This window comes from Synechococcus sp. N32, from assembly GCF_900473895.1.
Taxonomy (GTDB): Bacteria; Cyanobacteriota; Cyanobacteriia; order PCC-6307; family Cyanobiaceae; genus Parasynechococcus.
Genome location: NZ_UCND01000012.1, coordinates 1 through 99,493 on the forward strand (window position 1 = coordinate 1; position 99,493 = coordinate 99,493).

The 99,493-nt window shown below is 61.5% G+C and carries 121 protein-coding genes, 4 tRNA genes and 1 pseudogene; 58 read left to right on the forward strand and 68 right to left on the reverse strand.

Annotation, left to right across the window (positions count from 1 at the left end; all coding sequences use genetic code 11):
• A partial coding sequence (locus DXY35_RS13110) for a YqaE/Pmp3 family membrane protein (protein ID WP_244272979.1) occupies nt 1-356 on the forward strand: 356 nt, incomplete at its 5' end.
• Here the strand turns inward: DXY35_RS13110 and DXY35_RS06500 are convergent.
• The 3 genes from DXY35_RS06500 to DXY35_RS13115 form a co-directional block, all read right to left on the reverse strand.
• Nucleotides 337-1,575, reverse strand: coding sequence for a DUF389 domain-containing protein (locus DXY35_RS06500; protein ID WP_244272981.1), 1,239 nt, complete (start codon nt 1,573-1,575; stop codon nt 337-339). The genes DXY35_RS13110 and DXY35_RS06500 overlap by 20 nt on opposite strands.
• A gap of 13 nt (nt 1,576-1,588) precedes the next feature.
• Nucleotides 1,589-2,383, reverse strand: coding sequence for a prohibitin family protein (locus tag DXY35_RS06505; RefSeq protein WP_115081715.1), 795 nt, complete (start codon nt 2,381-2,383; stop codon nt 1,589-1,591).
• 103 nt (nt 2,384-2,486) lie between these two features.
• Nucleotides 2,487-2,663 carry a hypothetical protein gene (locus DXY35_RS13115; RefSeq protein WP_244272982.1) on the reverse strand — a complete coding sequence of 59 codons (177 nt, stop codon included), beginning with the start codon at nt 2,661-2,663 and terminating at the stop codon, nt 2,487-2,489.
• A gap of 664 nt (nt 2,664-3,327) precedes the next feature.
• On the opposite strand from DXY35_RS13115, the gene DXY35_RS06515 reads away from it, so the two are divergent.
• Nucleotides 3,328-3,621, forward strand: coding sequence for a hypothetical protein (locus tag DXY35_RS06515; protein WP_115081636.1), 294 nt, complete (start codon nt 3,328-3,330; stop codon nt 3,619-3,621).
• A gap of 6 nt (nt 3,622-3,627) precedes the next feature.
• On the opposite strand, the gene DXY35_RS06520 is transcribed toward DXY35_RS06515, so the two are convergent.
• The gene (locus DXY35_RS06520; protein WP_115010336.1) at nt 3,628-3,924 is read right to left on the reverse strand and encodes a hypothetical protein; all 297 of its coding nucleotides are present in this window, start codon (nt 3,922-3,924) and stop codon (nt 3,628-3,630) included.
• Nucleotides 3,925-4,031: 107 nt separating this feature from the next.
• Here DXY35_RS06520 and DXY35_RS06525 point away from each other — a divergent pair, with 107 nt between their 5' ends.
• The 4 genes from DXY35_RS06525 to DXY35_RS06545 all read left to right on the forward strand — a co-directional run bounded on the left by DXY35_RS06525 (nt 4,032) and on the right by DXY35_RS06545 (nt 5,892).
• Nucleotides 4,032-4,520, forward strand: coding sequence for a hypothetical protein (locus tag DXY35_RS06525; RefSeq protein ID WP_244272983.1), 489 nt, complete (start codon nt 4,032-4,034; stop codon nt 4,518-4,520).
• Between the two features lie 155 nt (nt 4,521-4,675).
• The gene (locus tag DXY35_RS06530; RefSeq protein WP_115081638.1) at nt 4,676-4,882 is read left to right on the forward strand and encodes a hypothetical protein; all 207 of its coding nucleotides are present in this window, start codon (nt 4,676-4,678) and stop codon (nt 4,880-4,882) included.
• 81 nt (nt 4,883-4,963) lie between these two features.
• Nucleotides 4,964-5,248, forward strand: a complete 285-nt coding sequence (locus DXY35_RS06535) for a hypothetical protein (RefSeq protein ID WP_115081639.1) — start codon at nt 4,964-4,966, stop codon at nt 5,246-5,248.
• Nucleotides 5,249-5,574: 326 nt separating this feature from the next.
• Nucleotides 5,575-5,892 (forward strand): DUF3288 family protein, encoded by a 318-nt coding sequence (locus tag DXY35_RS06545; protein ID WP_115081641.1) that lies wholly within the window; start codon nt 5,575-5,577, stop codon nt 5,890-5,892.
• 524 nt (nt 5,893-6,416) lie between these two features.
• On the opposite strand, the gene DXY35_RS06555 is transcribed toward DXY35_RS06545, so the two are convergent.
• Together DXY35_RS06555 and DXY35_RS06560 are read right to left on the reverse strand one after the other, a co-directional pair.
• A complete protein-coding gene (locus DXY35_RS06555) occupies nt 6,417-6,620 on the reverse strand; it encodes a hypothetical protein (RefSeq protein WP_115081642.1) in 204 nt (67 codons plus the stop codon).
• Between the two features lie 119 nt (nt 6,621-6,739).
• The gene (locus tag DXY35_RS06560; protein WP_115081643.1) at nt 6,740-6,922 is read right to left on the reverse strand and encodes a hypothetical protein; all 183 of its coding nucleotides are present in this window, start codon (nt 6,920-6,922) and stop codon (nt 6,740-6,742) included.
• A 128-nt stretch (nt 6,923-7,050) separates the two neighbouring features.
• Between DXY35_RS06560 and DXY35_RS06565 the strand changes: the two genes are divergently transcribed.
• Entirely contained in the window at nt 7,051-7,323 is a 273-nt protein-coding gene (locus DXY35_RS06565; protein WP_114988194.1) for a DUF3303 domain-containing protein, read from the forward strand.
• Nucleotides 7,324-7,419: 96 nt separating this feature from the next.
• Here DXY35_RS06565 and DXY35_RS06570 read toward each other — a convergent pair.
• Nucleotides 7,420-7,493, reverse strand: a tRNA-Arg gene (locus tag DXY35_RS06570).
• An 89-nt stretch (nt 7,494-7,582) separates the two neighbouring features.
• Between DXY35_RS06570 and DXY35_RS06575 the strand changes: the two genes are divergently transcribed.
• The gene (locus tag DXY35_RS06575) at nt 7,583-8,293 is read left to right on the forward strand and encodes a helix-turn-helix domain-containing protein (protein WP_115081644.1); all 711 of its coding nucleotides are present in this window, start codon (nt 7,583-7,585) and stop codon (nt 8,291-8,293) included.
• Nucleotides 8,294-8,326: 33 nt separating this feature from the next.
• Here the strand turns inward: DXY35_RS06575 and DXY35_RS06580 are convergent, their stop codons facing one another.
• Together DXY35_RS06580 and rsmI are read right to left on the reverse strand one after the other, a co-directional pair.
• Nucleotides 8,327-8,563 (reverse strand): hypothetical protein, encoded by a 237-nt coding sequence (locus tag DXY35_RS06580; RefSeq protein ID WP_115081645.1) that lies wholly within the window; start codon nt 8,561-8,563, stop codon nt 8,327-8,329.
• A gap of 19 nt (nt 8,564-8,582) precedes the next feature.
• Nucleotides 8,583-9,440: a 16S rRNA (cytidine(1402)-2'-O)-methyltransferase gene (gene rsmI, locus DXY35_RS06585; RefSeq protein WP_115081646.1), complete on the reverse strand. Its 858-nt coding sequence runs from the start codon at nt 9,438-9,440 to the stop codon at nt 8,583-8,585.
• 26 nt (nt 9,441-9,466) lie between these two features.
• On the opposite strand from rsmI, the gene DXY35_RS06590 reads away from it, so the two are divergent.
• Nucleotides 9,467-10,384, forward strand: a complete 918-nt coding sequence (locus DXY35_RS06590; RefSeq protein ID WP_115081716.1) for a 3'(2'),5'-bisphosphate nucleotidase CysQ — start codon at nt 9,467-9,469, stop codon at nt 10,382-10,384.
• A 7-nt stretch (nt 10,385-10,391) separates the two neighbouring features.
• On the opposite strand, the gene DXY35_RS06595 is transcribed toward DXY35_RS06590, so the two are convergent.
• The 14 genes from DXY35_RS06595 to sppA form a co-directional block, all read right to left on the reverse strand.
• The gene (locus DXY35_RS06595) at nt 10,392-12,557 is read right to left on the reverse strand and encodes a polyribonucleotide nucleotidyltransferase (protein WP_115081647.1); all 2,166 of its coding nucleotides are present in this window, start codon (nt 12,555-12,557) and stop codon (nt 10,392-10,394) included.
• 107 nt (nt 12,558-12,664) lie between these two features.
• Nucleotides 12,665-12,967 carry a 30S ribosomal protein S14 gene (gene rpsN, locus DXY35_RS06600; protein ID WP_011363576.1) on the reverse strand — a complete coding sequence of 101 codons (303 nt, stop codon included), beginning with the start codon at nt 12,965-12,967 and terminating at the stop codon, nt 12,665-12,667.
• Between the two features lie 57 nt (nt 12,968-13,024).
• Nucleotides 13,025-14,107 carry an RIP metalloprotease RseP gene (gene rseP, locus DXY35_RS06605; RefSeq protein ID WP_115081648.1) on the reverse strand — a complete coding sequence of 361 codons (1,083 nt, stop codon included), beginning with the start codon at nt 14,105-14,107 and terminating at the stop codon, nt 13,025-13,027.
• Nucleotides 14,108-14,131: 24 nt separating this feature from the next.
• Nucleotides 14,132-15,409, reverse strand: coding sequence for a serine--tRNA ligase (gene serS, locus DXY35_RS06610; RefSeq protein WP_115081649.1), 1,278 nt, complete (start codon nt 15,407-15,409; stop codon nt 14,132-14,134).
• A 42-nt stretch (nt 15,410-15,451) separates the two neighbouring features.
• On the reverse strand, nt 15,452-15,613 hold the full coding sequence (locus DXY35_RS12660) for a hypothetical protein (protein ID WP_006852120.1): 162 nt from the start codon (nt 15,611-15,613) through the stop codon (nt 15,452-15,454).
• 78 nt (nt 15,614-15,691) lie between these two features.
• Nucleotides 15,692-17,182, reverse strand: coding sequence for an AAA family ATPase (locus DXY35_RS06615; protein ID WP_115081650.1), 1,491 nt, complete (start codon nt 17,180-17,182; stop codon nt 15,692-15,694).
• Nucleotides 17,179-17,715 carry a DUF177 domain-containing protein gene (locus DXY35_RS06620; RefSeq protein WP_115010347.1) on the reverse strand — a complete coding sequence of 179 codons (537 nt, stop codon included), beginning with the start codon at nt 17,713-17,715 and terminating at the stop codon, nt 17,179-17,181. The genes DXY35_RS06615 and DXY35_RS06620 overlap by 4 nt, the downstream gene beginning before the upstream one ends.
• Nucleotides 17,712-18,842: a membrane protein insertase YidC gene (gene yidC, locus DXY35_RS06625; RefSeq protein WP_114988224.1), complete on the reverse strand. Its 1,131-nt coding sequence runs from the start codon at nt 18,840-18,842 to the stop codon at nt 17,712-17,714. The genes DXY35_RS06620 and yidC overlap by 4 nt, the downstream gene beginning before the upstream one ends.
• 56 nt (nt 18,843-18,898) lie before the next feature.
• Entirely contained in the window at nt 18,899-19,306 is a 408-nt protein-coding gene (locus DXY35_RS06630; RefSeq protein ID WP_115081651.1) for a PH domain-containing protein, read from the reverse strand.
• Nucleotides 19,303-19,689 carry a ribonuclease P protein component gene (locus DXY35_RS06635; RefSeq protein ID WP_011363583.1) on the reverse strand — a complete coding sequence of 129 codons (387 nt, stop codon included), beginning with the start codon at nt 19,687-19,689 and terminating at the stop codon, nt 19,303-19,305. Before DXY35_RS06635 ends, DXY35_RS06630 begins: the two co-directional genes overlap by 4 nt.
• Nucleotides 19,690-19,750: 61 nt before the next feature.
• Complete coding sequence (gene rpmH, locus DXY35_RS06640; RefSeq protein WP_011363584.1) at nt 19,751-19,888, reverse strand: 50S ribosomal protein L34; 138 nt, start codon at nt 19,886-19,888, stop codon at nt 19,751-19,753.
• Nucleotides 19,889-19,934: 46 nt separating this feature from the next.
• Nucleotides 19,935-20,510, reverse strand: a complete 576-nt coding sequence (locus DXY35_RS06645; protein WP_115081652.1) for a DUF2808 domain-containing protein — start codon at nt 20,508-20,510, stop codon at nt 19,935-19,937.
• A 75-nt stretch (nt 20,511-20,585) separates the two neighbouring features.
• Complete coding sequence (gene aroH, locus DXY35_RS06650; RefSeq protein ID WP_115081653.1) at nt 20,586-20,969, reverse strand: chorismate mutase; 384 nt, start codon at nt 20,967-20,969, stop codon at nt 20,586-20,588.
• The gene (gene sppA / locus DXY35_RS06655) at nt 20,966-21,778 is read right to left on the reverse strand and encodes a signal peptide peptidase SppA (RefSeq protein WP_115010417.1); all 813 of its coding nucleotides are present in this window, start codon (nt 21,776-21,778) and stop codon (nt 20,966-20,968) included. The genes aroH and sppA overlap by 4 nt, the downstream gene beginning before the upstream one ends.
• A 53-nt stretch (nt 21,779-21,831) precedes the next feature.
• On the opposite strand from sppA, the gene DXY35_RS06660 reads away from it, so the two are divergent.
• Genes DXY35_RS06660 through DXY35_RS06670 form a run of 3 tightly spaced genes read left to right on the forward strand, consistent with a single transcriptional unit; the run spans nt 21,832 to nt 25,683 of the window.
• Nucleotides 21,832-22,773, forward strand: coding sequence for a DMT family transporter (locus tag DXY35_RS06660; RefSeq protein WP_115081654.1), 942 nt, complete (start codon nt 21,832-21,834; stop codon nt 22,771-22,773).
• Nucleotides 22,770-23,879 carry a glycosyltransferase gene (locus tag DXY35_RS06665; protein ID WP_115081655.1) on the forward strand — a complete coding sequence of 370 codons (1,110 nt, stop codon included), beginning with the start codon at nt 22,770-22,772 and terminating at the stop codon, nt 23,877-23,879. Before DXY35_RS06660 ends, DXY35_RS06665 begins: the two co-directional genes overlap by 4 nt.
• A complete protein-coding gene (locus DXY35_RS06670) occupies nt 23,854-25,683 on the forward strand; it encodes a glycosyltransferase family 39 protein (RefSeq protein ID WP_115081656.1) in 1,830 nt (609 codons plus the stop codon). Before DXY35_RS06665 ends, DXY35_RS06670 begins: the two co-directional genes overlap by 26 nt.
• Nucleotides 25,684-25,694: 11 nt before the next feature.
• Here the strand turns inward: DXY35_RS06670 and DXY35_RS06675 are convergent, their stop codons facing one another.
• Entirely contained in the window at nt 25,695-26,216 is a 522-nt protein-coding gene (locus DXY35_RS06675; RefSeq protein ID WP_115081657.1) for a DciA family protein, read from the reverse strand.
• A 64-nt stretch (nt 26,217-26,280) separates the two neighbouring features.
• Between DXY35_RS06675 and DXY35_RS06680 the strand changes: the two genes are divergently transcribed.
• The 5 genes from DXY35_RS06680 to DXY35_RS06700 all read left to right on the forward strand — a co-directional run bounded on the left by DXY35_RS06680 (nt 26,281) and on the right by DXY35_RS06700 (nt 30,311).
• Entirely contained in the window at nt 26,281-27,054 is a 774-nt protein-coding gene (locus DXY35_RS06680) for a PspA/IM30 family protein (RefSeq protein WP_115081658.1), read from the forward strand.
• Between the two features lie 56 nt (nt 27,055-27,110).
• Nucleotides 27,111-27,437: a thioredoxin gene (gene trxA / locus DXY35_RS06685; RefSeq protein ID WP_170950537.1), complete on the forward strand. Its 327-nt coding sequence runs from the start codon at nt 27,111-27,113 to the stop codon at nt 27,435-27,437.
• The gene (locus tag DXY35_RS06690) at nt 27,424-28,614 is read left to right on the forward strand and encodes an aminotransferase class I/II-fold pyridoxal phosphate-dependent enzyme (protein ID WP_115081659.1); all 1,191 of its coding nucleotides are present in this window, start codon (nt 27,424-27,426) and stop codon (nt 28,612-28,614) included. The genes trxA and DXY35_RS06690 overlap by 14 nt, the downstream gene beginning before the upstream one ends.
• Entirely contained in the window at nt 28,598-29,389 is a 792-nt protein-coding gene (locus DXY35_RS06695) for a biotin--[acetyl-CoA-carboxylase] ligase (protein WP_244272996.1), read from the forward strand. Before DXY35_RS06690 ends, DXY35_RS06695 begins: the two co-directional genes overlap by 17 nt.
• A gap of 73 nt (nt 29,390-29,462) precedes the next feature.
• Entirely contained in the window at nt 29,463-30,311 is an 849-nt protein-coding gene (locus tag DXY35_RS06700) for a M23 family metallopeptidase (protein WP_115081718.1), read from the forward strand.
• Between the two features lie 30 nt (nt 30,312-30,341).
• Here the strand turns inward: DXY35_RS06700 and DXY35_RS06705 are convergent, their stop codons facing one another.
• Nucleotides 30,342-31,070 carry a response regulator transcription factor gene (locus tag DXY35_RS06705; protein ID WP_115081660.1) on the reverse strand — a complete coding sequence of 243 codons (729 nt, stop codon included), beginning with the start codon at nt 31,068-31,070 and terminating at the stop codon, nt 30,342-30,344.
• 85 nt (nt 31,071-31,155) lie between these two features.
• Between DXY35_RS06705 and DXY35_RS06710 the strand changes: the two are divergent.
• Nucleotides 31,156-31,542: pseudogene (locus DXY35_RS06710) on the forward strand (PAS domain-containing protein).
• Between the two features lie 15 nt (nt 31,543-31,557).
• A complete protein-coding gene (locus DXY35_RS06715; RefSeq protein ID WP_115081661.1) occupies nt 31,558-32,748 on the forward strand; it encodes a PAS domain-containing sensor histidine kinase in 1,191 nt (396 codons plus the stop codon).
• Here DXY35_RS06715 and DXY35_RS06720 read toward each other — a convergent pair.
• The 3 genes from DXY35_RS06720 to DXY35_RS06730 are packed head-to-tail and all read right to left on the reverse strand — an operon-like array spanning nt 32,690 to nt 35,358.
• The gene (locus DXY35_RS06720; protein WP_115081662.1) at nt 32,690-33,076 is read right to left on the reverse strand and encodes a response regulator; all 387 of its coding nucleotides are present in this window, start codon (nt 33,074-33,076) and stop codon (nt 32,690-32,692) included. The genes DXY35_RS06715 and DXY35_RS06720 overlap by 59 nt on opposite strands.
• A 19-nt stretch (nt 33,077-33,095) precedes the next feature.
• Nucleotides 33,096-33,794 carry an ABC transporter ATP-binding protein gene (locus DXY35_RS06725; RefSeq protein ID WP_114988237.1) on the reverse strand — a complete coding sequence of 233 codons (699 nt, stop codon included), beginning with the start codon at nt 33,792-33,794 and terminating at the stop codon, nt 33,096-33,098.
• Nucleotides 33,787-35,358 carry an NAD(P)H-quinone oxidoreductase subunit N gene (locus DXY35_RS06730; protein WP_115081663.1) on the reverse strand — a complete coding sequence of 524 codons (1,572 nt, stop codon included), beginning with the start codon at nt 35,356-35,358 and terminating at the stop codon, nt 33,787-33,789. Before DXY35_RS06730 ends, DXY35_RS06725 begins: the two co-directional genes overlap by 8 nt.
• A gap of 111 nt (nt 35,359-35,469) precedes the next feature.
• Between DXY35_RS06730 and topA the strand changes: the two genes are divergently transcribed.
• The 5 genes from topA to DXY35_RS06755 are packed head-to-tail and all read left to right on the forward strand — an operon-like array spanning nt 35,470 to nt 41,428.
• The gene (topA, locus tag DXY35_RS06735) at nt 35,470-38,169 is read left to right on the forward strand and encodes a type I DNA topoisomerase (protein ID WP_115081664.1); all 2,700 of its coding nucleotides are present in this window, start codon (nt 35,470-35,472) and stop codon (nt 38,167-38,169) included.
• On the forward strand, nt 38,169-38,597 hold the full coding sequence (locus tag DXY35_RS06740) for a hypothetical protein (RefSeq protein WP_115081665.1): 429 nt from the start codon (nt 38,169-38,171) through the stop codon (nt 38,595-38,597). Before topA ends, DXY35_RS06740 begins: the two co-directional genes overlap by 1 nt.
• A complete protein-coding gene (locus tag DXY35_RS06745; RefSeq protein ID WP_115081666.1) occupies nt 38,594-39,247 on the forward strand; it encodes a DUF2232 domain-containing protein in 654 nt (217 codons plus the stop codon). Before DXY35_RS06740 ends, DXY35_RS06745 begins: the two co-directional genes overlap by 4 nt.
• Nucleotides 39,219-40,418 carry a nicotinate-nucleotide--dimethylbenzimidazole phosphoribosyltransferase gene (locus tag DXY35_RS06750; RefSeq protein WP_115081667.1) on the forward strand — a complete coding sequence of 400 codons (1,200 nt, stop codon included), beginning with the start codon at nt 39,219-39,221 and terminating at the stop codon, nt 40,416-40,418. The genes DXY35_RS06745 and DXY35_RS06750 overlap by 29 nt, the downstream gene beginning before the upstream one ends.
• Entirely contained in the window at nt 40,415-41,428 is a 1,014-nt protein-coding gene (locus DXY35_RS06755) for a solute-binding protein (RefSeq protein ID WP_115081668.1), read from the forward strand. The genes DXY35_RS06750 and DXY35_RS06755 overlap by 4 nt, the downstream gene beginning before the upstream one ends.
• On the opposite strand, the gene DXY35_RS06760 is transcribed toward DXY35_RS06755, so the two are convergent.
• The gene (locus DXY35_RS06760; protein ID WP_115081669.1) at nt 41,402-42,523 is read right to left on the reverse strand and encodes an aldo/keto reductase; all 1,122 of its coding nucleotides are present in this window, start codon (nt 42,521-42,523) and stop codon (nt 41,402-41,404) included. The genes DXY35_RS06755 and DXY35_RS06760 overlap by 27 nt on opposite strands.
• Nucleotides 42,520-43,068, reverse strand: coding sequence for a bifunctional nuclease family protein (locus tag DXY35_RS06765; RefSeq protein ID WP_114988245.1), 549 nt, complete (start codon nt 43,066-43,068; stop codon nt 42,520-42,522). Before DXY35_RS06765 ends, DXY35_RS06760 begins: the two co-directional genes overlap by 4 nt.
• A gap of 49 nt (nt 43,069-43,117) precedes the next feature.
• On the opposite strand from DXY35_RS06765, the gene DXY35_RS06770 reads away from it, so the two are divergent.
• Nucleotides 43,118-43,786 carry a riboflavin synthase gene (locus tag DXY35_RS06770; RefSeq protein ID WP_115081719.1) on the forward strand — a complete coding sequence of 223 codons (669 nt, stop codon included), beginning with the start codon at nt 43,118-43,120 and terminating at the stop codon, nt 43,784-43,786.
• Here the strand turns inward: DXY35_RS06770 and DXY35_RS06775 are convergent.
• The 4 genes from DXY35_RS06775 to DXY35_RS06790 are packed head-to-tail and all read right to left on the reverse strand — an operon-like array spanning nt 43,771 to nt 47,292.
• Nucleotides 43,771-44,142, reverse strand: coding sequence for an AbrB-like transcriptional regulator (locus tag DXY35_RS06775; RefSeq protein WP_115081670.1), 372 nt, complete (start codon nt 44,140-44,142; stop codon nt 43,771-43,773). The two genes, DXY35_RS06770 and DXY35_RS06775, sit on opposite strands and share 16 nt — an antisense overlap.
• Nucleotides 44,143-44,196: 54 nt before the next feature.
• Nucleotides 44,197-44,796 carry a cytochrome c oxidase subunit 3 gene (locus tag DXY35_RS06780; protein ID WP_115081671.1) on the reverse strand — a complete coding sequence of 200 codons (600 nt, stop codon included), beginning with the start codon at nt 44,794-44,796 and terminating at the stop codon, nt 44,197-44,199.
• Nucleotides 44,793-46,460: a cytochrome c oxidase subunit I gene (ctaD, locus tag DXY35_RS06785; protein WP_115081672.1), complete on the reverse strand. Its 1,668-nt coding sequence runs from the start codon at nt 46,458-46,460 to the stop codon at nt 44,793-44,795. The genes DXY35_RS06780 and ctaD overlap by 4 nt, the downstream gene beginning before the upstream one ends.
• 1 nt (nt 46,461) lies before the next feature.
• On the reverse strand, nt 46,462-47,292 hold the full coding sequence (locus tag DXY35_RS06790; protein WP_115081673.1) for a cytochrome c oxidase subunit II: 831 nt from the start codon (nt 47,290-47,292) through the stop codon (nt 46,462-46,464).
• Nucleotides 47,293-47,492: 200 nt separating this feature from the next.
• Between DXY35_RS06790 and DXY35_RS06795 the strand changes: the two genes are divergently transcribed.
• From DXY35_RS06795 to DXY35_RS06820, 6 genes are read left to right on the forward strand one after another with little or no spacing between them, the layout of a single operon-like run.
• Nucleotides 47,493-48,419 carry a COX15/CtaA family protein gene (locus DXY35_RS06795; RefSeq protein WP_115081674.1) on the forward strand — a complete coding sequence of 309 codons (927 nt, stop codon included), beginning with the start codon at nt 47,493-47,495 and terminating at the stop codon, nt 48,417-48,419.
• Nucleotides 48,412-49,395 carry a heme o synthase gene (locus DXY35_RS06800; protein ID WP_115081675.1) on the forward strand — a complete coding sequence of 328 codons (984 nt, stop codon included), beginning with the start codon at nt 48,412-48,414 and terminating at the stop codon, nt 49,393-49,395. Before DXY35_RS06795 ends, DXY35_RS06800 begins: the two co-directional genes overlap by 8 nt.
• Before the next feature lie 50 nt (nt 49,396-49,445).
• The gene (locus DXY35_RS06805; protein WP_115081676.1) at nt 49,446-50,459 is read left to right on the forward strand and encodes an ATP-binding cassette domain-containing protein; all 1,014 of its coding nucleotides are present in this window, start codon (nt 49,446-49,448) and stop codon (nt 50,457-50,459) included.
• A 9-nt stretch (nt 50,460-50,468) separates the two neighbouring features.
• Complete coding sequence (locus tag DXY35_RS06810; protein ID WP_115081677.1) at nt 50,469-51,323, forward strand: ABC transporter permease; 855 nt, start codon at nt 50,469-50,471, stop codon at nt 51,321-51,323.
• A 4-nt stretch (nt 51,324-51,327) separates the two neighbouring features.
• A complete protein-coding gene (locus DXY35_RS06815) occupies nt 51,328-51,876 on the forward strand; it encodes a hypothetical protein (RefSeq protein WP_115081678.1) in 549 nt (182 codons plus the stop codon).
• Nucleotides 51,877-51,881: 5 nt separating this feature from the next.
• Complete coding sequence (locus tag DXY35_RS06820) at nt 51,882-52,571, forward strand: N-acetylmannosamine-6-phosphate 2-epimerase (RefSeq protein WP_115081679.1); 690 nt, start codon at nt 51,882-51,884, stop codon at nt 52,569-52,571.
• Here the strand turns inward: DXY35_RS06820 and groL are convergent, their stop codons facing one another.
• Complete coding sequence (gene groL, locus DXY35_RS06825; protein WP_115081680.1) at nt 52,572-54,251, reverse strand: chaperonin GroEL; 1,680 nt, start codon at nt 54,249-54,251, stop codon at nt 52,572-52,574.
• Between the two features lie 131 nt (nt 54,252-54,382).
• On the opposite strand from groL, the gene DXY35_RS06830 reads away from it, so the two are divergent.
• A complete protein-coding gene (locus tag DXY35_RS06830) occupies nt 54,383-54,559 on the forward strand; it encodes a hypothetical protein (RefSeq protein WP_114988256.1) in 177 nt (58 codons plus the stop codon).
• A 9-nt stretch (nt 54,560-54,568) separates the two neighbouring features.
• Here the strand turns inward: DXY35_RS06830 and fabG are convergent, their stop codons facing one another.
• Genes fabG through DXY35_RS06845 form a run of 3 tightly spaced genes read right to left on the reverse strand, consistent with a single transcriptional unit; the run spans nt 54,569 to nt 57,269 of the window.
• Nucleotides 54,569-55,321 carry a 3-oxoacyl-[acyl-carrier-protein] reductase gene (gene fabG, locus DXY35_RS06835; RefSeq protein ID WP_114988294.1) on the reverse strand — a complete coding sequence of 251 codons (753 nt, stop codon included), beginning with the start codon at nt 55,319-55,321 and terminating at the stop codon, nt 54,569-54,571.
• 47 nt (nt 55,322-55,368) lie between these two features.
• Nucleotides 55,369-56,424, reverse strand: a complete 1,056-nt coding sequence (locus DXY35_RS06840) for a TrkA family potassium uptake protein (protein WP_115081681.1) — start codon at nt 56,422-56,424, stop codon at nt 55,369-55,371.
• Nucleotides 56,425-56,435: 11 nt separating this feature from the next.
• Nucleotides 56,436-57,269 carry a glycosyltransferase family 9 protein gene (locus DXY35_RS06845; RefSeq protein ID WP_115081682.1) on the reverse strand — a complete coding sequence of 278 codons (834 nt, stop codon included), beginning with the start codon at nt 57,267-57,269 and terminating at the stop codon, nt 56,436-56,438.
• 72 nt (nt 57,270-57,341) lie between these two features.
• On the opposite strand from DXY35_RS06845, the gene ispD reads away from it, so the two are divergent.
• Complete coding sequence (gene ispD, locus DXY35_RS06850) at nt 57,342-58,022, forward strand: 2-C-methyl-D-erythritol 4-phosphate cytidylyltransferase (RefSeq protein WP_115081720.1); 681 nt, start codon at nt 57,342-57,344, stop codon at nt 58,020-58,022.
• Here the strand turns inward: ispD and DXY35_RS06855 are convergent.
• Together DXY35_RS06855 and DXY35_RS06860 are read right to left on the reverse strand one after the other, a co-directional pair.
• The gene (locus tag DXY35_RS06855; RefSeq protein ID WP_115081722.1) at nt 58,006-58,890 is read right to left on the reverse strand and encodes an LD-carboxypeptidase; all 885 of its coding nucleotides are present in this window, start codon (nt 58,888-58,890) and stop codon (nt 58,006-58,008) included. The two genes, ispD and DXY35_RS06855, sit on opposite strands and share 17 nt — an antisense overlap.
• Nucleotides 58,890-59,783: a 4-hydroxybenzoate polyprenyltransferase gene (locus tag DXY35_RS06860; protein WP_115081721.1), complete on the reverse strand. Its 894-nt coding sequence runs from the start codon at nt 59,781-59,783 to the stop codon at nt 58,890-58,892. The genes DXY35_RS06855 and DXY35_RS06860 overlap by 1 nt, the downstream gene beginning before the upstream one ends.
• A gap of 87 nt (nt 59,784-59,870) precedes the next feature.
• Between DXY35_RS06860 and DXY35_RS06865 the strand changes: the two genes are divergently transcribed.
• Nucleotides 59,871-61,508, forward strand: coding sequence for a Ppx/GppA phosphatase family protein (locus DXY35_RS06865; protein ID WP_115081723.1), 1,638 nt, complete (start codon nt 59,871-59,873; stop codon nt 61,506-61,508).
• Here the strand turns inward: DXY35_RS06865 and DXY35_RS06870 are convergent.
• The 6 genes from DXY35_RS06870 to petC form a co-directional block, all read right to left on the reverse strand.
• Complete coding sequence (locus tag DXY35_RS06870) at nt 61,492-62,268, reverse strand: RodZ family helix-turn-helix domain-containing protein (RefSeq protein ID WP_115081683.1); 777 nt, start codon at nt 62,266-62,268, stop codon at nt 61,492-61,494. The two genes, DXY35_RS06865 and DXY35_RS06870, sit on opposite strands and share 17 nt — an antisense overlap.
• 90 nt (nt 62,269-62,358) lie before the next feature.
• Nucleotides 62,359-62,430: transfer RNA gene (locus DXY35_RS06875), tRNA-Val, on the reverse strand.
• Between the two features lie 25 nt (nt 62,431-62,455).
• Nucleotides 62,456-63,217: a precorrin-4 C(11)-methyltransferase gene (cobM, locus tag DXY35_RS06880; RefSeq protein WP_115081684.1), complete on the reverse strand. Its 762-nt coding sequence runs from the start codon at nt 63,215-63,217 to the stop codon at nt 62,456-62,458.
• Complete coding sequence (lgt, locus tag DXY35_RS06885; protein ID WP_115081685.1) at nt 63,214-64,092, reverse strand: prolipoprotein diacylglyceryl transferase; 879 nt, start codon at nt 64,090-64,092, stop codon at nt 63,214-63,216. Before lgt ends, cobM begins: the two co-directional genes overlap by 4 nt.
• A 5-nt stretch (nt 64,093-64,097) precedes the next feature.
• Nucleotides 64,098-65,033 carry a cytochrome f gene (petA, locus tag DXY35_RS06890; protein WP_115081686.1) on the reverse strand — a complete coding sequence of 312 codons (936 nt, stop codon included), beginning with the start codon at nt 65,031-65,033 and terminating at the stop codon, nt 64,098-64,100.
• Nucleotides 65,034-65,071: 38 nt separating this feature from the next.
• Entirely contained in the window at nt 65,072-65,608 is a 537-nt protein-coding gene (petC, locus tag DXY35_RS06895; RefSeq protein WP_006850760.1) for a cytochrome b6-f complex iron-sulfur subunit, read from the reverse strand.
• A gap of 47 nt (nt 65,609-65,655) precedes the next feature.
• Between petC and DXY35_RS06900 the strand changes: the two genes are divergently transcribed.
• On the forward strand, nt 65,656-66,072 hold the full coding sequence (locus tag DXY35_RS06900) for a DUF3067 family protein (RefSeq protein ID WP_115081687.1): 417 nt from the start codon (nt 65,656-65,658) through the stop codon (nt 66,070-66,072).
• Here DXY35_RS06900 and tatC read toward each other — a convergent pair.
• Nucleotides 66,053-66,757: a twin-arginine translocase subunit TatC gene (gene tatC / locus DXY35_RS06905; protein WP_170950543.1), complete on the reverse strand. Its 705-nt coding sequence runs from the start codon at nt 66,755-66,757 to the stop codon at nt 66,053-66,055. The genes DXY35_RS06900 and tatC overlap by 20 nt on opposite strands.
• A 125-nt stretch (nt 66,758-66,882) precedes the next feature.
• Complete coding sequence (locus DXY35_RS06910) at nt 66,883-68,610, reverse strand: NFACT family protein (protein ID WP_244272984.1); 1,728 nt, start codon at nt 68,608-68,610, stop codon at nt 66,883-66,885.
• A gap of 38 nt (nt 68,611-68,648) precedes the next feature.
• Between DXY35_RS06910 and gmk the strand changes: the two genes are divergently transcribed.
• On the forward strand, nt 68,649-69,206 hold the full coding sequence (gmk, locus tag DXY35_RS06915) for a guanylate kinase (protein WP_115081688.1): 558 nt from the start codon (nt 68,649-68,651) through the stop codon (nt 69,204-69,206).
• A 113-nt stretch (nt 69,207-69,319) separates the two neighbouring features.
• Here gmk and psaJ read toward each other — a convergent pair whose 3' ends face one another.
• Both psaJ and DXY35_RS06925 read right to left on the reverse strand, forming a co-directional pair.
• Nucleotides 69,320-69,436, reverse strand: coding sequence for a photosystem I reaction center subunit IX (gene psaJ, locus DXY35_RS06920; RefSeq protein WP_006850741.1), 117 nt, complete (start codon nt 69,434-69,436; stop codon nt 69,320-69,322).
• A gap of 32 nt (nt 69,437-69,468) precedes the next feature.
• Nucleotides 69,469-69,945: a Photosystem I reaction center subunit III gene (locus DXY35_RS06925; RefSeq protein ID WP_114988265.1), complete on the reverse strand. Its 477-nt coding sequence runs from the start codon at nt 69,943-69,945 to the stop codon at nt 69,469-69,471.
• A gap of 77 nt (nt 69,946-70,022) precedes the next feature.
• Here DXY35_RS06925 and tsaD point away from each other — a divergent pair, with 77 nt between their 5' ends.
• Both tsaD and DXY35_RS06935 read left to right on the forward strand, forming a co-directional pair.
• A complete protein-coding gene (tsaD, locus tag DXY35_RS06930; RefSeq protein WP_115081689.1) occupies nt 70,023-71,096 on the forward strand; it encodes a tRNA (adenosine(37)-N6)-threonylcarbamoyltransferase complex transferase subunit TsaD in 1,074 nt (357 codons plus the stop codon).
• Between the two features lie 42 nt (nt 71,097-71,138).
• Nucleotides 71,139-71,315 carry a chlorophyll a/b-binding protein gene (locus DXY35_RS06935; protein ID WP_114988300.1) on the forward strand — a complete coding sequence of 59 codons (177 nt, stop codon included), beginning with the start codon at nt 71,139-71,141 and terminating at the stop codon, nt 71,313-71,315.
• Here the strand turns inward: DXY35_RS06935 and DXY35_RS06940 are convergent, their stop codons facing one another.
• Nucleotides 71,316-72,485: a type IV pilus twitching motility protein PilT gene (locus DXY35_RS06940; protein WP_170950540.1), complete on the reverse strand. Its 1,170-nt coding sequence runs from the start codon at nt 72,483-72,485 to the stop codon at nt 71,316-71,318.
• A gap of 113 nt (nt 72,486-72,598) precedes the next feature.
• Between DXY35_RS06940 and wecB the strand changes: the two genes are divergently transcribed.
• Genes wecB through DXY35_RS06960 form a run of 4 tightly spaced genes read left to right on the forward strand, consistent with a single transcriptional unit; the run spans nt 72,599 to nt 75,782 of the window.
• A complete protein-coding gene (wecB, locus tag DXY35_RS06945; RefSeq protein ID WP_115081691.1) occupies nt 72,599-73,711 on the forward strand; it encodes a non-hydrolyzing UDP-N-acetylglucosamine 2-epimerase in 1,113 nt (370 codons plus the stop codon).
• On the forward strand, nt 73,680-74,282 hold the full coding sequence (locus DXY35_RS06950) for a DUF1643 domain-containing protein (RefSeq protein ID WP_115081692.1): 603 nt from the start codon (nt 73,680-73,682) through the stop codon (nt 74,280-74,282). The genes wecB and DXY35_RS06950 overlap by 32 nt, the downstream gene beginning before the upstream one ends.
• On the forward strand, nt 74,282-74,527 hold the full coding sequence (locus DXY35_RS06955; RefSeq protein WP_115010390.1) for a hypothetical protein: 246 nt from the start codon (nt 74,282-74,284) through the stop codon (nt 74,525-74,527). Before DXY35_RS06950 ends, DXY35_RS06955 begins: the two co-directional genes overlap by 1 nt.
• A complete protein-coding gene (locus tag DXY35_RS06960) occupies nt 74,517-75,782 on the forward strand; it encodes a sodium:proton antiporter (RefSeq protein ID WP_115081693.1) in 1,266 nt (421 codons plus the stop codon). The genes DXY35_RS06955 and DXY35_RS06960 overlap by 11 nt, the downstream gene beginning before the upstream one ends.
• On the opposite strand, the gene gltX is transcribed toward DXY35_RS06960, so the two are convergent.
• The 6 genes from gltX to DXY35_RS06990 all read right to left on the reverse strand — a co-directional run bounded on the left by gltX (nt 75,726) and on the right by DXY35_RS06990 (nt 78,616).
• The gene (gene gltX, locus DXY35_RS06965; RefSeq protein WP_115081694.1) at nt 75,726-77,159 is read right to left on the reverse strand and encodes a glutamate--tRNA ligase; all 1,434 of its coding nucleotides are present in this window, start codon (nt 77,157-77,159) and stop codon (nt 75,726-75,728) included. The genes DXY35_RS06960 and gltX overlap by 57 nt on opposite strands.
• Before the next feature lie 21 nt (nt 77,160-77,180).
• Nucleotides 77,181-77,254: transfer RNA gene (locus DXY35_RS06970), tRNA-Asp, on the reverse strand.
• 216 nt (nt 77,255-77,470) lie between these two features.
• Nucleotides 77,471-77,659, reverse strand: a complete 189-nt coding sequence (locus tag DXY35_RS06975) for a hyperconserved protein Hcp (RefSeq protein ID WP_006043540.1) — start codon at nt 77,657-77,659, stop codon at nt 77,471-77,473.
• 37 nt (nt 77,660-77,696) lie between these two features.
• Nucleotides 77,697-77,769 (reverse strand) — tRNA-Trp (locus DXY35_RS06980).
• Nucleotides 77,770-77,829: 60 nt separating this feature from the next.
• Nucleotides 77,830-78,303 carry a 50S ribosomal protein L19 gene (gene rplS, locus DXY35_RS06985; RefSeq protein WP_115081695.1) on the reverse strand — a complete coding sequence of 158 codons (474 nt, stop codon included), beginning with the start codon at nt 78,301-78,303 and terminating at the stop codon, nt 77,830-77,832.
• Nucleotides 78,304-78,328: 25 nt separating this feature from the next.
• Nucleotides 78,329-78,616 carry a PepSY domain-containing protein gene (locus tag DXY35_RS06990; protein WP_115081696.1) on the reverse strand — a complete coding sequence of 96 codons (288 nt, stop codon included), beginning with the start codon at nt 78,614-78,616 and terminating at the stop codon, nt 78,329-78,331.
• 53 nt (nt 78,617-78,669) lie between these two features.
• On the opposite strand from DXY35_RS06990, the gene map reads away from it, so the two are divergent.
• Nucleotides 78,670-79,515 carry a type I methionyl aminopeptidase gene (gene map, locus DXY35_RS06995; RefSeq protein WP_115081697.1) on the forward strand — a complete coding sequence of 282 codons (846 nt, stop codon included), beginning with the start codon at nt 78,670-78,672 and terminating at the stop codon, nt 79,513-79,515.
• Here the strand turns inward: map and DXY35_RS07000 are convergent.
• Nucleotides 79,496-80,233 (reverse strand): SDR family oxidoreductase, encoded by a 738-nt coding sequence (locus tag DXY35_RS07000; RefSeq protein ID WP_115081698.1) that lies wholly within the window; start codon nt 80,231-80,233, stop codon nt 79,496-79,498. The genes map and DXY35_RS07000 overlap by 20 nt on opposite strands.
• A 36-nt stretch (nt 80,234-80,269) precedes the next feature.
• Between DXY35_RS07000 and ebsA the strand changes: the two genes are divergently transcribed.
• Genes ebsA through DXY35_RS07015 form a run of 3 tightly spaced genes read left to right on the forward strand, consistent with a single transcriptional unit; the run spans nt 80,270 to nt 82,315 of the window.
• Entirely contained in the window at nt 80,270-80,638 is a 369-nt protein-coding gene (ebsA, locus tag DXY35_RS07005; RefSeq protein ID WP_115081699.1) for a type IV pilus biogenesis protein EbsA, read from the forward strand.
• A gap of 26 nt (nt 80,639-80,664) precedes the next feature.
• Nucleotides 80,665-81,762, forward strand: a complete 1,098-nt coding sequence (locus DXY35_RS07010) for a phosphotransacetylase family protein (protein WP_115081725.1) — start codon at nt 80,665-80,667, stop codon at nt 81,760-81,762.
• 16 nt (nt 81,763-81,778) lie between these two features.
• On the forward strand, nt 81,779-82,315 hold the full coding sequence (locus DXY35_RS07015) for a DNA recombination-mediator protein A (protein ID WP_115081700.1): 537 nt from the start codon (nt 81,779-81,781) through the stop codon (nt 82,313-82,315).
• Here the strand turns inward: DXY35_RS07015 and DXY35_RS07020 are convergent, their stop codons facing one another.
• Nucleotides 82,316-82,732, reverse strand: a complete 417-nt coding sequence (locus tag DXY35_RS07020) for an MAPEG family protein (RefSeq protein ID WP_115161484.1) — start codon at nt 82,730-82,732, stop codon at nt 82,316-82,318. It lies immediately after the preceding gene.
• 99 nt (nt 82,733-82,831) lie between these two features.
• Here DXY35_RS07020 and DXY35_RS07025 point away from each other — a divergent pair, with 99 nt between their 5' ends.
• Both DXY35_RS07025 and DXY35_RS07030 read left to right on the forward strand, forming a co-directional pair.
• A complete protein-coding gene (locus DXY35_RS07025) occupies nt 82,832-83,329 on the forward strand; it encodes a YajQ family cyclic di-GMP-binding protein (RefSeq protein ID WP_115081702.1) in 498 nt (165 codons plus the stop codon).
• Between the two features lie 152 nt (nt 83,330-83,481).
• Nucleotides 83,482-84,477 (forward strand): glycosyltransferase family 2 protein, encoded by a 996-nt coding sequence (locus tag DXY35_RS07030; protein WP_115081703.1) that lies wholly within the window; start codon nt 83,482-83,484, stop codon nt 84,475-84,477.
• Nucleotides 84,478-84,495: 18 nt separating this feature from the next.
• Here DXY35_RS07030 and DXY35_RS07035 read toward each other — a convergent pair whose 3' ends face one another.
• Nucleotides 84,496-84,741: a hypothetical protein gene (locus DXY35_RS07035; protein WP_115081704.1), complete on the reverse strand. Its 246-nt coding sequence runs from the start codon at nt 84,739-84,741 to the stop codon at nt 84,496-84,498.
• 35 nt (nt 84,742-84,776) lie between these two features.
• Between DXY35_RS07035 and DXY35_RS07040 the strand changes: the two genes are divergently transcribed.
• Nucleotides 84,777-85,169, forward strand: a complete 393-nt coding sequence (locus DXY35_RS07040) for a phosphoribosyltransferase (RefSeq protein WP_115081705.1) — start codon at nt 84,777-84,779, stop codon at nt 85,167-85,169.
• Nucleotides 85,169-85,639, forward strand: a complete 471-nt coding sequence (locus tag DXY35_RS07045) for a nucleoside 2-deoxyribosyltransferase (RefSeq protein ID WP_115081706.1) — start codon at nt 85,169-85,171, stop codon at nt 85,637-85,639. Before DXY35_RS07040 ends, DXY35_RS07045 begins: the two co-directional genes overlap by 1 nt.
• 72 nt (nt 85,640-85,711) lie before the next feature.
• Here DXY35_RS07045 and DXY35_RS07050 read toward each other — a convergent pair whose 3' ends face one another.
• From DXY35_RS07050 to hemL, 3 genes are read right to left on the reverse strand one after another with little or no spacing between them, the layout of a single operon-like run.
• A complete protein-coding gene (locus DXY35_RS07050) occupies nt 85,712-86,131 on the reverse strand; it encodes a cytidine deaminase (RefSeq protein ID WP_115081707.1) in 420 nt (139 codons plus the stop codon).
• A complete protein-coding gene (locus tag DXY35_RS07055) occupies nt 86,106-86,570 on the reverse strand; it encodes a hypothetical protein (protein ID WP_244272988.1) in 465 nt (154 codons plus the stop codon). Before DXY35_RS07055 ends, DXY35_RS07050 begins: the two co-directional genes overlap by 26 nt.
• 7 nt (nt 86,571-86,577) lie before the next feature.
• Nucleotides 86,578-87,879 (reverse strand): glutamate-1-semialdehyde 2,1-aminomutase, encoded by a 1,302-nt coding sequence (gene hemL, locus DXY35_RS07060; protein WP_115081708.1) that lies wholly within the window; start codon nt 87,877-87,879, stop codon nt 86,578-86,580.
• 136 nt (nt 87,880-88,015) lie between these two features.
• Between hemL and DXY35_RS07065 the strand changes: the two genes are divergently transcribed.
• Entirely contained in the window at nt 88,016-89,467 is a 1,452-nt protein-coding gene (locus DXY35_RS07065; protein WP_115081709.1) for an FAD-linked oxidase C-terminal domain-containing protein, read from the forward strand.
• A gap of 6 nt (nt 89,468-89,473) precedes the next feature.
• On the opposite strand, the gene xth is transcribed toward DXY35_RS07065, so the two are convergent.
• Nucleotides 89,474-90,337 (reverse strand): exodeoxyribonuclease III, encoded by an 864-nt coding sequence (gene xth, locus DXY35_RS07070; protein WP_115081710.1) that lies wholly within the window; start codon nt 90,335-90,337, stop codon nt 89,474-89,476.
• Between the two features lie 22 nt (nt 90,338-90,359).
• On the opposite strand from xth, the gene DXY35_RS07075 reads away from it, so the two are divergent.
• Nucleotides 90,360-90,644, forward strand: a complete 285-nt coding sequence (locus DXY35_RS07075; protein WP_115081711.1) for a hypothetical protein — start codon at nt 90,360-90,362, stop codon at nt 90,642-90,644.
• Here DXY35_RS07075 and DXY35_RS07080 read toward each other — a convergent pair.
• A complete protein-coding gene (locus DXY35_RS07080; RefSeq protein ID WP_244272990.1) occupies nt 90,610-91,422 on the reverse strand; it encodes a hypothetical protein in 813 nt (270 codons plus the stop codon). The two genes, DXY35_RS07075 and DXY35_RS07080, sit on opposite strands and share 35 nt — an antisense overlap.
• A gap of 93 nt (nt 91,423-91,515) precedes the next feature.
• On the opposite strand from DXY35_RS07080, the gene DXY35_RS07085 reads away from it, so the two are divergent.
• From DXY35_RS07085 to DXY35_RS07105, 5 genes are read left to right on the forward strand one after another with little or no spacing between them, the layout of a single operon-like run.
• The gene (locus tag DXY35_RS07085) at nt 91,516-92,136 is read left to right on the forward strand and encodes a hypothetical protein (RefSeq protein ID WP_115081712.1); all 621 of its coding nucleotides are present in this window, start codon (nt 91,516-91,518) and stop codon (nt 92,134-92,136) included.
• On the forward strand, nt 92,136-92,783 hold the full coding sequence (locus tag DXY35_RS07090) for a hypothetical protein (protein ID WP_115081713.1): 648 nt from the start codon (nt 92,136-92,138) through the stop codon (nt 92,781-92,783). The genes DXY35_RS07085 and DXY35_RS07090 overlap by 1 nt, the downstream gene beginning before the upstream one ends.
• The gene (larC, locus tag DXY35_RS07095; RefSeq protein WP_115081714.1) at nt 92,780-93,988 is read left to right on the forward strand and encodes a nickel pincer cofactor biosynthesis protein LarC; all 1,209 of its coding nucleotides are present in this window, start codon (nt 92,780-92,782) and stop codon (nt 93,986-93,988) included. Before DXY35_RS07090 ends, larC begins: the two co-directional genes overlap by 4 nt.
• Nucleotides 93,988-94,902, forward strand: coding sequence for a lysylphosphatidylglycerol synthase domain-containing protein (locus DXY35_RS07100; protein WP_115081728.1), 915 nt, complete (start codon nt 93,988-93,990; stop codon nt 94,900-94,902). Before larC ends, DXY35_RS07100 begins: the two co-directional genes overlap by 1 nt.
• A 34-nt stretch (nt 94,903-94,936) precedes the next feature.
• On the forward strand, nt 94,937-95,908 hold the full coding sequence (locus tag DXY35_RS07105; protein WP_115081729.1) for a metallophosphoesterase: 972 nt from the start codon (nt 94,937-94,939) through the stop codon (nt 95,906-95,908).
• On the opposite strand, the gene DXY35_RS07110 is transcribed toward DXY35_RS07105, so the two are convergent.
• Nucleotides 95,885-97,579, reverse strand: coding sequence for an iron ABC transporter permease (locus DXY35_RS07110; protein ID WP_244272994.1), 1,695 nt, complete (start codon nt 97,577-97,579; stop codon nt 95,885-95,887). The genes DXY35_RS07105 and DXY35_RS07110 overlap by 24 nt on opposite strands.
• 64 nt (nt 97,580-97,643) lie before the next feature.
• On the opposite strand from DXY35_RS07110, the gene DXY35_RS07115 reads away from it, so the two are divergent.
• Nucleotides 97,644-98,714, forward strand: a complete 1,071-nt coding sequence (locus DXY35_RS07115) for an ABC transporter ATP-binding protein (RefSeq protein WP_115081731.1) — start codon at nt 97,644-97,646, stop codon at nt 98,712-98,714.
• Between the two features lie 46 nt (nt 98,715-98,760).
• On the opposite strand, the gene DXY35_RS07120 is transcribed toward DXY35_RS07115, so the two are convergent.
• Nucleotides 98,761-98,943 carry a hypothetical protein gene (locus DXY35_RS07120; RefSeq protein WP_114988287.1) on the reverse strand — a complete coding sequence of 61 codons (183 nt, stop codon included), beginning with the start codon at nt 98,941-98,943 and terminating at the stop codon, nt 98,761-98,763.
• A 17-nt stretch (nt 98,944-98,960) separates the two neighbouring features.
• Nucleotides 98,961-99,493: GTP-binding protein (locus tag DXY35_RS07125; protein ID WP_137006721.1), on the reverse strand; the 533-nt coding region annotated here is incomplete at its 5' end.

Here is a 99,493-nt window from a genome sequence, read left to right on the forward strand (position 1 = left end):
ATTCAGATCAACTGAATCGGAAAGCCCCCTCCTCGGAGGGGGCTTTTTGTTGTGCTTTCAGAATTGAGATCCAATCAACCATCAATAGAGAAGAGCCATCTGTGCGTCAGGCTCTGATGGCTAGACATGGGCACTCCCGTGCTCCTCTGATGACCTGCGGCGACATCTTTCGGATCATTATTGCCCTGTTCATTCCCCCTCTGGGCGTCTTCACTCAGGTGGGATTGACGCAGCCCTTTTGGATCAACCTGGTGATCTATCTCTTTGCCGTTGGTGGCCTTGGGTTCCCAGTGTTATTTGGCATGTGGCCAGCCGCTGTGATTCACGCCCTGTTTGTCATCCTGACCCGCAAATAAATCGCGTTTCAGCAATCTGGCTCTGAACAGATTCAGCTACGGCTGAATCTTCTGCTTGAACTGTTGTTTCATCTTCAAGCGCCTGTGGCGGTGCTTGGCTTGTATCCGCTTCGTTGAAGATTTGCTCGAGGTCAACCTCAAGGTCCACTTCATTGCCTTCCACCACGCTCACGTTGATGCGTTGCACCTGCATCTGCAGTTCAAGGCCAGGGAATTGCCCTGAAAGTCTGCTGTTGATCGTGTCTTGAATCTTCTGAACCTGCTTGTAACTCGGTAGCTTGGGGTCGAGTGATCGCACCACCACCAGGAAACTTGGGGCTTGATTTTGTTCCCAGTAGTCAGGCCAGTCGAAGACAACCTTTTCCAGTTCCACGGCGTCGTTGGCGCCAAAGGTCAACGTCTCATTCTCGAGGTAGTAGCGGATCTCCGATTCAATCTGTTTTTGGGCCACCTCCCTATTCAGCCTGTATCGGTATTGCTCATACCTCCCATACAGTTTTTGACCCACCACCACGGCCAAACCCAATGCCAACAGCACGGGTAAGCGTGAGCGGCGGCGGCGCCTGAGTTTGTCGCGAAAGTACGGCTCACGAATCGCCAGCACCGTGATCCCGCCAATCAGAATTCCAAGAAGGTTGGCGGCATAGAGCAGTGCAGGCCCTTGGGCGTTGCTGATGTCTGGCCCGGAGAGCATCAATCCCATCACGCACACCGGTGGCACCAAGGCCACGGCAATCGCTGTGCCGGCCATCGAACTCACGGCACCCGGGTTGACCTTGGCGTAGGTCGCGATGGCACCTGCAGCCAGGGCGATCCCCAAATCAAATGTGTTGGGCTCAAGTCGGGCGACGATCTGTTCTGGCAAGGCCTCGACCACCAGCAAGCCCTGACTGCGTGCGATTAGGCCCAATCCCATCGACAGGATCAAGGTGATCCCTGCTCCGGCGACAAGGGTGATCAGTGATCGTGACAACAGCCTGGCCTGCCCGATCAGAATCGCGAACACCGCCACCCGCAGCGGCAGGATCCACGGCGCCACAACCATGGCACCAATGATCACCGCATTGTTGTCGGCGACCAAACCCAGGCTGGCGATCAGGCTGGCGCCAACCGTCAGAACGATGAAGGACTCGTTCAGTCGTGCTTCGCCGTCGTAACTGCGGCGCAGTTCTTCGAGACGATCTTTGTCTTCGAGAAGCGATTGTTGATCAACAACCACGGCTGGCGTTGGTTCAGCTGCGTCGCCCCACAATTACTGGAGGTGTGCTGGCGTTGCTGCCCGGAAGGGCCGGTACCACCTCCGTTTGCCCATCCCATTTGTCGAGGAAAAGCTTGTAGAGCACCTGATCGTCGAGGCTGCGGTTGAGGGTGTCGTAGCGCAGGGCTTCCTGCTCAGCGATCTTCACTTCGGTCTGGGCGCGGAGCAGTTGCTGCTCTGCGATCTGTTTCTGTTCAATGGCAGCGCGATATTCCTCGGCGATCTGTAGGCCTGTGAGGTCGAGACCGCGCACTTCCACGTAATCAAATTTGTCGAGTTCTTCGGCGACCGTGCGCTCCACCAAGGCGGAGATGTCGTTCCATTCGGTGGCAATGGTGACGAGCTCGTATTGGGAGAAGACCGATTTCAGTGCTTTCAGCAATGACGGCTGAATGATGCGGGGGTAGATCTCGCGATCGTTGCCGGCGATCGTTCTGTAGATCCGTCCGGCTTCGTTGGGGCGAACGGCATATTTCACGGTTGCGGTGGCTTCGATCACCTGGAGGTCTTTGGTGAGGGTGGCAAATTCCTCCGGTTTGACCTGGGTGCGCACATCAAAGGGATACACCGATTGAATGAACGGCACCTTGAGATTGAGGCCCGGGAGTCTCGATCCTCCGCTCACCTTGCCCAAGGTGGTGACCACGGCAACCTTGCCGGCCGGAACGATGAACAGAGCCTGCCCCAACAACAGCAGCGCGCTGAGAACGACGGCAACCACCACGGCGAGGCTATTGGCGGGATCGTTGATCCGTCGTGGGGTTTGCATGATGGGTCGAGATCCTGACTCGATGATGTCGGGTTTGCTCGTGGGCCGTTGGCTCAAGGGCCGGTTCTCCGCCAAACCGACATCATCAGGATCCGAAGGATGCCTAGTTCAACCAAAGCGATTTAAAGGCTCTTGGGTATGAATCGCGCATGCTCATCGAGGTCTCGCGGATGAAGGTGATGCACGCCTTGGATCCGTCGAACACTTTCGCTTTGATCATCATCTGCATGGCGTGCTGAAGCGTTTTTCCTTGTCCCAGGCTGGTGTCGATGATTTTCACCGCTTCGGCCGGTTTACAAGGACCCACTCAAGAGCGCCTGCTGAAGACGGGAGCACGCTCAGAGCAATCGCTGGCAGCAGCAATCCGTTCAGGGCACGCATCTGGTCGAGATCTTGTGTTGCTGCACGGAGCCTATGGCGTGGATCTGAGTCTTGCCTGACAAAGTTGTTGGTTTGATTTCAATGGCCTGGGTCATCAGACCTGAATCAGTCTCTTCAGTTCACTGAGATGAGTCAGATCCGTGAACAAAGTTGTGCAGATGTGGCTTGCCTCTTCTGCATGGACATGCTCGTTGGCCATGTGAGCTCTGCAGACAGGGCTGCCTTGTCGTGGGAGAAGGCATAAAAAAACCTCCGTTAAACGGAGGAATAAGCCAAGTAATCCCCATCACCCGGCTTTTCAATAAGTGTAGTGCTTCTCGTCAAGTTTGTGCAGCTGATCCACCAGATGTGGTGGATTGAGTTTTATAAAACACCGTTTGGCGGCAGCTTATCCACAGGAAGGTGGAAAGCTTTGGCAGCCTGTGTTGTCGCCATTTCTTCAAAAGGCCTGCAATCACTGGTTCGTTCGGGTAGGCTGTGGATATCCCCATCACCCGGCCGCCCACATGAGGCGGCTTTTTTGTGCCTGGGCTGCCAGTGTGGTCCCGTATTCCACAAGCCCTATGACGGTGAACCGGGAGCAGGCCAGGGATGCGCTGGCGACACTTCTCGAGGTTTTCGCGGGGCCGAACTACTCGGGCGCATTGCGTGATGGTGATCTCACCACCCGCCTTGAGCGATGCACGGGCTGGGTGAAGGCTGAAGCCTCTGAGGCGGCATCTTTGATCGAATCATGCGTCCCCCATGGCAAGCCGATGCTTGCTCAGGCTCAGCAACGTCTGGCTGTTCTGGAATCGTTGAAGACCTTGCAGGCGGTTGCTGTCAGCCATTTCGGCCCCCTCGACGATCCCAGCTAAGGCGCGTCAGTCGCGACGCAGCCAAGGCGAAGCATTGCTGAACCAGTCGCCGAGATCATCTTCTGGATGTTCAGGGTCGTCTGGATGACGTCGCCCCAGGTCGAGATCGGCCATCAAGCCGTCGAGGCCTTGTTGTGTGCCTTCCCGTTGAAAGCGTTGCGCTCTGCTCACCCACGTGCTCACGCTGCGATCGCGTTCGGCAAATTTTTGAAGGTAGACGCGTTCCTGGAGTGACACGAACTCGCCCTGCGCTAGGCGGCTGCAGATGTTTTGCAGTTTCAAGCGTGTCGACGTGGTCAGCATGATCGGTTCACCTTTTTCAGGTGATAGGGAGTTCCGTCCCTGCCGTCAGTGGCCCAAGGCACCATTTGTTGCACGGGTGCATGGCCTGGTTTTCATATCCTGACGGGATGGATCATGAGGAAACCCAGAGCCTGACGCCGATTGCATCGGACTCGCCTTGGTTGGAGCGCTGTGGCACCTTGTTGCGTCCGCAGAACGATCCTGCATTGTTCGGTTCAGCGGACGCAGATCTGTATTTCGCTGCAGACGGTCAACCGCGCTTTTACGTGATGCGGATCCGCCGCCGGCCTCCTGTGCTCAAGTCGATGACTCGGCACCATCGCGTGAGTCAGTGTCTGGGATCTGCCGATGCCCAGCCCTGGTGGCTGGCCATGGCCCCTTCCACAGATTCCGGCTGTCCGCCCCCCGCATCCTCGATCGCTCTGATCAAGTTTCAGGCCGGTGAAGCCTTCAAGCTGCATCCGGGAACGTGGCATGCAGGCCCTTTTGTTCAGGAGCCATCAGCGCTCTTTTTCAACCTTGAATTGAGAACGACCAACGAAGACGACCACAATTCGCTCGCATTGGCGCAGCTTTTGCGGTTGAACTTGATTTAATTGCCTCTGGCTGTAACGGGATGAACAGCGCAACTCGGCCTGGGTGCCCTATATTTATTTTGTAGCAACTGCTACAAACGTTCACTTCGCTACACAGCGAAGCGCAGTTCGACTCAGGGCATGGAACGGGGCCTGAGCTTTCTACGAGGAACACCATGAATGCTCTTCAGCTTCTGAAGGAGCGTGAGCTGCGCGTGCAGCTCCGCAACAACTCCAAAAAGGCCGTGGCTCGAGGATCTGAATCCGGCGACTACACCTCTGCACATCTCTCTCCCGTCAAGCTGGCGAAGAGGAAGGTTGCTCCAACTCAGTTGAAATACCGAGGTGTGACCTATGAGGCCATGCGTGCCAATTGGCTCTGACTCCTGTTTCACTCAAGAGATGAAGCCCCACTTCGGTGGGGCTTTTTGTTTGGATGGACTGATCGTGCGTGCAAGTCGACAGTGGCCTTTGATGTTGCGACCACCGGGTCAATGTCGTATCTGGATGTAAGGGATCAACTGCCATCGATTGACCCAGAAAATCTTTCGCCGCAGGACGTTCTAACCATTCTCCTGTATCTGTTCCAGCAGCAGCCCGGGTTCGTTAACCGTGGCCATGAGGTCAACAATAAAGAGACAGCTTGGGTGAATGGCTTTCTCTTTCGTCTTCAAAATGACGCCTCAGCTGAGCGTCTTTCTATTGAGGAAGTTGGTTCAAGTGTCGACAAAATCTCGGCTTTGCGCTGATTACAACAGCTGATCAAGCGATCCCAACGAGTTTCTGTTGATCCTGCACAGAATGTGCGTGCTCCTCGAGCCTTTGTTCAGTTCGAGTCAGGCGCATGTTTGCGGTTCAAGAGCTAACAGTTGATGGTTGGTCCAATCGTGCCGAACACGCTTCCAAAGACAATGCCTTCTGGCATGCCCGTGCCTGTAGTGATGCTGATGGGCACACGTATCGCCTGATCAGCGAAGAAAAGCACGTTGTCTGCCTGCTCACCAGTCGTGGGTCTGAGTGCTGGGAGCTCGACTGATCTGCTGCTCTGCTCCCCCTGTTCAGGCATGATCGGTGGATGACCGACGACACGCAGCAAACCCATCCGCTTTACGCCATTGATCGCGACCAGATCGATGCTGTGTTGGGTCATGAAGGCGAACCAGGCCCGCAGCAGTTGACAACGATTGCAGCGTTATTTTCGCGATATGCGGATTTTCCTGGCTCTGAAGATATTCGTGATGATCTGCAGAAATGTCTCACGCTATGGGGACTTTCGCGCGATGAGTTGAATCTCAAGACGCGTGAAATCTGGGACAGTGGCTGGCGGCCTGGGCAGGATCCTGTGGCTGAAGGTGTTGGTTCTGGGGCCGATGTGGAGGATGCAGACGCTTGATGCTTGCTGGAATGGCTCTTCCCTTAACTATCTAAACGTGAGCCCCAGATGAGATCGGGTGGCTCCTGTTTCATGGGTGATCAGCCAAAGAGGAAGGCCGCCCTTCCCGGTGGAAAGACGGCCTAACTCGCTCGTTTGTGCATCGTTCAACCCATCACTTCAGCTAGGGAAAGAAAGGGTCGAAGCGTCTGGCTCGAGGCGCCCTGGGGCCATGGGCTCGAGGTGTTGGGTCGTTTTCTCCGAGGGCACCTGAGACGGTGCAAGTGGAGCGTCGATTGGCGTGGCGGACCATTGCGTGCCCACCAAAGGACCAACCCAGGTCATTCTTGAGACTGTTGGAGCAGGGGCCAGAAAGTCAGTCTGCTTCTTCGGTCTGCTGGGGTGGAGTGTCGTCCATCATGGGCTCCTCCGATCTCGATGCCCATAGTTTTGTGCCTTCTGGGCACAAAGTCATCAGCATTAAGGCGCATTGCCTTAAGGGCCTGAACGATCGATTGTTGGGAAGGCGTGCCTTTCAGTTGGTTTCAAGCCTCGGGCTGGTTGTCGACGCCCCTTGATGCCCGCTCTTCCGCTGTGAGGTATTCCTCGATGAGGGGGGAGTGTTCACCCTGCTGAACGGCGCTGATCTCCCGTTCGATGTTCTGAATGAACAGCTCGTTCCCGTTCCGCTTGGCCACCGCAAGCACACGCTCGAGGCGCTCGAGTTCCACCTGCTGCTCGTTATTCATGCCATGGAACGTCAGTTATTCCCCACGCTGGCAGAGTTGGATCAAGAACGCCGAACAAGCTGGCCTGACTTGTTGCTGAGCTCGATGGGTTGTGCTCTGAGGCTGAGGTCAAATCTCGCCTAAGCAGCCTCTGATTCGGCCTCCTCATGCAGAGCCTTGAGCTGATCGAGCTCAACCATCAGGTATTGAATTTCAAGCCAGTCCGTCGAGAGGTCAATGGCGGTTTCCAGGCGGTCAATCTGACGCTTGAGAAGCTCCGGCATTCCGCCATCTGGCTGCATGGCTCCCATGTAACCGCGCATAACGCTGGATGCAAGACGATTGCTGACGACGATTGAGGGAAGGGCTTGCAGCGATCTATCCCGCCGTGTTTGCCCTCACAGACAAACTGTTTGGCCTGTGGGAATGTTCGTTGGCTTCAACACCTTCCATGACCTTTTTGATGCACTGGTCGTTCAAGACCGGCTACCACGAAATCGCTGCTAAGAAGTTCCTTGCAACGGGTGCGCCTTTCCCTGAGTGCAAGTCCTGGAAGCGTTGGCACGCACCGGGCTCTGTTGAGGGCTGGATTCTCGTGGAGGCAGACAACGCCGATGCCTGTTACGAGCACGCCGCGGAGTGGGCCGAGTGCCTCGACTGGGAGGTCACCCCAGTGCTGTCAGATGAGCAAGCTGGCCCCCTCATCGCCAAGGCCTACAGCTGATTGTTTGATCTGATCGGTGCCCCTCATGCTCCGGGGGGCTCCACAACCCGTTTGAACCCTTCCGAAACGTATTCGTTGGAGTGGCTTCGTCTTAGACGCCCCCTGATGGATTCGAACCATCGACCGACTGCTTAGAAGGCAGTTGCTCTATCCAGCTGAGCTAAGGGAGCAAGCGCCCACATCTTGGCAGGCTGCTTCGAGGCAGGCTGGATTTGGAAGCCTTGCGCCAACTAAGGTGATGGACTCTTGATCGGCATCCATGGCCCCGCGTCGTCTCAGCGACAGCGAGAAGCAGGATCTGGTCGGTCGTTACAAGGCCGGCGAGTCAACATCAGCTTTGGCTGAGGCCTTTGGCTGCAGCCCTAACACCGTGAGTCGCACGGTGAAAGCACTGTTGCCAGCTGATGCTTATGCCGCGCTGAAGGCCAGCAGGCAAAAAGGACTGGCGACTCCTCCTCCGCCAACCGTCACTCAGGCGGAAGAACCAGAGGCTGACTCCCTCAAGGAAGACGACAGCAGCCTGGCCCTGGATGATGCCGATGACTTCGGCGAAGACTCTGAGGAGGAGCTCGCCGAAGACGATGACAACGGCAGCGTTGAAACGTTCACGGAGCTTGTTCCCCTGCTTGGCGTGGGAAATCTCAGTGATCGCCCAATGAATCAAGCCCAACCGTTCAGTGTCGACCTGCTGCCGGACAGCGCCTACATGCTCGTCGACAAGGTGGTCGAGCTGGATGCGCGCCCCCTCAAGGAGTTCCCCGAGTTGGGCCTCCTCGACGATGCCGAGCAGGACCGGCAGGGGTTGTGCCTGTTTGCCAGCCCCCGTGCAGCCAAGCGCCAGTGCGGGCGTAGTCAGCGGGTGATCAAGGTTCCCGATACGGCTGTGTTTCAGCGCACCAGCAGTTACCTGTTGGCCCGGGGTATTACACGACTGGTGCTGGACGGAACCTTGATTGCGCTGGATGCCTGAGCACCGCCGCTGATTGCTCTTACCTGATTGCTCTTAATCGAAGCGATCGCGTTGATCGGGAAGCAAAACGGCCGTTGCGGTTCCGCCGCTGATCACCCCGATCACCATCGCAATCCCCACGAGAAAACCCGTGGGAAGAGGCACTGAGCGCTGCCCCCCGAGTTGGAGCGTGTGGCGATCCTGAAGGTTCTGGGCTCCAAGGCAGAGCAGCAGCAGCAGCAGTAGGCCACCGCCAAAGCTGATCAGCAGAAGACGCAGGCGAATCAACACAGCACAACCGTCGACGGGCTCAGTTTGACGTGCCCTGGTGCAAGAGGGCATACAGGCGTCGTCTGGACAGCCCTGTGGTCTGGGCCAGTTGCCGTGCAGCATCACTGGCGCTTGCACCCTCGTCCTGCAACACCTGCAGCTGCCTGAGCAGGTCGTCGTCGTTGGGTTCTTCCAAGTCCTGCGATGGTGCTCCCCCCAGCACAACCGTGCACTCTCCCTGGGGTGGGTGCTGCTGAAAGTGCAGCAGGGCGCCATCCACCGTTGGCCCCACCTGCTCTTCATGGCGTTTGGTCAGTTCCCGTGCCACCTGCAGAGGACGCTCTCCTCCGCAGTGGTGCTGGAGTTCCTCAAGCAACGTGATCAGGCGGTGCGGCGCTTCGTACAGCACCGTTGTGCGGGGTTCATGGCTGATGGCTTCGAGGCGGGCCCGCCGTTCCTTGCCTTTGGCCGGCAGAAATCCTTCGAAGCAGAAGCGTCCACTGGGCAGGCCACTGCTCACCAGAGCAGTGGTGCCGGCGCAGGGGCCAGGGATGCAGATCACGGGATGGCCGGCCTGGTGCGCTGCAGCCACCAGCTCTTCACCGGGGTCGCTGATGCCCGGCAGCCCGGCATCACTGATCACCGCCAGGCTTTGACCCTCCGCCAGCAGATCCAGCAGTTGGGGCACGCGGGTGCGGGTGTTGTGCTGATGAAAGGACAGCTTGCGACCGCCCGCTCCAAGGCTGCTGAGCAGCTGTCCGCTGTGCCGGGTGTCCTCACAGGCGATCACATCCACGCTGCGGAGCAAGTCACGGGCTCGTGGCGACAGGTCCCCCAGATGACCAATGGGGGTGCCCACCAGATAAAGGCTGCCGCCGCTTGGTTCATCCCGTTGCATCACAATGGCGAGCGCCTCTGTTGATCATGATGCCCAGCTCTGCCGTCCTCCCCGCTGGCGTGAACCAGGAGGCTCTGTTGATGGAACTGCGTCGCCTGAGTTGGGGTGCCGCCGACATCCTGCGGGCCTATGCCCGCGGCGAGCAGCCTCCGCATGGTTTCCCCAAGGCTTTGAGTGTCGATGAAGGCGGAGAGGGCCCCGTCTCTGCAGCTGATCTGGCCGTGAACAAGTGGTTGCTGGATGGACTGTCGGCCGCGTTCCCCCAGGCCGACTGGACGCTGCTCAGCGAGGAGACCGCCAAGGAGCAGCTCACGGAAGGCCAACCGCTGCCGGCGGAGTGGCTGTGGATTCTCGATCCCCTGGATGGCACCAAGGATTTCCTGCAGGGCACAGGCGAATACGCCGTTCATCTGGCCCTGGTGCGCGACAAGCGGCCGGTGATCGGCGTTGTGCTTCTGCCGGAAGCCGATGAACTCTGGATCGGCATCGTTGGTGAGGGTGCCTGGTGTGAAGACCGTCAGGGTGAGCGGTCGCCTGTTCGCTTCAGCGACAGAACCGAGGTTTCAGATCTGATCCTGGTGGCCAGCCGCAGCCACCGCGACGACCGTTTGGTCAAGCTCATTGATGCCCTCAATCTCGGCGGTTCCAAAGCCGTGGGCAGCGTTGGCTTCAAGGTGGCCACGATCCTGAGAGGCGAAACCGACCTCTACGTTTCCCTCTCCGGCAAGAGCGCTCCCAAGGATTGGGACATGGCTGCTCCGGAGGCGGTGCTGCTCGCGGCCGGTGGTCGTTTCACCCATGCCGATCAGGCCGATCTCACGTACAACACCGGCGACGTGCGACAGGCCGGCTGTCTGATCGCCAGCCATGGAAAAGCCCACGCCGAGCTCGGAGAGCGTGCGACGCGGGCCATGGCCGAGATCGATCCCGGCTTTCAGGTCTGAGACCTAATCAGCTGAGCGGTGCCACCGGGGTGGGCTGAGGCTCCACTTCGGCAGCATCGCCGGCCTGGGGCACTCCCCGCAGGGTGAGGTTGATGCGGCCGCGGTTGTCGATTTCGCGCACCCGCACGGTCACCTCGTCGCCCACCTTCACCACGTCTTCGACCTTCTCGACGCGAGCTTCGGAGAGCTGCGAGATATGGATCATGCCTTCCTTGCCAGGGAGGATCTCCACGAAGGCGCCGATCGGGATGATCCGGGTGATCGAACCGGAGAACACCTCACCCTCGTTCACCTTGCGGGTCAGGCCTTCGATGATCTTCTGGGCTTCTTCAGCCGCAGCACCATCGTGGGAAGCGATGGTCACGATGCCGCCGTCCTCGATGTCGATCTTGGTGTTGGTGCGCTCGGTGATGCCCTTGATCGTGCGTCCACCGGGGCCAATCACGGTGCCGATCAGCTCTGGATCAATCCGGAAGCTGAGCAGACGTGGGGCATGGGGGGACAGGTTGTCCCGAGGGGTGTCGATCGCCTCGAGCATCTTCTCGAGGATGTGGAGCCGTGCCGGACGTGCCTGGTTGACGGCTTCAGCCACCGTCTTCACCGAGAGGCCGGTGATCTTCATGTCCATCTGCAGGGCGGTGATGCCCTTCTCGCTGCCGGCCACCTTGAAGTCCATGTCGCCGAGGAAGTCCTCGATGCCCTGGATGTCGGTGAGGATTCGCACCTCATCGCCCTCTTTGATCAGACCCATGGCAGCGCCACTCACCGGAGCCTTCAGCGGCACACCGGCATCCATCAGAGACAGGGTGCTGCCGCAGACGGAACCCATCGAGGTGGAGCCATTGGAGCTGAGCACTTCGCTCACCACACGCACCACATAGGGGAAGGTGTCCTTCTCAGGAAGCACCGGAAGAATGGCACGTTCGGCCAGGGCGCCATGGCCTATCTCACGACGACCGGGGGAGCGCATCGGCCGCGTTTCACCGACGGAGTAGGGAGGGAAGTTGTAGTGGTGCAGGTACAGCTTCTCGGTGTTGGGATGGAGGTCGTCCATCTCCTGGGCATCGCTGGGGGTGCCCAGGGTTGCGGTGGAGAGCACCTGGGTGAGTCCGCGCTGGAACAGACCCGAACCATGTACCCGGCGCGGCAGGACGCCGGCCATGGCGCTGATCTGGCGAACCTCGTCGAGGCCGCGTCCATCCACACGCTTGCCGTCCTTGAGAATCTGCTGGCGCATCAACTTCTTGGTCAGCGCCTTGAAGCTGTTGCCGAGCAGTTTCGGGCTGTTTGCCAGGGCTTGGCGAACGGCATGGTCTTCCTTCAGACCTGCGATGGTCTCGGACACCTCGCCCTTCACGGTTTCCAGGGCTGTGTCCCGCTCGTCCTTGCTCTGATCAAATTTGCTGAGGACAGCACTGATCGCTTTGGTGCACTGCTTCTCCAAATAGGCAGGAACGGTGCTGTCTTCGTCCGGCTTCTCCGGCTTCACCTGGGTGATGCCCAGATCCTTCAGCAGCTGTTCCTGAGCCTTGATCAGTTCGCAGATCGCTTCGTAGCCGAAATCAATCGCTTCGATCACGTCTTGCTCGGGCAGCTGATTGGCGCCGGCCTCAACCATCACCACGCCGTCAGGGGTGCCGGCGACCACCAGGTCCAGATCACCCCGCTCGATCTCCCGGTAACTCGGGTTAAGCACGAAGTCGTCACCGAGCAGACCCACCCGCACGGCGGCCATCGGGCCGTTGAAGGGGATGCCTGCAAGAAGCGTGGCAATCGATGCGCCCGTCACCGCCAGAACATCGGCGGGGACCCGCTCATCAAGGGACAGGCAGGTGGCCACCACCTGCAGGTCGTCGCGCAGCCAGCTGGGGAACAGTGGCCGCATCGGGCGGTCAATTAGTCGGGCCGTGAGCGTGGCCCGTTCGGGGGGGCGGCTCTCACGACGCATGTAGCTGCCGGGAATGCGGCCAGCTGCATAAAGCCGCTCCTCGTAATCGCAGATCAGCGGCAGGAAATCAATGCCTTCTCGTCCGCCTGAACGGGTTGCGGTCACAAGCACGGCGGTGTCGCCACACTCCACCAAGACGGATCCTCCCGCCTGAGGGGCGAAGCGCCCGGTGGTCAGCCGAATCTCGCGTCCGTCAAAGGAGATCGACTGGGTTTGTCCTTGCACGACGTCTTATGTCCTTTTGTCAATCCCAAGTCTGACATTTCATGGCTGCTCTTCACAAGAAAGGGGAGGCCAAGCCTCCCCCTCACGACGCCATGGCGACAAGCTGATCACCAGCTGGACTTGACCACGCCGGGGAGTTCACCTTTGTGGGCGCGCTCACGCAGCTGGTTACGGCAGAGACCGAAATCGCGATAGACGCCGCGGGGCTTACCGGTGGCCCAGCAGCGGTTGCGCACACGGATGCGTGCGCTGTTGCGGGGCAGAGCCTGAATCTTGCGATGGATCTCCAGGCGATCCATCGGATCTTCGGCTGCGTTGAAGGCTGCCATCAGTGCTGCGCGCTTGGCCGCATAGCGCTCAACCGTTTTCTTGCGCTTCACATCGCGAGCGATCATCGACTTCTTGGCCATGCAGCTGAGGGCAGCGAGTGAACGAATCGTCAACGATACATGGGCGCCATCACCCTCCTAGCGACCCATCAATTGCTGGACCACCGGCAGCTGGCTGGTGTCACGCACGATCAGCACAAGCGTGAGCCCCACCAACAGAAGAAAACCGGATTGCACGAAGGCCATTTGGATCCGTTCGGACACCGGCCGCCCCCGAACGGATTGGATCGCCAGCATCATCATCTGCCAGCCATCGAGAAGCGGCAGCGGCAGTGAATTGAGCACCGCCAGATTGATGGAGATCAGGGCTGAGAAGAGCACCAACCCGGATCCCCCCTGCTGGCTGAGTTGAGCCCCCATCTCAACGATCTTGACGGGGCCACTCACCTGCCCCGCCGTGGCGCGGAAGTTGGTCAGGAGGCCGGCATAGCCACGCACGGTTTGCTGCAGCATTTGGCTGAATTGCGAACCGGTGGTGAGCACCAGTTCACCGGGATTGCGCACGGGGCGCATCTCACCACTGATGTTGGCCTGCAGCTGGGCGCCGATTTTTCCTGTGCCCTGTTGATCGTCGGGGATGAGTTCAAGGGTGGACGTCTCGTCTCCCCGCTTTCGCTCCACACGGATGGCTCGCTCGGGTGCTGCTTTCACATCCCGAACCATCGCTTCAACGCCCCGTTGTCCTGCCGCAAGGGGTTGGGCATTCAGGCTGAGGATCTGGTCACCGGCACGAAGCCCGGAGCGGGCGGCAGCGCCACCCGCTTGCACCTGCACCACCAGAACCCCCGGATCCGGCGCGGCGGGAACGCCGACAAACGCTGCCTGAGCGAACAGCACCACCAGTGCCAAGGCCAGGTTGGCCAACACCCCCGCAGCCACCACCAGGGCTTGCTGGTGAATGGGCCGGTTGCGCAGCAGATCCGGATCATCAGCCGGGATCGTGCTCTCCTCATCGTCGTCAGGGAAGGCGACGAAACCACCCAGGGGAAGCAGCCGCAGGGCGTAGGTCACCCCACGCCGTTGCCGCTTGATCAGGGCCGGGCCAAAGCCAATGGAAAAACCGCTGACGCGGATGCCCTGGAGCGTGGCAGCGAGGAAATGGCCGGCCTCATGCACCACGATCAGCAGGGCGAGCACCAGAAGGGCGGCCAACACGTTCATATGTCCGTCAGGAGTCCAGTCGGGTCATTCTGGCTGGAGTCGCTCGCGGCCGACGTAGGGCACCAGCGCTTTGGGCAGCAGGACGCTGCCGTCGGGCTGTTGGCCGTTCTCCAACAGGGCCGCCATGGTTCTGCCGACGGCCAGGCCACTGCCGTTCAGGGTGTGAACCAACTTTGTGGCCTTGCCCTCCTTGGTGCGAATGGAGGACCGTCGCGCCTGGAAATCGCCACAGACGCTGCAACTGGAGATTTCCCGGTAAGCCCCTGCTCCCGGCAGCCAAACCTCGAGGTCGTAGGTTCGGCGGGCGGAAAAGCCGAGGTCGGCGGTGCAGAGGTCTAAAACCCGATAGGGCAGCTCCAGCGCCTGAAGCACGGCCTCTGCATCGGCCGTGATCTGTTGGTGCGCCTCTTCGGAGTGATCGGGGTGCACAAACCAGTACAGCTCCACCTTGTTGAATTGGTGCAGGCGGATCAGGCCACGGGTGTCGCGGCCGTAGCTGCCGGCCTCACGGCGGAAGCAGGGGCTGTAGGCGGCGTAGCGCAGGGGCAGTTGATCTGCCGGGATGATTTCGTCCCGGTGCAGGGAGGTCACGGGCACCTCAGCGGTCGGTGTCAGCCAGAGGTCGTCCTCCGCGCAACGGAAGCTTTCCTCAGCGAACTTGGGCAGTTGTCCTGATCCGGTGAGGCTGGCGCTGTTCACCAGCACAGGGGGCAGCACCTCGCGGTAGCCCTTGCTCGTGTGGAGGTCGAGCATGAAATTGATCAGGCCACGCTCCAGCCGTGCCCCCTGGCCCATCAGCGTGACAAAACGGCTCTGCGCAATGCGGACGGAGCGTTCGGTGTCGAACAGCTGCAACCGCTCAGCGATCTGCCAGTGCTCGTCGAGGTTGTCATCAACCCGGGGGGTACCCCAGCGGCGCACTTCAACGTTGTCGTCTTCGCTGCGTCCATCAGGGCAGGCCTCTGAGGGGAGGTTGGGGAACCCCAGCAGCTGCTGCTTGAGCTCACTGGAGAGCTGCTTCTCTTCCTCCTCCAGCACCGCCACCTTCTGCTTGATGGCATTGCCCTGTTGGCGGAGTTCGGCGACCTCGTCGCCCTTGGGATCAGCGCCCGACTTGATGCGTTGGCCGACTTCCTTGCCGATCCGGTTTCCTTCCGCCTGCAGGTTGCTGCGTTGTTGCTCCAGATCGCGCTGCTGCTGGGCAATCAACTGCAGTTTGGTGAGATCAACAGCCTTACCTCGACGCCCCAGTTGCTGGGCGATCGTTTCGGGGTTGTCACGCACAAGGCGCTGATCGAGCACGGTTTCAGGGGCGTCAGCGCCGGCAGCCTATGGCAGTCCGTTTCAGAGCACCTGGCCGACCATCACCGCCGCGATGCCCGAGAACAGGGTGATTCCGAGGGCGGTGAGGGGGCTTTGCCCCTGGGCGACGGCCATGGTCGTGATCACACCGGCACCAAGGCAGGCCACGCAGAGCTGAGTGGCGATGTCGTTGCGGCTCTCCACGTTGGTCCTGCTGTTGTTGGGACCGTAGGGAGCGCGCCGGCCAGCGCCTTACTCAAGGCGGGTGTTCGTTACGCCGCGTCAGGCTTCGTTACCTGCAGCAACAGAGGCGGGGCGGGCACGGCCGCCGTCAGCCCACTGTTTCAGCCGCTCGAGTTGTTCGCTGGCGGTGCGGGAGAGGGGGATGAGCTGGGAGGCCGCTCCAATCAGATCAGGCTCCGTCAACTCACGGTTGTCGGCAAAGGCCAGGTGCATCGCTTCGATCACTGTCTGCTCCAGCTCGGCACCTGAGAAGCCCTCACTGCGGCTTACCACCGTCTCCAGGGGAAGCTTCAGCCCCGGTCGTCTCCGTTCCAGATGCAGCTCAAGAATGCTGCGGCGCTCATCGCTGCTGGGCAGATCGAGCATGAAGATCTCATCGAAACGTCCCTTGCGCAGCAGCTCCGGTGGCAGCTTCTCAACGCCGTTGGCGGTGGCCACCACGAACACCGGTGACTGTTTCTCCGCCATCCAGGTGAGCACGTTGGCCAGAACCCGCTGGGTTGTGCCGCCGTCACTGCGGCCATCCCCTCCGAAGCCCTTGTCGATCTCATCGATCCAGAGCACGCAGGGTGCCATGGCTTCAGCCCGTTGGATCATCTCGCGGGTGCGTGCCTCGCTGGCCCCCACCAGACCCGCGAACAGCCGCCCCACATCCAGCCGCAACAGGGGCATCGACCAACTGCAGGCAATGGCCTTGGCCGTGAGGGATTTGCCGGTGCCTTGAGGACCCACGAGCAGGACTCCACGGGGCAGAGGCAGTCCGAAACGCCGTGCATCTTCCGAGAAGGCCCGGTGCCGTTGGTTCAGCCAGGTCTTGAGACCATCGAGGCCTCCGATGGCTTCGGTGCCCGCATCGCTGCGACAGAACTCCAGCACCTCACTGCGGGCAATCGTCTGGCGTTTTTCGTCCAGAACGTCCTGCAGATCCTCAGATCCCAACTGGCCGCGGCGGGCCAGGGCCCGGGCGGCCACCTGGCGAACACGCATCTCGCTGAGCCCGCTGCAGGCCTGAGCCAATTCATCCAGGACAGGAGCTGGCAGTGGGCTGCCGCTGCTGGTGCCGATGCTGCTGATCAGCCGACGCAGGTCGTCGCTGTCGGGAAGGGGGAGATCGAGAAGCGTGAGGCTTTCTTCCAGATCGCCAGGGGGTGTCCATTGCCCGCAGCACAACACCAGGGTGTGCGGGGTGCTGCGCAGGGATGCTTCGAGATTGCGCAGCATCCGGGCAACGCCAGGGTCATCGCAGAAACGATGAAAATCCTTGGCGAGCAGAAGGGTTGGGCTGTCCGCATCCCGTTGCTGAAGCCACTGCAGCATGGCCATCGGTTGACGGCTCCCCTGGCCATCGGCATTCACCGGCCCGCTGATGCCATCGATGAAATTCCAGCAGACCAGCTGGCGTGCAAGCCGCTGAGCAGCCTCTCCCAGCAGGCTCTCCACCCGGGCTTCCTCATTGCTCCGCACCCAGATCAGGGGTGTGCGCGCCCGCACCAGAAGGTCGATCTGATGTCCCCAGGTGGCACTGCTCATGGCTGATCGATCTGCTGCTGAAGCTGCTGCAGGGCCTGCCAGCGGGGATCCACAGCCTTTGTCTTGGTGTCTGGGATTACGGGCTGCTGTTGGAGGCCGGGTGGGCCTGGGCAGTGGTCACCGCAGTGGTTGACGACCGGCAACAGCAGGTTGAGTTGTTCGAAGGCCCATTGCTGGGGGTCAAATTGACCGCGTGGATCGAGAACATCCACCAGCCCTTCCATCTCGGCCACCTCTCCGGAAAGCTCAAGCTCGTCGGCCGTCGGTTGCTCGTCTCCCAGCCAGATCAGCTCGGAAGGCGTGCAGCTGAGCTTCTGATTGAACTGATTCAGGCAGCGATCGCAGCAGAGCGTGACGATCGTGTTGAGTCTCCCCTCAACCGCCAAGACGTTGCCGCGGTGCTCTGCGGAAACATGGCCTCGCACTGGTGTGAGTGAGGGGAGCTCATCGAGCTCACCCTCAACCTCCCAGACTTTCGCGGTGCCGAGGGCCCGGAGCTCCTGGAGGGGAACAGGCTCCAGTGCCTCGATCACTTGCCCTTCGGTTCAAAGGGCAGGCGTGAGCCGCCTGAGGTGGCAGAGACCGTCACTGTTTTCTGGGCCATTTGCTGATCCAGAATTTTCTGCAGGTTGTCGGGCAGTGCCTCTTTGGTGAGGATGAAGGTCTGCAGGCCTTGGAAGATGTTGGCGATCAGCATGTAGAGCAGAACGCCAGCGGGGAGTGGGAAGAACAAGAACATCCCCGTGATCATCACCGGAGTGATTTTGTTGGCCGTGGCCTGCTGAGGGTTGGCGGGCATGCCCATGCCCGACAGCAGTTGGGAGATGAACAGGGTGATGCCGAAGCCGGCAACGAGAATGGCGATGTCCCAGTTGATGGCACCGTCGGCATAGAAGCCGACCTGGCCCAGGGCTTTGATGAACAGGAAGCCGCTACGGGCTGCCAGGCCCGGAATCTTCGCTTCAACGGTGGCGTCACCGGAGGCGAGTGCCGTGATCGTGCCGTCCTCGCTGACGCTGACGATGTCATCACCTTTGGTCACTGCCCATGTGGGGGAGAAGCGTCCAGGGTTCTCAACATCCGTGAGCACGTCGCTGAAGGCGCGACCGTCCTTCGTATGCAGGTTCACGGTGGCGCTGTCGCCAACGCCGATCTTGGTGCCCCGCGGCAGGCTGGCGATCACCGGCACGTGGTCGGTTTCACCGATGAAGATGGAATGGCTGGCGCTGTTGAACGGTTTGGGTTCAACGGCAGCGATCTGGTCGGCCGGCAACACCTTCATGTTCAAGGTGTAAGGGACATCGGCGAACGGTGACCCCCGCAGGGTTGCAAACAGTGCAAACAGGATCGGCATCTGCACAAGCAGCGGCAGGCATCCCGCCAGGGGGCTGCCGAATTCCTTCATCACATTGCCCAGCTCCTCCTGCTGTTTCTGAGGATTGTTGGCATACCGGCTTTTGATCTCAGCCTGACGTTTCTGAATCACCGGTTGGGCGATGCGCATGCGCCGAGCGCTGCGAATCGATCCTGCGCTCAAGGGGTAGAGCGCGATCCGGATCACGAGGGTGAGGGCGACGATGGCCAGGCCATAGCTCGGAACCAACCCGTAGAAGAAGTCCAGGATTGGAATCAGCAGGTTGTCGGAGATGTATCCGATCACGTTGAAGAAACGGGGGGGCGGGACGTTGTGAGGCCAGTGTGCATGAACAGCTGCACCTAGGCGGCGAAACCTTCAGTGGTTTTCTCTTGGGCTTTGGTTGCACGGCTGCTGATGCTTTCGAGGATGTAGGCCTCAACTTCCCGGAATCGGGGCATCGAGCGCAGTTCGAGCCTGGCGCCGTCCTTGAGCACCAACACCATGTCTCCCCAGGCACCGAAGCCCCGGGGCACGGTGCGCACTTCGCTGATCTGTGAATACACCACCTGGGTTTTGTCTTTGCCCATCCAGCCCCCCGTCACCGAGATGCGGCGACTGGTGATGCGGAAGCGCAACCAAAGGGCCCGAACAACGGCTCCGATGGTGAAGGGAAGACCGATCAGCGTGAAGCCAAGCAGGATGTTGAAGATCAGATCCCCGCGTGCTGGTCCACCGTCGTAATGGACATCTTCCTGAATGCTGGTCATGGATCCAGTCCGGCGCTTCTCAGAAGACTGTCGCATTCTTCGAGCAACTGTGTGGGTTCGGCTTCTGCGGCTTCCGGGCGAAGGCTGATCAGCAACCATCGGCCCGCCAGATCGTTTCGTTGTTCAAAACGTCGACGCAGGTGGTCATGCAGAAGCCGCCTGAGCCGGTTCCGCTTGACGGAACGCTTGCTCACTTTGTTGCTGATCACCAAGGCGCAGCGGCAGGTTCTTTCCTGGATGCCCCGCAACTCCCGGCGAAGCAAGTTGGAATCACCTGCAGCGACTCGCAGAACCATCAAGGTTCCGTGTTGGCGCTTGGAGGACCGGTGCAAACGGTTGAAGCATCGATGCCCGCGCAATCGCATGGAGGCGGGAAGGACCATCAACCAATCCTGTTTGGGGATGCCGAGGCTGGGGTGAATCCTCTGAATTCACCCCACACCATCAAGCGGCGAGGCGGGCGCGGCCGCGCTTGCGGCGCGTGCGGATCACACGACGGCCGGTGTGGGAGCGCATCCGTACACGGAAACCCGAGACGCGCTTCCTCTTGCGGTTTGTTCCCCCGAGGGTGCGCTTGGTCATGGACGTCTCCTGGCTACCGGCCGATCTGAATCTGGGATTTTATCAGTCAGTCCACATCGATCAGCCAGCTGCCGCGGTAGCCGGACATCGGCACATCGCCGGGGGCCTGCACCAGAGCGTTGAACTGATACATGCGCTTCCCCTGGGGGTTGAACAGCTTGATGTGAAGGGAGTAGTCCCCGTCTGAAGGCAGCGGCGTGTCGGGGAAGACCACGATTTCTGTTTGGTCTTTGTTGACCTCGATCACTGCCGGGATCTCTTCGAGACACTTGCTTCGGCTCATCATGCTGCCAACGCTGGTGCGGCAAATGCGCATGCGGTGGGGCTTTAGCTTGGAGTCGAAGTAGTCCGGAACGGTGACGGTCAGTTTGAGAATCGCGGTCTTGCGGTCCTTTTCGCGCAGGGTGAGATACCACTCCGAGCGGTCGTTTTCGATGCTGGAGGTTTGGTAGTAGTACAGCTTCCGGTAGTCGCGGTCGTTGTCCCAGCGGAATTCCATCAGCCCCGGTGTGCCCTGGGCGTGGGCGATCTGCTCGGGAGTTCCGGTGAGTGCTGAGCCCATCAACAGAGCTGCAGCAGTGCCGGCTCCAGCAAGTAAGCGTCTGATGGTGGAACGGGCCATGGGAAGAATCTTGATGATGGGATTCTCCTGAGTCCAACCAGTGGGCGGTGATCTCAGGGGTCGGAGGCTGATCTGTCAGTTGTGACCAGATCTGTCTGGACGGAGCCGCTGCGCGTCGCCCTGATAGGGATGCACGGGTTGCTGGACCTGTGGGATCCAGGCGTGGGCCAGAACACGGATGCAGCGTGGGAGGTCGCCTTGAACAGCCATTTGCTGACAGTCCAGCAGGGCCACGGTGTCCCAGCCGGGCCGCCGTCGTGCAATGGCCGCCGGGAAACAGGCGTCGAGATCGGCGGTGACCGAGAAGGTCACCGACACCAGCTGGTCGGGGGTCAGACCATTGCGATCGACAAGGGCGTCCATCAGGGCGCTGACCGCCGCATGGATGGCCTCTGTGCTGTTCTCCGTGCAGGTGGTGGCCCCGCGCAGGCCTCTCAGAACAAGGGGTGAGCTGGTCATGGGCGGTACAGCCAAAGCACCTGACCGCTCCCCATCAATTCAATCGAGAGTCGCTGCTGCAGTTGATGCAGGAGCTGGGACCCAGGCAGCAAGCCACTGAGCTTGCGGCGTTGCTTGCCCAGGGTGACGGGGCGAATGTCGTCTGCGTCGAGATCGGCCAGCTGCGCCGCGAGGCGACGGGCATGGTCTTCGTCGCCGAGTTCATCCACCAAGCCCAGCGCCTGTGCCTGTTCTCCGCTGAACACCCGTCCATCGGCGAAGCGCTTCACCGTTTCCAGCTCAAGGTTTCGCCCCTGCGCCACAACACCAACGAACTGGCCATAGCTGCTATCGATCAGCTCCTGAAGCAAGGCACGTTCGGCATCGCTCAGCGGACGATCCGGGGAAAGGATGTCCTTGAACGGGCCGCTCTTCACCGTGTCGAAGCGAATCCCGATCTTTTCGAACACCCGCGAGAGGTCGTTGCCCCGCAGGATCACCCCGATGGAACCGGTGATCGTGCCGGGATTGGCGACGATTTTTTCCGCAGCCACACCGATGTAGACGCCGCCGGAGGCGGAGATGTTGCCGAAGCTGGCCACCACGCGACAGCCCTGTTCCCGGAGCCGCAGCAGGGCTGCATGAATTTCCTGGCTGTCTCCAACCGTGCCGCCGGGGCTGTCAATGCGCAGCAGCAGTGCTGGAAATTCCCTTTGCTTCACCTCCCGCAGCGCCTTGAGCACCCGCTTCCGCGTGGCACCGGTGATGGGGCCATCAACAACGATGCGCGCCATCCGTCGTCGGGATTTTCGCCGCCAGGGCCAGATCATGTTGCGCATCTGCATCGCTCCAGATCTTAAAAAGAGCACTCAAGCGCCCTTCCATGCCGTCGTTGCGACTCTGGTTTCTGATGGTGCTGCCCTTCGCGCTCTGGGGAACGGCGATGACCGCCATGGCGCCATTGCTCGCCAGCGCAGGGCCTTGGCTGGTTGCTGGCTTGCGCCTTGTGCCCGCTGGTTTGGCTCTTCTGCTCTGGGGGCAGTGCACCGGCCGAGGCCTGGCGATCGATTCCCGTGATCGGCCTTGGTTCCTCCTGTTCACGCTGGTGGATGCCACCTTGTTTCAAGGCCTGTTGGCGCGTGGGTTGGAGGGCACAGGCGCGGGTCTCGGTTCCGTCCTGATTGATTGCCAACCTCTGTTGGTGGCCCTCATGGCACGCGCCTTGTTCATGGAGTCGATCAATCCCATCGGCTGGATGGGGCTGGCCATCGGTTTGGCTGGAATCGTCTGCATCGGCCTGCCTGCTGAGCTGTTGGGACATTGGTGGTTGCTGGCTGACCCGCCGGTGGTGCAGCAGTTGTTTCAGCCCGGTGAGGGCTGGATGTTGTTGGCGGCCGTCGCCATGGCAGCTGGGACGGTGTTGATCCGCTTTGCCTCACGCCACAGCGATCCGGTCAGCGTCACGGCCTGGCACATGGTGCTGGGGGGACTTCCCTTGCTCGGGGTTCATGCCCTGCAGCGCACGGATGCCGGCTTGGCCTGGACGGCAACGGACTGGGCGCGCATGGGGTACGCAAGTTTGCTCGGAAGCGCCCTGGCCTATGGATTGTTCTTCTGGTTCGCCAATCAGCGCGATCTCACCAGTTTCAGCAGCCTCGGATTTCTTACCCCTGTGTTTGCCTTGGCCACCGGTGGGTGGTTGCTGGGAGAGCGCCTTGATCTGCTCCAGTGGATCGGTGTTGTGATGGTGCTCGTGTCGGTGATCTTTGTGAGTCAACGTCGCCGGTTTTGGGAGCCACTGCCGCTTGCGGACCCCTCCTCATGACGGTGTCGCCGCTTCACCTCGTCATCGTCAACACGCCCATCGGGGCCCTCGGCAGTGGCGAGGGTGGAGGTGTGGAGCTCACCCTCCGATCCTTGGTGCAGGGGTTGGTGCGGCGTGGCCACAGGGTCACGGTTGTGGCCGCCAAGGGCTCCACGCTCCCCGCCGACTGCGGCGGAGTTGAGTTGCTGGAGGTGGAGGGTGTGAACCAGCCCAGCTGGCAGCACGCCGCCGAGCATGCGCCGGTCGAAATTCCCCGCAACGGTCTCCTGCCGGCTCTCTGGGAAGCCGCGCTCGATGTGGGTCAGTCCGCTGACGCCGTGATCAACGGTGGCTACGACTGGCTGCCGCTGTGGCTGACGCAACGGGTCAGCGCCAGGCTCTTTCATCTCGTGAGCATGGGGGATGTGGCTGCGGTGATGCGCGATGTGATCGAAGCCGTCGCCGCCTGGGATTCCCGTCGCCTTGCTTTTCACACCCACCGCCAGGCCGCTGATTTCCGGCTGCCTTCTCCGCCCAGTGTTGTGGGCAACGGATTTGATCTCAGCAACTACACCTTCCAAGGGCAGACCAATGGCCCCCTGGGTTGGGCAGGCCGCATCGCTCCGGAAAAGGGGCTGGAGGATGCTGCTGCTGCCGCTGCGGCCCTGGGTGAACAGCTTCTGGTTTGGGGGCTGCGTGAGGACGACGCCTATGCGCGGCAGGTGGAGTCGAGTGTTCCCAAGGACACGATCGACTGGCGTGGATTTCGATCGACCCAGGAGCTGCAGCAGGAGATGGGCCACTGCCGCGCTCTGATCAACACACCGAAATGGAATGAGGCCTACGGCAATGTTGTGGTTGAAGCCCTGGCTTGTGGTGTTCCGGTCGTCGCCTATGACCGTGGTGGACCGGGGGAGCTGATCTGGTCCGGTCGCACAGGCTGGTTGGTGCCGCCCGACGATGTCGCTGCCCTCACGGAGGCTCTTCGGCGCGTCGACAGCATCGAGCGCTCCCTCTGCCGCAGCTGGGCTGAAGAACATGCCTCCTGTGAGGTCTTCAGTCAGCGTGTTGAATCGTGGGTTCGAACAGGACTCACGGCGGATGTCAGCATCAACCGCAGGAGCTGAGGGTCCCTTGTCGGTCAATGTTTCAGGACGCCAGCGACGCCAGGTTCTGGCACTTGTGCTGACCCTGGGACTCGTCATCACGTTTTGGCGCCTGGGATCCACCGGCGTTGTGGATGAGACTCCGCCGTTGTTTGCCGCAGCCGGACGGGCCATGGCTGACACCGGCGACTGGCTGACGCCTCGGGTGAACGGCTTGCCCCGTTACGACAAACCGCCTCTGGTGTACTGGCTGATGGGGTTCGGTTATGCCTGGCCCGGACGCGAGGTTTGGGATCCTCTCGGCAGTTGGGCGGCACGGCTTCCTTCCGCCCTGGCCACGCTCGGGCTGATGCTTGGCCTCGCCGATACGGTGCTGCGCTGGCCGTTCCTCGGCGATGCCCGGCCGCGTTTGACGGCACTGATCGCACCACTGGCTTTTGCCTTCTCGCCGCTGGTGCTCGTCTGGAGCCGCACCGCGGTGAGTGATGCCCTGCTGTGTGGCCTGCTGGGTCTCAGCCTGTTGCTGCAGTGGAGGCGTTTTGCCGCCCCCCAAGAGGTGGCCTGGTGGCCAGCCTGGGTGATCCTCGGATTCGCCGTGCTGGCCAAGGGGCCTGTTGCGGTGGTGCTGACTGGTCTCGCTCTGCTGATGTTCGGAGCGTTGCGACGGGATCTCGTTCAACCCTGGCGGCGGCTGCGTCCGCTGCCCGGGTTGCTGCTCACCGCTCTGATCAGCCTTCCCTGGTACGTCCTGGAGTTGCTGGTGGAAGGACAGCCCTTCTGGGACAGCTTTTTCGGCTACCACAACCTTCAACGCTTCACCTCCGTGGTGAACGACCACCTGCAGCCCTGGTGGTTTTTCGGCCCGGTAATGCTCGTGGCTGCCCTGCCCTTCACGCCCTACCTGCTGATTGGGCTAGCGCGGGTGCCCCGATCGCGGATCGCTCCGGAGCATTCGTTGCATCAATTCGCAGCGTGCTGGCTGTTGGCGGTGCTGCTTCTGTTCACCACCGCAGCCACCAAGCTCCCCAGCTATTGGTTGCCCGCCACTCCCGCGGCGGCCCTGTTGGTGGCCCAAGCCACGGTGGGCTCATCGCGCTGGCAACGGATGGCTTGGGGAACTTCCCTGGCCTTGATCGCCATCCTGGCCGCTGGGTTCTGGTTGGGATCGCTCTGGGTTCCCTTGATCGAGGATCCGGAGATGCCGACGCTTTCGGTGGATTTGCTCGCCAGCGGTTTGTTGAAGTGGGCTGCGATCTGGTTCAGCGCTGCAGCCGTGCTTGGAGCTGGTCTGTTGCTTCAGCATCATGCTGCCGCTCAGGCCTTGCTGGCCATGCAGGGCTGTCTGCTCGGATTTCATCTCACGGCTCTGGTTCCCATCGCCGAACTCGCCGATCGTCTGCGTCAGCAACCGGTGCGTGATGCGGCCTCACTGATGTTGTCGCAGCAGCGCAGTGGAGAGCCCTTGGTCATGGTTGGCGCCATGAAGCCTTCGCTGCACTTCTACACAGGTCAGGTGATCCTTTACGAAGGTCAATCCGATGGGGCGTTGGTCAACATTGCGGATCGCCTGGCCCACGAACAGCGACGCGGCTGGAGTGGATATCCCCTCGGGAGCCCAGCTGCATCCAGAACCGTGCTGGTGCTGATCGATCGCGGCACGGCAGAACGGGATCATTGGAGCGACCTGCAGCCTGAGCTGCTGGGACAGATCGGGATCTACGACGTGTGGCGCCTGGACCGCAGTCGCCTTGAGCGACGGGCACAAACCCTGAAGGCCGATGGCGTCGATGCCGACTGGCAGGAGCCGCGCCCAGAGCGGTATTGAGTTGTGGAGCCTTAAGAGGCTGACAGGGTCTGGCGATGGCAAAAGCCGCAGTGCCCCCAGAGCTTGATTTCTCCGTTGGGCGCTGGTCGGCCGCAGTCCGGGCATGTCCCCATGCCATGCACATCGGTGCGGCTCGGGTGCTTGGCCCAAATGCTGGCTTCGCTCTCCAGCACTGGGGATTGGAGGGAGTGGTGTTGCTGAATGCGCAGATCACGCACCGCGTGGCCGGCTTGGTGCAGGGCGCTGATCAGTTGGGGCTTGTTGTAAAGGAGAGCCTGGCGCCATTGGGGATGGCTGGCTCCCACGGTCAGCACCCCGCGTTGCAGCGATAGGGGGCGGCAGTGCGGTGCCAATTGCGCTCCCGCAACTCTCGGCCAGTCCTGCCAGAGCGCTGCTAGATGGTCGTCCTTGCGCCACTCCCTCTGAAGTGCGCCAAGGCAGGTTTTTAAGGGTTCCGCCGGTGCTGGATCAGCTGCCTGCAGCAGCTCCAGGCCCGGAAGGCGACGCCGTTGAGATTCAGGTGCAACCGCCATAAATCGATCCTAGGCAGAACTGCTGCAGGAACCTCGCTAATCTCAGCGCGTCTGAGGCCAAGCCATGGGTTTCTTTGATCGGCTGAGCAGGCTGGTTCGTGCCAACGCCAACGCTGCCGTCAGCAGCATGGAGGACCCGGTCAAGATCCTCGATCAATCCGTCGCTGACATGCAGGCGGATCTGGTCAAGTTGCGGCAGGCCGTCGCCCTGGCGATCGCGAGTCAGAAGCGGCTCACCAGCCAGGCTGAGCAGGCTGCAGCTCAATCCAAGACCTGGTATGAGCGTGCTGAGCTGGCGTTGAAAAAGGGTGAGGAATCCCTGGCTCGGGAAGCATTGACCCGCCGCAAGACGTTCCAGGAGACAGCAACCTCGCTGACGGCCCAGGTGCAGGCCCAAGACGGCCAGGTGGAATCGCTCAAGAAGAGTCTGGTTGCCCTCGAAGGAAAGATCGCAGAGGCCAAGACCAAGAAAGACATGCTCAAGGCCAGGGCCCAGGCGGCCAAGGCCCAGCAGCAGTTGCAAAGTGCCGTAGGCAGCATCGGCACTGATTCCGCCATGGCGGCCTTCGAGCGGATGGAGGAAAAGGTGGAGGCCTTAGAGGCCACCGGCCAGGCTGCGGCTGAGCTGGCTGGATCTGATCTGGAGAGTCAGTTCGCGGCTTTGGAAAGCGGTGGCGGTGTTGATGATGATCTCGAGGCGTTGCGCGCTCAGCTGAAGGGAGGCCCGGAAGCCGTTGCTCTTCCCGCGTCTGAGACCTCCGAGGCCGTGAAGCCCGTGCAGGTGGAAGAGGTGGATGCCGAACTCGAAGACTTGAAACGATCCATCGACAAGCTCTGATCAACCCAGGAAAGTCGTCCGGCTTTCCATAGGATCAGTTCAGTCATTTGAGTGCTTTGGCTGGAGCTGTTGCCGATTTCACCGACGCTGGTTTTGAACGTGAAGTTCTCAAGGCTTCCGGCACGGTCCTCGTCGATTTCTGGGCTGCCTGGTGCGGCCCCTGCCGACTGATCGCACCGTTGATGGATTGGGTGGCGAGCGACTACGGCGATCGCGTCAGCGTCGGCAAGCTCGAGGTGGATTCCAATCCTCAGACCCGTGACGCTTACCAGGTTCAGGGCATCCCCACACTGATCCTCTTCCGCAACGGTGAAGTGGTGGCGCGGCATGAAGGTGCCATCGCCAAACCGCAGTTGCAGTCCTTCCTGGATGCCAACCTCTAAGCGGCTTGCCTCACTGGGCAGCGCTGTTTTTGCCCGTGTTGATGCCGCCAAACAGGCTTATCGGCTCGAGGCGTCTTCTGCGGTCCGTCCGGATCTGGTGGATCTCTCCATCGGATCCTCTGATCTTCGGCCTCCCACGGCGTTGTTGGACTCCATGGCCTCAGCGGTCATGGAGCCCAACAGCGGCTCCTATTGCCTTCAAGCCGGACTGAGGCCTTTTCATGCCGCCGTCGCGGACTGGTGTCGGCATCGCTTCGACGTTGCCGTGGATCCTGATCATCAGGTCCAGTTGTTGGTGGGATCCCAGGAAGGCACCGCCCATCTGCCGCTGGCGGTGCTTGATCCGGGTGACGCCGCCCTGCATCTGGACCCCTGTTATCCGTCCCATACCGGTGGATTGCACCTGGCGGGAGCCCAGACCAAGGCCCTGGCCCTTTCCCCTGAAAACGACTGGCGGCCGGATCTGACGACCATCAGCCCCCAGCTTTGGCAGCAACTGAAGTTGTTCGTTTTGGGGTATCCCCACAACCCTTCAGCCCGAGTGGGGGATCAGGAGGATCTCAATCGCATCACGGCGACCGCAGCTCGGCATGACGTGGTGATCGCTCACGACAATCCCTATGTGGATCTCGCCCTGGATGGAGAGCCTCCCTCGCTGTTGCAGGCTCCGAACTGGAGGGAGTGCGGCATTGAATTTTTCTCCCTTTCGAAGGGCTGGTGCCTTGGGGGATTCAGACTCGGTTTTGCGGTTGGTGCGGCACCGCTGATTGCCGCCCTGCGTCGCGCCAAGGCCGTCATCGATTTCAACCAGAGCTTGGCTCTGCAGCAGGGTGCGATTCAGGCCTTGCAACGCTTCCCCGATTGGCCGCGGCAACTGCATCCGACTTATCGCGAACGACGGGATCGTGTGGTCGAGACCCTCAGGGCACGCGGTTGGTCGGTCCCCTGTCCAGAGATGGCGATGTACCTCTGGTTCCCCTTGCCTGATTCGGCCCATCGTCGGGGCTGGAGTGATGAAGATGCCGCGAGGGAACTGCTTCAGCGCAGTGGTGTCGCCTTGACCCCTGGGTCTGGGTTTGGTGGCGGCGGTCGCAAGTGGCTGCGAATGGCGCTTGTGCGGCCAGTGAATGAGTTGGTGGACGCTGCATCGCGTCTCGCGGATGCGATGGATGACTGATCCACGCATGCCGCAACATCGATTCCCACACTTCGGTGGTGGCCGGTTGATGGCGACGTATCGCCGCCTCGCTGGTGCTTCGGCACGCCACTGGTCCATCCGTCATGTGCCTGTGTGCAGCAGCACGGAAGAGCTGCTGGGGACCTGGTTGCGCGATCAGCCTTCATTGATGGGACCTCGCGCCGTCATTGCCACCCACCAGCGCCGGGGAGTCGGTCAATGGGGGCGCGCCTGGGTTTCTCCGCCAGGTGGTGTCTGGATCAGTGCTGCCTTGCCTTGGCGGAGCCAAGGGTCCGGACAGGCCGGCTTGCTTGGCTTGGCGCTGGCCCTGTCGGTGGTGCAACGGCTTGAGCAGCGGGGCCTTTCGGTTCAGATCAAATGGCCCAACGACCTGCTCGTGAACGGCCGCAAATTGGCGGGCCTTCTGCCAGGGGTGGTGCAGCGGGGCTCCCAGCTGCGTTTGCTGCGGATCGGCCTGGGCCTGAATGTGCGGAATGCAGTTCCTGGCCATGCCATTGCCCTGAGAAGGCTTGAAGGGCAGCAGGCTGCGGATCCGATCCGGTGGACGGCAGAGGTTTTGCTGGCCTTCGATCACTGTCACGGCCTTGGAGGCGATGGGGCCTGGTGCCTCGATGGCGTTCAGGCCAGGCTCTGGTCTGATCAGCTCGTCCATCCTCAAGACGGTCAGATCTGGCGGATTGCTGGCCTTGAACGCGATGGAGGGCTGCGGTTGCGTCAGGGTTCAAGGAATGAAACCTGGCGCCGCTGGCCCTGAGTTGGTGCCCCATCCATAGGATTCCTGAGCACAGCCGTCTTGTCCGTTGCTGGCTTGGTTCGCGCTGATCTGGATGTTGGTTCCAGCCGCGGCTGCGCAGGGTTTTGATCAGTCGCTCGATGGTCTGGTTCGCCAACGGGTGATCACGTCCCAAGAGCGCAAGCTGCTCCGGGGCGGTGGCGCGGCGGTTCCCATCGAACGAAGCCGTTTTGAAGAGGCCTGTCGCACCGGTGCTCTGTCCAGGCAGGACTGTGCTTCCGGGGTGGCCAGGCGTCCGCCGGGGGCACCGGCCTCAGCACGGGTTCGCTTGATCCCCTCTCGCCAACCGTTGCGTGGTCCCGTGTCAGCGCTTCTCGCCCGCGATGGCGGCACCTTTCGGCTGGAATCCGTCTTTGCGGTCACGCCCCGTCCGCTGCCAACTCCTGGCAATGGAGACAGTCAACTGCTTTTTCCGGTGGCTGGAGACGCTTTTAAGAGCAGTGGGTTTGGTTGGCGTCTGCATCCGATCCTGGGGAGCTGGCTGATGCATGCCGGGCGAGACTTTGCAGCACCGGAGGGCACGCCGGTGGTGGCTGCTCTTTCGGGGCAGGTCTTAAGCAGTGGTCTTGCCGGTGGGTATGGCGTCGCCATCGAACTGGAACACGCCGAGCCATTGCGCCGCACGCTCTATGGCCATCTCTCGGAGATCTATGTGCGACCCGGTCAGCCGGTGCGCCAGGGAGAGGTGATTGGCCGCGTCGGCAGCACAGGTCTCAGCACAGGGCCGCACCTGCATTTCGAGTTGCGCACACCATCGCGGGCCGGTTGGCAGGCCGTTGATCCAGGAGATCTGGATCTTTCCGCCGTGATGCGTGCCAACAACGATCCTGTTTCGTTCCTGTTCGGCCAGGTGTTGCGCAGCCTTGAACGGGATCAGCCCTAGCTCAGAGCGACGCCGAGCGAAACAGAGACGTCAGTTCGTCTGTTCCCGGAGGATGAATCCAACACCGCGCACGGTGTTGATGAGGGTTGGCGCGTCGTCCAGTTCGACTTTTTGACGCAGGTAGCGGATATAGACGTCGAGAAGATTGTCGTCCCCATAAAAATTTTCTCCCCAAACACCGTGCATGATTTCCTGGCGTTCAAGCACGCGGCCTGCACCCCGCATCAGGAAATTCAGCAGGTCGTATTCCTTCACAGACAGTCGGATCGCACGATCTCCCCGCATCACATCCCGGGTACGCGTGTTCATGCTGAGGTCGGCGACCTTGAGAATTTCGTTGACGTCTGAGCCGCCTACAGGCCCTGAGAATGTTTCAGCGCGGCGGTGCATGGCCCGCAGGCGCGCCATTAATTCGTCGATCGAAAATGGCTTGATCAGGTAATCATCAACGCCGGCATCGAGAGCTTTGACCCGATCGGTGATCTCGTCGTGCCCCGTGAGCATCAGGATGGGGATGGTGATTCCCCCAGCTCGGATGCGTTGACAGATGTCGATGCCGCTGAAGTCCGGCAGGTTCCAATCCAGGATGATCAGGTCGGGAGTGGGTTCAGAACGGCTTCGGATCAGCCCACTGGCTCCGTCAGAAGCAACATCAACGTCGTATCCCTCAACATCAAGCTCCAGTCGAAGCAGATCAGTCAGTTTGTGTTCATCGTCAACAAGAAGGACACGGAGACGGGGCTGGGATTCCAGGGACATCCGGCCTTAAAACCTCATTCCACTCTAGGCATCAAAAGAACGTTCACTGATTTTGTCCCTACATTGAAATTGGCTGTTCTTCGCTATGTCGACCCCAGGAGCCTGGACGGAAGATCGAATCCGAGCACTGCGTGAGAAGGAAGACCTCCCCTTTGTTCGCGCCGATGCCTCGGGGATCGTTCAGGAAATCAATGACCGTTTCAAGGCCGTTTACGGCTGGTCTGAAGCTGCCTTGATTGGTCAATCCCTGGGTTTGATCTTGCCGCCAAGCTTCCGCGATTCCCATCACGCTGGGTTTGCCCGTTTCCAACTGACGGAGGTGTCCAAGGTGCTGAATCACCCGTTGAAACTGGCAACGTTTTGCTCCGATGGGAACGCCATTTAAAGTGAACATTTCATCGTGGCGGAGAAGCACAGTGATGGCAGCTGGTCGTTCGCGGCAACACTGCGACCGTTGATGGAATCGAGCTGAGATGGGCGATTCGGCATGAACAGCTCAGATTCATCGTCGTCATCCTCAAGGGATCTGGAGCTGATTGCGCAACTGCGGCAGTCCCTTGGAATGCTTCAGGTCGCTTTTGACGCGGCCAGCGAAGCGATGGTGATTGTCGATGTGGATCGCAGAATTCACTGGGCTAATCAAGCTTCTGCCGACCTCTTTGTTGGTGGCGTGCCGATTCAGCTGGTGAATCAAACCCTGGCTGATGTTCTGAAGCTGAGGCCCTTGGATGCCCATGCCAAGGCAGCCCTTCAGTTGCTGGACCCCCAACATCCTTTGCCGCTGACCTCTGGAGAGAGCCGCTGCCAGGTGCTGTCCCCCCATGGGGATGAATCCCCGGTGCAGCTGCTGCGTTGGCGGCCTGTGGAATTGATTCAGTCGCCCTTTCTGCTGGTTTCGTTTCGCGACCTCAGCCCCGAAGAACGGGCGTTGGTTCAGCAGCAGCGCTTCATGACCGATCTCACCCATGAATTGCGCACGCCCCTGGCGATCGTGAGCGGGAATCTGCAACGGATGGCTCGGCTGAGCGCTCTCCCGGAGGCCGTTAGCTCCCGGCTCACGATGGCCCGCGAGGAAATGGCGAGGATCCAGAAGTTGCTCGGGCATCTCTCGCTGCTCACACGCCTGGAGGTGGATCCGGATGTGGTCAGCTGTGGCGACCATCTCCTGGTGCCGTTGCTTCAGCGCTGGTATGAGGCCTCTCGGGAGCTGGCGCCGAGTCTCCAGCTGAAGGGCATCGAACGGGGGGATGAACTGGTGGTTCAAACCGACCCTCGGGCCTTGATGCTGGCGTTGGATCAGTTGCTCGACAACGCCTGCCAGCACGCCAATCGATCCATGCCGATTCAGCTCAGTCTTGCTGGGAGTGACGGGCGCGACCATTGCATTCTGGAGTTCGCCAGTCAGAGCCTTGACGCTCCTGTGGCTTCGGAGGATCTGGAACGTTGGTCTGCACCGTTTTTCCGGGGCAAGCCCGAACGGGATGGCGAACGGGTGGAGGGCCCGGGTCTGGGGCTCGCCTTAGCGCGCGAACTGGTCAGGGGGTGTGGAGGAATGCTGGAGCTCCACCAGCAGCCCTCATCGCAAGGAACCACCACGATCGTTCGCTTGCATCTGAAGCTCAGACCATCGAACGCGTCTGGAGCAGTTGCGGCAGCTGTTCGAACAGATCCGGCTTGAGCACGTAGGCCTCCGCTCCATTCGCCAGAGCTTCGTGTTTCTTGTCGGCGTCATTGAGAGCCGTCACGATCACCACCCTCAACGCAGGCTGGGAAGCGGCCTGGAGCTGCAGCTGTTTCAGGCAGGCCAAGCCGTCCATGCCTGGCAGCATCAAGTCCAGCAGCAGCAGATCGAAACGATCGGAGCCGGCTTCGTCGAGAAAGTCTTCTGCGGACCCGAAGCAGATGCAGGCGTGCCCCTCATCGGTGATTTCAGCACTGATCAGCTGCTGAATGCGCGGATCATCTTCCACGACTGCAACACGAAGAGCCTTGGGGGTCTCCTCCATTAGCGCAGGGGCATTGCACTCATTGTGGGCATCCAGTGAGCGCCCGACCATCCTGGAATCGAGCAATGCGTTGTGCTCGGGCCGCCACATCGTCCTCATGGGTCACCATCACCAGGGTGATGCCCTGTTGGTGGAGTTCATCAAACAGTTCCAGCACCTCGGCGGTGGTGCTGGAGTCCAGAGCCCCTGTGGGTTCGTCCGCCAGCAGCAGACTGGGGCGGTTGATGATGGCCCGGGCGATGGCCACCCGTTGTTGCTGCCCTCCGGAGAGCTGATTGGGCTTGTTCTCCAAACGCTGCGCTAGACCAACGCGGCGCAGGGCCGATTGGGCACGCTCGATCCGTTCCTCCCTGGGCACCCCCGCATAGATCATCGGGAGCATCACGTTCTCCATGGCGCTGGCGTGGCCGAGCAGATGGAACTGCTGAAAGACAAACCCGAGCGAGCGGTTGCGAACGTCGGCTAAGGCATCGTCATCCAACTGTTCAACGGCCGTGCCATTGAGCCGGTAGGTGCCACTGGTGGGCCGGTCGAGGCAGCCAAGGATGTTCATCGCCGTGCTCTTGCCTGAGCCACTGGCCCCCATCACCGCCAGGTAATCCCCCTCCTGAACGGTGAGATTCAGTTGGTCAAGGGCTTTGACTTCGAGATCACCAGATCCATAGATCTTGCTGATCCCCCTGAGCTCAGCAACCGGCTGCTGCACAGCCTCAGCCAAGACCCTTCAGGCTTGACAGGGCGATGGCCTGTTGAAGCAATGGCGTTCCTGCAACCGCTGTGTTGGCCCACTGGAACAGGGGATTGGAGAGGATTCCACCAACGGCGGTGATCGCCACACATCCAATCAGGGCAACCCGAAGCGGCTGCATCCCCATCAACGACCAATTCACCTCGGGGTAGGCCTTGACCACATCGGAGGCCTCCTGGGGTTCCTTCACCACCATCATTTTGATGACGGAGATGTAGTAGTAGATCGACACCACGGAGGTGACCAGGCCAACCACCACCAGCAGGTATTCGTGGTTCGCCCAACCGGCAAAGAACAGATAGATCTTTCCGAAGAAACCCAGCATTGGCGGAATGCCACCCAGAGAAAGCAGGCAAAGACTGAGGCCGAGGGTGATCAGGGGATCCTTCTGGTAAAGCCCCGCGTAATCAGAAATTCGATCGCTTCCTGTGCGGATCGAGAAGAGGATGATGCAGGCGAAGGCCCCCAGGTTCATGAACAGGTAGGCCGCCATGTACAGAACCATGGCCGCGAAACCGTCCTCGGTGCCGCAGACCATGCCGATCATCACGAAGCCGGCCTGGCCGATCGAGCTGTAGGCCAGCATGCGCTTCATCGAGGTCTGGGCGAGGGCAACAACGTTGCCCAGGGTCATGCTCAACACCGCCAGAACGGTGAACAGCAATTTCCATTGATCGTCGAAGGCACCAAAGCAACCCACCAGGATGCGAAGGGCCAGGGCGAATCCGGCCGCTTTGGAACCCACGGAAAGGAATGCCACCACAGGGGTTGGTGAGCCTTCGTAGACGTCAGGCGTCCACTGGTGGAAGGGAACGGCTGCGATCTTGAATGCAACGGTGGCCAAGACGAACACCAGGGCCAAAGCAGCCAGAGGTGTGGTGCTGGTTTGCAGAGCCAGGCCGATGGTGTCGAGGCTGGTGCTGCCGCTCAGGCCGTACAGCAGGGAAGAGCCGTACAGGAAAACAGCAGCGGCTGCCGATCCCACGAGCAGATATTTGAGTGCTGCTTCCGAGCTGCGGGCATCCCGCTTCATGTAGCCCGACAGCAGATAGCTGGCGACGGAGAGTGTCTCCAGCGAGATGAACACACTCACCAGATCCGTTGCCCCGCAAAGGAGCATGGCGCCGAGGGTTGCGGCGAGGAGGATGGCGGCGTACTCGCCAACGGGTGTGCCGCTCTTCTCCGCGTAACGCCAGCTGATCAGCAGCGAAAGAAGCGTGGACAAGGCAATCACAGCCCGGAACGCCACCGCCAGGTTGTCGGCGAGGAAGGCTCCAAGGAACGAGGGCTCCAGCGGTGCGTTCCACTGCAGGGCCAGCAGCACCAGGGAGGTCCCCAGGCCCACGTAACAAATCGGCGGCACCCAGCGTGTGGCGACCTTTTCGCCGGCCAGGTCCACCAAGAGGGTGGCAATCATCGCCAGCAGAACTGCAGCTTCGGGCAGTACGGCGGAGGCATTGAGAGAGAGATTCAGCAGCTCACCAGGGGCAGCCGTGGCCTGGGTGGCGAGAAGGAAAGCACCCATGTCGGGCATGGCAGCCTGGAACCGTTGCGCTGGGGCGACTGTAGCGGCGCTTGACGCGCCGACGGTCATGCAGAGCGCTGCTCGGTGCGATAAAGAAGGGGAACGGTTTACCTGCCGCTAGTGGCGCACACCCTCGTCATCGTTGAGAGCCCCACGAAGGCCAAGACCATCCGTGGCTTCCTTCCCAAGGGATTCAAGGTCGAAGCCTCCATGGGGCATGTCCGCGACCTTCCCAACAACGCCAGCGAGATTCCGGCATCGGCCAAGGGGCAGAAATGGGCCAACCTCGGTGTGAACACCGACGCGGATTTCGAGCCGCTGTACGTGGTCCCGAAGGACAAGAAGAAGACGGTTCGCGAACTCAAGGACGCCCTCAAGGGTGCTGATCAGTTGCTCCTGGCGACGGACGAAGACAGGGAAGGCGAAAGCATCAGTTGGCACCTCCTACAGCTGCTGGCGCCGAAGGTGCCTGTGAAGCGCATGGTGTTTCACGAGATCACCAAGGAGGCCATCGGCAAGGCTCTGGATCAGACCCGCGACCTGGACATGGAGCTGGTCCATGCCCAGGAAACCCGGCGGATTTTGGATCGCCTTGTGGGGTACACCCTGTCCCCTCTCCTCTGGAAAAAGGTGGCCTGGGGACTCTCCGCCGGGCGGGTGCAGTCCGTTGCGGTTCGGCTCCTGGTTCAACGGGAACGGGCCCGCCGCGCCTTCCGCAGTGGCAGTTACTGGGACCTCAAGGCCCAGCTTGATCAGTCGGGCAGTGCCTTTGAGGCCAAACTGACCCATGTGGGTGGCCAGCGGATCGCCACCGGTAACGACTTCGACGAGAGCACCGGCGGGCTGAAGGCAGGCAGTGCCGTGCGGCTGCTCAGCGAGAGCGAGGCCAAGGCGTTGGCTGAATCCGTGCGAACCAGCGCCTGGACTGTGGATGCGGTGGAGGAGAAGCCCACCGTGCGCAAGCCGGTGCCTCCCTTCACCACCAGCACCCTTCAACAGGAGGCGAATCGCAAGCTGCGCCTTTCAGCCCGGGAAACCATGCGCTGTGCCCAGGGGCTCTACGAACGCGGTTTCATCACTTACATGCGGACCGACTCGGTTCACTTGTCGGTTCAGGCGATCAACGCATCCCGCAACTGCGTGGAGAGCCTTTACGGCAAGGAGTATCTGAGCAAAGGGCCGCGGCAGTTCAGCACCAAAGCCCGCAATGCCCAGGAGGCCCATGAAGCGATTCGTCCATCCGGCGAAAGCTTCCGAACCCCCGGTGAAACCGGTCTGGATGGGCGAGATCTGGCGGTGTATGAGCTGATCTGGAAGCGCACCGTGGCCAGCCAGATGGCTGAAGCCAGGCTCACGATGCTCTCGGTGGATCTCAGCTCAGGCGAGGCCAGTTTCCGGGCCAGCGGCAAGCGCATCGACTTCCCCGGTTTCTTCCGCGCCTACGTGGAAGGCAGTGATGATCCCGATGCGGCCCTTGAGGGTCAGGAAGTGTTGCTGCCGGCGTTGAGCGTTGGCGATGCACCGGAGCCGAAGACCGTTGAGCCCCTTGGCCATCAGACTCAGCCGCCGGCACGGTTCAGCGAGGCATCGCTGGTGAAGATGCTGGAAAAGGAGGGCATCGGCCGGCCGTCGACCTACGCCTCGATCATTGGAACGATCGTGGATCGCGGCTACGCCACGCTGTTGGGTAACGCCCTGACCCCCAGCTTCACCGCCTTTGCTGTGACGGCGTTGCTCGAGGAGCATTTCCCTGAACTGGTGGACACCAGCTTCACCGCTCGAATGGAGAACACCCTCGATGAGATCTCCCACGGCAAGGTGCAGTGGTTGCCTTACCTGGAGGACTTCTACAAGGGTGATGAGGGCCTGGAAAACCAGGTCCAGCAACGGGAAGGGGACATTGACCCCGGTGCATCCCGCACCATCGATCTGGAGGGCTTGTCCTCCGTGGTTCGCATCGGCCGCTTCGGCGCCTACCTGGAGGCCAAACGGGTCAGCGACGACGGTGAGGAAGAGCTAATCAAGGCCACCTTGCCCCGGGAGATCACTCCGGCTGATCTGGATGAAGAGCAGGCCGAATTGATCCTCAAACAGAAGGCCGACGGCCCCGAAGCCATCGGTGAGGATCCGGAAACGGGAGATCTGGTCTACATGCTCTTCGGTCAATACGGCCCTTACGTGCAGCGGGGCCAGGTGAGTGATGAGAACCCCAAGCCCAAACGTGCCTCTCTGCCCAAGGGGCAGAAGCCGGAGGATCTCACCCTGGAGGATGCCCTCGGACTGCTCCGTTTGCCGCGTCTTCTCGGTGAACACCCCGATGGTGGGCGCATTCAGGCGGGGCTGGGCCGCTTTGGCCCTTACGTCGTTTGGGACAAGGGCAAGGGCGAGAAGGATTACCGATCGCTCAAGGGGGATGACGATGTTCTGGCGGTGGGGCTGAGCCGTGCCCTTGAGCTGCTGGCCATGCCCAAACGGGGTCGGGGTGGACGCACCGCCCTCAAGGACCTCGGTAAGCCGGAGGGCAGTGATGAAACGATTCAGGTCTATGACGGTCCTTACGGCCTGTATGTCAAACAGGGCAAGGTGAATGCCTCGCTGCCGGAAGGCAAGGGCGCTGACGATGTGACCCTTGAAGAAGCGGTGGAACTGCTTGCCGCCAAGGCAGCATCGAAGAAGGGCGGTCGTAAAACCGCCGCGAAAAAACCCGCCGCGAAAAAAACAGCCGCCAAGAAACCAGCGGCCAAGAAACCCCCCGCCACCACCAAAACCGGTCGGCTCAGGGCCAGTGCGGTGCGGGTGATCAAGCCGGCTGACAGCTGATGGCCCGTCTGCTTTGGCTGCTGCCCGTGGGGCTCCTGCAGGCCTGTGCCGGCACACCGGTCGCTGAACAGTTGGAACGCTCCTTCGCGGTGCCTGAAGCCAGGCCGGCTCAGGCAGCTGCGCCCGCACCGGTTGTGAAGGCCAGCCCAACAGTTGTCAGCCCATCGGTTGCCAGCCCTACTGCTGCGACTCCCTCCACGCCGGCGGCCAAGGCTGTCCCCCTGCCTGAGGCAACGGATGCTCCTGATCCTGTTCCGCAGCCAAAACCACGGACGGTGTCATCCCAACGTCTGCCCCAAGCGCCCTACCGGATCACCATCCGTTTGGCCGGAGCCGACCCTGCCGCTCCTGCTGAAGCCGTCACCCGCGCCCTGCGTGAGGCGGATGTTGGCTTTGCGGTGGAACGGATTGAGCGGGTTGAACCATGATCGAAGCGACCCCCCGGTTGAGCCGCCAGCAGGCTCTGAGGCTGGTTGAGGGGGCATATCTCGCGGCCGCGACTGGGCTGATCTGGTTGGCTCTGTACTACTTGCCGGTGGGTGGTGCGCTGTTCCGTCTGGCCCTTCCCTTGCCCCTGATCCTGCTGCAGTTGCGTCGTGGCAATCGTTCCGGTGCAGAGGGTCTGCTGCTCTCTGTGCTGCTGCTCACCGCCTTGATGGGTCCTTTGCGTGGACCGCTGCTGCTGTTTCCCTACGGGCTTTTGTCGCTCTGGCTGGGCTGGAGCTGGTGCCGGGGGATCAGCTGGTGGCTGAGCTGGTCGGGAGGCGTTGTTCTTGGAACGGCAGGGTTTTTGGTGCGAGTTCTGGTGCTTTCGTTGCTCGTGGGAGAAAACCTCTGGGTCGTGATCACCCGGGCCGGTTCCGCTCTGCTCGAGCGCTTGATCGCGGTACTGCATCTGCCGATCACACCGGATCTCACCCAGGTGCAGTTGATGGCGTTGCTGTTGGTGGTGGTTCAGGAGTTCATCTATGTGCTGTCTCTTCATGCTTTGGCGTACTGGATCTTTCCCCGCCTGAAATCACCGATTCCGGAGCCCCCGAGGCTGCTGCATGGACTCATTGCCCTCGATCCCCTCTGAATCCTCGGTGTTGCCTGAGGGCTGCCAGCAGCTGGGAAGTCTCGGTGCACGCAGGTTGGACGCAGCGGCACTTCGTCCCTGGACCTCCAACGATCAACCGCTGGATCTTTTGCTCGTTCTGGCGGCCACACAAACGGCTGAGCATGAAGGGATTTCAGCCGCTGGCTCCACCGTGGCTTCGCGGCGCTACACCGCCCTGGCTGATGCGGAGCTACTGATTCACGGGCCGGCGCGGCAGCGCCGTTGGCCTCTGCCGCCTCTGCCCGCTGGCGTCTCCCCCGCCCTGCTCAGCCATGTCGCGGCGCGACGCTTGACGTTGAGGCCGCAGGTGGCGGCCCTCGGCTTGGCTCAGAAACCCGATTTTCCTCACCTGCACATCGAGCCCCTGGACCAAGGCCCCTCGGCCTGCCTGTCCAGTGGTGCGGCGATGCCATTGCCGCGGGTGCAGCATTTGTGGCGACAGGGAGAGCTGCTGGGGCGGGGGTTGCAACGCCCCTTGGTGGTGGCGGAGTGTGTTCCAGGGGGCACCACAACCGCTCAAGCGGTGTTGACGGCCCTCGGCGTGGAGGTTGCCCATCTGATCAGCGGTAGTGCTCTTCATCCGCCGCAGCAACTCAAGAAAGATCTCGTTGTCCGAGGGCTTCAGCGGGCTTCGCTTGGTGCGCATCCTTCGGCCGAGCAGATCCTGGCTGCTGTTGGTGACCCTTTTCAGGCCTTCACCGCAGGGGTGGTGGTGGGTGCGGTGTCCGCGGGACAACCGTTGTTGCTGGGGGGCGGTTGCCAGATGCTGGCCGTTCTGGCCTTGGCGATGCAGGCTTTGCCCGCCCGTCAGCGGGACCAGCTGGCGGCCCAGGTGCTGATCGGCACCACCGGTTGGCTCGCTGATGAGGGTGCGGATCAGGCAGGTCAGTCCCCCTTCGGCGGGCTGGTGGATGCCACTGCGAGCCACCTGACCTCTGCCCTCTCCGTTCTGGCCTGTGGCGTGCGTTTTCACAGCAGCACCCATCAACCCTTACGTGACTACGAACGGGGCTATGTGAAAGAAGGGGTGGGGGCCGGCGCTCTTTTGCTGCTCGCCCAGTTGCGTGGATGCTCTTGTGCCGATCTGGTGCTGGATTGTGAGCACGCCCTGGAGCAGCTGCTCAGCCGCCCCGTAACGTCAAGCCCATGAACGTCTGGAGAGAGCGGTTGGGTCCCCTGCGCCGGCGCCAAGTGCTCCAGATGATCGGGGCGACGGGAACCGTGCTGCTGGCGGGCTGTCGTCCGGCGACATCCGTGCCAAGCCTGATGGCTCCGGCTGGGGCTTTGCCGAAAGCGTGGGCTGATGCCTTGCCCAAGCCCTGGAGCCTGACGTTGGCTCCAGCCCAGCAGGACTGGAGGCCGGCGGATCAGGCGCGTGCCGATGTGTTGGTGATCGGTGATGGATGGCTTGATGCCCATCCAGCGGACACGCTCCAGCCCATTGCCTCTGAACCGCTCCTGAGCCAGTTGGATGGTCAGGCCAAGGCTCTGCTGGCCAGCCTCGGTGCTCTTCAGGATCGGGTGTTGCCGCTGGCCGTCAGCCCCTGGGTGATGCTGCTGCGGGATGACCCGGCCATGACCCAGGAGGGGTGGCCCCTGTTGCTGGATTCCGCCATGGCAGGGCGTGTGGTGCTTCCCGCCAGCCCCCGCTTGGTCATGAGCCTGGCGGACCATTTGGGAGGAGGCCAGGCTTTGCCTGCGCTGCGTCGCCAGGCCCTCACCTATGACGACCGTCAAGCCACCAACTGGTTGCTTAAGGGTGAGGCCAAGGTGGTGGTTCTTCCCCTGAGCCGCTGCATCGCTCTGTTGGGGCGTGATCCCCGTCTTCGGGCGATCCTGCCTGCCTCCGGCGCCCCCTTGCACTGGACTGTTCTGCTGAGGCCGGAGGCCAGTCGTGAACCGGTTCCCCAGCGCTGGGTCGAGCAGGGATGGCGGGATCCCCTGCGTCGCCGCTTGGTGCAGCAAGGATGGCGGGCTCCGATTGCATCGCCAGGGCTGATGGTGGACCAGAACGCCCTATCGGCGCGTCTGCGGCCTCTGCTCTTTCCGTCCGCAGACACCTGGTCGCGCTGCTGGTCGCTGCCACCGCTGTTGCCCGAAGACCGGAGCGCCCTGGAAGAGCGCTGGCGTGATTTAGCTCCAGAGCCGCCGTCGCGGTGAAGCCTTCAAGCGTTGGTGGGTGTCCGCCAGCAGATCAGGAATGGGCAAGTGATGCGGGCAACGGGGAAGGCACTCCCCACAGCTTTCACAGGCGGAGGCGTCGTGCTCTTCCCACCAGTGACCGGCACGGCCGATGAGGTTGTAGCGCTCCTGCGCAAATTCGGTGAGCCCATGGCCAATGGCCAGATTGCGCAGCCGCAAGAGTTCGGGGATCGGAACCTCGTTCGGACAGGGAAGGCAGGCCTGGCACTGCTTGCAATGCTCCTGGCCAAGCCGTTCCTGCTGCCGCCGCTCTGCCGTGACCAGAGCCTGTTGCTCGGCCTGGCTGAGGGGCCCATCCCCCTGCGCCAGGGTTGCGGCGAGTTGAAGATCCCCTGCAGCTGCGGCGCCAATGGTCAGGGTGCTGATGCCCTGTGCCAGCAGGAACCGGTAGGCCAGCTCGAGGGGGGCAAAGGGGGTGCAGTCCTCCACCAGTGTTGGGCTGGGGGCCTGGAGGCGACCACCTTTGTCGGCAGGGGAGATCGCCATCACTCCGAGGCCGTGCGCCAGGGCCCAACGGGCCAGGGGCAGGCGCTGGGGATCCAGCCAATGCAGGTGCAGGCTGCAGAACCTGAAGCGCTGGCTGCGCAGCGCCCGATCGATCAGCGGATTGCTGCCATGGCTGCTGAAGCCCACCTGGCTGACGCGTCCACTGCTGACGGCCCAGTCCAGAAGCCTGGACCCATCACCCACCAGGGCCCACTCCAGGTGCTCCTCCCGGTTGATGCCATGGATGGCGAGGTTGTCGAGCTGTGGACAACCCAGCCGCTCCAGAATCTGATCAAGGCGGCGTTGTCCTTCCTCGAAGCTCAGCCCTGGCAGGAGTTTGCTGGTGATCACCCAGTGGTCAGACCCTGTGCGGCTGTTCTGGCGAAGGGCCTCTCCCAGAAAACGTTCCGCAGGTCCGTAGGCCGGGGCGGTTTCCAGATGATTGATCCCTGCTGCCGCCGCCGCGTCAAGCACCTCGGCCATCTGGGCCGCCGAGTTCAAGGCACGCATCGTGCCGAGGGTGAACAGGCTGACGGGGCGGCCGCTGCCGAAGGCGCGGGTGTTCACTCCTCCGAGGGTGTCTCGCTGTCTTGGTTGCGCAGATGGCGCACCAAGGCCGCAGGGCTGAGGTCGTCGACGAAACGGCTGAAGGCACTTTGATCTTCCGCATCCGCCTCCGCATCCACCGGTATCGAGGCTTCCGCCACCACCTCTTCCAGCATCCAGATGCCGCTGCCCGTGCGGATCGCCAGCGCAATGGCGTCGCTGGGTCGGGCATCCACTTCGATCAGTTCCAGCACTTCGTTTTCAGCCAACTCGGCTTCGTCCAGATCGGGTCGCAGCTTCAACACCGCATGAAAGGTGCTGTCTTCAATCGCGTGGACGATCACGCGTTCCAGTTCGAGCCCCCCAGCCACCAACAGTGCTGCCATCAGGTCATGGCTGAGGGGGCGTGGTGGTTCTCCCCCCTGCAGTCCGGCCATGATGTTGTGGGCTTGCGCCTGATCGATCCAGATCGGCACCTGACGGCGGCCACTGGGATCCCGCAGCAGCACCATGGGTGTGCGGCTGGCGGCATCGAGGGCGATTCCGGCGACGCTCATTTCGACCATGTCGGCGGCGCAGCTCTATCCGATTATGGCCAGAGAGCCGCTGCGGGCGATGTTCACGGGCCTGGTGCAGTCAGTTGGAAGGATCGAGCGCCGTGCCGGGGCGGTGGTGGTTTGGGGCTGCGCTCCTTTTGCCCCGTTGGCCCTTGGCGACAGCATTGCTGTGGATGGCGTTTGCCTCACGGCAGCAGAGCTGATCGCGGATGGTTTCCGCGCCGATGTGAGTGAGGAAACCCTGCGCCGCACCACGTTGGGACGCAAAGCGGACCGTGGTGGTGCGGTGAACCTCGAGCCAGCGCTTCGACTGAGCGACCGCCTTGGAGGTCATCTGGTGAGCGGTCATGTGGATGCGACTGGAGAAGTCACCTGCGTGGAGACCCTCCCCCACTCCTGGGCCCTGTCGCTCCGCTGGTCGGATCCCCGATTCGGCCGTTATGTCTGTGAGAAGGCCAGCATCGCGGTGGACGGGATCAGCCTCACGGTGGCTGACTGTTCAGCCGATGGAACGACATTCAGCCTCGCCGTCATCCCCCACACCTGGGAGGCGACGACTCTGAAACACCTGGCTGTCGGGGACACCGTGAACCTGGAGGCCGATCAATTGGCCCGTTACGCCGAGCGGCTGCTGCATGCCGCCGCTGCCGATGACGGAAACACCGATGGCCAAGACAAGACCGAGAGTCTTTCAGCCAGCTGGCTGGCGGATCACGGCTGGTCTTGATCCATCTGCTGCAGAACGATCATTCCGGACTCCCGCTGCAGCTCGATCTTGAACTCCTGGCCGGGTTCCAGGCCGAGCCGACGGGTGTAAGCGTGGCCGATCAGCAGGTTGCCGTTGCCGTGCACACGGGTTCGGAATTCGGCCTGGCGACCTCGGCTTCCGCCTGAGGAACTGCTGCTGCTTTTCGGCAATTGCCATCCCTGGGCCGCCGCTTTGGCCTCCACCAGAGCCCGATAGAAACTCTTTTTCAGCAGTCGTCCGCTGGGGCCGACGTAGCCGCAGCCGCGGGCGATGTCATCTTCCGGCCGATTGCTGAGCGATCTGGCCTTGTCCAGCAGTTCCTTGCCGACCAGCATTTCAGGAATTAATTCAACTGAATTCTGGCCACGCTCGCCAATCAAGGCAAGGGATCAGAGCAGATAAAGGATCACGAAAAGAATCACCCAGATCCCATCAACAAAGTGCCAGTACAACTCCGCTGCTTCCAGGGGGAAGTGGTCGGCTGCAGTCACACGGCCCTGCGGCTGCCTCGCCTGCCACCAGACGATCAGGATCATCAGGGCGCCGAGGGTCACGTGGAGACCATGAAATCCCGTGGCGGCGAAGAAGGTGCTGGCGTAGAGGTTGTCGGTGAGACCGAAGGGGAGTGTGAAGTACTCCACCATCTGGCTCACCAGAAAGGCCAGGCCGAGGCCTGCGGTGATCAGCAGCCAGCGTCGACAGCGGCCGTGGTCGCCCTGTCGGATCGCCTGGCCGGCCCGGTGGAAGGTGGCACTGCTCACCAGGAGCAGAACGGTGTTGAGGATGGGCAGGGGGAGCTCCAGTTCATAGATGGCTCCATCCGGTAGGGGATTGACCGCTTTGAAGGTGAGGTAGGCCGCAAAGAAGCCGGCGAAGGTCATGGCGTCCGCCACAAGAAATGTGGCCAGGCCGAACATGCGGTGATCGGGATGCTCGGCATGCTCCCCGTGGCTGTGGTTCTGATCCTTCGTGGGAACTGTGGTGGTCATTTGCCGCTGCTCCAGAGATCACGACCGCTGGTTGCGGTCAGGTCCAGCTCGTCCGGTGGGACGCCGTAGCCGTAGGGCTCTTCCACCAGAGGGGCCTCACCAATCCAGTTTTCGACCGGTGGCGGAGAACTGGTCAGCCATTCGGGCGTGAGTGCTTTCCAGGGGTTGTCGCCTGCGACAGGACCGCTGAGGGCGCTCTGGATCACATTCCAGAGGAAAGGCAGGGTGCTGATGGCCATCAGCAGGGCTCCGACGGAGCTGATCTGATTGATCAGGGTGAATTGGGGGTCGTATTCAGCAACGCGTCGCGGCATCCCATTGAGGCCCAGCCAGTGCTGGGGGCCGAAGCACAGGTTGAAGCCGATGAACGTGAGAGCACAGTGCAGGCGGCCGAGATCTTCATTGAGCATCCGGCCGGTGAACTTGGGATACCAGTGGTAGATCGAGGCGAAGATCACGAACACCGATCCACCGAAGACGATGTAGTGGAAGTGCGCAACGACGAAGTAGGTGTCGTGCACATGAATGTCGAACGGCACCTGCGCCAGGGCGACCCCTGTGATGCCTCCGAGCACGAAGTTCACGATGAAACCGCAGGAAAACAGCATGGCGCTGTTGAGGCTGATGCGGCCGCCCCAGAGTGTTGCCAACCAGTTGAAGAATTTGATGCCGGTGGGAACGGCGATGAATGCGGTTGCAATGGTGAAGAACAGGCGCATCCAGGGAGGTGTACCGCTGGTGAACATGTGGTGCGCCCACACAATCAGGCCCAACACAACGATGGCCATGATCGAATACACCATCGTCACGTAGCCGAACAGCGGCTTGCGGGCATGAACCGGCAGAATTTCGCTCACCAAGCCGAAGGCCGGTAAGACCATGATGTAAACGGCTGGGTGCGAATAGAACCAGAACAGATGCTGGTAAACCACCACGTTTCCCCCAAGGGTGGGGTTGAAGAAGCCTGTATGGGCAACGATGTCGAAACTCAGCAACACCAACGTTCCCGCCAGAACCGGTGTTGAGAGAACCACAAGAATGCTGGTGCCCAGCATCGCCCAGCAATACATGGGGAGCTGCATTAGTTTCAAACCGGGGCGACGCAGTTTGAGAATGGTGGCGATGAAGTTGATGCCTCCGAAGATCGAACTTCCGCCCAGGAGCAGCACGCTCAAGATCCAGATGATTTGGCCAGTTGCTGGTGTGGTGATGCTCAGAGGTGGATAGGCCGTCCAGCCCGATTGCGCAGCCCCCGTGAGGAAATAGCTGGTGATCAGCATCAAACCGGCTGGAGGGATCAGCCAGAACGCCACGGCATTCAGGCGCGGGAAGGCCATGTCCCTTGCACCCACATAAAAGGGGATCAAATAGTTCCCAAAAGCACCATTCACCACGGGGACAATCCAGAGAAAGATCATCACCGTGCCGTGGAGCGTCAGCACCTGGTTGTAGACATCACGTGCCATGAAGTCGGACACGGGACTGGTGAGTTCCGTGCGAATAGCGCCGGCTAGGGCGCCGCCAATCAGATAAAAAACAAAGCCGCAGACGAGGTACTGCAGCCCGATCACCTTGTGATCAACGCTGAAGCTGAAATACCGCAACCAGCCGCTGGGTTGAAGCCGTGGAGGGCTGGACGTTTCCGGGGGCAAACTGATTGTCATCTCAGGCGTTCGCGATGGTGAGCGTTTCGTCTTCAGGTGCGGCTTTGGCGTTGTCCCTGTACCAGCTGTCCCAGTCCTCCGGGCTTTCCACCACAACGGTGGAGCGCATTCCACCGTGGTAGGGCCCACAGAGTTCGGCGCACACGATCGGATAACGGCCGGTGCGTGTGGGTGTGAAACTCAGCTGGGTTGGTTGGCCGGGAATGACGTCCTGCTTCAAGCGAAATTCAGGCACCCAGAAGGCGTGAATCACATCTTTGGCTTCCATCCGCAGAGTGATCGGTCGATCGGCTGGCACATGAAGTTCACCTGATGTGATGTCTCCCTCTGGGTAATGAAAGAGGAAGGCAAATTGCATGGCTGTCACTTCAACGGGTAAGGCATTTGTTGCGGCTTCTGATTCAATCGAGCCTGAACTGATGCCTCCCCAGATCTGTTCGTCGTGGGCTCCGCCCATGTGGTCATGAGCCAAAGGCACCATGCCACCCATCCGGTCGTAAATGTCGTAGCTGTATAGACCAACAAACAGCACCACAACAGCAGGAACAGCTGTCCAGAAAATTTCAAGTGGCAGGTTTCCTTCGATGGCAAGGCCGTCGCCGAGCTGGCCGCTGCGTCGCCGAAAGCGAATCAGGCTGAACACGAGAAGGCCAACGATTCCGATAAACAGAATGCTACCAATCGTGAATAGAACCTTAAAAAGCTCGTCGTAAATCGGCGCGTTGGCACTCGCATCGATGGGGAGAAGGTTGATGTTCTGGCCGATCCAAAGTCCGCCCAGAGCAAGAACCATCCCGATCACCAACGTGAGAATGGCGGATGGGATCTGCACCTGATCAATCCCAGGTTTTCAACAGCGTATGGGCCTGGCTGCGGTTCTCCATGAAGTGATTGTTAAGGCCTTATTTCTGTCAGGAAAAGGGGATGATTTTTCCTCATTTGTGTTGCAGACGTCCACACAGCGTGACGTCATCTTCTGTATCGCTACGGTCCAAGCAATCCCTTTTGGGTGCATCGGATGGAGCTTGTTCGATGATGCTTTCCTCAATGTCGACATTGCGTCGACGTCTTGGGTTGTTGTCGGCTCATCTAGTGGTTGCCGTGATCGCTTTGGTGGTGATCGGTGGAGCAACCCGGGTGATGGAAGCCGGTTTGGCCTGCCCGGACTGGCCCTTGTGCTTCGGCTCGTTTTTGCCGGGTCGCCAGATGAATGTTCAGGTGTTCCTTGAGTGGTTTCACCGCCTTGATGCCTTCGTCATCGGCATTGCCCTGGTGGTGATGGCTGTGGCGACGACGCTTCAGCGGCGCCAACTGCCGCGATGGCTGCCCTGGCTGGCCATCGGTCTGATGGTTTTGGTGGCGATGCAGGGCGGTTTGGGTGCGCTGACGGTGACCCAGTTGCTGCCCTCCGCTGTGGTGACAGCCCACCTGGCTCTCGCGCTCACCCTCGTGGCGCTCCTGAGTGGGCTGACCCAACGCTTGCTTCATCCCGCTGCTGCCGTCGCTCCGCTCTGGTGGCGCATCGGGGCATCGCTTGGCCTGTTGTCGGTCTTTGTGCAGTGCCTGCTCGGTGGTCGCATGGCCACCGCATGGGCAGGGCAGCGATGCCTTGCTGGAGGAGAGGCCTGCCAGCTGGTGCTTTCCCATCGCCTGACAGCGATGCCGGTGGTCGTTGTTGTGCTCGGCTTCGCCGGGGCAGCCGTGCTGGCGGGTGGTTGGGCTCGTCAGCAGTGGCCCTGGCTTGGTGGGTCCGTGCTTTTGGTGCTGGTTCAGGTGGCCCTTGGCGTTCTCACCCTTCGTCTTGGTTTGTCGCAACCGGCAGTGACGGTTGCGCATCAACTCGTGGCGGCCCTGTTGATCGCTCTGCTGGCGGCGCTTCTGGTTCGCTCTCCGAACCTCCCCTCGCCGTCCCGTTCCGTCGTCCTCGACGACACCTCGTTGGAGGCCTGTCATGGCTGAAATCACTGCAACCGTTCGTCCGACCCGTGAGGAGGTCGTTCCCTCCCGCAAGCGGGTGAAACTTCCGGCCTGGCTGGAAGTCGCCAAGCCCCGCCTGATCCCTTTGCTGCTGGCCACCACCCTGGGTGGAATGGCTCTCAGTGAAGGCTGGCCGCTCTCATCGCCTCGGCTCGTCTGCACCCTGGGGGGAGGGGCGCTTGCCTCCGCTGCTGCAGGGGTTCTGAACTGCTTGTGGGAGCAGGATCTCGATGGCCGGATGGCCCGCACCAGCGGTCGCGCACTCCCCTCCGGTCGGCTGTCGCCCACCAGTGCATTCATCGGCGCCATCGCCTGCACCCTCGCGGCGGCGATGCTTCTGGTGAGCGGTGTGAACTGTCTCGCTGCTGGGTTGTCCCTGCTCGGCCTCTGCAGTTACGTGCTGCTCTACACAGCCTTGCTCAAGCCGCGGACGTCCCAGAACATCGTCATCGGTGGGGTCGCCGGGGCTATTCCGCCCCTGGTTGGGGCGGCGGCCGCCACGGGCCATGTTGGCCTCGGGGGCTGGTGGCTGTTCGCTTTGGTGATGGTCTGGACGCCAGCCCATTTCTGGGCTTTGGCCCTACTGTTGCGCGAGGACTATCGCGCTGTCGGGATCCCCATGCTGCCCGTGGTGAAGGGTCCTGTGGTGACGGCACGGGCGATCAAGACCTACGGCTGGATCACCGTTCTTCTGAGTGGTTTGGGCGTGTTTGCGTTGCCTTCAGGTGGTGCCTTCTATGGCGTGATGCTGCTTCCTTACAACGCTCGGTTGCTGCAGCTCGTCGATCGGCTTTCGCTGGATCCCGACAGCCTTGTGAATGCCAAGGCTTTGTTCCGTTGGTCGATCCTTTATCTGTTTGGTGTCTGCCTGCTGCTGATTCTCAGCCGGACGGATCTGGCCTCAGGCTTTACCCATCAGGTGATGCAGCTTCTCTCCCTGCCAACGGGGGTGCATTGAGCACTCTCTAGATTCCCTGAATTGGCCGAGCAAGTCCCTGACGGTGCCTGATGGCGTTGATTGAACTGCGCAAGATCTCCAAGGCCTACGGCGCGGTACCGGCCCTGCGTGAGCTTGATCTCACCGTTCCTGAAGGGTGCCTATACGGGCTTCTCGGTCCGAATGGTGCCGGCAAAACAACGGCCATGCGCATCCTGGCCACCCTGCTCGCCCCAGACAGCGGCTCAGTTGTTGTTGGGGGTGTTGACGGTTTGGTGCAGCCACGAGAAGTGCGCCAGCTCATGGGCTATGTGGCCCAGGAGGTGGCCATCGACAAGATCTTGAGTGGCCGGGAACTGCTGCAATTGCAAGGCGATCTCTACCACCTGCCACGGAACGATCGCGACAGCCGCATCGCTGATCTGATTGACCGCCTCGCGATGGGCGATTGGATTGACCGCCGCTGCGGCACCTATTCCGGCGGCATGCGCCGGCGTCTGGATCTGGCCGCCGGTCTGCTGCACCGCCCCCGCTTGCTCGTGCTCGATGAACCCACCGTGGGACTGGATATCGAGAGCCGAAGTGCCATCTGGCAGCTGCTGCGTCAGCTGGTTGATGAGGGCACCACTGTTCTGCTGAGCAGTCACTACCTCGAAGAAGTGGAGGCTCTGGCGGATCAGTTGGCGATCATCGACGCCGGCCGTGTGATTGCCGAAGGCAGCCCTGATCAGCTCAAACAACGGCTGGGGGGTGATCGCGTGACTCTGCGAATCCGAGAGTTCAGCAATGCCGATGAGGCGACCCAGGTGCGTGCCCTGCTCGAACCTTTGGATGGGGTGCGTCAGGTGGTGGTGAACCGCTCCCAGGGCTTTTCCCTCAACCTGGTGATTGAGGGAGGGGCCGTGATCGATCAGCTGCGTCAGACCCTCGAGGCTGAAGGTTTGCCGGTGTTTGCCCTGGCCCAGAGTCGTCCCAGCCTGGATGATGTCTACCTTCAGGCCACAGGACGCACCCTGATGGACGCTGAACTGGCCATCGCAGGCCAGCGCGACGTCAAACAGGAAAAGCGTCAATCCATGCGTTGAGTGCCAACGATGACTTCCCCAACAGCATCTGTTGCTCTCCAGCAGCAGCAATCCGGAGCCCTCGCCGAGCTCAGCCAGGAAACGTTCGCCCTCACCCGGCGCTTGTTTCTTCAGTTGATGCGTCGCCCTTCAACCTTGATCGCCGGGGTTCTGCAACCCCTGATCTGGTTGATTCTCTTCGGTGCACTGTTCGCCAATGCTCCCGAGGGTCTGTTGCCAGGGGGCATGAGCTACGGCCGTTTTCTTGGTGCTGGAGTGATTGTTTTCACAGCCTTCAGCGGTGCTTTGAATGCCGGCCTGCCGGTGATGTTTGATCGCGAATTCGGTTTCCTCAATCGGCTGCTGGTGGCACCGCTGCGAAGCCGCAGTTCCATCGTGCTGGCGTCGGTGATCTACATCACGGCGCTGAGCCTTTTGCAGAGTCTGGCGATCATGGGCACGGCAGCAGTGCTCGGTTACGGATGGCCCGGCATCAGCGGCCTCGCCCTGGTGCTGGTGACGCTGCTGCTGCTGGTTTTTGCTGTGACAGCCCTCAGCCTCGGACTGGCCTTCGCTTTGCCTGGGCACATCGAGTTGATCGCTGTGATTTTTGTGGCCAACTTGCCGTTGCTGTTTGCCAGCACGGCCTTGGCCCCGTTGTCATTCATGCCCACCTGGCTGGGCTGGCTTGCGGCCTTGAATCCCCTTACCTTCGCGATAGAACCCATTCGAGCGGCTTACCAGGGTCCTCTGGACCTTTCGGCCGTTCTGCTGGAGGCCCCCTATGGGGATGTCACCGGCACCAGTTGCCTGCTGATCCTTCTGGTCCTCACCATCGGGCTGTTTCTTGCGATTCGCCCTCTGCTCAACCGCAAACTTTCCTGAATCCGTGCTCTCTTCTCCGTTCCAGCAGCCATCACCTCGACAGAACGCTCTGGCCCAACAGATCCAGGCGGCCCGAACCTCAGGTGATCAGGCCTTGCTCGCGGGTCTGATCAGTCAGTGGGTTCACCGTTACGGCTTTGACGGAGCAGCTGAGCTTGATCTGAGTTTGCCGGAACCTTCAGCTTCGAAGCATGGGTTCAGTTCCGTGCCGATGCCTGTCGCGGAGGAGGAGATTGCTCCTGAAGACGACGTTTTGGTTGATAACGAGGTGGTTGCTGAGAACGAGGTGGTTGGTCAGGACGAAGTGGTCGTTGAAGAAGAGGAGCAGATTGCGGCTGAAGACGGCCTGTTGACTGAGAGCGAGGTGATGCAGAACGGGGTGGTCGCTGAAGAAGAAACGATCGTCGAAGAGGACGAGAGTGCAGCTGAAGAAAAGCCGCTTCAACGCAGCTTTGCGGCGGCACCTGTGCCTGCCCCGCCGATCAGCACACCCCGTTCGCTGCGGCGTTGGCTTCCCCGCCGGGAGGATGACGCTTTCCCTAAGGCGTCCTGAACAGCATGATTCCCAACCCTGAATCCCTGGATCAGGGCCTGATCGTTTCGGTGCAGGCCCCCCAGGGTTCGCCGATGCGCGATCCCGATGTGATCGCAGCCATGGCGGATGCAGCCCTGCGCAATGGTGCTGTGGGTGTGCGCTTGGAAAGCCCTGAACACATCGGTGCAGTGCGTCGGCGCTGTCCGGATGCCTTGATCATCGGCCTCTGGAAATGCACGTTCCCGGACAGCTCGGTGTACATCACCCCGGGCTGGAAAGAAATTCAGGCCGTGTGGTCTGCGGGGGCTGATGTGATCGCGATCGATGCCACAGCCCGTCCGCGGCCTGCAGGGCAGGACCTGGCCGCGTTGATCGAGCGCAGCCGTGATGAGTTGAGGGCCCCGCTGATGGCTGATGTGGATTCGCTGGAGAATGGTCTGCGCGCAGCCGAACTGGGCTGTGACTGGGTTGGGACCACGCTCTACGGCTACACAGAAGACACGGCACAGCAGCGCCCCCCTGCGTTTGATCTGCTCCCCCTACTTCGCTCTGAACTTCCCAGCTCGGTTCGTCTGATCTGTGAGGGGGGAATTGCTTCTCCAGCGGATGCACGGTTGGCATTGAAGGCCGGAGCCGACACCGTTGTGGTGGGGACGGCAATCACCGGAGTGGACCTCCAGGTGATCGCCTATCGCCAGGGAATGATCAGCTGATCACATCATCCCGGGCATGCCCATGCCGCCCATTCCGGGCATGCCCATGCCCCCCATTCCGCCCATGCCGCCCATGGGGTCGCCGTCTCCGGCGGGAGCTGGTGCAGGGGGTTCCGGCTTGTCGGCAATTACAACCTCGGTGGTGATCAGCAGAGAAGCGATCGAAATCGAATCCTGCACGGCCAAGCGCACCACCTTGGCGGCATCAACGATGCCAGCAGCCATCAGGTCCTCGTAGGCACCACTGAGGGCATTGAATCCCTGGCCGCTGCTGCGCATGCCCGCGATCACAACGTCACCGTTCTGACCGGCATTGGTGGCGATCTGATGAATTGGCGCCGTCAGTGCCCGTTGCACGATCTCAACGCCGGTGCGCTGGTCGCCGTTCAGCGATGAAGCCAGGGCGTCCAGGCTGTCGGAGAGTTGCAGCAACGTGCTGCCGCCTCCGGCAACAATGCCCTCCTCGACGGCCGCACGGGTGGCATTCAGGGCATCCTCGATCCGCAGTTTGCGGTTCTTCAGTTCCGTTTCCGTCGGTGCACCGACCTTGATCACAGCCACGCCGCCGGCCAGCTTGGCGATCCGCTCCTGGAGCTTTTCGCGGTCGTATTCGGATTCGGTGGCCTCCAGTTCACGTCGGATCGCGCCGACGCGCTCGCTCACCGCCTGGCGATGGTCGTCGGTGGCGACGATCGTGGTGCTCTCCTTGCTGATGGTGACGCGGCGCGCCTTGCCGAGATCCTCGAGGGTCACTTTGTCGAGGGTCATCGCCTTGTCTTCGCTGATCAGCGTTCCGCCCGTGAGGATGGCGATATCGGCGAGGGCTGCCTTGCGGCGTTCGCCAAAGGAGGGTGCCCGAACAGCGGCCACCTGCAGAACCCCACGGCTCTTGTTCATCACCAGGGTGGCGAGGGCTTCGCCTTCCACTTCCTCAGACAGGATGAGCAGGGGGGAACCGCTCTTCTGAACGGTTTCCAGAACGGGGACCAGATCCGTGATCGTGCTGATCTTGCGATCCGTCAGAAGGATTAGGGGGTTTTCAAATTCACAGACCTGACGGTCGGCATCCGTCACGAAGTAGGGGGAGCTGTAGCCCCGGTCGAAGGCCATGCCCTCGGTGATTTCCAGTTCCGTTGCCAGAGACTTCGATTCCTCAACCGTGATCACCCCATCGGTGCTCACCTTGTCCATCGCCTCCGCGATCATCCGACCAACTTCGTCGTCACCCCCGGAGCTCACCGTGGCCACCTGATGAATGGCATCGCCGGCCACGGCCTGGCTCCGCTCGCCCAGCCCAGCCACGACCTGTGCAGCGGCCTTCTCCATGCCTCGGCGGAGTTCCACAGGGCTTGCGCCAGCAGCGGTGTTGCGCAGACCTTCCCGCACCATGGCCTGAGCCAGAACGGTTGCGGTCGTGGTGCCGTCACCGGCCTTGTCCTTGGTCTTTGAGGACACCTGCTGCATCAGCTTGGCGCCAAGGTTTTCGAACGGGTCGTCCAGTTCGATTTCACGGGCGATTGAGTCGCCGTCGTTGACGATGTCGGGTGCGCCGAATTTCTTCTCGAGCACAACGTTGCGACCGCGGGGGCCGATCGTGACGCGCACCGCATCGGCGAGTGCATCAACACCCCGCTCAAGGGCGCTGCGGGATTCGTCAGAGAAGGAAAGGAGTTTGGCCATAGTCGCGGGCACGCCGTTGGTCACTGTCCCACAGCGATGTGGCCCTCGTGGAGAGGCGTTGTGGTGGGGAAAGCCGAATGGTTGGGGGCTGCCCGGATGCCGCTGTCAAATGAACTGATTAGGGTCCGGTCATGGCTGAATCCGGAGCGCTGTTTTTTGTTCTGATGGCGGGGCTGGCCGGTTCAATGGCCCTGGTTTACGTGCCCTTGCGCATCTTTCTCACCGCCACCGCCCGCAGCCGTCGGTTACGCCTGCTCCAGCGCATCCGCCGCCTGCGGGATGAGTTGGCCCAACCCCTTGATTCCTGACCCTGAGGGTCAGGCCATCACCATGCCGCCATCCACCTGCAGCACCTGGCCTGTGATGTAGGCCGCGGCCGGGTCGGCGGCAAGGAAGCGCACGGCACCGGCCACCTGCTCCTGGGTGCCAAAGGTTCCCAGGGGGATGTCTTTGAGGATGGCCTCCGCATCGAGGTCCTTGGTCATGTCTGTGGCAATGAAACCCGGAGCCACGGCGTTCACGGTGATGCCACGACTGGCGAGCTCTTTGGCGGTGCTGCGGGTGAGACCGATGACGCCCGCTTTGGCGGCGGCGTAGTTGGCTTGTCCTGCGTTGCCCATCAGCCCCACAACGGAGGTGATGTTGATGATCCGACCACTCTTCTGTTTGAGCATCGGGCGTGCCACGGCTCGCGTGCAGAGGAACACTCCACTGAGGTTGAGGTCGATCACCGATTGCCAATCGTCGGTTTTCATCCGCATCAGCAGGCCGTCCCGCGTGATGCCGGCGTTGTTCACCAACACATCCAAACGGCCGCTGCGCTCCAGCACCGTCTTGATTAGGCCATCCACCTCAGCCTCAACCGACACGTTGGCTTGCAGGGCATAGGCCTTGCCCCCTGCTGTGGTGATGGCAGCGACAACTTCATCGGCTGCGGCGGCGGAACTGGAGTAGTTCACAACCACCTCTGCACCGGCTTCGCCCAGGGCCAGGGCGATGGCCCGGCCGATGCCGCGACCTCCTCCCGTCACAAGGGCGGTCTGTCCGGCAAGAGAAGCGCTGGGAGACATGGAGGCACCGTTGATCGGAGGATCGTACGGAGCCGTCGTCATCCAGCTCAACCCGGCATGGTTTCAATCGTGTCGACGGCCTCCCCAAGCAATGACTGAAAGGTGGCGAGCTGGGTTTTGCTTCCCAGCACGATCAGGAGTTGCCCCGGTGCCATCTGGGTGTCGCCGCCTGGATTGGCGATCAGCGTTCCGTTCTCCCGGATCGCCAGCACCATGGCCCCGCTGCGACGGCCCAGCTCCAGCTCCGCCAGGCTCCGCCCGCGGATCTCCATCAGGTGCCGAGGGTCGTGACTCAGCTGGAATTCCTCGATTTCATAGTCGGAGCCCGCTAACAGCTCCATGAAGTTGAGGGCCAGCGGTCGCAGCGCCGAAGCGGCCATCACCCGGCCACCAGCCACATAGGGACTGACCACCACAGTGGCGCCCGCCAGCCGCAGCTTTGAGGCGGCTTCATCGCTGTTGGCGCGGGCAATCAAGCGGCAATCCGGTCGTAGGTCCTTGGCGCTGAGGATCACGTACAGATTGGAGGCATCGCTGGGTAGGGCTGCCACGAGGCTGCAGCAGCGTTCCAGACCTGCGTCCAGCAGGGTTTCATCGAGGGTTGCATCGGCCTGAAGCACCCAGAGGCCATTCTCGTCTGCCACGGCCTTTCGCTCTGGATCGGTTTCGATCACTACGAGGGGCACCGCGTCCCGTTGCAGTTGGGCTGCAATCTCCTGTCCGATCCGGCCGTAGCCGCAAAGAATCACGTGGTCGTGAAGGCCTTCCAGCATGCGGAGAAAGCGGAACTCCCGCAGTCTGCGGAAATATCCCGACTCCTTCAGCCCGAGAACGCGTTGGATGGCCAGTTGCACAACCACCAAGCCACCCACCACGATCAAGACGGTGACCAGGCGGCCTGGAGGTGAAAGCGGGGCGACTTCTCCAAAACCGATGGTGCTGATGGTGATCAGCACCATCCAGAGGCAATCGCCCCAGTCCCATCCCTCCGTGATCCGATAACCGAGGGCACCCGCGAAGATCACAGCACTGAGGGCACTGATGGGCCCCCGCCATGGAGCCGTGATCAGCTTCAGCTGTCCCCTTGCACGGCCACGCCTCATCGGACGTCTCCTCAGAAACCGAGGGCCGTCAGCACATCACTGCTCTGCAGCGTGGCGAGCTCCTGCGGGCGGCTGAGGCAGCGGATCTCCTGGCGCTCGGGAAGGTCTGCGGCCTCGGCTCCAAGGGCAACCAGGGGGGTGCCGCAATAGGTCGCCAGACGCTGGGACACCGGGCAGCTGCTGAGCACGACATCGGCATTGGCCACCAAGGCCGCCCGTTTGGGCAGGCTGAGCTCGGCTGGCAGCACCATGCTGCGCAGCGCCGGTAGGCGGCTTTTGATCGTCTCAGGCAGCTGGTGCCATTCCGCTGCAGGCCAGTCATTCCCTTCGCCGGATGGCGACAGCAACAGCAGGGGGCCGTCACCGCTGGGCAGTGCTTCACGGGCTTCCTCAAGATCCTCTGCCGCCAGGGGCAGGCGGAACTGATCGGCCTTGAGATCAAGGCCCAGGGCTTGAAGAAAGGGGTTGAGACGCTGCGCCGTCCAGCCAGGACCGACGCTGACCTGGTCGGTGCAGGCAAATCCCTCAACCGCCAACCGTTTGGGGATATGGCTCATCGACAGCATCAGGTTCACCTGCTGCCCTTCAGCGAAGTTGATGCAGATCTGGAAGTCGGGTTCGCGCACACAACCGAGCAGGTTGGCCCAGTCCGCAAGAGTGGGGTTGGCCTCGAAGCTGAACGGCAACAGCTTGTCCAGGCACGGCAGAAGCTTCCATGGAGCTGCCTGCTGGGGGTCACAGGCCACCTGCAGGCTGGCGTTGAGCTTCTGGCAGATGTCGGCCAGAGCCGGTAGACGGTCCAGCTGGTCTTCGAGCGAACCCGGGCTCAGGGCAAGAACTCGCATGCAGCGCCGCCATCCATGGTGCGAGCTGATTGTATGGAGGTCGTTTACGCCTGTCTGGGGCAGGAGTCGATTGTGCATCTGTTGATTGCTGCGGCGGGAAGCGGTCGGCGCATGGGTGCGGATCGCAACAAGCTGCTGCTGCCGTTGGCCGGACGCCCCGTCATTGCCTGGACCCTGGAGGCGGCCCTGCGTTCCGAGCGGATCGAATGGATCGGGATCGTCGGCCAGGAGGTCGATCGAGAGGCCATCCTTGCGGTGCTGGATGCACCCAGCAAGCCGGTGCACTGGATCCAGGGCGGCAGCACGCGGCAGGAGTCGGTGCTTTGTGGTCTGGCGGGGTTGCCGGAGCAGGCTCGCCACGTCTTGATTCATGACGGCGCCCGCTGTTTGGCTGAACCGGAGTTGTTTGATCGCTGTGCAGCTGTGGTGGAGGCCGGCACGGCGCTGATTGCTGCAACGCCGGTGAGCGACACGATCAAGCGCGTGGGATCTGATGGTGTGATTTGTGAGACGCCGGATCGATCGGAGCTTTGGGCTGCGCAGACGCCGCAGGGCTTTGCCGTTGATCAGCTGCGTCGCGGCCACGCTGAGGCGGTTGCCCAGGGCTGGACGGTCACCGACGATGCGTCGTTGTACGAGCGTCTGGGGTGGCCTGTGCAGGTCTTGGATGCCGGCCCCGCCAACATCAAGGTCACCACACCGTTTGACCTCACCGTGGCGGAGGCCGTGCTCGCCCTCAGGTCAGCAGGCTGAGCCGGCCGTTTTTGCCGTCCAGGCGTGCCATCGCCCCCATGGGCAGGGCTGCGTTTCCGGATCGGTGACCAACGGGCAGGTCCATCACTCTGGGAATGCCGAGATCGGCCGTGCGTTCCTCAAGAACCTGCTCAAGGTTGAAGCTTTCGGAGGCGTCTCTGGTTTCATCGGCGCACCCTTCGAAATTGCCAAATGCCAGACCCGCCAGGTCCTGCAAGCTGCCATTCAGCCTCCACTGAGTCAGCATCCGATCAATGCGGTAGGGCGCTTCACCCACGTCCTCCAGCACCAGAACGGCTCCCTTGAGGGGGGGCACGAAACGGCTTCCCAACAGGTGGGTGGCCACGGTCAGATTGGCCACGAGCAGGGGACCGCTTCCCACCCCGCCGCCACCACCCTGACCTTGCAGCTCAGGAACAGTGTTGCCGAAGAGCAGGTTGCGCAAGCGGTCTCGGCTCCATTGCGGTTCCTCCGCAAGTGTTGTGAGCAAGGGGCCATGGATGCCCCCCGCAAACCCTGCTGCCTGGCGGGCCCAGAGCAGAGCTGTCACGTCGGAAAAGCCCAACAGCCAGCCGCTCTGCCAGCGGATGGGCTGCTCCAGCAGCCGAGCAGCCCCCCATCCACCGCGGGCACAGGCGAGCAGCGCTGCTGGTTCTGCCGGATGCAGATCGGCATGGCGCGTGTCATCGCGCCCTGCGAAGTAGCCCCAACGTCGGCTGGCCAAGGTCTGGGGTTGAACATCGAGGCCCCAGCTCTGCAGGACCGCAATGCCCTCCTGCAGCTTGATGTCGTCCTGCAGGGCTGAACTGGCGGCCACACAGGCCACACGGTCTCCAGTGCGGAGCGGAGGAGCCGGGGTGATGCGCATCAGGCTCCCCATCCCCTGGCCAGAACCAGGCCGAGCCAGAGCAGCGTCCCTGCCTGCACCTGCTGGGCAAAGTGCTTCCCATAGGTGCCCATGGAGGCATCCTGTTTGTTCAAGGGGTTGCAGCTGTGCTGCATGAAGACGGCGGCAAGCAACCAGAGAGGCCAGAACGGTGCTGGGATCTGAGCCGACCATGCCGCTATGGCAAGGGTGATGGCTGTCACGAGGTAGCAGCCCCGAACCACAGGAACCACGCGGGATCCGAGGCTCAGGGCGCTGCTGCGCAGGCCGAGGTGGGCATCGTCACGTCGGTCGGCCATGGCATAGACCGTGTCGAAGCCGAAGGTCCAGGCCACGGTTGCCAGCCAACTGCACACCAGGGCAGGACTCCCGCTCAAGGCGGCCGTTGCTGCGGCCCAGGGGATCAGCACCGCGAAGCCCCAGCACAGCGCCAAGACCGCCTGGGGGAAGGCGAACCACCGCTTTGCCGATGGATAGCCGAGGATCGGCAGCACGGCCGTGCAGGCCAAGGCGAGACAGAGCCCGAGGCTGGCGGCCGGCAGACTCAGCACAACAGCCAGGCTGAGGCCCAGCAAGATCAGCAGCAGAGCGAAGGCTGGCCCTCGCTGCAGCGCACCTCTGGCCAGAGGCCGATGTTGTGTGCGTTCCACCTGGCCGTCGAAGCGCTGGTCCCACAGGTCATTGGCGATGCAGCCTGCTCCGCTCACCGCCAGGCCCCCCAGAAGGATCTGCAGGATCAGCACAACACTGGGGGGAGCGCTTGGATTCAGCCAGAGGGCCCAGCCTGCTGGGATCAGCAGAATCAGCCGGCCAGTGGGTTTGTTCCAGCGGAGCAGTTCGATCCAGGGCTGAAGACGGGCAGAGCTGCTGATCACAATCAACGGGATTTGAAGAACCCTAGTCAGGGCCCGATGGCCTCGGCCGTCAGTGTCAGAGTGGATTTCATTGCCGCTCTGACGTTGATGCTGGATGCCAAGGCCCCAGCCCAGCCAACGGAACAGAACAACGGCGCGTCGCAGGCAGTGAACGCTGATCAGCGTCGGATCGCCGCCATCGATATCGGGACCAATTCCTTTCATCTTCTGGTGGCAGCCGTTGATCCGAAGCTGCGCACGTTTCGGATCATCCAGGCCGAAAAGGCCACCACGCGTCTGGGGGAGCGTGATCCCGAGACCGGTGAGCTGACCGCGGCGGCGATGCAACGGGGGCTGGAAACCCTTCGCCAGTTCAGAGATCTCGCCGCCAGTCACCGGGTTGAGCAGATCGTCACAGCGGCGACGAGTGCCGTTCGAGAAGCACCCAATGGTCGCGATTTCCTCCAGACCATCCTCGACGATCTGGGGATGGAGGTGGATTTGGTCAGCGGCCCCGAGGAGGCCCGGCTGATCTATCTGGGCGTCCTCTCAGGAATGCCGTTTGGAGACCGTTCGCATCTTCTGCTCGATATCGGCGGTGGCTCTACGGAACTGATCCTTGCCGATGGTCGTGATGCCCGCGCCCTGACCAGCACCCGTGTGGGGGCTGTGCGACTCCAGCGGGACTTTGTTCGGGATGATCCGATGCCACCTCAACGGCGGTTATTCCTGCAGGCCTTCATTCAGGGGTCGCTTGAACCTGCGGTCGACAAAGTCCGTCGCAGGATCAAACCCGGTGAAACTCCTGTTTTGGTAGCCACCAGCGGCACGGCGATGGCGATTGGCTCCCTTGCGGCGAGTGAAGAGGAGCGCCCCCCAAAAAAATTGCATGGGTACCGCGTCACCCTGCAGAGCCTGAATCAGGTGGTTGATCGTCTGATCACGATGACTCCTGCGCAGCGACGGGAGTTGGCTCCCATCAACGATCGTCGGGCCGAAATCATCGTTCCCGGTGCGCTGATCCTGCAAACCACCATGAAGATGCTGGGTGTGGGGGAGTTCGTGCTCAGTGAGCGGGCGCTCAGGGAAGGTTTGATCGTTGATTGGATGCTTCGCCAGGGTCTTCTGGAAGACCGCTTCAGCTTTCAGAGCAGCATTCGGCAGCGCACTGTGCTCCATCAGGTGCAGCGCTTTGCGGTGAACCAGAGCAGGGCTGAACGGGTTGCCAGCCATGCCCTAAGCCTCTACGACGCCACGCGAGGCGTGATGCATGACGACAGTGGCGAAGGGCGTGAACTGCTTTGGGCTGCCGCCATGCTCCATACCTGTGGCCAGCACATCAACATCAGCGCTTACCACAAGCACACCTGGTACTTGATTCGTCATGGTGAGCTGCTTGGCTATTCCGAGGCGGAGCACTTGATGGTGGCGGCCATTGCCCGCTATCACCGCCGCAGCCTGCCGAAGAAACGCCATGAGTCCTGGCAGCTTGTGGCCACCCGAGACAACCGTCGCTGTGTTCATCAGATGGCCCTGCTGCTGCGCTTGGCCGCGGCTCTGGATCGCAGGCCTGAGCCGGTGATCTCAGCACTCCGCATTCATGCGGTGAAGGGAAGTCTGGATCTGGAGATCGTTCCTGAGCGGGTCAACCAGAACGTCAGCCTTGAACAGTGGAGCTTGGAGGGCTGCGCTGAGGTGGTGAAGGAGGCGGTTGGCGTGAATCTGCGCGTCAGGGTGCAGGGCTGAGCGGGATCCAGCGGATGTCATCCACAGCGCCAAGGGTGCGTGTCTCGGCGTCGGGAGAACTGAGCTGCACCAGATCAGGCCGGCCGGCGTAGATCTCCACCAGGTCAGGATTGTCAATCCTGCGCTCACCGTTCAGCAGCCCTTCGAATTCCACAACTCCCTCACGCCGTAGGGCGATCCAGCTGGGTTCGCTGCTGCTGATCGTGAGGCCCAGGTCTGCCGTTGGTGGCGCTGGAACGATGAGGGCATCGCGCTCATCTGCAACCTTGGTCACCTCCAGATCGGTTTCGCTTGGCTCAAGGGTTGGATTGGCAGGCTTCAACCCCTGGGCGAAGCGCGTCAACTCGGAGGCGTTGCTCCATACAACAAAGCCAAGGCCAGCAAGCCCGGCGAGGGCCACGAGGGGAAGCGGATTGAATGTTCTCCGGTTCTGAGGAGCGATGCCCCGCGGTGTTGCCCCGGGAGTCGCCCGTTTGGGCGGTTTGGTGGTGAGGGGGCCGAGGGTTTGAACCATGGCATCAGCATCCAAACCCAGATGCGAACTGATCCGGCGCACCATGGCTTTGATGAACACGGGTTCAGGCAATTCGGTTTGATCGCCCCGTTCCAGTGCTGCCAGTTGCTCCTCGCCCATGTGCAGCTGGCTGGCGAGTTGGTTCTGGCTCAGGCCCGCAGCAGCCCGCGCCTCGGCCAACTGTCGCCCTGCTTCAACCAGGCCCGTGGCTTTGCCCTGGTCGTCCGCAAGACTGCGCTCGTTCATCAATGGGTCGATCGACCTCGTTCAAAGCTGAACTTAGGCCGATCCAACAGTGCAGTCAGCACCAAAAGGATTAAATCCCACCAAAAAATATGGGCGATACTGGATTCGAACCAGTGACCCCTTCCGTGTGAAGGAAGTGCGCTACCACTGTGCTAATCGCCCGCACAAATCGATCTTAAACCACCGCCTATTGAGGTTTCGGACGGAACAGGTGGTCGTGGTCAGGCGAGTAAAGCCGTGAGCGCTGGGGACCACCGGCAAGGGCCGGACTCACCACATAAAGCGTTGTGCGAATCAGATTGCGTTCCCGACTCACCGCAGCCATCTCCCTGAGAGGGACCACGGTGAGCATCTGATCAGGCCAGCTCACCCGATGTCCGATGGCTACGGGCGTGTCGGCGGGGTAGTGCTCCAGAAGGGTGGTTTGCACCTCTTCAACGTGTCGTGCACTCAGATAGATGCAAAGGCTGGCGCGCAGGGCGGCCAGCCGATCCAGCTGTTCCCGTTCCGGCACGCCGGTGCGACCCCCAGCGCGACTGAGAACAATGGTTTGCACCACGCCTGGGAGGGTGAGTTCGCTGGCGAGTCCGGCGGCTGCCGCTTGGTAGGCGCTGATCCCGGGAATCACTTCCACAGGGATTTCGGCGTCGCTCAGGGCGCAGATCTGTTCATTGATGGCGCTGTAGAGCGCCGTGTCTCCATCGTGGAGCCGCACCACCCGTTTGCCCTGGCGCTGCCGGTCGATGAGCAGTGGGATCAGCTCTTCGAGCGTGGTCGTGCTGGTGCGGATGCGTTCGCAATCCGCCGGCGCCAGATCGGCGATGGCTGGACAGACCAGGGAATCCGTCCAGATCAGCACGTCGGCTTTGTTCAGACGGTCAGCCGCGCGAAGGGTGAGCAGGTCTGGAGCACCGGGGCCTGCGCCGACGAAACTGACAACGTGACTCAACTGGGTTGGCCTGATGGATCAGGCAGGGGTCGCTTCCGTTGATATAGCCACCAAAGCCCCAGGACGCCGAGTGCAACCAGGGTGCAACTCATCAATTGGGCGATGCGGATTCCCCCGTCGCAAGCCGGTGGAAGCGAACCGATGCAGAGAGGATCAATGCGCAGACCTTCGATCCAGACACGGCCAAGGCTGTAGCCCACCAAGTACACACAACTCATGGCGCCCGATGGCAGCATCCCAGGAGCTTTGAGTCCGCGGCGAAAGAGCAGCATCAACAGTCCGAAGAGCAGCAGGTTCCAGATCGATTCGTAGAGGAACGTCGGGTGGAAAAATTCTGACGTGCTGTACATCACAGGGCGGCTCTGCGCCGGGATGAACAGCTTCCACGGCAGATCAGTTGGAACCCCGAAGGCCTCGGAATTGAAGAAATTCCCCCAGCGACCGATGGCCTGTCCCAAGGCCACGGAGGGAACCAACACATCCAGCACATCCCAGAAGGGTTGCCGGCGCCAGCGGCAGAACAGGATCAGCGTGATTGTTCCCGCCAGCAAAGCACCGTGGATGGCGATCCCTCCTTCCCAGATGGCCAGGGCCTTGAGCGGGTTGGAGGCGTAGTTGTGCCACTCGAAGGCCACGTAGTAAATCCGTGCTCCGATCACGGCAAACAGCACGAGCACGGGCAGGAGATCGCTGATCAGGCCGTTCTCCAGCTGTCGAAGCTTGGCCAGTCGGCTGGAGAGGTTCAGTCCAATCAAGACGGCTGTTGCAATCAGCAGCCCGTACCAACGCAGGGGAAGGAACCAGTGTTGGGTGTGAGGCAAAAATTCCCCTGGCGACTGGAAGGTCGCCAGGGGAAACAGGGCTTCAACAGCCATAGCGATCAGAAGTTGCCTTCAGCGGCCTGAACCTTTTCGATCTGCTTCTTCTTCAGCACCAGCATGATCTGAGCCAGAGCCACCGCCGCGAAGAAGGCGAGCAGGCCGTAGATCCGAACGGGGTTCTGCAGAACAATCTCTGCGTCCACCTGGCCGAAGCCGCCCACGTTGGGGTCGTTGGTCAGGGCAGCACCGGCTTCGATGCTGTCACCAACGCTGACCAGAACTTCAGGACCAACCGGAATGGTCTCGCTCACGTTGCTGCCGTCAGCAGACTTGATGCTGACCACGCTGGCTCCGTTGTCGCCGGGTTCGATGGAGGCAATGGTGCCGCTGGCAGGAGCCGTGTAGACGGTGTTGTTGCTCTTCTCACCGGTGGGATACACCTGGCCACGGCCGCGGTTGCCACCCACGTGGATCTGGTACTTGCCGAAGTGGATGTTGCTGTCGGTGGCGGGATCAGGGGACAGCACAGGGAAGACGATCTCTTGGTGCTCATCACCAGGAATCGGTCCCACCAGCAGGATGTTTGGCTGGTCGTCGCTGTACTGAGTGAAATAGACGCCTTCTGTTTCTTCCTTGATCTCGTCGGTCCAGCGGTCCTGAGGAGCCAGGGTGAAGCCATCAGGAAGCATCACAACGGCGCCCACCTGCAGGCCAACATCGCTGCCGTCGGCACCGATTTCCTGCAGGCCCTTTTCGTAAGGAACCTTGACGCTGGCGGTGAAGACGCTGTCGGGGAGGACCGATTGGGGCACTTCAGCCTGGGTCAGCTTTTTGGCCAGGTGGCAGTTGGCGCAAACAATCTTGCCGGTGGCTTCCCTGGGGCTGTCGTAGTTCTGTTGAGCCCAGAAGGGGTATGCCCAGCTTGCAGCCGGAGCGATCAGCAGAGCCAGTCCGATGACAAGCGATCCAAGGAAGAGCGAGAGATGACGACGCATGGGACGGTGAGGGGATGCAGGCGTAGGGAAGGGAAAGATCAGGCCCACCAGGGCTTATCGCCGGTTCGGAAGTCGGTCTCGGTCCACTGGCTCACGAACACGTTGTCGTTCTCCACGCTGACGTTCGCCAGGGCCAGGGAGAGAGGGGCAGGGCCACGGACCACTTTGCCGGTGGCGTCGTACTGACTGCCGTGACAGGGGCACATGAACTTGTTGGCGCCGCTGTTCCAGGGAACAACGCAACCGAGGTGGGTGCAGATGGCGTTGATGCCGTAGCTGCCGATGGCGTCTTCGCCTTCAACGATCAGATAGGTGGGATCGCCTTTGAGGCCCTGCACCAGGCTGCGATCGCCCTCGGGGTGGCTGGAGAGCCAGCCGCTGGCTGTGATCGGGTTGCCCAGCTCATCCTTGGCGCTGGTGCCACCGCCACTGCCCGCGGCCTTGGGGGGGATGAAATAATTCGCCACCGGGTAGAGGGCTCCCAGGGCCACACCGGTGACGGAGCCGAACGTCAGCAGATTCATGAACTGCCGACGACCCATTCCGGGCACATCGCTCGAGGAGAGTTGGGTCATGGCGGACGTTCATCCAGCTCGGATTGGCGACCATTATGGATGCTTAAGTGCCTGTCAAGCTTTGCAACGACAGGCGTCTACCTGCCCCTGCCGCCCCTGCTTCTGTGCTTGATATCGCCAACGCCGTGCCCGAGCCGCCGCTCAGTGTTGACGAGGTGATGGCCTGTCTACGCCAGCGCTGGCGGGCGACTTACGACCTTCAGCTGGTGGTTCGACGCCGTCGTTTGTACCTCCAGGTGATGTGGGCCTATCTCGAGCAACAGTCGTTCCCGATGGACCTTGAGGCCTATCGGCAGCATCTCGGTGAGGTGCTGGATGTTGTGAATCGTCTTGGTTTGGCGGGTGAGGTGCGCCAATGGCTCGGTTCCACCCGTGACAAACCCCGTCTTGGTAAGGCGTTGAGTCTTCCGCTGGAGGCGACAGGGCCGGAAGCGGAAACGCTGATCAAGGAGTTTCTGGTCTGAAGGATTCGGTCAGGGCCACCAGGCCGACGCCGATCAGGAACAGGGCCGTGATCGCTCCAGCCAGCAGCAGCATCGTGATCGGATCGGTGGATGGCGTCAGCACAGCTCCAGCCAGGGCTGAACCCAGCACAACCCAGCGCCAGGCCCCAAGCATCGGCCTCCAGCGCACCAGCCCCAGGGCCCCGAGGAGCAGTTGCAGAACAGGGAGCTGAAACGCCAGCCCGGTGGCCAGCATCAGCAGCAGAACAAAATCCAGATAACGCTCGATCGACCAGAGCGGCTCCACCACATCGGCGCCGTAGCTCACCAGAAAACGAAGGGCGGCTGGCACCAGGGCCCACCATGCAAAGGCCAGGCCCGCCATGAACAGAACCGCGGAGCCGGCGACGGCAGGGGCGATCAGGCGTCGTTCGCGGATCGTCAGGCCCGGCAGCACAAAGGCCAGGATCTGAAACAGCACATAGGGCAGGGCCAGGGTGAGGCCGGCGTAACCGGCCACCTTCAGCGAGACGAATAAAAACTCTCCCGGTGCCAGTTGAAGGAAATGAATTCCGCTGGCTGGCGCTTCCAGCAGGCGCACCAGAGGTTTAACCCCCAGCAGGCAGGTCAGCGCTGCAACAACAACGGCCAGCAAGCTGCGCAGAACCCGTTGACGCAGTTCCTCAAGGTGATCCACCAGAGGCATTTCCACCTCATTGGGCAGATCGGCATCACCAGGTGCCCTCCCAATGCGAATGGGCGGTGGTGGCTGCAGAGCTGGGGGACCTTCGGGGCGCTCAGACACAGACGCAGGGCGGGCGGCGCAACAGGTCAGCCCGAATGTGGGCTCAGGCTAGGGGCAAGCAGCCGCTCTTCCGCACCCTGGGGATCCCCCCAGCGGATTTCAGCTTGTCCATGACGCACGGTGCCCGGGCCGGCACCGGGAATGCGCTGCAGCTGATCGGTGGGCACCATCACCACCGCCACCCGCGTGTTGCCCCGTGCGCGGCTGAAATAGGCCGCCAGATCCGTTGCCATCGCCAGGTCGGATTCCTCGGCCAGCCCGTTGGAGCTCTTCAACACCACGTGACTGCCTGGGCATTCCTGGGCGTGAAACCAGAGGTCACCACTGCGGGCCTGGCGCAGCGAGATCCAGTCGTTCTGGCGGTGATTCCGCCCCACCTGCACCTTGAGACCTCCGGGTGTGTTCAGTTCCAGCGGCTGGGGCTGGTCCCGTTGACGCTGCTGACGCGTGCTGCGACGGCGTTCCTTGGGCTGTAACAGCTCATCGAGTTCCTCCCGCAGATCATTCAGGGCGGCGAGGCGCGCCGGGCCGTCCTGCCAGGTGGCACTCAGTTGATCTTCGATGAAGGTTTCGCTTGCGCTGATCAGCTCAAGCCGTTGCTGATGGTGCTCCAGCCGCTGCTCAAGGATCGGGCGCGATCTCCGCAGTTTTTTGGCCCTGCGATAGAGCGACTGGGCTTCATCGACCTGGTCGCGGCTTGGGTTTCCGAGGCAGAGGAGAGCGTCCGCCTGGCGTTGAAGAGCCTCGTGCCCTTCGGTGGCCTTCAGGCGCTGGTGTTGGTCCTGCTGGGCTGCCTGTTCTTTGCTACGCCAACGCTCCAGGCGTTGACGCAGATCTTGGCTGACCCGTGCCAGGGCCCGTTGCTCTTGGGATTGCTGGTGCAGGGATCCCAGGGTGAGCGCCAGAGCGGGCTGTGGATGCACTTCACCCTGGGGACACCCCCAGACCCGGTAACGACCGTCGTTCTCCACCACCAGGGCGAACTGCTCACGCTCGAGCTGGTACAACCAGAGCGACCAGCGTTCAAACAGGTGGCACCAGTGGTGTGCATCCAGGCTGTCCACCGGAGTGTTCAGATGGTCGCCGGCGAGCTGTAGAGCAAGGGCTGGGCTGATCCCCTGATAGGTCTGCTGCAGGGCCTTGCGCAGCGCGATCGGAACGAGAGAGAGCCGCTCCTTCCAGCGTTCAAAGCCCTCCGTTGGATCCGGTGCCAACCCCTGCAGCATCGGGGGTGGGCTGTAGGAATCACCAGTGGAGAGAGGGCGCACGCGGGACTGATGGTCGCGGACCTGTCGCCCCAGGGCAATGATCCGGCGCTGCTCATCCAGCAGCAGCAGGTTGCTGTGCCGTCCCATCAGCTCCAGCACGAGCACCCGCTGGATCGGTTCCCCAGGGCGTTGGGCAAACCGGAATTCCACCACCCGTTCAAAACCGCTCTGGTGGAGCTCCACCAGGGCCAGCTGGCGGAGGCTGTGTTGCAACTGCTGGGCGAAGGTGCTGCCGCTGCCGCTGCGCGGTGGAGGGTTGACCTCCACCAGCCGAGGGGCCTCGGCTTGCCAGCTCAGTTCCAGCCACACCATCCCCTTGAGGCTGCGGCATCCCAGTTGAATCGTTGCCGGGTCCGGCTGTTGGGCCTTCTCGAAGCGGCTGGGCACCAGCTTTGGGCGCAGATCCCAGAGCACCGCGCGCAGCGTGGTGAGATCCATTGGCTGCAGGCTGGTGGAGGCGATCACCTGGAGCACCGGGTGGGGCATTGGGGCTTCCTACTCTGCTGACCCACGCAGACGCTGCGATGTCCACCAGTGGAAAGCTCACCTTGATCACCGGCCCCAGTGGAGTCGGCAAGGGAACGCTGGTGAACCAGCTGCTGGAACGGCACCCCCAGATCTGGCTGTCGGTGTCGGCCACCACCCGTTCTCCGCGCCAGGGGGAGCAGAACGGCATCAACTACTTCTTCCACAGCCGTGCGGGGTTTGAGGCCTTGGTGGAGCAGGGAGGTTTTCTCGAGTGGGCGGAATTCGCGGGGAATTGCTACGGCACCCCCCGCGGTCCTGTGGAAGAACAGATGGCGGCGGGGCGCCCCGTGCTTCTGGAGATTGAGTTGGAAGGTGCCCGCCAGGTGCGTCGCAGTTTTCCGGACGGTTTTCAGATTTTTCTGGCTCCCCCCAGCTTTGAAGAATTGGAGCGCCGGATCCGTGGGCGCGGAACCGATGCGGAGGATGCCATTCAGCGCCGCTTGACTCGCGCTCGCGAGGAACTCGAGGCCCAACAGGAATTCGATGCTGTCGTGATCAATGACGATCTCGAATCAGCGTTGAACCAGGTGGAGACGCTGATGGGTCTGGGATAAAGCAGAGCTGCTTTTTGCAACGCTGATCGTCGTAATCCTGACTTTCGCAACGGGGGCAGGCACAAAAAAAGGGAACCCGAAGGTTCCCTTGCCTCTTGAAAATCAACCCAGATTCACATCGGGTGGAAGAGAAGATCGGGGAAGAAGCGGTTCCACTCGATCAGGATTCCTGCGGTGGCGGTGAACCAAATGGCTGCAACCACTGGAGCTGCGGTCAGAAACTTGTTCATTGTTGAGGGAGCAATGGTTGAAGTCGTTTGAATCAGCGTGGTGAAACAGTCACCTTGCTGTCGTCTTCGAGCAGCTTGCCGCTGGTGAATTCACCGAAGGCAGCAAGGGGCCAGGTGGCAGCAGCCAGAAGGCTCTTGATGGCGATGCTGCGATCGATGAAGATTTCGTACTGGGCAGCATTCTTGCCGCGAGTTGCTTTCAAGTACTCACGACCGGCCCAGCCGATGCAGCCGGCGACGTACAGGAACATGATCCCGGGATACACAAAATCACCGGCGTGGCTCCAGCGGCCATCGACGATCAGGTGGGGAAGGCCATCCTCACCACAGGAGGCCTGGCTGTACATCTCGAAGCGAGCTTTGGCCTGAGGCGTGGTGGCAGCGGCAGCACGCTGCTGGAAGCGGGCGCTTTCTGAGCAGGGGGTGAGGCCAGCCACATCCGCCTTGGCGACGGGGGCGAAGCCGAACACCAGGAGTGCTGAAAGCACGACGGCGAAGAGACGACGCATCGGAACAATTCCTCTGAACGGTGCCCCGAAAGGGCAAGATGTCACAAGTCGGACAGTAGGGGAGGCGCATCGCTTAGATGCATGCAGTGCTTGCCCTCGAAACAAGTTGTGACGAGTCCGCTGCAGCGGTCCTGCGCCGTCACGCGGATGGGCGAATCGAGGTTCTGGCGTCGCGGATTGCATCTCAGGTTGAGGAGCATGCCCGTTGGGGTGGTGTTGTGCCCGAAATCGCTTCGCGCCGCCACGTTGAGGCCCTGCCGGGGCTGGTGGAGACCGTGGTTGACGAGGCGGGTGTCGCTCTGGGGCAGCTGGATGCCATCGCGGCCACGATTACTCCAGGTCTGGCCGGGGCTCTGATGGTGGCCTCGGTGACGGGTCGCACCCTTGCTGCGCTGCATCAGCGCCCCTTTCTCGGCGTTCATCACCTGGAGGGCCATCTGGCCTCGGTGATGCTTGGAGATGCCCCACCGCAAGCTCCTTATCTGGTGTTGCTTGTGAGCGGGGGCCACACGGAGCTGATCCTGGTGGCTGACGACGGCGGGATGACCCGGCTCGGCCGAAGCCATGACGATGCCGCTGGAGAGGCTTTCGACAAGGTGGCCCGCCTGCTTGGTCTGGGATACCCCGGAGGTCCTGCCATCCAGGCTGTTGCCGAAACGGGTGATGCAACGCGCTTTCGGCTGCCCAAGGGGCGGATTTCATTGCCGGGCGGCGGTTTTCACCCCTACGACTTTTCCTTCAGTGGTCTGAAGACCGCCATGCTCCGCACTGTGGAAACTTTGCGGCAAAACCCTGATCCGCTGCCTCTTGCCGACCTGGCCGCCAGTTTCGAACAGGTGGTGGCCGATGTTCTGGTGCAGCGCAGTCTTCGCTGTGCTGAAGACCACGGTGTTCAGCAAGTGGTGATGGTTGGGGGCGTCGCAGCGAACCGTCGCTTGCGCCAGAGCATGCTCGAACAGGGGAAGCAGCGGGGCATAACGGTCTCCATCGCTCCGCTGGCCTTCTGCACCGACAACGCCGCCATGATCGGGGCTGCGGCCTTGCTGCGTCTGGGCCAGAACCCTGCTTGCACGTCTCTTGAATCCGGCGTTGCAGCCCGCTGGCCCTTGGATCAGGCCGATGCGCTTTACACACCAGACCCACCCTTCTAGGTGAGCCTTTTAGGCTTGAAGGCACTGTTCGGTCTCTGCGTCGTGGACCAACCGGAAACCAGACCCGATGCTCCGGAGCCCGTGGAGGCTGATGAGCTGAACGCCTGGAAGCGTGGCTTCACTCCACAGGCCGAAATCTGGAACGGCCGTCTGGCGATGATCGGCCTCTCCGCAGGAATCGCTGTTGTTCTTTTGGTGCGTGTGTTCAGCGGTGGCTGATTAGCTTCGGCCCCGCAGGGCCTGAGCCAGCTCGTTGGGTTTGAGGCTGACGGCAACCGCTTGATCGCCTTCAATGCGACCCGCCTCCACCAGGGCCAGCAGCGATTGATTGGTGGTCACCATCCCATCAAACCCGCTGTGCTCCATGATGTCCTCCACCTCATCGAGCGCCCCCCGCTGGATGTAGTCCTTGCAGGCATCGGTGTTGATCAGGATGTCGTGAAACGCAGCCCGTTTTCCATCTGTTGCTTTGATCAAGCCCTGGGCAATCACCCCCAGCAACGACTCGGACAACGAACGGCGCACACTCTCCTGCTCTTCAGGCGGATACATGCCGAGAACCCGTTCCACGGTTTTCACCGCTGAATTGGTGTGCAGCGTTCCGAACACCAGGTGGCCGGTCTGGGCCGCTTCCAGTGCCGTGGAAAGGGTTTCCCGATCCCGGATTTCGCCCACCAGAATCACATCGGGGTCTTCCCTCAGGGCCGCCCTCAGGGCGTTGTGGAATCTGAGGGTGTGTAACCCCACTTCCCGGTGCCGGATGAGGGACTTGCGGCTCTCGTGCACGAACTCAACGGGATCCTCGATCGTGAGGATGTGGCGTGCCTCGTTGCGGTTGATCCAATCGATCATGGCCGCCAGGGTTGTGCTTTTGCCGGACCCTGTCGGTCCGGTCACCAGGATCAGTCCCTTCGGACGGGCCGCGAGGCTCTCCAGCACGCTGGGGAGATTCAGCTGCTCCATGGTGAGGATCGTCTGCGGAATCAGGCGCAGCACCATCGCCGGGCCCCGCAGTGAATCCATCAGGTTGATGCGCACGCGCACGAAAGGGAAGGCATGGGAGCCGTCAAATTCCTTGTCGCGGTTGAAGCCATCGATCTGCTGTGGCGTCAGGATTTCCTGGAGCCATCCCTGGAAGACCTTGGCGCGGGTGACTGGCCAATCCGTGCCCTGCATGTCTCCCCGGGCCCGGTAGCGCGGCACTTCCCCAACCCCCAGGTGGACATCGGAATGGCCGGCGTCATGGGCGATTCGAACGATCTCCTCGAGGCTTGGAGAGCCATCTGCAGCGGATCGGGGCGCCGGGTTGTGAACCTCCCGAAGTCCTTCTGGGCTACGGGCGGCGGTTGGGCGCGGCGGGAAGCTGGGGGGGAAAACCGGCTGAGCCACGTTGATGGCGAGGGATCTGTTTTCAGGATCGTCTCGATGCTGGAACTGGCAAGGATTTCTCACTGTTCTCTCCGGGTTAACGCCCGTAAACTCCAGCGGTCCGTCTGGATGGAATGGCTGAACAGCCCCGCGTCACGATCGTTCTGGGAACGCGTCCGGAGGCGATCAAGCTGGCTCCGGTCATTCGGACGTTCCAAGCCTGTGATGCATTTCAGACCCGTGTCGTCCTGACCGGTCAGCACCGCGAAATGGTGGGCCAGGTGATGGATCTGTTCCATCTCCAGGCGGATCAGGATCTCAATCTGATGGCACCCCGTCAGACCCTGACCCATGTCACCTGTGCTGCGCTGCAGGGGCTGCGGGAAGACTTTCAGGCCTATCCGCCGCAGTTGGTTCTGGTGCAGGGCGACACCACCACGGCGTTTGCCGCTGGTTTGGCTGCGTTTTACGAGCAGATCCCGGTTGGTCATGTGGAGGCCGGCCTGCGCACTGACAATCTTCTGGATCCCTTCCCGGAAGAAGCCAACCGTCGGCTCCTTTCTCAGATCGCAACCCTTCATTTCGCGCCGACGCTCAAGGCCGAATCCAACCTGAAAACATCCGGGGTGGTCGGGGAGATCGCCGTGACCGGCAACACCGTGATCGATGCCTTGTTGTTGATGGCGGAATCGGCGCCGGATGTTCAGTTTGATGGCCTCAACTGGGATCAACAGAGGGTGATCCTCGCCACGGTGCATCGCCGTGAAAACTGGGGTGAGCGGCTGCACAACATCGCTGCAGGAATGCTGCAGGTGCTTGAGCGCTACCCCGACACGGCGCTTCTTCTGCCGATGCACCGCAACCCGACGGTGCGTGAACCGCTGCAGGCCCTGCTTGGAAGCCATCCCCGAGTCGTTCTGACCGAACCTCTGGACTACGACCGTCTCGTTGCAGCGATGAAAGGTTGCTGCCTGTTGCTCACCGATTCAGGTGGTCTCCAGGAGGAGGCCCCTGCGCTCGGCAAACCCGTGCTGGTTCTGCGGCGAACCACAGAGCGGCCGGAGGCCGTTGATGCGGGCACCGCCCGGCTGGTGGGCACCGATCCCGATGTGATCCTGGAGGAGACCTCGCGGCTGCTTGGTGATGCCACGGCCTATCAAGAGATGTCTCGCGCCGTTAACCCCTTCGGCGATGGTCACGCCAGCGAACGCATCCTTGAGTGCTGTCGGCGACAGCTCGGGGTCTGAAGCGTCCCTCAGCAGCGATGGCTGTTACCGCTGGTGGCTGCGGCGCTGCCTGGGTGCCGGCGAAGGGTGCCTCCTTTTCGTGGGACTGAATCCCTCGAGAGCTGATGGCCAGCGTGATGATCCGACCCTGCGCCGTTTGATCGGCTTCGCCAGGCAATGGGGATATCGGGAGTTGCTGGTGCTGAATCTGTTCGCCCGGATGTCGCCGTCTCCGGCGGCGCTGCTGCGGGTGAAGGACCCCATCGGTGAGCAGAACGACGCGATCTTGAACCACTGGTTCAACCACTGGTCCCGAACATCTGGGGTTGATCTCTGGTGTGGATGGGGGGCGAATGGGGCGCGATGGGACCGGGCTCAGCTGGTTCTTGGAACCATTCAGCGTTTGCTGCCGCACCGCCGACGCTCCGTTCCCGACTCACCGCATCCTCTGATGCTCGGGCAGACGGCCTCGGGGCAACCGCGCCATCCGCTTTATGCCCCGCGTAACGCCTGTCTTCGCCCTCTTCTCTGGGCAGACCCGGAACCGATCCGTCATCCTGTGGGGACCGTGATGGATGTCTTTCCTCGCTGATGTCCCGTACGCCCCGCCGCTACGCCGTCCATCTCCACCTTGTGGGAGGGCAAACCGAACGGGTGTTTTTTCCGAAACTCGAGACCTTCCAGGAGTGGTACCAAGGGGTGGTCAATGCCGAGAACCAGGGCGGTTTCGTCAACGTTCCCCTCAGTGATCTGGAGGGCGAGTATCTGGTCGTACGCCCACAAGCGGTGATCGGCGTGCGCGTGGAACCTCAGTTCTCCTCTGTCGATGACGCCTGAGCGTCTGGGCCTCCTCTGGGGCGTCACGGTTTCCTCGGGTGCTGCAGCCCGTTTTCTGGCGGCCAAGTCGGAGTTTCCTGGGGTGGTGTTGCTGCTCCTGTCGGGGCTGCTGATCGGTCGCTCTGGTCTGGGTTGGGTGGAACCCCTTGATCTGGGCTCCGGGCTTGGAACCGTGGTGGGTCTTCTTGTCAGCCTGGTGCTGTTCGATGGCGGACTGAATCTGCGTCTGCCTGGAGACACGATCAAGGCCACGGTGCAGCGCATCGCAGCCCTGCGTCTGTTGATCTCCCTGGGGGGCGGTCTGTTAGCGGCCCATTGGCTTGCGGGGCTCAGCTGGTCGCTTGCGGCTGTGTTCAGTGCCATCGTGCTGGCCACGGGGCCAACGGTGGTCACACCCCTGGTGCGTCAAATTCAGCTCGCACCTCCTCTGGGCGAAGTCCTGGAGGCTGAGGGACTGGTGCTTGAGCCCATCGGCGCCGTTCTAGCCCTGCTGCTGTTGGAGCTTGTCCTTGGCAACCTGCACGGCTGGCGGGAGGTGATGCTCGGCCTGCTGTATCGATTGGGCGGTGGTGTGCTGATTGGCGCGAGCGTCGGCTGGCTGCTGTCAGAGCTGTTGCGACGGCTCAAACCCGATCAGTTGAAGGGGCTCCCGCTTCAGCTCAGTCTGGGTTTGCTGTTTCTGATGTATGGCGTCAGTGAATGGCTTCTGCCTGAATCCGCCCTGCCTGCTTCGGTGGCGGCGGGCATCGTTGTCGGTCGGCGTCCAGGCCCCCACACCGCTGAATTGGATGGTTTGATTCAGGAACTGGCGCAGTTGGCGATCACGATGCTGTTTCCGCTGCTGGCTGCTGACGTCTCCTGGGCTGAACTCAGTCCGCTGGGTTGGGGCGGTATCCTCTGCGTTCTATCGTTGATGCTTGTGGTGCGTCCGATCGGCGTGGGTCTGGCCACCATCGGGTTGCCCTACAAGCTTGAACAACGGCTGTTCCTTGGTTGGCTCGCTCCGCGAGGCATCGTCACCGCAGCGGTGGCCTCTCTCTTCGCGATTCGCTTGGAGCAGGCCGGCATCCTGGGGGCAGGACGCCTTCAGGGGTTGGTGTTCCTCACCATCCTGATGACCGTTGGTCTTCAGGGCCTCACGGCTCAGCCGTTGGCTCAGGCTCTTGGCCTAGTCAAAGCTGAGGATGACGAGCCTGCCTCAGCCGAGGCAGCGGCGCAGACGCGGCAGGTCCTCACCGATTCTGGCCAGCAATGACCAGGTGGTGATCAGATCGGGGCCTTGAAGACGCCCCAGGAGAGCGGCGCGCAGGGACTTCATCACAACCCCTTTCTTCACACCGGCTGCTTTGGCGGCATCCCCCAGCCAAGCCTTGGCTTGATCAACGTCGCTGCCGTCCCAAGGCTTGTTCTCGAGCCGCTGAAGCAGGTCCGCAATGGCTGCCTTGGCTCCTTCGATCGCGAGTTGCTCGAGCGCATCGTCCTGGAGCTCCGGACGATCAAAGAACGGTTCCGCCTGATCGACGCCATCCTTAAGCAAGGTGAGGGATGGCCCCAGCAAGGTGCAGAGGTCCAGGCACCAGCTCTTGTCGCTGGGAGGGGTCCAACCGCGTTCGGTCCACAGCGGCGTCAGTTCCTCCAGAAGATGGTCCGCCGTCCAGCCATGCAGAACCTGGGCATTCAGCCAGTTGAGCTTGTCCCAGTCGAAACGCGCCCCGGCTTTGTTGACGCGGTCGAAACCAAAAACGGCTGCGGCCTCACGCAAGCTGAACCGTTCCTCCATGCCCTCCGGTACGGACCACCCCAACAAGGTCATGTAGTTGGCGATGGCGTCAGGGGTGTAGCCCATGGCGCGGAAGTCGTTGATGGAGGTCACCCCATCCCGTTTTGAGAGCTTGCGTCCCTCGGCATTGAGGATGAGAGGAGCGTGGGCAAAGGTCGGCAAGGGCAGGCCCAGCGCTTCGTAGAGGAGCAGTTGCTTGGCGGTGTTGGCAATGTGATCTTCACCGCGGATCACATGGGTGATGTCCATCGCGGCGTCATCCACCACCACAACAAGGTTGTAGAGGGGGTCGCCGATTTGATCCGCCGGGGCGCGACGGGCAATCACCATGTCTCCGCCAAGGTCTGAGCCTCGCCAGCTCATGGCGCCACGCACCAGATCATTCCAGCGAATTTCGGCAGCGTCATCGATGAGAAAACGAATCACCGCTTCACGGCCTTCTGCCTGAAACGCCTGCTCCTGCTCGGGGGTCAGAGACCTGTGGCGGTTGTCGTAGCGCGGGGCTTGATTGGCCGCTTTCTGCGCATCGCGCATGGCCGTGAGTTCCGTTTCGCTGGCGTAGCAGCGGTAGGCCAGTCCCCGATCGAGCAGGGTCTGTATGGCATCACGGTGCTGCCCAACCCGTTCGCTCTGGATGACGGGTTCCTCGTCCCAATCGATCCCGAGCCACTGCAAGCCTTCGAGAATGTTCTGGGTGTACTCGGGCTTGGACCGCTCCTTGTCGGTGTCTTCAATGCGCAGCACGAACGCGCCTTGCTCGTGCTTGGCGTAGAGCCAATTGAAAACAGCGGTTCGCGCCGTTCCAATATGGAGCGTGCCCGTTGGGCTGGGGGCCAATCGAACGCGCACCATCGTGGCTCTTGGTGGTGAGAACGGGACCGACGGGATTCGAACCCGCAACTTCCGCCGTGACAGGGCGGTGCTCTAACCGGTTGAACTACGGTCCCAGACCTGATTCAGAATTCGTGAGACGCGCTCCGAAGAATCTGATCTGCGTCGCTTGCGCGACCTGATCAGTATCAACTGTCGCCCTGCCCTCCGTCAACAACCGAGCCATGGATCAGCCTGGTTTTGTCATGCGGGCGCCGCCACAAAAAAATCCCGACGACAGAGTCGCCGGGACATGAGGGAAAAAATCGGCTCAACGCCGAATAACCAACAATTCAGGGACGGAATCCTGCAGGTTCAATGAGCCGAACCTGATTGCCGCGGGCTGTGAATTCACGCCCTTGATCACTCTGAACGACCACACGGCCGCCGGACTTGACGCGTATCACTCGGGCACGGACCCAGCCGAGGGCGGCTGACTCCAACACCTTCACAACATCACCAGGTTGAAGATCCAACTCCATGCTCAGAACCGGGAAACTGCACGAGGGGAACATCGGACGCGCCGTGGAGGACTCGAACCCCCGACATCAGGTTTTGGAGACCTGCGTTCTACCAACTGAACTAACGGCGCAAGGCGATGTACCCCTCAGCCAACGTTGAAGTTGGCAACTGATTGAACGAGGTCGAAACCTCAGCGATCGAAGCGCTGCTTCACGCGGGTGGCCTTGCCCACCCGTTCCCGCAGATAGAAAAGCTTCGCCCTGCGCACTTTACCTCGCCGTTCCACCTTGATGGAAGCCACCTGGGGGCTGTGCAGCATGAACACCCGCTCAACGCCGATGCCCTGGAAAATCCGGCGCACGGTGATGGTCTGGTTCAGGCCACCATGGCGCTTGGAAATGACCACGCCCTCGTAGGGCTGAACACGCTCCTTGTTGCCCTCGCTGATGCGAACACCAACGCGCACGGTGTCGCCCACGTAGATCTCAGGGAGATCATCCTTCTGCTGAGCCGACTCAAAGGAGCGAATCAGAGCTTCAGGGCTCAGTTTCTTGGCAGGGGCACCAGAAGCATTGCTGGCCTTCGCCGCTGCCTCAGGTGCTGTTTCCACAGCCGTTTCGGTGTTGTCGTCGGTCACCGCTGTGTCCTTCGAATCGGCTGCCATCCCAGCTCCGCGTTGAATCGCCAAACTATGAGTGTACCTTTCGACGCCATCGCTCCATCAGGAGCCCCATGCCTGTGATCAGCATCCACAGCAGGCCGATGGCGTTGAGAAGAACGACGACCGGTTCCAAGGTGGAACCAAGCCATTCCCCCTCGTGAACGACCATTAACCAGTGAACCTGGTCTCGGCTGGCTCCGAACCAGTCCCGGGCCAGGCGGTAACTAACACCGGAGAACACCGTCACCAGCAAAGGCGCCAGAACGAAGGGTGCAACGCTTCGATGCAGTTCCCGCAAGCGCGCAAGCAGCGACATGACCGGCATCAATTCGGTTGCTGTTGATAGCGTGACGGATATTGGGCTGAGCCATGAATCTCTTTGCTGATCTTCTGGCATCCACCCAGGCAGCGCAGGGGCAAGTGACGGCGACGGGCCCGCGCATTCAGAAGCGTCGCGGCGTTGAAATCAAATCAGCCCGTGAAGTGAAGATCATGCGCCAGGCCAGCCACATCGTCGCCACCGTGCTGCGGGAGGTGATGGGAATGGTGGAGCCAGGTCAGACGACGGGAGATATTGATGCCTATGCGGAAAAACGCATTCGAGAGATGGGGGCGACCCCAAGTTTCAAGGGCTATCACGGTTTTCCGGCGAGCATCTGCGCCAGCATCAACAACGAAGTGGTGCATGGCATCCCCAGTCCGAAGCGTGTGATCCGCCAGGGCGATCTGTTGAAGGTGGATACCGGCGCCTATTTCGAGGGCTACCACGGCGACAGCTGCATCACGATCTGCGTGGGAGATGCACCCCAGGAAGCACAGACCTTGAGCCGTGTTGCCAAGGAAGCCTTGATGGCTGGTCTGAGCCATGTCAAAGCAGGTAACACCCTGCTGGATATCGCTGGAGCCGTTGAAGACCACGTCAAGGCCAACGGTTTCAGTGTTGTGGAGGATTACACCGGCCACGGTGTCGGCCGGAACCTGCACGAAGAACCTTCCGTGTTCAATTTCCGCACCGACGAGCTCCCCAACGTCACCCTGCGTCCTGGCATGACCCTGGCGATCGAGCCCATCCTTAATGCCGGCAGCAAGGCCTGCCGCACCTTGCGGGATCAGTGGACTGTCGTCACTCGCGACGGCTCTCTCTCGGCGCAGTGGGAGCACACCGTTCTGGTGACCAGTGATGGATGCGAGATCCTTACCGATCGGGGCGACTGAGGATCCGGCTGTAGATCCGCCGTCCAAGCTCGGTCAGAGGCATCAAGACATACGTCAGTGGGTTTGGTGTCACGATCACCAGGCGAAACCCCCAGCTCGCCTGGCGAAGCACTTGGCTTGCGACGAAATCGGCTCCCATCACCCCGATCGGATTGAGCGATGAGCGAAAGGGGCCGAGCACCAGCTTGCGCAGGATCAGGGCTTTGCGTCCGGTGGCATCAAGCACCGCACCACGGATGCTCACCAGTTGCCCCAGCATTCGCTTGGTGAGTTCATACACGGGACTGACGGCAGGCTGAATTTCAGCCTCCGAGGTGTTGATCCACACCTCCCTCGGATCAGCCTGCGGCGATGCTCTGCTGATGGCCTCAAATCGCTGCATCAGCCTCCAGCTGCTCAAGGTGTTGACCTCCAGTGCCTGGTTGATCACTTCAGGGCTTTGGCCGCCTTGAGGATTGATCCCGTGGTTCAGCACCAGAACATCGAGCTCCTCCAGATCGGCGTCCAGGCTGGCTTCGTCTCCGCAGCTCCAGCTCACCCAACGGTGTGGGCCGTCCGCTTGCTCTGGAGGTATGGATCCGTGGGTGAAACCGACGACGTGGGCGCCTGCGGAACGGAAGCAACGGGCCAGAGCTGCGCCGAGGGCTCCACGAGCGCCTGTGATGCCGATCCGTTTGCCGAGAAAGGGGGACTGGGCCATGGGGCCAGCTTGGGGCATCCTTGAAACGAGCGGAGCACGAATCAAGCACCAGCTGTGTCAGATGCCGCCCAACTGGTTCTGTTCGCTCCCTACTGCGGTGGCGTCAGTCGCGAGCAGGATCTATCCGCAGCCCTGCAGATCCTGGGGCGGGGCGCACTGCAGGGGCGGCGTCCGGTGGCCGGAAGTGGTGGACACCCCTACGAACTCCGCTGGGATGGGGTCGCTGCATCGCTGGAGAGGCTGGACTGTCAGCTTCGTTTTCCCGGTCATCCCGAGGGAGATTTTGATTTCGCCGTCACCACCCATCAGCTGGTGGTCTGGTTGATGGATTGTTCCAATCCGCAGCTATCGAAGCCCGATTTGCCCAATGGGTTCTGGCAGTGGTTGTTGATCGAGCGCGGAGATGCTCCTGAACAGGCCTAGATTCAGTGGTGTCAGGCATCACCTCCATGGGAACGACACTGTTGATCGGATCGTGTGAGCCGTTCAGTGGGAAGTCGGCCCTTGTTCTTGGAATTGCTCAGCAGCTCGCCCGTGCCGGACAGCAGATCAGGTTCGGAAAGCCCCTGGCCACAAGCCTGGACTGGGATCCGAACCAGGGGCCGTTGCCTAAACCACTCATCGACGACGACGTTCGATTTGTTGGTGAAACGCTGAATCTGCCGCCTGAGCGTTTGATTCCTTCGATGCATCTGCTGTCTCCGACAACAGCTGCCCAGCGGCTTGGCCAAGGCGAGTTGGACGCTGGCCAAGGTTTTGCGGAGCTGCGCCAGTGCATTCAGTCTGACGATGGACTCACACTCTTGGAATGTGCGGGAAGCCTCCAGGAGGGTTTGCTGTACGGCCTTAGCCTTCCGCAGCTAGCCACAGGTCTCAATGCCAAGGTCGTTCTGGTGCACCTCTGGCAGGACAGCCGCAGTGTGGATGCGCTGCTCGCGGCCAAGCAGACCTTGGGTGACCGTCTGGTTGGAGTGGTGCTGAACGCCGTCACTCCAGAAGAGGTCGACAGCTTGGAGCGACAGGTGGTTCCTGCCTTGCAGGGCCTGGGCTTGCAGGTGTTTGGCGTCATGCCCCGTTCTCCTTTGCTGCGCAGCGTCACGGTCGGCGAGTTGGTGCGGCGCCTCAATGCCCGGGTGATCTGTTGCCAGGAACGGCAGGAACTGCTGGTGGAAACCCTGAGCATCGGCGCGATGAATGTGAATTCCGCCATGGAGTTCTTCCGCAAACGACGCAACATGGCTGTTGTGACGGGAGCTGATCGCACCGACATCCAGCTGGCCGCCCTTGAGGCTTCAACTCAATGTTTGATTCTCACCGGGGCTGGGGAACCTCTCCCTCAATTGATCAATCGCGCCGAAGAATTGGATGTGCCCTTGCTCAAGGTGGAGCACGACACCCTGGCCACGGTGGGGGTGATTGAGCAGGCCTTCGGCCATGTGCGCCTGCATGAAGCCGTGAAGGCCACCTACGCCTTCCGTCTTGTGGAGGAGCATTGCAAGCTTGATCAGCTCTTCAATGCATTGAATCTGACGGTTCAGCACGCTTGATGGTTGCTAACTTCCGATGAAATCAGGCGGCAAGTTTTCCTTGGGTCAGTCACTGGATCTGCCGGCTCTTGATCGGGTTGACACGCTTGCGCAGGAACTCGCTCTGCTGCAGGACAAAAGCCAACGAAGGATCGCCATTCTCGGTAGCCGCCATGTGCCCGTTGTGGCGGTTCACCTGATCGAATTGGTGGCTCGCTCATTGGTGCAGGAAGGCCATGCTCTGATCACATCCGGATCTCAGGGGGTGAATGCAGCAGTGATTCGCGGGTGTCTTGAGGTGGATCCCTCCAAGCTCACCGTGCTTTTGCCCCAGAGCCTCGATCGGCAGGTTCCTGAAATCCGAGATCTCCTGGATCGGGTGTTGCACCTTGTGGACAAGCCTGAACAGGACGACCTGCCCTTGCCGATGGCCAGCAGTTTGTGCAATCAAGAGATCATCAACCGCTGTGATCAGTTGATCTGTCTCGCATTTCACGACAGTGAAACCCTGCTGGCGAGTGCACGAACTGCTGAGGACATGGGGAAGGTGGTGAGCCTTCTGTATTTCGACTGATCAGCCGGCGGCGCTGATCACGGCCCGCAGTCCCTCCACGTAGCAGATGCCAACGGCAGTCACCCCCGTAGCCCAGCAGAGTCCCCTCAGGGGTGGGACGTTGCCGACATAGGCAAACAGATAAACAAATCGGATGCCTGGCCAGATCCACGCTGCTGCGATGGCCGTGGGGCTGCTGACTCCGCTGATCAGACACAACAGCATGGCCGGTGCCCCCAGGGTCAGTGCTTCCCAGCTGTTCTCCTGTGCCCACACGGCGCGCTGCCCGAAGGCGGGCAGCCGTTCAAACATCGCCCGAGGCGCCTGAAGATCCGCCATGGTGAAGTCTGCTTTGGCCCGTCCGGCACCGGTGAGCACGATGCTCACCATCACGACGGCTCCCATCAGGCAAAGGGCCCAGGCAAACGCAGGGGTCATGACATCCAATCAATCCCCGGGACCCTAACGGGCTTGGGTGGACAGCACCCTGCTGGAGATCGACGGGTTTCTAAACTGGAGGATCGACAGGTTTGCGACATGGCCAGCACTTATTCCTTCGATGTGGTCTCTGACTTTGATCGTCAGGAGCTGGTGAACACCCTTGACCAGGTTCGTCGTGATGTTGGCAACCGTTATGACCTCAAGGATTCCGGCACCGAGATCGATCTTGAGGAAACGGAGCTGGTGATCACAACGGCCAGTGATATGACGCTTCAGGCGGTGGAGGATGTGCTGCGAACCAAAGCGACCAAACGCAACCTCTCCCTCAAGATTTTCGATTTTCAAACACCTGAAATCGTCGGAGGCAACCGGGTGAAGCAGGTGGTGAAGCTGCGTAAGGGCCTCAGTCAGGAGATTGCGAAGAAGTTGAGCAAGATGGTGCGCGATGAGCTCAAAAAGGTGACGGTGGCGATCCAGGGTGAAAGTGTGCGGATCACCGGTAAGAGCAAAGATGACCTGCAAGCCGCGATTCAGCTCGTCAAGAGTAAGGAAGATGATCTTGATGTTCCTCTGCAGTTTGAGAACTACCGCTGATAAGGAGATCGCAAGGTTTGGTGTTGAGATGATGTGACTCCAAAAGTGATCTTGAAGGTCTCTCAGTCATCGTGAGTTCCTGCCACAAATCCGTGCCTCAACAGATTTTGTGCTGGTTTTTGTGCTAATTTAAGTCAAAATCTCTAAATTAAGTGAGCAGTTTCGCCATTGTAGTTCGAGTCTTTGACGGCGAAGCTCCTTATCTGCAATCTTTCATTGACCACCATCGCCGTCTTGGGGTTGAGGCCTTCTATCCGGTAATTTCCCCAGGAGCGGCGCCATTGTGTAGAGACATATTCACAAAAAACGAGATTCACTTCTATGAGTCTGAGGGTCAGAGAATTAGAAGTGTTCAAGATCTGATTCGAGAGGACTATGTTGCCGTTATTGATGCGGATGAATACTTGCATCCGGATTTATTTGGATTCCTTGATGAAGAAAATGTTGAATCTCTCTTGATGCCATGGAGACTGACAGCATCGATGGATGATGATTTCTTTGAGTCTGCTCAAAAGAGATTTTTTGTTTTTCCTCAAGTCAAATCGATCGTTAAAACCTCTGCGCTCAAGTGGTTGCGTCTCCATGCTTCCAGCACCAGTGGCTCCGGTCGTTGTCTTGGGATTGCCCAAGGTCAACACTTCCCTGTTCAGCACTACTACCTTCGAGGTCTTGATGATCTGCTGTTGAAGGAGGGTGGTGTGGTCAGGCGAACCCTGGCTCAGAGCTCAGGCCGGAAGCAGGTGAATTTGAATGCGGATGCAGATTCGCTGGATTTTCCCAGCCGCCATGCCCGTGTGGCGTTTTTACTGAACGTTCTGGCGTCCAGGCCTGAGCAGCTCGATCCCTACAGCATGACGTTGGATCGATCCATGTTGGATCATCTCCGGAACAGTGTTGATGGTGATCCTGATGCTGCCAAGCAAGCTCTTCGCGACAGCGTTGCAAGGATCCAAAGGGTGTATCGAAAGCGCACGATCCATCGAGAAATCAGATCGACGCAGCAACTGCTTGCTTCAGATCCACACAAGGTCAGTTATCAGAACCGGGTTCTGAAGTTGCTACGGCGCGATTTTGAATTTCGTCAATCTTGGTTGGGGCTTTTTGAAAATGCTTGGGATTCCTTGTCGATGAATAGAGGGCACTTGTAAGTCTGCGATGTTGGTTTGTCATGTCGCATCTCGTCGACCGTCAATGATTCGAGCCAGTTCCAGGAAGTAGCCAGCGGTGCACCAACGTCCGTGGCTGCGGGAGCGGTTTTCCGTGTCCGAGCGGATTTCGCCGGTTTCGGCCATCAGCAAATCGAGTTCCCCCTGTGGCAGGTCGTAGAGGTCCTGCAGTTCCAGTTCCCGGCTCAGCAGATGGCTGCGGAACCATTTGCGGGTTTGTTCCTGGGGTGGGATGTCGCTGTTCACGGTGCAGCTCGGCCTGAATGTGTCATTCTCCGGCTATGCAGGTACTGAGCTGGGCTCAATTCGATCTGGCGGTGCAGCAGTTGGCTTCACGCTTTGCTGATTCTGCGGTGACCGGCGTTTATGGGGTCCCCCGTGGGGGCCTGTGCCTTGCCGTAGCGCTCAGCCATGCCATCGATCGCCCCTTGCTCTCAGCACCTGAGCCATCAGCCCTGATTGTGGATGATGTCTATGAAACCGGACGCACCTTGCAGGCGTTGAAAGGTGAGGTGCCGCAGGCATCCTTTGCGGTTTGGGTCAGCAAGGTGCGTCCTGATTGGTGGGTGGCAGCCGAGGTTGCCGCGTCGTCGGAATGGCTGGTGTTTCCTTGGGAGAACCTTGAACAGGCCCGTGCCGATGAGCAGGCGTACCGAGCCTCCCGGGGCCTGTGATGAACAACAGCGCGCGAACGATTTATTTGGCGTCTCCTTATGGCTTCTCGGAGCAATGGAAGCGGCTGTTGTTGCCGGAGTTCATCGGGGCATTGGAAGCCCTGGGATTGGAGGTCTGGGAGCCCTTTGCTCGCAATGGTCAGGTGAATCTGGCGGAACCCGGATGGGCCTATCGCGTCGCGCAGCGGGATCTGCAGGATGTGCGTGATGCCGATGCGCTGTTCGCCATCGTGAATGGAACGCCTCCCGATGAGGGGGTCATGGTGGAGCTCGGTGCCGCCATTGCCCTGGGTAAACCCACCTTCCTGTTTCGGGATGATTTCCGCAGGTGCACCGATTCCGAGCAGTATCCGCTCAACCTGATGGTGTTTGCCGGTCTCCCTGTGCGGGAGTGGCAGAAGTACGTCTACAGCGATGTGTCTGACATCACTGATCCCGACAAAGCCTTGGCCTGTTGGGCGCGATCCTGATGTTCGGGTGAATCGTGGTCTGTTGATGCTGCTCGCTCTTGGAGGAGCGCCTCAAGGCTGTGATGGTGATGATCAGTTGATGTTTGCTTGCCTCAGCTCAAAGGCAGCAGGAAGGAGTTGTTCGAGTTGCCTTGTGCCCACACCATCGATGCTCACCTTGGCCTTGCTTGGCAGCAGTTCCTGCATCACCTGACGGCAGGCGCCGCATGGCATCCGGGATCCAGTGGCTGCATCGCTCTGGGCATCGATGCAGCTCACGGCCAGTTCAATCGGTTGTTTGCCTTGGCTGATCGCCGTGAAAAGGGCGACCCGCTCTGCGCAGATGCTCAGGCCATAACTGGCATTTTCCACATTGCAGCCGTCGATCACACTGCCGTCATCACACCGCACTGCGGCCCCCACGTGGAAGTTCGAGTAGGGGCAATGGGCACGTTCGGCGGCCCGGCGCGCTCGCGCCAGTAAACACTCAGCGTTGTTCTCGGCAGGAGCCATGGGCCGTTTCCAAAAGGCTGCTCAGGGTTTTTGTCCCAGCTGATTGGGTCAGCCGGGACTGCTGGCTGAGTTCGAATCCCTTTTGATCATCAATGACCAGATCTCCGCTCACAGCGACACGACTCTCCTGGACAGGACCGCTGGAGGCGCCGGAGTCATTGAATGTGAGCGCTCCTAACGGGGCTTCGTAGGACCAGTGATAGGTCATGCGAGAGCCCGCGATCTGTTCAACACCGGAACTGCTGAAGCGCTCCACCAGGGGGGTGAGTCTGCTGTCGATCACCGTCCGAGGTTCAATCGCAGGGTTCTCACTCCGCTCAACCCGAAACTGCTGCTGCTTGAGGTGTCGGATGTCTGCAATTGGATGGCCAGACCACCGGGCCTCCACGGTCTGAATGGTGCAGACCAGTGGAGGTGGAGGTGGTGCTGAGGCCAGCACGGACTGATCAGGCCACAGCCGCGAAGCTTTCGCGGAAGGCGTTAATCGTCGCTTCGATGTCGGCGTCGGAGTGAGCCAGGGACGTGAAACCGGCTTCGAACGCTGACGGTGCGAGGTAGATGCCCCGCTCGAGCATGGAGCGATGCAGTTTGCCGAAGCGTTCTGAATCCGTGCTCTTGGCTTCTTCGAAGTTGCGCACGGGGCCTTCGCAGAGGAAGAAGCCGAACATGGCGCTGACGCTGGCCGCTGTGATCGGCATGCCAGCGGATTGGGCGGCGTCCTTGATGCCCGCCACGAGCTTCTGGGTTGTGGCCGTCAGCTTCTCGTAGGTGCCGGGCTGCTTGAGCAGTTCCAGGGTCTTGATGCCGGCGGTCATCGCCAGGGGGTTTCCACTGAGGGTTCCGGCCTGATACATGGGCCCAGCAGGGGCCACCATTCCCATGATGTCGGCGCGGCCGCCGTAGGCGCCCACAGGAAGGCCGCCACCGATCACCTTGCCCATGGTCGTGAGATCTGGGGTGACGCCAAAATGTGCCTGGGCACCGCCGTAACTGATCCGGAAGCCGGTCATCACCTCGTCAAACACCAGCAGAGCGCCGTGCTCTTTGGTGAGTTCCCGCAAACCTTCAAGGAAGCCGGGTTCGGGTTGAATGAAGCCGGCGTTGCCGACGATCGGCTCGAGGATCACGCCTGCGATGGCGTCGGGGTTCTCGGCGAACAGGGCCTTAACGGCTTCGAGGTCGTTGTAAGGCGCCGTGAGGGTGTTGGCCGTGGTGCTGCGCGGGACACCGGGGGAGTCGGGCAGGCCGAGTGTGGCCACACCGGAACCGGCTTTCACCAGGAACATGTCCGCATGGCCGTGGTAGCAGCCCTCGAACTTGATCACCTTGTCGCGGCCGGTGTAGGCACGGATCAGGCGCAACACAGCCATGCAGGCCTCGGTGCCGCTGTTGACGAAGCGCACCATCTCAACGCTGGGTACAGCGTCGATCACCATTTCGGCCAGGGTGTTTTCCAGGGCACAAGGTGCTCCGAAGCTGGTGCCCTTCTCGATCGCTTCCTGCAGTGCTGCGATCACCTCGGGGTGGGCGTGGCCGCAGATGGCCGGTCCCCAGCTGCCGATGTAGTCGATGTACTTATTGCCATCCACGTCCCAGGCATAGGGACCCTTCACCCGATCGAACACGATCGGCTGACCGCCAACCGACTTGAACGCCCGCACAGGGGAGCTGACACCTCCGGGCATCAGGGCCTGTGCTGCGCCGAAGATGGCCTGGGATTGGCTGGTGTTCAACGCGGGAGCTGTCACTGGAACCGACGCCAAAGGGCTGATGCAAACCGTGCAACATCCTGACTCAGGAACGACCGGTTCCGTTTGCTGTGTTTCTTAATTGCCCACTTCCCACGCATTTTGATGCGTAGTCTTTGATCAGATCGAGACCGATGTGGCCCACGACTGGTCAGTGCTGGAGAGGGATCTGCGCCGATGTCTGCCCCCTCGGGCCATCGTGGCGAAGCATCAGGAACTGCTTAGTTACGACTGTGACGGATTGACGCTTGAGCGCCACTGTCCGCCCCTGGCGGTGCTGCCGGAGACCACCGAGCAGGTCGCTGCGGTGTTGCAGTGCTGCCATCAACACGGTGTGCCGTTTGTGGCTCGCGGAAGCGGCACCGGCCTCTCGGGGGGAGCGTTGGTGGATCAGCAGGCGCTTCTGGTGGTGACCAGTCGCATGCGTCGGGTGCTCGACCTTGATCTGGCCAATCAGCGCGTCACGGTGCAGCCCGGGGTCATCAACAGCTGGGTGACGCGCGCCGTTGCAGGAGACGGGTTTTATTACGCCCCGGATCCCTCCAGCCAGGTGGTTTGCAGCATCGGCGGCAATGTGGCGGAAAATTCGGGCGGGGTGCACTGCCTCAAATACGGCGTGACCAGCAATCACGTTCTGGGGCTTGAGGTGGTCCTGCCCGACGGAACCATCACGCAGTTGGGCAACGGGCTGGCCGAATCCTCGGAACTGGACCTACGTGGTGCGTTCATCGGCAGCGAAGGAACGCTGGGCATCGCGACGGCCATCACCCTTCGCCTGCTTCGGGCTCCGGAGTGCGTGAACGTGCTGTTGGCGGATTTCGCCACGATGGAAGCGGCAGGGGAAGCGGTGCGATCGGTCACCGCGAGTGGTCTCCTGCCGGCGGGTATGGAAATCATGGACAACGTCACCATCAACGCCGTCAATGATTTCTTCGGCTACGACGAGTACCCCCGTGATGCAGCGGCCGTTCTGCTGATTGAGCTTGATGGGCAGGAGGCTGAGGTTCAGGCCTCTTCTGAGCGGGCCGAGGCGCTTTGTCGCGCGGCAGGAGCCCGTGGGCTGCGTCGGGCCCAAGACCCCACGGAATGCGCGGTGCTCTGGAAAGGTCGCAAATCTGCGTTTTCAGCGGTGGGAAAAATCACGCCGACCTATTACGTGCAAGACGGTGTCGTTCCCCGCAGCAGCCTTCCGTCGGTGCTTGCGGCGATTGAACGGCTCAGCCAGGAGCACGGCCTGCCGGTGGCCAATGTTTTCCATGCCGGCGATGGCAACCTTCATCCACTGATCCTGTATTCACTGGACCAGCCCAATGTGGAGCGGAGCGTGAAGGAGCTCGGTGCCGCAATCCTGCGGGTGTGTCTTGATGCCGGTGGCAGCATCAGCGGAGAGCACGGCGTCGGCGCCGACAAGCGCTGCTACCTCGACTGGATGTTCAGCTCGGACGACCTGGAAACGATGGGGCTGTTGCGGTCTGCTTTTGATCCAGACAACCGCGCCAATCCCGGCAAGGTGTTGCCCACGCCGCGCACCTGTGGTGAATCGGCCAAACGGATGGTGACGCTCCCCGCCGGCGTCGAGGTTTACTGAACAGGATCAGAAGAACGGTTCATCCCCGTCGTCGTCGGTTGGAGGCCAGTCCAGGTCAACGCTGACAGGGGCGTGGTCGCTGGGTTGTTGGTTGCCGCGCATGCCTTTGTGGATGACGCAGCTGCGGGCGAGTCTCAGCAGCTCGTCGCATAAATAGATGTGGTCGATGCGCCAACCGCGGTCCCGATCCCAGGCACCGCTCCGGTAATCCCACCAGCTCCAGTGACCGGAATCCGGTTCGAACAAGCGGAACACGTCCTGAAGCCGTTCACCGAGGGCGTCACGAAGGGCCTGGCGTTCGGCATCGCTCGCCATGATTCCGCCTGTCTGGCGGTCGGGGTCAGGAAGATCGCGTGCTTCGAGGCCGATGTTGAAGTCGCCGACCATGCAGAGCGGCTCTCCGCGTTGCTCCTGAGCATCGAGATAACGCTTCAGGCAGCCGAGCCAGGCCAATTTGTAGGGGTATTTCTCCGACTTCAGGCTTGATCCATTCGGGACATAAAGGTTGAGCACGCGAACGCCATTCAGCAGTGCGCTGATCACGCGCTTCTGTGCGCCGAGCTCGTTCGCTTCCGCATCATCCGGGAGCTCCCCAACAAAGCCGCAGCGCACATCCTCCAAGGGCTCGCGGCTGATCAGGGCGACGCCGTTGTAGGCCTTCTGGCCATGGATGTGCACGTGCCAACCAGCAGATTTGAAGGCTCCCAGCGGGAACAGGGGGTCATCCACCTTGGTTTCCTGCAGGCAGAGCAGATCCGGTTGCTCGCTCTCCAGCCAGCTGAGCACCTGATCCAATCGTGTGCGGACCGAGTTCACGTTCCAGGTGGCGATCTGCACGGCTGATCCAGTGGCGTCAAAGACCCTTAGCATCAGCCAACTCCGGATTCCGCTGATGTCTCGCCGTCTTGCGGCTGTCGCCCAGGCTGTGTTGTCTTCCCTGGTGGTGACGACGCTTCCGATGGGTGCAGAGGCCCAGGTTGAAGCTCCCTTTCAGAACCGCGAGGAACGCGAGATCTACGGCGACACCAATGGCAGCGGCTCAATTCTGGATGCCGCCAATCCCATGGATTTCTTGAACCAGATCCGACGGGCGACGGCCATGGACGACGCCACGCCTCCCTCCGATGCCATTGATGCTGCCCTCAAGGCCTATCAGAACCCTCCAGCGACGCCGTAGCGCTGGAGGGTTCTGATCCGGTGCTGCGGGCTGCGCTCAATCCCAGCTGTGCTGCCACAACATCGATCAAAGGATCGATCCTTCCGTTGGCGTCCCGCCGTTCTCGGGCTTGCTTGAGCAGGGTTTGAACCGCCTCTGAATTGCCTTGCTCTTGCCGCAATAGGGCCAAGGCCAGCAGGGGCCTTGCATCTGTCTTGTTCTCCGTGGCCAGTTGGCCGTACAACCTCATCGCGGTCTGGTCGGATCCGCTTTGTCGCAGCAGATCAGCCAAAAGCAAACCGATCTCCAAACGCTGGCCAGGTTCCAGCCCCTTGAACCGGGCCGTGAGCTCTGCTGTCACCTGACGCTGACGTCCCTGATCTTGGTCCAGGAGCACCAGCAGCTGCAGAACCTGCAGATCATTCGGATGCAGCCGCAGCAGATGCTGGAGGCTGCATCGGGCGGCCTCGGGCTGGCCATTGCGACGTTGCAGATCGGCTTTGAACATGGTTAGTTCGCGCGGCGTCGAGCGGCCAGACAGCCACGGTTGCAGCACAACTTCGGCCTCTTGCAGGCGCTCCAGTGTCACCAAGCGTTCCAGCAGCAGGCCCCGTTCTGCTTCGCTGAGTTCGTCCTGGTTCTGGAGCTGTTGCATCAGCAGCTCAACTTGTAGATCTTCAGCCTGGCGACTGCTGCGCGCTCGCGTTTCCGGGGCCATCGATGCCGCGGCGATCCAACCGACCAGTGCAGCCCCCACCATGGATGCCAGCAGCAACAGAATCCGGCGCGGGCTGGGCATCCGATCTCGAATCAGCCACTTCAGTCTGAGGAGATTGCAGTGGGCTGGCTACAGTCTTTACGAGGGCTTTTGACTCCGCCCGGTTCAGCATCAATGCGCGCCCATCCGATTCCCCCGGTCACAGAGCCGTTGCAGTACCGGGCCATCGGTCTTGTGCGCGGCACTTATGCCCCAACCGACCCCGAGCAACTCACCCGTGGCACCTTGACCGATGCCCAGGGGGTCCCCCTGGAAACCGTCGTGCTCGGTCGTGTGCTCACCCTGATGCGGCGGCATCTGCCCCTGGATCAACCCCACCTTTGGGTCGTGTATCCCAGAAGCCGTGAAAGTGATCATCTGCATCTGCAGATCGCTGGGGTCTGGGAACCCAGCACCCTGGCTCCAGACCAAGCCGATGCCTCCGACACCCTGCCGGAAGGGGACGACTTCTTTTCCGTTCGAGGCGAGTTGATCTTCACCAAGCCGGAAACCGGCGAAATGGTGGTGAAGGTGCGGCAGCAGGCCCGTGCCGACGGCCACCGTCCACTTCCCTTCAAGCTCCAGATCAAGGGAGAGCTCCCCCTCGAAAACCTGCGTCACTTCGTCAGCCTTGACCTGCGCCGCCAGGGCCAGGAACTGCACCTCGAAAATCACGACGTGATTGCTCCGATGCCGACGCGTGGCGGCAAATCCAAGGGAGGTCGTGGCCGTGCCACCTCCCGCGCTCGCAGCTGATGGCCGAGGGGGGGCAGGGCTCCACGGGGGCACTTCGGGCCGGCATTGCCGTTGCCGGCATCACTGCCCTCGGCGCTTTTGGTCCTGCCCTGGGTCTGTCTGCTGCCTGGATCGTTGTGGCGGTTGGGGGTGCCCTGGTCACCCTCAGCGTTGATGCCGCCACCTGGGAAGGCATGGGCGGGCACATCCTTGCCGAAGCTTTGCCCGGTGGGCAGGAGCGTCTGCGTCGGATTGCGGTGCATGAGGCGGGCCATGTTCTGATCGCGGAAGCGGAGCAACTTCCGGTTCAGCAGGTGCTGGTGGGAACCCTGGCCTGTGTGCGTGCAGGACTGCGAAGCAGCGGCGCCACGGAGTTCGCCGTGCCGGACAGCGTCCGCATGCCGCTTGAGGATCTACGCCGTTGGAGCCGGGTGCTTCAGGCCGGCATCGCTGCTGAGACCGTGGTTTTCGGCAAGGCCCGTGGTGGGGCCGATGACCGCGCTTTGCTGGGACGGCTTTGGGGACTGTCGGGCCATGACGTGGCCACCGCCCAGCGGGAGCAGCGCCGCGCCCGGAGGGAGATTGAGCAGCAGTTGCGTCAGCAGCGGGAGGTGCTTGATCAGCAGGCCTTTGTTCTGTTGGAGGCGGCTCCGCGTCTAGGGCGATGAGCGCTCTTTGGATTGATGCACCAACAGGGTTGGCAGGGGACATGCTCCTGGCCGCACTGTTTGATCTGGGTGTGGACCAGGCCGTGGTGGAGTCGCCTCTGGCGGCCCTCGGTTTGACGGGGCGCTATCGCCTCACCCAGCAGGAGGCGCGCAGTGCTGGTCTCCGAGGCATCCGCGTTGATGTGGAGGGTCTTGAGGATCAGCCGCCCCACCGCCATTGGTCGGGGATCCGTGATCAAATCAATGCAGCTGCTTTAGCGCCATCGCTGAAGCAACGGGTGCTCGCCGTGTTCACCCGTCTGGCGGAAGCCGAAGCCACCGTGCATGGAACTCCGGTGGAGGCCGTTCACTTCCATGAGGTTGGAGCCATCGATGCCCTCGTGGATGTGGTGGGTGTCTGTGCGGCGATTGACGACCTCAATCCAGCCAGGATCGTCTGTTCTCCGTTGCCTGCGGGGAGCGGAACGGTGGCAACCGCCCATGGCCTGTTGCCCGTGCCCGTGCCCGCCGTGCTTGAACTGGCACGACGTCACCGCATTCCTCTGCTTCAGGGCGGAGATCTGCCCACAGGAGAGTTGGTGACGCCCACGGGCCTCGCCCTGGTGTCAGTTCTGGCGGATCAGTTTGTCGCTCCTGAACGTTTGGTGGCTGACAAGGTTGGTGTTGGCCTCGGCCACCGCCAACTGGATCGCCCCAACCTGGTGCGCCTTGTGCTGCACACCCCAGCCGTTACTGCGGAGGAAGGTCCCCGTTGGGAGTCGTTGGTGGTGCAGGAAGCCTGGATCGATGACGCCACTCCAGAGGAGATTGCGGTGTTGATGAATCGCTTGCGTGATGCGGGAGCGATTGATGTGGCGGTGCAGCCGTTGCTGATGAAAAAGGGCCGCAGTGGTCAGTTGCTCATGTCGCTGGTGCGGGATGGGGATGCCGACCAGCTCCGCAGCCTCTGGCTCACTGCTGGCAGCAGCATCGGCCTGCGGGAGCGGCGCCAGGGACGCTGGGTGTTGCCGAGGCGGCAGGGTGTGCTCGAAACGCCCTGGGGTCCCGTCGCCGCCAAACAGGTGCGTCGCCCCGATGGCCGTTGCACCGTCAAAGCCGAGGCGGATGCCCTTGAGGCTCTTCAGGCCAGCACTGGGTGTTCCTTTGATGAGCTGCGGGCTGCTGTTGCAGTAGCGCCGTTCGTCAGCACGGACGATTGGGCCTGATGGGCAAGGTTCTCCGGAAACCCAAGCTCTGGATCACGCTGGCCAGCCTGATCTTCATCGCTGTGGCTTTGGCCCAGCAGGCGGGCCAACTTCGCCAGCTGAGCTTGGTGGCCAACGGTTGGTGGTGGCTGGTGCTGGGGCTGGGCCTCACCTGGCTCAGCATCCTGATCAATGGTCTGGCCTGGCGCGACCTTCTGATCTGGTTGAGACATCCTCCCCAGGGGGTTGCGGTGGTGCCGCTGTTTGTGCGGAGCAACCTTCTCAAGTACCTGCCGGGTGGGATCTGGCATCTGGTGGAGCGGGTCCGCGTGCTGCGTCCGGCGATTGGCGGCGGCCCTGCCCTGGCTGGGGTGATCCTTGATCCACTCCTGATCGTGGCGGCGTCCGTTCTTGTTGTGGTTGCTGGTGGATGGCAGCAGGGCCTTGCCCTGCTGGCTCCATGGCCCGCGCTGTTGATGATGTCCCGCTGGCGCGAGCCCCTTCTGCGTCGACTGGAGCGTTCCAAGGCAGCGCAATTGCAGTCGCTTGGCAGTGGGGCACTGGAAAGTGAGGGAAGCGGCCGCGGCGGCTATCCCTGGCGGCCCCTCAGCCTTCAGCTGCTGTTTGTGTTCTGCCGCTTTGCCGGGTTCTGGTGCAGCGTGCAGGCCTTCGGCATTCAAAGTCCGGCACCGTTCACCTGGCTTGCGGCCTTTGGTCTGGCCTATGCCGTTGGGCTGGTGGTGCCTGGTGCCCCTGGGGGGCTCGGGGTGTTTGAGGCCACCCTGCTGCTGCGTTTGGGTGCTGCCGTACCAGAGGCGCAGTTGCTCGCGGTGGTTCTCAGCTACCGACTTCTCTCCACCCTGGCCGATGTTGTTGCCAGCGGGGCCCTGGTGGCCGATCGGATGCTGGGCCAACGTTTGAAACGCCACCGCTGACCCCCGTGCTGTTGTGTTGCTGAGTCGTCGACGGATGCTGCAGTTGGTGCTTGGCACCGGTCTTACGGCAGCGGCCCTGCCCTTGAGCGCCGCAAGGGGAGCTGTTCAACGGGTTGGGCTGATCAGCGATCTCAACAGCAGCTATGGCTCCACCCGCTACATCCCTGCCGTGGATCAGGGGCTTGATCAGCTCATTGGCCTGCAGCCGGATCTGGTGGTGTGTGCTGGCGACATGGTCGCGGGTCAGATGCGAGGCCTCACGGGTCAGCAGCTGGATGCCATGTGGCGGGGCTTTGAGACGTCGGTTCTGCAGCGGCTTCAGGCGGCGAAGATTCCACTGCTGCCAGCGATCGGGAACCATGACGGTTCACCGGGTTTCCCCATGGATCGTGCTGCTGTGGGTCGGTTCTGGACCCCGATCCGTTCACGGATGGGATTGGTGTTTGTGGATGCCTCGCAGTTCCCGTTTCGCTACTCGGTGCTGCAGGACGGGATCTTCTGGCTGGTCTGGGATGCCAGCTCAGCCCGTGTTCCTGAGGATCAGCTGATCTGGGCACAACAGCAGTTGGCCAGCACCGAGGCACAAAAGGCCCGTGCTCGGTTTGTGGTGGGTCATCTCCCCCTGGCTGGGGTTGGTCTGGGCAAGGATCGCCCCGGTGAGGTGTTGGAGCGGGGAGGTGCACTTCAGGCCTTGATGGATGCCGCCGGCGTGCAGGCCTACATCAGTGGTCATCACCACACCTGGTTCTCCAGCCGTCGTGGCCAGCTTGATCTGATCCAGCTCGGTGCCTTGGGCAGTGGCCCCCGGCGCCTGTTGCGTGGTGAAGCGCCAGCACAGCAGACCTTCACCTTGTTGGAGATCGATGGGGGCAGGGGCACCCTGCGGGAGACCACCTACGCCGTGTCCACGGGACGGCCGCTCTCCTGGTCCACACTCCCGCTCCGTCTCAACACCCGCGCTGGCTTGCTCCAGCGCAACGCATCAGAGCGTTTGCTGCGGGGGTGACGAGCCCTCTCGTCTGGAGGCGTGATCCAGGGTTGGCACCAAGGCCATGGCGGCCACCAGCCCCAGGAGGAGGATCATCAGGGCCGGCAACATCGCTTCGGCCAGCCGTTCATCGCCGGCGTACTGGAACACGCGCACCGAGAGCGTGTCGAAGTCAAAAGGCCGCAGGGCGAAGGTGAGGGGAAGCTCTTTCACCGTATCCACGAACACCAGCAGCAGTCCGACGGTGATCGGTCCGCGCAAGAGGGGCAAATGCACCCGTTGGAGCACGCGCTGCCACGGTGATCCCATCCCCGTCGCCGCCTCATCGAGGCTCGGGCTGATCCGTTCCAGGGCTGCATCCAGGCCTCCTTTCGCCACCGCCAGAAATCGATCGCTGTAGCCCCACAGCAGCAGGAGCAAGGGGGCGACCTGCCAGGGGGCGCCCGTGAGCAAAAGGGCCAGAGCCAGGACGGTGCCGGGGATGGCGTAGCCCGTTCCGGCCAGGAAGCTGAGGCTTTTCAGCCATGGGGCGCTGGACCAGCGTTTGGCGATGGCCAGCACCAGCGCTGCCGTTACCGCCAAAACAGCAGCGACCAGAGCCAGCAAAAGACTGCGGCCGCTCAGACTGATCAGATCGTCGTTCCAGCTGGTTTGGAGCTGGTCCAAGTTGCTGGCGGCCCACAGCAGTGGGGTGCCCAGGCTCACGATCGGAGGGATCACGGCGAGCAGTTGCGCCACCCCAGCGCGGAATCCATGCAGGTGCCAGGCGGTTGCATCCCCGCCGGCCACGCCATCGCTCCAGCGCCGACTGCGCCTGCGCAGGCTGCGTTCACACACCACCAACGTCAACACGATCACCAGCGTGATCAAGGCCAAGCCGATGGCGCCTGCGGGATCGCCGTTGGACTGCCAGGTTTCCAGGATGCCCGCGGAGAGACTCGGGATGCCGAGCAGCTGCACGGCACCCAGCTCATTGACCACTTCCATGCCCATGAGAGCGACGCCGGCTCCGATCGCGGGCAGTGCAATGGGCAAGGCCACACGCCGGAAGGCTGACCAGGGACCAACCCCCAGGCTCCGGCATGCCTCCAGCTGACGCTGACCGCTGACGGAGAAACTTTCCGTGCTCAACAGGAACACATAGGGGTAGGTCGTCAGGGCCATCACAGCAATGCCCCACCCCATGCCGTGAATGGTCCAGCTGTGGCGACTGCCCAGATCAACGAGGATCGCCGAGAGGAGATAGGCCGGCGTTGCCAGGGGAATCAGCTGGGCGATGCGCAGCCATGCCCGACCGGGAAAACGGCAGTTGCACAGCAGCCAACCGTTCGCAGTGCCAAGCAAGGTGCCCAGCGTTGCTGTTCCGAGCAGCAGCTGGATGGTGCCAACGATCTGGCGTATGCCATCGGGGCCAAGATCGCTGAAGCCGCTGTGCAAAGACGTCAGGGCCTCCCTCACCAGCGTCAACACCGGCCAGATCGCAACCAGGCCAGTGATGGAGGCGATCAGGATCAGGGCCAGCCGGGTTGGGCTTGGAACAACACTCCGGTTGGGCAGCAACTTCACTTCAGGGATGGGCCGGACACCGTTGTCGCGACGTCGTGTTGCGACATTGCCATGGAACGAGTCTGGCGATGAACGATGGGGATCTGATTCAGGGCGTGCAAACCGCACACCGGCTTCGATCATTTGTCACACTCATAAGCTCGGTCGGTTCCCAAGCTTCATCTGATCTGTGGAACAGCTGCTCCCGATGGAGCCAACGGTTGCTTTAAACGGGGTCTGGCACAGCTACGGCGACGCCTCTGACGGCTGGACCCTGAAGGGGGTGGATCTTCAGGTGGCGCCAGGGGAGCTGCTGGGCCTGCTGGGCCCCTCCGGCTGTGGCAAGACCACCCTGCTCCGCTTGATTGCCGGCTTCGAACGCCCCCGGCGCGGCACGGTGCAGCTGGATCAGCGCACGGTGGCTGGAGATGGGATCTGGATGGAACCGGAACGTCGGGGCGTTGGCATGGTGTTCCAGGATTACGCCCTCTTCCCTCACCTGAACGCTTGGCAGAACGCCAGTTTCGGTTTGCCCCGGCGGAATCCCAACCGTGAGCGCGTGGCCTGGTTGTTTGCGTTGCTGGGGCTGAAGGGGCTCGAGCAGCGCTACCCGCACCAGCTCTCCGGTGGCCAGCGGCAGCGGCTGGCGTTGGCACGCGCTCTGGCACCAGCGCCCAGGGTGGTTCTGCTTGATGAGCCTTTTTCAAGCCTGGATGTGGAGGTGAGGCTCCGCCTGCGCAGTGAGCTCTCCTCCGTACTGGACGCCTGCGGTGCGAGCGGCGTGATCGTCACCCATGACCCCGGAGAAGCTCTGGCGATCTGTGATCGCGTTGCCGTCATGCGGGATGGTGTGCTGCATCAATGTGCATCGCCTCCCGAGATCGTGAGGTCACCGGCGACGCCTTTTGTTGGATCCTTTGTGCTTCAACGCAATTTGATTCCAGTGCAGGCCCATGGCCAAGGCCAGTTGTCTTGTCTCCTGGGAGATCTGGATGCATCGGCCCCATGGGTCCAGGCGGACCGCGAAGCCTCCGGTGACTGTTGTGTGCTCGTGGATCCGCACGACATCACTGTCGTCGCCGATGCCGAAGGAGAGGCCAGCGTGCTGGGCCGTGAATTTCTGGGGGATGCATGGGAGTACCGAATCCGTGTCGCGGATGTGCTGGTGCGGGCCCACTGTCCGATCGAACAGGAGCATCCTCCCCACGCCCGTTGTCGCCTCAGCTTCAGGGATGGGGCCAGAGTAACGCTGCTTCCGCTTGGCCAGGCGCTGGCATAAAAAATCCCCCGCCGCAGCGGAGGATTGGGGAAAAGAATTGATGGTTTCAGCGTTGGTGATGACGCACCGGGATGGGCACAAGCACCGGCTGGCGTAAGCCGCCACCGCCGTTGTCATCATCGGAATCAGCCAGAAGCCACAGCAGCAGGCTGGCAAGAACAAAAACCGTTCCAAGCAGCAGTGGTTCGACCATTGAGGTTTCTCCCATGGCACGCACAATAAGCACCATTCCTGGGTTCTGCTGAATCAGCTGAAACCTTTTCCTGCATCCGGTGCCACACAGGCCTTGAGTTGTTCCCGCAGGGTGCTGTGGTCGATGTCGCGGCCGATCAGTACCAATTGATTCTTGCGATCACCGGTCCAGTCGGTGTCGTCGATGGAAAAGCGTTTGCCCGCCAGATGGAACACATGGCGGCGTTCGCTTTCGTTGAACCACAAGACTCCCTTGGCCCGGAACACCTCCTGGGGCATCTGGTTGTCGAGGAAGTTCTGGAACTTGCGCAGGGAGAAGGGGCCATCACTTTGGAAGGACACGGATGTAAATCCCTCGATGTCCTGATGGTCGCCGTGGTTGTGGCTGTGGTGATGGTGGCCATGGTCATGACCGTGATCGTGCCCATGGTTGTGATCGTGCCCGTGTTCATGACCGTGATTGTGGTCATGGCTGCAGTGGCCATGGTCGTGGTCGCAGTCGCTGTGATCCAGGCTCGGATCGTCGGCAGGGGAACTCACCTTGTCGGATTCGAATAGTCCAACGCTGAGCAGCAGGGGTAGAGGGA

What these genes read in the sequence shown, in the direction of transcription:
- DXY35_RS06590 (WP_115081716.1), top strand. Translation starts at nt 9,467, where the DNA reads ATGATGCCCAGCTCTGCCGTCCTCCCCGCTGGCGTGAACCAGGAGGCT.
- DXY35_RS06750 (WP_115081667.1), top strand. Translation starts at nt 39,219, where the DNA reads ATGGACTCATTGCCCTCGATCCCCTCTGAATCCTCGGTGTTGCCTGAG.
- DXY35_RS07000 (WP_115081698.1), bottom strand. Translation starts at nt 80,233, where the DNA reads ATGCCCCAAGCTGGCCCCATGGCCCAGTCCCCCTTTCTCGGCAAACGG.
- DXY35_RS06765 (WP_114988245.1), bottom strand. Translation starts at nt 43,068, where the DNA reads ATGGTCGAAATGAGCGTCGCCGGAATCGCCCTCGATGCCGCCAGCCGC.
- groL (WP_115081680.1), bottom strand. Translation starts at nt 54,251, where the DNA reads ATGGCCAAACTCCTTTCCTTCTCTGACGAATCCCGCAGCGCCCTTGAG.
- DXY35_RS07110 (WP_244272994.1), bottom strand. Translation starts at nt 97,579, where the DNA reads ATGATCGAAGCCGGTGTGCGGTTTGCACGCCCTGAATCAGATCCCCAT.
- DXY35_RS06645 (WP_115081652.1), bottom strand. Translation starts at nt 20,510, where the DNA reads ATGGCCCGTTCCACCATCAGACGCTTACTTGCTGGAGCCGGCACTGCT.
- rpmH (WP_011363584.1), bottom strand. Translation starts at nt 19,888, where the DNA reads ATGACCAAGCGCACCCTCGGGGGAACAAACCGCAAGAGGAAGCGCGTC.
- gmk (WP_115081688.1), top strand. Translation starts at nt 68,649, where the DNA reads ATGTCCACCAGTGGAAAGCTCACCTTGATCACCGGCCCCAGTGGAGTC.
- tsaD (WP_115081689.1), top strand. Translation starts at nt 70,023, where the DNA reads ATGCATGCAGTGCTTGCCCTCGAAACAAGTTGTGACGAGTCCGCTGCA.
- ctaD (WP_115081672.1), bottom strand. Translation starts at nt 46,460, where the DNA reads ATGACAATCAGTTTGCCCCCGGAAACGTCCAGCCCTCCACGGCTTCAA.
- DXY35_RS07120 (WP_114988287.1), bottom strand. Translation starts at nt 98,943, where the DNA reads ATGGTGCTTATTGTGCGTGCCATGGGAGAAACCTCAATGGTCGAACCA.
- DXY35_RS06675 (WP_115081657.1), bottom strand. Translation starts at nt 26,216, where the DNA reads ATGGCGGTTGCACCTGAATCTCAACGGCGTCGCCTTCCGGGCCTGGAG.
- rpsN (WP_011363576.1), bottom strand. Translation starts at nt 12,967, where the DNA reads ATGGCCAAGAAGTCGATGATCGCTCGCGATGTGAAGCGCAAGAAAACG.
- DXY35_RS06845 (WP_115081682.1), bottom strand. Translation starts at nt 57,269, where the DNA reads ATGCGAGTTCTTGCCCTGAGCCCGGGTTCGCTCGAAGACCAGCTGGAC.
- DXY35_RS06700 (WP_115081718.1), top strand. Translation starts at nt 29,463, where the DNA reads ATGTTGGTTCCAGCCGCGGCTGCGCAGGGTTTTGATCAGTCGCTCGAT.
- DXY35_RS07045 (WP_115081706.1), top strand. Translation starts at nt 85,169, where the DNA reads ATGAACAACAGCGCGCGAACGATTTATTTGGCGTCTCCTTATGGCTTC.
- DXY35_RS06755 (WP_115081668.1), top strand. Translation starts at nt 40,415, where the DNA reads ATGAACGTCTGGAGAGAGCGGTTGGGTCCCCTGCGCCGGCGCCAAGTG.
- gltX (WP_115081694.1), bottom strand. Translation starts at nt 77,159, where the DNA reads ATGGTGCGCGTTCGATTGGCCCCCAGCCCAACGGGCACGCTCCATATT.
- DXY35_RS06665 (WP_115081655.1), top strand. Translation starts at nt 22,770, where the DNA reads ATGACGGTGTCGCCGCTTCACCTCGTCATCGTCAACACGCCCATCGGG.
- map (WP_115081697.1), top strand. Translation starts at nt 78,670, where the DNA reads ATGAATCTCTTTGCTGATCTTCTGGCATCCACCCAGGCAGCGCAGGGG.
- rsmI (WP_115081646.1), bottom strand. Translation starts at nt 9,440, where the DNA reads ATGCAACGGGATGAACCAAGCGGCGGCAGCCTTTATCTGGTGGGCACC.
- sppA (WP_115010417.1), bottom strand. Translation starts at nt 21,778, where the DNA reads ATGATCTGGCCCTGGCGGCGAAAATCCCGACGACGGATGGCGCGCATC.
- DXY35_RS06565 (WP_114988194.1), top strand. Translation starts at nt 7,051, where the DNA reads ATGACCTTTTTGATGCACTGGTCGTTCAAGACCGGCTACCACGAAATC.
- DXY35_RS07105 (WP_115081729.1), top strand. Translation starts at nt 94,937, where the DNA reads ATGCTGCAGTTGGTGCTTGGCACCGGTCTTACGGCAGCGGCCCTGCCC.
- petA (WP_115081686.1), bottom strand. Translation starts at nt 65,033, where the DNA reads ATGCGTCGTCATCTCTCGCTCTTCCTTGGATCGCTTGTCATCGGACTG.
- psaJ (WP_006850741.1), bottom strand. Translation starts at nt 69,436, where the DNA reads ATGAACAAGTTTCTGACCGCAGCTCCAGTGGTTGCAGCCATTTGGTTC.
- DXY35_RS06805 (WP_115081676.1), top strand. Translation starts at nt 49,446, where the DNA reads ATGGCGTTGATTGAACTGCGCAAGATCTCCAAGGCCTACGGCGCGGTA.
- DXY35_RS06870 (WP_115081683.1), bottom strand. Translation starts at nt 62,268, where the DNA reads ATGAACGAGCGCAGTCTTGCGGACGACCAGGGCAAAGCCACGGGCCTG.
- larC (WP_115081714.1), top strand. Translation starts at nt 92,780, where the DNA reads ATGAGCGCTCTTTGGATTGATGCACCAACAGGGTTGGCAGGGGACATG.
- DXY35_RS06670 (WP_115081656.1), top strand. Translation starts at nt 23,854, where the DNA reads ATGTCAGCATCAACCGCAGGAGCTGAGGGTCCCTTGTCGGTCAATGTT.
- DXY35_RS06690 (WP_115081659.1), top strand. Translation starts at nt 27,424, where the DNA reads ATGCCAACCTCTAAGCGGCTTGCCTCACTGGGCAGCGCTGTTTTTGCC.
- DXY35_RS06560 (WP_115081643.1), bottom strand. Translation starts at nt 6,922, where the DNA reads ATGCGCGGTTACATGGGAGCCATGCAGCCAGATGGCGGAATGCCGGAG.
- DXY35_RS06660 (WP_115081654.1), top strand. Translation starts at nt 21,832, where the DNA reads ATGCCGTCGTTGCGACTCTGGTTTCTGATGGTGCTGCCCTTCGCGCTC.
- petC (WP_006850760.1), bottom strand. Translation starts at nt 65,608, where the DNA reads ATGACCCAACTCTCCTCGAGCGATGTGCCCGGAATGGGTCGTCGGCAG.
- DXY35_RS06840 (WP_115081681.1), bottom strand. Translation starts at nt 56,424, where the DNA reads ATGAGGCGTGGCCGTGCAAGGGGACAGCTGAAGCTGATCACGGCTCCA.
- DXY35_RS06820 (WP_115081679.1), top strand. Translation starts at nt 51,882, where the DNA reads ATGATTCCCAACCCTGAATCCCTGGATCAGGGCCTGATCGTTTCGGTG.
- DXY35_RS06515 (WP_115081636.1), top strand. Translation starts at nt 3,328, where the DNA reads ATGACGGTGAACCGGGAGCAGGCCAGGGATGCGCTGGCGACACTTCTC.
- DXY35_RS06775 (WP_115081670.1), bottom strand. Translation starts at nt 44,142, where the DNA reads ATGCTGGTCGGCAAGGAACTGCTGGACAAGGCCAGATCGCTCAGCAAT.
- DXY35_RS07050 (WP_115081707.1), bottom strand. Translation starts at nt 86,131, where the DNA reads ATGGCTCCTGCCGAGAACAACGCTGAGTGTTTACTGGCGCGAGCGCGC.
- DXY35_RS06525 (WP_244272983.1), top strand. Translation starts at nt 4,032, where the DNA reads ATGGATCATGAGGAAACCCAGAGCCTGACGCCGATTGCATCGGACTCG.
- DXY35_RS06730 (WP_115081663.1), bottom strand. Translation starts at nt 35,358, where the DNA reads ATGCCCGACATGGGTGCTTTCCTTCTCGCCACCCAGGCCACGGCTGCC.
- DXY35_RS06910 (WP_244272984.1), bottom strand. Translation starts at nt 68,610, where the DNA reads ATGCCCCACCCGGTGCTCCAGGTGATCGCCTCCACCAGCCTGCAGCCA.
- DXY35_RS06615 (WP_115081650.1), bottom strand. Translation starts at nt 17,182, where the DNA reads ATGAGCAGTGCCACCTGGGGACATCAGATCGACCTTCTGGTGCGGGCG.
- DXY35_RS06800 (WP_115081675.1), top strand. Translation starts at nt 48,412, where the DNA reads ATGGCTGAAATCACTGCAACCGTTCGTCCGACCCGTGAGGAGGTCGTT.
- DXY35_RS07015 (WP_115081700.1), top strand. Translation starts at nt 81,779, where the DNA reads ATGAAATCAGGCGGCAAGTTTTCCTTGGGTCAGTCACTGGATCTGCCG.
- DXY35_RS06695 (WP_244272996.1), top strand. Translation starts at nt 28,598, where the DNA reads ATGCGATGGATGACTGATCCACGCATGCCGCAACATCGATTCCCACAC.
- DXY35_RS07080 (WP_244272990.1), bottom strand. Translation starts at nt 91,422, where the DNA reads ATGCCCAGCCCGCGCCGGATTCTGTTGCTGCTGGCATCCATGGTGGGG.
- DXY35_RS06715 (WP_115081661.1), top strand. Translation starts at nt 31,558, where the DNA reads ATGAACAGCTCAGATTCATCGTCGTCATCCTCAAGGGATCTGGAGCTG.
- DXY35_RS06530 (WP_115081638.1), top strand. Translation starts at nt 4,676, where the DNA reads ATGAATGCTCTTCAGCTTCTGAAGGAGCGTGAGCTGCGCGTGCAGCTC.
- DXY35_RS07020 (WP_115161484.1), bottom strand. Translation starts at nt 82,732, where the DNA reads ATGACCCCTGCGTTTGCCTGGGCCCTTTGCCTGATGGGAGCCGTCGTG.
- aroH (WP_115081653.1), bottom strand. Translation starts at nt 20,969, where the DNA reads ATGACCAGCTCACCCCTTGTTCTGAGAGGCCTGCGCGGGGCCACCACC.
- DXY35_RS07100 (WP_115081728.1), top strand. Translation starts at nt 93,988, where the DNA reads ATGGGCAAGGTTCTCCGGAAACCCAAGCTCTGGATCACGCTGGCCAGC.
- DXY35_RS06705 (WP_115081660.1), bottom strand. Translation starts at nt 31,070, where the DNA reads ATGTCCCTGGAATCCCAGCCCCGTCTCCGTGTCCTTCTTGTTGACGAT.
- DXY35_RS06770 (WP_115081719.1), top strand. Translation starts at nt 43,118, where the DNA reads ATGTTCACGGGCCTGGTGCAGTCAGTTGGAAGGATCGAGCGCCGTGCC.
- DXY35_RS06795 (WP_115081674.1), top strand. Translation starts at nt 47,493, where the DNA reads ATGATGCTTTCCTCAATGTCGACATTGCGTCGACGTCTTGGGTTGTTG.
- DXY35_RS06740 (WP_115081665.1), top strand. Translation starts at nt 38,169, where the DNA reads ATGGCCCGTCTGCTTTGGCTGCTGCCCGTGGGGCTCCTGCAGGCCTGT.
- DXY35_RS06780 (WP_115081671.1), bottom strand. Translation starts at nt 44,796, where the DNA reads ATGACCACCACAGTTCCCACGAAGGATCAGAACCACAGCCACGGGGAG.
- fabG (WP_114988294.1), bottom strand. Translation starts at nt 55,321, where the DNA reads ATGTCTCCCAGCGCTTCTCTTGCCGGACAGACCGCCCTTGTGACGGGA.
- DXY35_RS06720 (WP_115081662.1), bottom strand. Translation starts at nt 33,076, where the DNA reads ATGGAGGAGACCCCCAAGGCTCTTCGTGTTGCAGTCGTGGAAGATGAT.
- DXY35_RS07085 (WP_115081712.1), top strand. Translation starts at nt 91,516, where the DNA reads ATGCGCGCCCATCCGATTCCCCCGGTCACAGAGCCGTTGCAGTACCGG.
- DXY35_RS06990 (WP_115081696.1), bottom strand. Translation starts at nt 78,616, where the DNA reads ATGTCGCTGCTTGCGCGCTTGCGGGAACTGCATCGAAGCGTTGCACCC.
- DXY35_RS07090 (WP_115081713.1), top strand. Translation starts at nt 92,136, where the DNA reads ATGGCCGAGGGGGGGCAGGGCTCCACGGGGGCACTTCGGGCCGGCATT.
- DXY35_RS06925 (WP_114988265.1), bottom strand. Translation starts at nt 69,945, where the DNA reads ATGCGTCGTCTCTTCGCCGTCGTGCTTTCAGCACTCCTGGTGTTCGGC.
- DXY35_RS06635 (WP_011363583.1), bottom strand. Translation starts at nt 19,689, where the DNA reads ATGGTCCTTCCCGCCTCCATGCGATTGCGCGGGCATCGATGCTTCAAC.
- DXY35_RS06975 (WP_006043540.1), bottom strand. Translation starts at nt 77,659, where the DNA reads ATGGAGTTGGATCTTCAACCTGGTGATGTTGTGAAGGTGTTGGAGTCA.
- DXY35_RS06955 (WP_115010390.1), top strand. Translation starts at nt 74,282, where the DNA reads ATGTCCCGTACGCCCCGCCGCTACGCCGTCCATCTCCACCTTGTGGGA.
- DXY35_RS06745 (WP_115081666.1), top strand. Translation starts at nt 38,594, where the DNA reads ATGATCGAAGCGACCCCCCGGTTGAGCCGCCAGCAGGCTCTGAGGCTG.
- DXY35_RS06505 (WP_115081715.1), bottom strand. Translation starts at nt 2,383, where the DNA reads ATGCAAACCCCACGACGGATCAACGATCCCGCCAATAGCCTCGCCGTG.
- xth (WP_115081710.1), bottom strand. Translation starts at nt 90,337, where the DNA reads ATGCTAAGGGTCTTTGACGCCACTGGATCAGCCGTGCAGATCGCCACC.
- DXY35_RS06630 (WP_115081651.1), bottom strand. Translation starts at nt 19,306, where the DNA reads ATGACCAGCATTCAGGAAGATGTCCATTACGACGGTGGACCAGCACGC.
- rseP (WP_115081648.1), bottom strand. Translation starts at nt 14,107, where the DNA reads ATGAACGTGTTGGCCGCCCTTCTGGTGCTCGCCCTGCTGATCGTGGTG.
- DXY35_RS07040 (WP_115081705.1), top strand. Translation starts at nt 84,777, where the DNA reads ATGCAGGTACTGAGCTGGGCTCAATTCGATCTGGCGGTGCAGCAGTTG.
- DXY35_RS06575 (WP_115081644.1), top strand. Translation starts at nt 7,583, where the DNA reads ATGGCCCCGCGTCGTCTCAGCGACAGCGAGAAGCAGGATCTGGTCGGT.
- DXY35_RS07115 (WP_115081731.1), top strand. Translation starts at nt 97,644, where the DNA reads ATGGAGCCAACGGTTGCTTTAAACGGGGTCTGGCACAGCTACGGCGAC.
- DXY35_RS07025 (WP_115081702.1), top strand. Translation starts at nt 82,832, where the DNA reads ATGGCCAGCACTTATTCCTTCGATGTGGTCTCTGACTTTGATCGTCAG.
- lgt (WP_115081685.1), bottom strand. Translation starts at nt 64,092, where the DNA reads ATGGCTGTTGAAGCCCTGTTTCCCCTGGCGACCTTCCAGTCGCCAGGG.
- tatC (WP_170950543.1), bottom strand. Translation starts at nt 66,757, where the DNA reads ATGCCTCTGGTGGATCACCTTGAGGAACTGCGTCAACGGGTTCTGCGC.
- DXY35_RS07075 (WP_115081711.1), top strand. Translation starts at nt 90,360, where the DNA reads ATGTCTCGCCGTCTTGCGGCTGTCGCCCAGGCTGTGTTGTCTTCCCTG.
- DXY35_RS06545 (WP_115081641.1), top strand. Translation starts at nt 5,575, where the DNA reads ATGACCGACGACACGCAGCAAACCCATCCGCTTTACGCCATTGATCGC.
- wecB (WP_115081691.1), top strand. Translation starts at nt 72,599, where the DNA reads ATGGCTGAACAGCCCCGCGTCACGATCGTTCTGGGAACGCGTCCGGAG.
- DXY35_RS06960 (WP_115081693.1), top strand. Translation starts at nt 74,517, where the DNA reads ATGACGCCTGAGCGTCTGGGCCTCCTCTGGGGCGTCACGGTTTCCTCG.
- rplS (WP_115081695.1), bottom strand. Translation starts at nt 78,303, where the DNA reads ATGGCAGCCGATTCGAAGGACACAGCGGTGACCGACGACAACACCGAA.
- DXY35_RS06810 (WP_115081677.1), top strand. Translation starts at nt 50,469, where the DNA reads ATGACTTCCCCAACAGCATCTGTTGCTCTCCAGCAGCAGCAATCCGGA.
- DXY35_RS06855 (WP_115081722.1), bottom strand. Translation starts at nt 58,890, where the DNA reads ATGCGCATCACCCCGGCTCCTCCGCTCCGCACTGGAGACCGTGTGGCC.
- DXY35_RS06865 (WP_115081723.1), top strand. Translation starts at nt 59,871, where the DNA reads ATGCTGGATGCCAAGGCCCCAGCCCAGCCAACGGAACAGAACAACGGC.
- DXY35_RS06680 (WP_115081658.1), top strand. Translation starts at nt 26,281, where the DNA reads ATGGGTTTCTTTGATCGGCTGAGCAGGCTGGTTCGTGCCAACGCCAAC.
- DXY35_RS06830 (WP_114988256.1), top strand. Translation starts at nt 54,383, where the DNA reads ATGGCTGAATCCGGAGCGCTGTTTTTTGTTCTGATGGCGGGGCTGGCC.
- DXY35_RS06555 (WP_115081642.1), bottom strand. Translation starts at nt 6,620, where the DNA reads ATGAATAACGAGCAGCAGGTGGAACTCGAGCGCCTCGAGCGTGTGCTT.
- DXY35_RS06520 (WP_115010336.1), bottom strand. Translation starts at nt 3,924, where the DNA reads ATGCTGACCACGTCGACACGCTTGAAACTGCAAAACATCTGCAGCCGC.
- DXY35_RS07010 (WP_115081725.1), top strand. Translation starts at nt 80,665, where the DNA reads ATGGGAACGACACTGTTGATCGGATCGTGTGAGCCGTTCAGTGGGAAG.